101 protein-coding genes, 1 tRNA gene, 6 pseudogenes and 1 riboswitch (2 of these 109 only partly in view) are annotated in these 115,343 nt (G+C 65.1%); of the genes and pseudogenes, 54 read left to right on the top strand and 54 right to left on the bottom strand.

The features are described 5' to 3' along the window. The 4 genes from mobF to AB0L63_RS19230 form a co-directional block, all read right to left on the bottom strand. Positions 1–3,737 carry the 5' portion of a MobF family relaxase gene (mobF, locus tag AB0L63_RS19245; protein WP_364502333.1) on the bottom strand. It extends 2,284 nt beyond the left edge of the window, so only the first 3,737 of its 6,021 coding nucleotides appear in the window; it begins with the start codon at positions 3,735–3,737; the stop codon falls past the left edge of the window. Positions 3,738–4,235: 498 nt separating this feature from the next. Next, on the bottom strand, positions 4,236–5,858 hold the full coding sequence (locus AB0L63_RS19240; RefSeq protein ID WP_364502330.1) for a hypothetical protein: 1,623 nt from the start codon (positions 5,856–5,858) through the stop codon (positions 4,236–4,238). A 363-nt stretch (positions 5,859–6,221) separates the two neighbouring features. Then, positions 6,222–6,803, bottom strand: coding sequence for a hypothetical protein (locus AB0L63_RS19235; RefSeq protein ID WP_364502327.1), 582 nt, complete (start codon positions 6,801–6,803; stop codon positions 6,222–6,224). 113 nt (positions 6,804–6,916) lie between these two features. Further along, positions 6,917–7,435 carry a single-stranded DNA-binding protein gene (locus AB0L63_RS19230; RefSeq protein WP_364502325.1) on the bottom strand — a complete coding sequence of 173 codons (519 nt, stop codon included), beginning with the start codon at positions 7,433–7,435 and terminating at the stop codon, positions 6,917–6,919. A gap of 38 nt (positions 7,436–7,473) precedes the next feature. Between AB0L63_RS19230 and AB0L63_RS19225 the strand changes: the two genes are divergently transcribed. After that, positions 7,474–8,085, top strand: a complete 612-nt coding sequence (locus tag AB0L63_RS19225) for a hypothetical protein (RefSeq protein WP_364502322.1) — start codon at positions 7,474–7,476, stop codon at positions 8,083–8,085. Positions 8,086–8,217: 132 nt separating this feature from the next. Here the strand turns inward: AB0L63_RS19225 and AB0L63_RS19220 are convergent, their stop codons facing one another. Beyond that, positions 8,218–8,709, bottom strand: coding sequence for a single-stranded DNA-binding protein (locus AB0L63_RS19220; RefSeq protein ID WP_364502319.1), 492 nt, complete (start codon positions 8,707–8,709; stop codon positions 8,218–8,220). A 281-nt stretch (positions 8,710–8,990) separates the two neighbouring features. Between AB0L63_RS19220 and AB0L63_RS19215 the strand changes: the two genes are divergently transcribed. Further along, complete coding sequence (locus AB0L63_RS19215; protein WP_364502316.1) at positions 8,991–9,164, top strand: hypothetical protein; 174 nt, start codon at positions 8,991–8,993, stop codon at positions 9,162–9,164. Between the two features lie 209 nt (positions 9,165–9,373). Here the strand turns inward: AB0L63_RS19215 and AB0L63_RS19210 are convergent, their stop codons facing one another. The 11 genes from AB0L63_RS19210 to AB0L63_RS19160 form a co-directional block, all read right to left on the bottom strand. Continuing rightward, positions 9,374–10,603, bottom strand: a complete 1,230-nt coding sequence (locus AB0L63_RS19210; RefSeq protein ID WP_364502314.1) for a DUF4192 domain-containing protein — start codon at positions 10,601–10,603, stop codon at positions 9,374–9,376. 434 nt (positions 10,604–11,037) lie between these two features. After that, positions 11,038–11,343 (bottom strand): hypothetical protein, encoded by a 306-nt coding sequence (locus AB0L63_RS19205; protein WP_364502311.1) that lies wholly within the window; start codon positions 11,341–11,343, stop codon positions 11,038–11,040. A 29-nt stretch (positions 11,344–11,372) separates the two neighbouring features. Beyond that, positions 11,373–12,233: a bifunctional DNA primase/polymerase gene (locus AB0L63_RS19200; RefSeq protein WP_364502308.1), complete on the bottom strand. Its 861-nt coding sequence runs from the start codon at positions 12,231–12,233 to the stop codon at positions 11,373–11,375. A gap of 110 nt (positions 12,234–12,343) precedes the next feature. Beyond that, on the bottom strand, positions 12,344–14,137 hold the full coding sequence (locus AB0L63_RS19195) for a ParB N-terminal domain-containing protein (RefSeq protein WP_364502305.1): 1,794 nt from the start codon (positions 14,135–14,137) through the stop codon (positions 12,344–12,346). 142 nt (positions 14,138–14,279) lie between these two features. Continuing rightward, positions 14,280–14,495 carry a hypothetical protein gene (locus AB0L63_RS19190; protein WP_364502302.1) on the bottom strand — a complete coding sequence of 72 codons (216 nt, stop codon included), beginning with the start codon at positions 14,493–14,495 and terminating at the stop codon, positions 14,280–14,282. Positions 14,496–14,607: 112 nt separating this feature from the next. Then, positions 14,608–15,846 (bottom strand): hypothetical protein, encoded by a 1,239-nt coding sequence (locus AB0L63_RS19185; RefSeq protein WP_364502300.1) that lies wholly within the window; start codon positions 15,844–15,846, stop codon positions 14,608–14,610. A 76-nt stretch (positions 15,847–15,922) separates the two neighbouring features. Beyond that, positions 15,923–16,141, bottom strand: coding sequence for a hypothetical protein (locus AB0L63_RS19180; protein WP_364502297.1), 219 nt, complete (start codon positions 16,139–16,141; stop codon positions 15,923–15,925). A gap of 19 nt (positions 16,142–16,160) precedes the next feature. Further along, entirely contained in the window at positions 16,161–16,493 is a 333-nt protein-coding gene (locus AB0L63_RS19175; protein ID WP_364502294.1) for a hypothetical protein, read from the bottom strand. A gap of 165 nt (positions 16,494–16,658) precedes the next feature. Next, entirely contained in the window at positions 16,659–16,940 is a 282-nt protein-coding gene (locus AB0L63_RS19170) for a hypothetical protein (RefSeq protein WP_364502291.1), read from the bottom strand. Then, complete coding sequence (locus AB0L63_RS19165) at positions 16,937–17,077, bottom strand: hypothetical protein (protein ID WP_364502288.1); 141 nt, start codon at positions 17,075–17,077, stop codon at positions 16,937–16,939. The genes AB0L63_RS19170 and AB0L63_RS19165 overlap by 4 nt, the downstream gene beginning before the upstream one ends. Positions 17,078–17,124: 47 nt before the next feature. Beyond that, entirely contained in the window at positions 17,125–18,549 is a 1,425-nt protein-coding gene (locus tag AB0L63_RS19160; protein WP_364502285.1) for a DUF3560 domain-containing protein, read from the bottom strand. Positions 18,550–19,586: 1,037 nt separating this feature from the next. Here AB0L63_RS19160 and AB0L63_RS19155 point away from each other — a divergent pair. Next, positions 19,587–19,994: a hypothetical protein gene (locus AB0L63_RS19155; RefSeq protein ID WP_364502282.1), complete on the top strand. Its 408-nt coding sequence runs from the start codon at positions 19,587–19,589 to the stop codon at positions 19,992–19,994. Between the two features lie 1,991 nt (positions 19,995–21,985). On the opposite strand, the gene AB0L63_RS19150 is transcribed toward AB0L63_RS19155, so the two are convergent. Both AB0L63_RS19150 and AB0L63_RS19145 read right to left on the bottom strand, forming a co-directional pair. Then, positions 21,986–22,132, bottom strand: coding sequence for a hypothetical protein (locus tag AB0L63_RS19150; protein WP_364502280.1), 147 nt, complete (start codon positions 22,130–22,132; stop codon positions 21,986–21,988). A 277-nt stretch (positions 22,133–22,409) separates the two neighbouring features. Then, positions 22,410–23,237 (bottom strand): TIGR02391 family protein, encoded by an 828-nt coding sequence (locus AB0L63_RS19145; protein WP_364502277.1) that lies wholly within the window; start codon positions 23,235–23,237, stop codon positions 22,410–22,412. 320 nt (positions 23,238–23,557) lie between these two features. Here AB0L63_RS19145 and AB0L63_RS19140 point away from each other — a divergent pair, with 320 nt between their 5' ends. Together AB0L63_RS19140 and AB0L63_RS19135 are read left to right on the top strand one after the other, a co-directional pair. Continuing rightward, a complete protein-coding gene (locus AB0L63_RS19140) occupies positions 23,558–23,713 on the top strand; it encodes a hypothetical protein (RefSeq protein ID WP_364502274.1) in 156 nt (51 codons plus the stop codon). A gap of 883 nt (positions 23,714–24,596) precedes the next feature. Continuing rightward, positions 24,597–24,691: transfer RNA gene (locus AB0L63_RS19135), tRNA-OTHER, on the top strand. Between the two features lie 42 nt (positions 24,692–24,733). Here AB0L63_RS19135 and AB0L63_RS19130 read toward each other — a convergent pair. Next, positions 24,734–24,910, bottom strand: coding sequence for a hypothetical protein (locus tag AB0L63_RS19130; RefSeq protein ID WP_364502271.1), 177 nt, complete (start codon positions 24,908–24,910; stop codon positions 24,734–24,736). A gap of 262 nt (positions 24,911–25,172) precedes the next feature. Continuing rightward, positions 25,173–26,000 carry a replication initiator gene (locus tag AB0L63_RS19125; protein ID WP_364502269.1) on the bottom strand — a complete coding sequence of 276 codons (828 nt, stop codon included), beginning with the start codon at positions 25,998–26,000 and terminating at the stop codon, positions 25,173–25,175. A gap of 390 nt (positions 26,001–26,390) precedes the next feature. Between AB0L63_RS19125 and AB0L63_RS19120 the strand changes: the two genes are divergently transcribed. The 4 genes from AB0L63_RS19120 (at position 26,391) to AB0L63_RS19105 (ending at position 29,579) form a co-directional block, all read left to right on the top strand. Beyond that, positions 26,391–26,810 (top strand): DUF5994 family protein, encoded by a 420-nt coding sequence (locus AB0L63_RS19120; RefSeq protein WP_364502266.1) that lies wholly within the window; start codon positions 26,391–26,393, stop codon positions 26,808–26,810. Further along, entirely contained in the window at positions 26,810–27,259 is a 450-nt protein-coding gene (locus tag AB0L63_RS19115; RefSeq protein ID WP_364502263.1) for a DUF5994 family protein, read from the top strand. The genes AB0L63_RS19120 and AB0L63_RS19115 overlap by 1 nt, the downstream gene beginning before the upstream one ends. A gap of 336 nt (positions 27,260–27,595) precedes the next feature. Then, positions 27,596–28,297, top strand: a complete 702-nt coding sequence (locus AB0L63_RS19110; RefSeq protein ID WP_364502260.1) for an MspA family porin — start codon at positions 27,596–27,598, stop codon at positions 28,295–28,297. Positions 28,298–28,448: 151 nt separating this feature from the next. Next, complete coding sequence (locus AB0L63_RS19105) at positions 28,449–29,579, top strand: DUF4158 domain-containing protein (protein ID WP_364502257.1); 1,131 nt, start codon at positions 28,449–28,451, stop codon at positions 29,577–29,579. 1,067 nt (positions 29,580–30,646) lie between these two features. On the opposite strand, the gene AB0L63_RS19100 is transcribed toward AB0L63_RS19105, so the two are convergent. Continuing rightward, positions 30,647–31,522 carry a hypothetical protein gene (locus AB0L63_RS19100; protein WP_364502255.1) on the bottom strand — a complete coding sequence of 292 codons (876 nt, stop codon included), beginning with the start codon at positions 31,520–31,522 and terminating at the stop codon, positions 30,647–30,649. A 190-nt stretch (positions 31,523–31,712) separates the two neighbouring features. Between AB0L63_RS19100 and AB0L63_RS19095 the strand changes: the two genes are divergently transcribed. The 5 genes from AB0L63_RS19095 to AB0L63_RS19075 all read left to right on the top strand — a co-directional run bounded on the left by AB0L63_RS19095 (position 31,713) and on the right by AB0L63_RS19075 (position 40,147). Continuing rightward, a complete protein-coding gene (locus tag AB0L63_RS19095; protein ID WP_364502252.1) occupies positions 31,713–33,353 on the top strand; it encodes a GMC family oxidoreductase in 1,641 nt (546 codons plus the stop codon). Positions 33,354–33,363: 10 nt separating this feature from the next. Then, on the top strand, positions 33,364–33,756 hold the full coding sequence (locus AB0L63_RS19090; protein ID WP_364502249.1) for a hypothetical protein: 393 nt from the start codon (positions 33,364–33,366) through the stop codon (positions 33,754–33,756). A 65-nt stretch (positions 33,757–33,821) separates the two neighbouring features. After that, entirely contained in the window at positions 33,822–35,246 is a 1,425-nt protein-coding gene (locus AB0L63_RS19085) for a cytosine permease (RefSeq protein WP_364502246.1), read from the top strand. Positions 35,247–35,326: 80 nt separating this feature from the next. Beyond that, positions 35,327–36,829: an aldehyde dehydrogenase family protein gene (locus AB0L63_RS19080; RefSeq protein ID WP_364502243.1), complete on the top strand. Its 1,503-nt coding sequence runs from the start codon at positions 35,327–35,329 to the stop codon at positions 36,827–36,829. A gap of 252 nt (positions 36,830–37,081) precedes the next feature. Further along, positions 37,082–40,147: a protein kinase gene (locus tag AB0L63_RS19075; RefSeq protein ID WP_364502240.1), complete on the top strand. Its 3,066-nt coding sequence runs from the start codon at positions 37,082–37,084 to the stop codon at positions 40,145–40,147. Positions 40,148–40,501: 354 nt separating this feature from the next. On the opposite strand, the gene speB is transcribed toward AB0L63_RS19075, so the two are convergent. Continuing rightward, positions 40,502–41,515, bottom strand: a complete 1,014-nt coding sequence (gene speB, locus AB0L63_RS19070; RefSeq protein WP_364502237.1) for an agmatinase — start codon at positions 41,513–41,515, stop codon at positions 40,502–40,504. Between the two features lie 356 nt (positions 41,516–41,871). Next, a riboswitch (glycine riboswitch) is annotated at positions 41,872–41,979 on the top strand. A 124-nt stretch (positions 41,980–42,103) separates the two neighbouring features. Between speB and gcvP the strand changes: the two genes are divergently transcribed. The 9 genes and pseudogenes from gcvP to AB0L63_RS19025 all read left to right on the top strand — a co-directional run bounded on the left by gcvP (position 42,104) and on the right by AB0L63_RS19025 (position 53,773). Beyond that, positions 42,104–45,073, top strand: a complete 2,970-nt coding sequence (gcvP, locus tag AB0L63_RS19065; protein WP_364502234.1) for an aminomethyl-transferring glycine dehydrogenase — start codon at positions 42,104–42,106, stop codon at positions 45,071–45,073. Continuing rightward, on the top strand, positions 45,070–46,197 hold the full coding sequence (gene gcvT / locus AB0L63_RS19060) for a glycine cleavage system aminomethyltransferase GcvT (RefSeq protein WP_364502232.1): 1,128 nt from the start codon (positions 45,070–45,072) through the stop codon (positions 46,195–46,197). The genes gcvP and gcvT overlap by 4 nt, the downstream gene beginning before the upstream one ends. Before the next feature lie 148 nt (positions 46,198–46,345). Beyond that, positions 46,346–46,750, top strand: a complete 405-nt coding sequence (gene gcvH / locus AB0L63_RS19055) for a glycine cleavage system protein GcvH (RefSeq protein WP_364502229.1) — start codon at positions 46,346–46,348, stop codon at positions 46,748–46,750. Positions 46,751–46,956: 206 nt separating this feature from the next. Further along, positions 46,957–48,225 (top strand): serine hydroxymethyltransferase, encoded by a 1,269-nt coding sequence (gene glyA / locus AB0L63_RS19050; protein WP_364502226.1) that lies wholly within the window; start codon positions 46,957–46,959, stop codon positions 48,223–48,225. 79 nt (positions 48,226–48,304) lie between these two features. Beyond that, a complete protein-coding gene (locus tag AB0L63_RS19045) occupies positions 48,305–49,690 on the top strand; it encodes an L-serine ammonia-lyase (protein WP_364502224.1) in 1,386 nt (461 codons plus the stop codon). Between the two features lie 180 nt (positions 49,691–49,870). Next, a complete protein-coding gene (locus AB0L63_RS19040) occupies positions 49,871–50,368 on the top strand; it encodes a MarR family transcriptional regulator (protein ID WP_364502222.1) in 498 nt (165 codons plus the stop codon). Between the two features lie 37 nt (positions 50,369–50,405). Then, a pseudogene (locus AB0L63_RS19035) lies at positions 50,406–51,899 on the top strand (MDR family MFS transporter); the annotation flags it as partial. A gap of 186 nt (positions 51,900–52,085) precedes the next feature. After that, positions 52,086–52,952 carry a carboxypeptidase-like regulatory domain-containing protein gene (locus AB0L63_RS19030; protein ID WP_364502478.1) on the top strand — a complete coding sequence of 289 codons (867 nt, stop codon included), beginning with the start codon at positions 52,086–52,088 and terminating at the stop codon, positions 52,950–52,952. Next, positions 52,952–53,773 carry a YceI family protein gene (locus AB0L63_RS19025; protein ID WP_364502219.1) on the top strand — a complete coding sequence of 274 codons (822 nt, stop codon included), beginning with the start codon at positions 52,952–52,954 and terminating at the stop codon, positions 53,771–53,773. The genes AB0L63_RS19030 and AB0L63_RS19025 overlap by 1 nt, the downstream gene beginning before the upstream one ends. A gap of 119 nt (positions 53,774–53,892) precedes the next feature. Here the strand turns inward: AB0L63_RS19025 and AB0L63_RS19020 are convergent, their stop codons facing one another. Beyond that, a complete protein-coding gene (locus tag AB0L63_RS19020; protein ID WP_364502216.1) occupies positions 53,893–54,699 on the bottom strand; it encodes a hypothetical protein in 807 nt (268 codons plus the stop codon). Positions 54,700–54,779: 80 nt separating this feature from the next. Here AB0L63_RS19020 and AB0L63_RS19015 point away from each other — a divergent pair, with 80 nt between their 5' ends. Both AB0L63_RS19015 and AB0L63_RS19010 read left to right on the top strand, forming a co-directional pair. Next, complete coding sequence (locus AB0L63_RS19015; RefSeq protein ID WP_364502213.1) at positions 54,780–55,607, top strand: crotonase/enoyl-CoA hydratase family protein; 828 nt, start codon at positions 54,780–54,782, stop codon at positions 55,605–55,607. Between the two features lie 40 nt (positions 55,608–55,647). Beyond that, the gene (locus tag AB0L63_RS19010) at positions 55,648–57,198 is read left to right on the top strand and encodes an AMP-binding protein (protein WP_364502211.1); all 1,551 of its coding nucleotides are present in this window, start codon (positions 55,648–55,650) and stop codon (positions 57,196–57,198) included. On the opposite strand, the pseudogene AB0L63_RS19005 reads toward AB0L63_RS19010, so the two are convergent. The 5 genes and pseudogenes from AB0L63_RS19005 to AB0L63_RS18985 form a co-directional block, all read right to left on the bottom strand. Further along, positions 57,081–57,353 (bottom strand): annotated as a pseudogene (locus tag AB0L63_RS19005) (hypothetical protein); the annotation flags it as partial. The gene AB0L63_RS19010 and the pseudogene AB0L63_RS19005 sit on opposite strands and share 118 nt — an antisense overlap. A gap of 63 nt (positions 57,354–57,416) precedes the next feature. Beyond that, entirely contained in the window at positions 57,417–58,460 is a 1,044-nt protein-coding gene (locus tag AB0L63_RS19000; protein WP_364502208.1) for a radical SAM protein, read from the bottom strand. A 149-nt stretch (positions 58,461–58,609) separates the two neighbouring features. After that, positions 58,610–58,795: a 50S ribosomal protein L32 gene (gene rpmF / locus AB0L63_RS18995; protein WP_364502206.1), complete on the bottom strand. Its 186-nt coding sequence runs from the start codon at positions 58,793–58,795 to the stop codon at positions 58,610–58,612. A gap of 569 nt (positions 58,796–59,364) precedes the next feature. Next, positions 59,365–60,189 (bottom strand): class I SAM-dependent methyltransferase, encoded by an 825-nt coding sequence (locus tag AB0L63_RS18990; RefSeq protein WP_364502203.1) that lies wholly within the window; start codon positions 60,187–60,189, stop codon positions 59,365–59,367. Positions 60,190–60,506: 317 nt separating this feature from the next. Next, a pseudogene (locus AB0L63_RS18985) lies at positions 60,507–60,643 on the bottom strand (transposase); the annotation flags it as partial. Between the two features lie 307 nt (positions 60,644–60,950). On the opposite strand from AB0L63_RS18985, the gene AB0L63_RS18980 reads away from it, so the two are divergent. The 4 genes from AB0L63_RS18980 (at position 60,951) to AB0L63_RS18965 (ending at position 65,287) form a co-directional block, all read left to right on the top strand. After that, a complete protein-coding gene (locus AB0L63_RS18980; protein ID WP_364502200.1) occupies positions 60,951–61,235 on the top strand; it encodes a DUF4342 domain-containing protein in 285 nt (94 codons plus the stop codon). 46 nt (positions 61,236–61,281) lie between these two features. After that, positions 61,282–61,743, top strand: coding sequence for a CoA-binding protein (locus AB0L63_RS18975; RefSeq protein ID WP_364502197.1), 462 nt, complete (start codon positions 61,282–61,284; stop codon positions 61,741–61,743). Between the two features lie 219 nt (positions 61,744–61,962). After that, complete coding sequence (locus AB0L63_RS18970) at positions 61,963–63,423, top strand: wax ester/triacylglycerol synthase family O-acyltransferase (protein WP_364502195.1); 1,461 nt, start codon at positions 61,963–61,965, stop codon at positions 63,421–63,423. Positions 63,424–63,658: 235 nt separating this feature from the next. Further along, positions 63,659–65,287 carry an FAD-dependent oxidoreductase gene (locus AB0L63_RS18965; RefSeq protein ID WP_364502192.1) on the top strand — a complete coding sequence of 543 codons (1,629 nt, stop codon included), beginning with the start codon at positions 63,659–63,661 and terminating at the stop codon, positions 65,285–65,287. Between the two features lie 277 nt (positions 65,288–65,564). On the opposite strand, the gene AB0L63_RS18960 is transcribed toward AB0L63_RS18965, so the two are convergent. Next, positions 65,565–67,205: a GMC oxidoreductase gene (locus AB0L63_RS18960; RefSeq protein ID WP_364502189.1), complete on the bottom strand. Its 1,641-nt coding sequence runs from the start codon at positions 67,203–67,205 to the stop codon at positions 65,565–65,567. Between the two features lie 753 nt (positions 67,206–67,958). Between AB0L63_RS18960 and AB0L63_RS18955 the strand changes: the two genes are divergently transcribed. Both AB0L63_RS18955 and AB0L63_RS18950 read left to right on the top strand, forming a co-directional pair. Then, a complete protein-coding gene (locus tag AB0L63_RS18955; protein WP_364502187.1) occupies positions 67,959–69,344 on the top strand; it encodes a lipase family protein in 1,386 nt (461 codons plus the stop codon). 87 nt (positions 69,345–69,431) lie between these two features. Next, a complete protein-coding gene (locus AB0L63_RS18950) occupies positions 69,432–69,884 on the top strand; it encodes a VOC family protein (RefSeq protein WP_364502184.1) in 453 nt (150 codons plus the stop codon). 23 nt (positions 69,885–69,907) lie between these two features. Here the strand turns inward: AB0L63_RS18950 and AB0L63_RS18945 are convergent. From AB0L63_RS18945 to AB0L63_RS18920, 6 genes and pseudogenes are all read right to left on the bottom strand, one after another. Further along, positions 69,908–70,123: pseudogene (locus AB0L63_RS18945) on the bottom strand (transposase); the annotation flags it as partial. A 194-nt stretch (positions 70,124–70,317) separates the two neighbouring features. After that, entirely contained in the window at positions 70,318–71,124 is an 807-nt protein-coding gene (locus AB0L63_RS18940) for an MspA family porin (RefSeq protein WP_364502181.1), read from the bottom strand. Between the two features lie 376 nt (positions 71,125–71,500). Then, positions 71,501–71,824, bottom strand: a pseudogene (locus AB0L63_RS18935) (PTS sugar transporter); the annotation flags it as partial. A gap of 338 nt (positions 71,825–72,162) precedes the next feature. Further along, the gene (locus AB0L63_RS18930; RefSeq protein WP_364502178.1) at positions 72,163–72,702 is read right to left on the bottom strand and encodes a DUF779 domain-containing protein; all 540 of its coding nucleotides are present in this window, start codon (positions 72,700–72,702) and stop codon (positions 72,163–72,165) included. Further along, entirely contained in the window at positions 72,702–74,225 is a 1,524-nt protein-coding gene (gene adh, locus AB0L63_RS18925) for an aldehyde dehydrogenase (protein WP_364502175.1), read from the bottom strand. Before adh ends, AB0L63_RS18930 begins: the two co-directional genes overlap by 1 nt. A gap of 91 nt (positions 74,226–74,316) precedes the next feature. Further along, the gene (locus AB0L63_RS18920; protein WP_364502173.1) at positions 74,317–75,609 is read right to left on the bottom strand and encodes a transcriptional regulator; all 1,293 of its coding nucleotides are present in this window, start codon (positions 75,607–75,609) and stop codon (positions 74,317–74,319) included. Positions 75,610–75,775: 166 nt separating this feature from the next. Here AB0L63_RS18920 and AB0L63_RS18915 point away from each other — a divergent pair, with 166 nt between their 5' ends. Then, the gene (locus tag AB0L63_RS18915) at positions 75,776–77,029 is read left to right on the top strand and encodes a cytochrome P450 (protein WP_364502475.1); all 1,254 of its coding nucleotides are present in this window, start codon (positions 75,776–75,778) and stop codon (positions 77,027–77,029) included. Positions 77,030–77,442: 413 nt separating this feature from the next. Here AB0L63_RS18915 and AB0L63_RS18910 read toward each other — a convergent pair whose 3' ends face one another. Further along, positions 77,443–77,574 (bottom strand): hypothetical protein, encoded by a 132-nt coding sequence (locus tag AB0L63_RS18910; RefSeq protein WP_364502170.1) that lies wholly within the window; start codon positions 77,572–77,574, stop codon positions 77,443–77,445. A gap of 330 nt (positions 77,575–77,904) precedes the next feature. Here AB0L63_RS18910 and AB0L63_RS18905 point away from each other — a divergent pair, with 330 nt between their 5' ends. Continuing rightward, the gene (locus AB0L63_RS18905; RefSeq protein ID WP_364502167.1) at positions 77,905–79,164 is read left to right on the top strand and encodes a cytochrome P450; all 1,260 of its coding nucleotides are present in this window, start codon (positions 77,905–77,907) and stop codon (positions 79,162–79,164) included. A gap of 9 nt (positions 79,165–79,173) precedes the next feature. Continuing rightward, complete coding sequence (locus tag AB0L63_RS18900) at positions 79,174–79,386, top strand: hypothetical protein (RefSeq protein ID WP_364502164.1); 213 nt, start codon at positions 79,174–79,176, stop codon at positions 79,384–79,386. Between the two features lie 283 nt (positions 79,387–79,669). On the opposite strand, the gene AB0L63_RS18895 is transcribed toward AB0L63_RS18900, so the two are convergent. Continuing rightward, positions 79,670–80,449 carry an alpha/beta hydrolase gene (locus tag AB0L63_RS18895; protein WP_364502161.1) on the bottom strand — a complete coding sequence of 260 codons (780 nt, stop codon included), beginning with the start codon at positions 80,447–80,449 and terminating at the stop codon, positions 79,670–79,672. A gap of 10 nt (positions 80,450–80,459) precedes the next feature. Continuing rightward, positions 80,460–80,741 (bottom strand): YggT family protein, encoded by a 282-nt coding sequence (locus AB0L63_RS18890; RefSeq protein ID WP_364502158.1) that lies wholly within the window; start codon positions 80,739–80,741, stop codon positions 80,460–80,462. Positions 80,742–80,843: 102 nt separating this feature from the next. On the opposite strand from AB0L63_RS18890, the gene AB0L63_RS18885 reads away from it, so the two are divergent. Further along, on the top strand, positions 80,844–81,635 hold the full coding sequence (locus tag AB0L63_RS18885) for a transporter substrate-binding domain-containing protein (protein WP_364502155.1): 792 nt from the start codon (positions 80,844–80,846) through the stop codon (positions 81,633–81,635). A 305-nt stretch (positions 81,636–81,940) separates the two neighbouring features. Here the strand turns inward: AB0L63_RS18885 and AB0L63_RS18880 are convergent, their stop codons facing one another. Continuing rightward, complete coding sequence (locus tag AB0L63_RS18880; RefSeq protein WP_364502152.1) at positions 81,941–82,189, bottom strand: hypothetical protein; 249 nt, start codon at positions 82,187–82,189, stop codon at positions 81,941–81,943. Next, entirely contained in the window at positions 82,182–82,589 is a 408-nt protein-coding gene (locus tag AB0L63_RS18875) for a DNA-directed RNA polymerase subunit beta (protein ID WP_364502149.1), read from the bottom strand. Before AB0L63_RS18875 ends, AB0L63_RS18880 begins: the two co-directional genes overlap by 8 nt. A 495-nt stretch (positions 82,590–83,084) precedes the next feature. Between AB0L63_RS18875 and AB0L63_RS18870 the strand changes: the two genes are divergently transcribed. Both AB0L63_RS18870 and AB0L63_RS18865 read left to right on the top strand, forming a co-directional pair. Next, positions 83,085–83,963: a helix-turn-helix transcriptional regulator gene (locus AB0L63_RS18870; RefSeq protein ID WP_364502146.1), complete on the top strand. Its 879-nt coding sequence runs from the start codon at positions 83,085–83,087 to the stop codon at positions 83,961–83,963. After that, positions 83,960–84,166, top strand: coding sequence for a DUF397 domain-containing protein (locus tag AB0L63_RS18865; protein WP_364502143.1), 207 nt, complete (start codon positions 83,960–83,962; stop codon positions 84,164–84,166). The genes AB0L63_RS18870 and AB0L63_RS18865 overlap by 4 nt, the downstream gene beginning before the upstream one ends. Before the next feature lie 92 nt (positions 84,167–84,258). Here AB0L63_RS18865 and AB0L63_RS18860 read toward each other — a convergent pair whose 3' ends face one another. After that, complete coding sequence (locus AB0L63_RS18860) at positions 84,259–85,986, bottom strand: DUF3556 domain-containing protein (protein ID WP_364502140.1); 1,728 nt, start codon at positions 85,984–85,986, stop codon at positions 84,259–84,261. Between the two features lie 280 nt (positions 85,987–86,266). Between AB0L63_RS18860 and AB0L63_RS18855 the strand changes: the two genes are divergently transcribed. Beyond that, a complete protein-coding gene (locus AB0L63_RS18855) occupies positions 86,267–86,824 on the top strand; it encodes a hypothetical protein (protein ID WP_364502138.1) in 558 nt (185 codons plus the stop codon). 126 nt (positions 86,825–86,950) lie between these two features. Here AB0L63_RS18855 and msrA read toward each other — a convergent pair whose 3' ends face one another. The 4 genes from msrA to AB0L63_RS18835 all read right to left on the bottom strand — a co-directional run bounded on the left by msrA (position 86,951) and on the right by AB0L63_RS18835 (position 90,465). Beyond that, positions 86,951–87,466: a peptide-methionine (S)-S-oxide reductase MsrA gene (gene msrA, locus AB0L63_RS18850; protein WP_364502135.1), complete on the bottom strand. Its 516-nt coding sequence runs from the start codon at positions 87,464–87,466 to the stop codon at positions 86,951–86,953. Next, positions 87,463–87,918, bottom strand: coding sequence for a peptide-methionine (R)-S-oxide reductase MsrB (msrB, locus tag AB0L63_RS18845; protein WP_364502133.1), 456 nt, complete (start codon positions 87,916–87,918; stop codon positions 87,463–87,465). Before msrB ends, msrA begins: the two co-directional genes overlap by 4 nt. A gap of 81 nt (positions 87,919–87,999) precedes the next feature. Next, positions 88,000–88,869 carry an alpha/beta hydrolase gene (locus tag AB0L63_RS18840; protein ID WP_364502472.1) on the bottom strand — a complete coding sequence of 290 codons (870 nt, stop codon included), beginning with the start codon at positions 88,867–88,869 and terminating at the stop codon, positions 88,000–88,002. Between the two features lie 30 nt (positions 88,870–88,899). Continuing rightward, positions 88,900–90,465: a phosphatase PAP2 family protein gene (locus tag AB0L63_RS18835; protein ID WP_364502130.1), complete on the bottom strand. Its 1,566-nt coding sequence runs from the start codon at positions 90,463–90,465 to the stop codon at positions 88,900–88,902. 88 nt (positions 90,466–90,553) lie between these two features. On the opposite strand from AB0L63_RS18835, the gene AB0L63_RS18830 reads away from it, so the two are divergent. After that, positions 90,554–92,578 carry a M3 family metallopeptidase gene (locus AB0L63_RS18830; protein ID WP_364502127.1) on the top strand — a complete coding sequence of 675 codons (2,025 nt, stop codon included), beginning with the start codon at positions 90,554–90,556 and terminating at the stop codon, positions 92,576–92,578. Positions 92,579–92,628: 50 nt separating this feature from the next. On the opposite strand, the gene AB0L63_RS18825 is transcribed toward AB0L63_RS18830, so the two are convergent. Then, positions 92,629–94,002 carry an AIM24 family protein gene (locus tag AB0L63_RS18825; RefSeq protein WP_364502123.1) on the bottom strand — a complete coding sequence of 458 codons (1,374 nt, stop codon included), beginning with the start codon at positions 94,000–94,002 and terminating at the stop codon, positions 92,629–92,631. A gap of 48 nt (positions 94,003–94,050) precedes the next feature. Continuing rightward, on the bottom strand, positions 94,051–94,341 hold the full coding sequence (locus tag AB0L63_RS18820) for a hypothetical protein (protein WP_364502121.1): 291 nt from the start codon (positions 94,339–94,341) through the stop codon (positions 94,051–94,053). Positions 94,342–94,510: 169 nt separating this feature from the next. Between AB0L63_RS18820 and AB0L63_RS18815 the strand changes: the two genes are divergently transcribed. Beyond that, a complete protein-coding gene (locus AB0L63_RS18815) occupies positions 94,511–95,995 on the top strand; it encodes an alpha/beta fold hydrolase (protein ID WP_364502118.1) in 1,485 nt (494 codons plus the stop codon). Between the two features lie 326 nt (positions 95,996–96,321). Next, positions 96,322–98,874, top strand: coding sequence for an MFS transporter (locus tag AB0L63_RS18810; protein WP_364502115.1), 2,553 nt, complete (start codon positions 96,322–96,324; stop codon positions 98,872–98,874). 77 nt (positions 98,875–98,951) lie between these two features. Here the strand turns inward: AB0L63_RS18810 and AB0L63_RS18805 are convergent, their stop codons facing one another. Further along, the gene (locus tag AB0L63_RS18805; RefSeq protein ID WP_364502112.1) at positions 98,952–99,872 is read right to left on the bottom strand and encodes an LLM class flavin-dependent oxidoreductase; all 921 of its coding nucleotides are present in this window, start codon (positions 99,870–99,872) and stop codon (positions 98,952–98,954) included. A 156-nt stretch (positions 99,873–100,028) separates the two neighbouring features. Here AB0L63_RS18805 and AB0L63_RS18800 point away from each other — a divergent pair, with 156 nt between their 5' ends. Next, a complete protein-coding gene (locus AB0L63_RS18800; protein WP_364502109.1) occupies positions 100,029–100,499 on the top strand; it encodes a hypothetical protein in 471 nt (156 codons plus the stop codon). A gap of 699 nt (positions 100,500–101,198) precedes the next feature. Here the strand turns inward: AB0L63_RS18800 and AB0L63_RS18795 are convergent. After that, entirely contained in the window at positions 101,199–102,425 is a 1,227-nt protein-coding gene (locus AB0L63_RS18795) for a cytochrome P450 (protein ID WP_364502106.1), read from the bottom strand. Positions 102,426–102,870: 445 nt separating this feature from the next. Next, entirely contained in the window at positions 102,871–103,824 is a 954-nt protein-coding gene (locus AB0L63_RS18790) for an alpha/beta hydrolase (RefSeq protein ID WP_364502469.1), read from the bottom strand. Positions 103,825–104,027: 203 nt separating this feature from the next. Here AB0L63_RS18790 and AB0L63_RS18785 point away from each other — a divergent pair, with 203 nt between their 5' ends. Together AB0L63_RS18785 and AB0L63_RS18780 are read left to right on the top strand one after the other, a co-directional pair. Continuing rightward, positions 104,028–104,318 (top strand): hypothetical protein, encoded by a 291-nt coding sequence (locus AB0L63_RS18785; protein WP_364502103.1) that lies wholly within the window; start codon positions 104,028–104,030, stop codon positions 104,316–104,318. A 210-nt stretch (positions 104,319–104,528) separates the two neighbouring features. Beyond that, a complete protein-coding gene (locus tag AB0L63_RS18780; RefSeq protein WP_364502466.1) occupies positions 104,529–105,428 on the top strand; it encodes an alpha/beta hydrolase family protein in 900 nt (299 codons plus the stop codon). Positions 105,429–105,431: 3 nt separating this feature from the next. Here AB0L63_RS18780 and AB0L63_RS18775 read toward each other — a convergent pair whose 3' ends face one another. Continuing rightward, on the bottom strand, positions 105,432–105,893 hold the full coding sequence (locus tag AB0L63_RS18775; protein WP_364502100.1) for a hypothetical protein: 462 nt from the start codon (positions 105,891–105,893) through the stop codon (positions 105,432–105,434). Between the two features lie 140 nt (positions 105,894–106,033). After that, positions 106,034–106,699: a hypothetical protein gene (locus AB0L63_RS18770; RefSeq protein ID WP_364502097.1), complete on the bottom strand. Its 666-nt coding sequence runs from the start codon at positions 106,697–106,699 to the stop codon at positions 106,034–106,036. Between the two features lie 439 nt (positions 106,700–107,138). On the opposite strand from AB0L63_RS18770, the gene AB0L63_RS18765 reads away from it, so the two are divergent. The 8 genes and pseudogenes from AB0L63_RS18765 to AB0L63_RS18730 all read left to right on the top strand — a co-directional run bounded on the left by AB0L63_RS18765 (position 107,139) and on the right by AB0L63_RS18730 (position 113,522). After that, positions 107,139–108,212, top strand: coding sequence for a M4 family metallopeptidase (locus AB0L63_RS18765; RefSeq protein WP_364502095.1), 1,074 nt, complete (start codon positions 107,139–107,141; stop codon positions 108,210–108,212). Positions 108,213–108,233: 21 nt separating this feature from the next. Then, positions 108,234–108,500, top strand: coding sequence for a protealysin inhibitor emfourin (locus AB0L63_RS18760; protein ID WP_364502093.1), 267 nt, complete (start codon positions 108,234–108,236; stop codon positions 108,498–108,500). A 64-nt stretch (positions 108,501–108,564) separates the two neighbouring features. Then, positions 108,565–109,089 carry a GNAT family N-acetyltransferase gene (locus AB0L63_RS18755; protein WP_364502090.1) on the top strand — a complete coding sequence of 175 codons (525 nt, stop codon included), beginning with the start codon at positions 108,565–108,567 and terminating at the stop codon, positions 109,087–109,089. Between the two features lie 193 nt (positions 109,090–109,282). Continuing rightward, entirely contained in the window at positions 109,283–109,783 is a 501-nt protein-coding gene (locus AB0L63_RS18750; protein ID WP_364502087.1) for a hypothetical protein, read from the top strand. Between the two features lie 129 nt (positions 109,784–109,912). Further along, the gene (locus tag AB0L63_RS18745) at positions 109,913–110,344 is read left to right on the top strand and encodes a transposase (protein ID WP_364502084.1); all 432 of its coding nucleotides are present in this window, start codon (positions 109,913–109,915) and stop codon (positions 110,342–110,344) included. Between the two features lie 339 nt (positions 110,345–110,683). After that, positions 110,684–110,866: pseudogene (locus tag AB0L63_RS18740) on the top strand (glycosyltransferase); the annotation flags it as partial. Positions 110,867–110,906: 40 nt separating this feature from the next. Beyond that, positions 110,907–113,117: an RNA polymerase recycling motor ATPase HelR gene (gene helR, locus AB0L63_RS18735; RefSeq protein ID WP_364502082.1), complete on the top strand. Its 2,211-nt coding sequence runs from the start codon at positions 110,907–110,909 to the stop codon at positions 113,115–113,117. A 222-nt stretch (positions 113,118–113,339) separates the two neighbouring features. Then, positions 113,340–113,522 (top strand): hypothetical protein, encoded by a 183-nt coding sequence (locus AB0L63_RS18730; protein ID WP_364502079.1) that lies wholly within the window; start codon positions 113,340–113,342, stop codon positions 113,520–113,522. 81 nt (positions 113,523–113,603) lie between these two features. Here AB0L63_RS18730 and AB0L63_RS18725 read toward each other — a convergent pair whose 3' ends face one another. Both AB0L63_RS18725 and AB0L63_RS18720 read right to left on the bottom strand, forming a co-directional pair. Continuing rightward, a complete protein-coding gene (locus AB0L63_RS18725) occupies positions 113,604–114,077 on the bottom strand; it encodes a nuclear transport factor 2 family protein (protein ID WP_364502077.1) in 474 nt (157 codons plus the stop codon). Positions 114,078–114,132: 55 nt separating this feature from the next. Then, positions 114,133–114,699, bottom strand: coding sequence for a DUF1772 domain-containing protein (locus AB0L63_RS18720; protein ID WP_364502074.1), 567 nt, complete (start codon positions 114,697–114,699; stop codon positions 114,133–114,135). On the opposite strand from AB0L63_RS18720, the gene AB0L63_RS18715 reads away from it, so the two are divergent. Continuing rightward, positions 114,681–115,043, top strand: a complete 363-nt coding sequence (locus tag AB0L63_RS18715) for a TetR-like C-terminal domain-containing protein (protein WP_364502464.1) — start codon at positions 114,681–114,683, stop codon at positions 115,041–115,043. The two genes, AB0L63_RS18720 and AB0L63_RS18715, sit on opposite strands and share 19 nt — an antisense overlap. Before the next feature lie 55 nt (positions 115,044–115,098). Continuing rightward, positions 115,099–115,343 carry the 5' portion of a DinB family protein gene (locus AB0L63_RS18710; protein WP_364502071.1) on the top strand. 277 nt of this gene lie beyond the right edge of the window, so 245 of the gene's 522 nt are visible here — the first part of the coding sequence; the start codon lies at positions 115,099–115,101; the stop codon falls past the right edge of the window.

Below are 115,343 nucleotides of genomic sequence, written 5' to 3'. Positions count from 1 at the left end.
GTGGCCCATTTGTTGACCGGCAGACCGATGTCGCCGAGCGCGTTGGTGACCCGCTCGTTGAGGAGCTGTTGGTGCTCACGTTCGAGCGCGCCGTAGCGGGGTCCTCCGGTGGGGCGCATGTCGCGGTCGTTGACATGCAGGCTGGCGCGCCAGACCGCGAGCTCGCCGAGCAGCCCTGGATCGGTGCCGATGAGAGGTCGAGCCCAGTGCGGCGCTGTTACCGGAGTCCACCACTGGATGTCGCGTCGGATCTGGGCCGCGAGGTCGCCGACGATGCGGGCGCGCGGGGTGAGTTGAGTGGAGTCGAGGTCTTTGCGTAGACCGCGCGGGATTCCTTGTACCCACGGCAGCGGTCCGATACCGGTGGAGTGCGCGCCGGAGGGGTCCAGACGCCAGCCCAACACCGCGGCAACATCATCGGCGGTGTCGAGTTCCCGCACGCCCGCCGCATTGTGCAGGGCAGCGATCGGGTCGCGCCCGGACAGCGCGATCGTCGCCAGATGCTGACGCAACACGGGGTAGGCGGGGCTGTCGGTGAGGTTGGGGCGCAATGCTTCCGCCGCGGCGTCGAGACGATCCAGGCCATCAGCGCCGAGGGCATGTTCGGCGGCGACACCGAGGGCGTCGAGGTAGATATCGAGTGCGCGGCCGATCCGATTGCGCGGGTCGAGCGCGTCGCGCAGTTGCGTGTGTGCCGAGGCTTGAGCGCCGTCGCGGCCCAGGATACGCAGCAAAACCTCGACCGCGGTGCGCGGAAACACCGCCGGCTCACTCCAAAACGAGCCCTCACTGCCGTCCAACGCGGTCGGAACGTAGGCGTGGTTGGCGTGCACACCGCGGGTCATCGCGACGTAGAGCTGCTGGCGGGACTCACCTCCGGTGAGCGCGACATGGCAGATATCGGCGGTGATTCCTTGCGCGGAATCGATCGTTCTCGCGTACCCGAGACGCACGAACTCGGACACATATCGCGGCGGAAGTGTCACCGTCTGACCGCGTTGACGACCCGAACGCAGGTGCGTCACGGTCAAAGCTCCATCGTCGTGGACACCGGCAACGATCCACCGATACCCGTTGCGAACCCAATCTCGATCGCCCACACGCAGGCGTCGATCGTTGCGCCGGGTGACGATCGTATCCCCGATCGACGCGCGAAGCCCGTCCGCGAGCACACGTTCGGGCCCGACGAGGACGCCGGAACGAGCGATCCGATCCGCGCGGGCGCGTTGGTTGAGCTCGCCCACGATGTCGTGCGTAGCGGCGAGCATGACGCTGTCGTGACCGTTGAGATGGTCGGCGATCCAGCCGGTGTAGGCGTCGTCGTGGGTGGTGGCGGGGGCGCCGGAGTGGATGAGTCGGTGATCGAGGTAGAACCCGAGCGCGGCCGGATCGCCTTCGCGCAGCTGCAAACTGGCCGTCGCTTCGGCCGTCGAGGCAAAACGGACGACGTGGGTCAGCGTCAGGGTCTGCTCGGGAGCTGCGGCGTTCATGTCCGCGTCCGCGCCGCCGGCCTCGATCGCGGGCAGCTGCTGATCGTCACCGATGCAGCGGATCGTCGCCCCGCGCCCGGCCAGAAACCGCAGCAGCCGTAGGCGTTTGAGGTTGCCGAGCTTGACGTGCTCATCGACGATCACCAACGTGTCGGAGTTGATCTGCAGCACCCACTCCGGCAGCGGCGGCGGGTGCTCGCGATCCAGCGCCGGGTTGTCCGGTCGCGGTAGGTGACCGATGAGGACGTCGAGAACTTTGTCGACGGTCTCGACCCGCGCGCCGATCGACTCCCCGAGCACCGACGCGGCTGACGCGGTGGGTGCCAGGCCGAGGACTTGTCCGCCGCTGGTGTGCCAGGCGTCGGTGAGTACGGCCATCGCGGTCGTCTTCCCGGACCCTGCAGGGGCGTTGGCGGTGTGTATCCGCAAACCCGAGGTGGCGAAGCCTTCTATGACACTTTCCTGTCCGGCATTCAGCGGCCGATCCGGGTTGAGCGTGTTGTAGTTGCGCGCCGCCGCGGTCACCGTGTCGGGGGAGAGTTGGCGGGCGCCGGACTGCACCGACAACTCGATCAAGGCCTGTTCCACCGACAACACGTGCGTCGAGGTATACAGCTGCGAGCCCGCAGCCGTGTAGACGCTGGAGCCGTCGCGACGACGCAACAGGTCGGGCACCATACGCAATTCGGGCGCATCCGCGATATCGGGATCGCCGCGTTCGATCGACCGGGTCGGCGAGAGCGCTTCTGTCAGAATGGCTTCGGCGGCTGGTTCCCAATCCTGGCCTCGGATGCGGCCGCGGACCTGCCGCTCGACTTCGGCGCGCACATTGTTGGGCCGCCAGGTCGCTCGGTGCTCCGCCACCACCCCCAGCACACGCTCGGCCATGTGCGCGATCCACTCAGCCGACACCGCGACCCGGGGTATCCGCACCGGATTCAAGACTGCAACGAACATCTGCGACAGCGCTTCTCGGCCGCCGAGCAGCGCGACGGCTTCCGCCCGCCAGCTGGCGCGTTGTTCGGCTAGCGACCGCAGTTGATGTTTGGCGTGGCGGGTTTCCAGAGTGGCGCGCTGAGCGAGGTCATACATTTCCCCAGGGATCGGTTCACGCCCGAACCGGTGTTGGAACTCGGTCGCGAGCTCGCCGAGGCGCACCTTGATCGCGGCTTCGCGCCGCGACCACGCCTCGATCAACGTGGCTGGGATGCCGACGATTTCGCGGATCGGTCGCTTGGCAGGGTCTGTACCAGCCCGTTCGGCGAACTCCACGCCGACGAGATCTTCGAGGTGGTGTTCCAAGCGGGTGTTGTAGATCTCGGACACCGTGACGACAGCGCGGTATATCGCTGCACCGTCGAGGGTGCGCCACCGCCCATCCAGGGTGCGAACCCGGTTGGCGATCAGCACGTGCGTGTGCAGGTCCGGGTCTCCGGCGCGGCTGTCGCGGTGGGTGAACTGTGCGGCCACGATGCCCTCGACATCGACCTGCCGGATCCCGTTGCGCCCCAACCGGGTGAAGATCGCGCGCTGTTCCAGCCAGGTGAGTGCGTCGCCTATCGCGGCCTGGTGTGCGGCCTCGATCTTCTCCGCGACCGGGCGGGGCGCCAGAGCCCACAGCACCGACACCGACTTCACCGGCGAGAAAGTGATGTCGAAACCGGCGACCGCGGTCGTGTTCGGGCGAGAGTTCTGTGCCACCCACCCCGATAATTCACGCTCATTCAAGGGCGCGCGATTGTAGGTTTCGGTGAACATTTGTGTCGCGACAGTGGTGCGAATCCGCGCTCGTTCGGTATCGGGAATGGCGTCGTGCGGGTCTGATCCGTGCGCAATATTGTGTTGCTCGAATGCCTGCGCGCACCGTTTCCGGAACTCGGAAGCCGTCGCATAAACCCGAAATGGGTTACCCAGACGAGAGGCTTTATCGGCTGTGCGTGCGGCGTCCTTGTGCTTCGTGCCGAGGCGTATCTGCTCGTCATAGACCGCGGTTTCGATCACGTCGGCGTTGGGATGACGCCCCAATCCGAACAGCGATTCCATCTGCTCTTCGGTGACTTCATCACCCGCGGTGATGCCCAGAGAACCCAGGCCGGTGCCGTGCCAGCGCCCCGGTGCTTCGCCTTGGGCCGAGTAGTAGTCGGCCAGGCTGGACCGGCCGCGAGCGGAATTGTCGTTCGCGGCGACATTACGCAGGTAATACTGATAGCCATTGCCTGCCACGACTTTATGAATTGTCGCGGTCATACATCCATCAGGCACGCATCAGGCAATTACCGCTAGGGGTTTGATTTGACTATTTTTCGTCAAATCAAACAAATCCCCACGTTGTTACCGAATTGTTATCTCCTGGATGCAAGAGGTGTGCTTGTGAGAAAGAGGTAAAGAGAGAGGGGTAGGCAAGTTGAGTAGTAGAAGAAGTGTAAGTGGTGAGGAGTGTGGATGGGTGTGATGTGTGGAGAGGCGGTGGGGGTTGAACAGTGTGGGAGACATGGTGGTCGGGAGGGTGCTGGTGAGTGGGGCCGGGACCGTGTGCGCGGCCCCGGCCCTGGCCGCCGACGTGCGTGCGTTCAGTCGCGCGGCGCGGTGTGAACGCGCGGCGCAACGTTCGGGTGAGGCGGCGTAGGCCGGTCGGGGGTCGGCGCATCACGTGGACTCCTGACAGTTTGGATGGTGGACCGGTCCGCCGTGGGCGCGAGGCAGCCACGGCGGACCGGCGATCAAAGGGAGACAGCGGATGTCGGGTCAAGCCGCCTGCGACTGACGCGGGCGGGCGGGGACGAGGCCGAGATCGATCCGGCAGGTGAGGCAGTAGTTGTCGGCGTGGATGACGCTGTAGCGGGTGCAGCCGTCGCAGCGGCCGTGACGCTGATCGGCACCCAACCTCGCCCGCCCCTTGCGCACGGCAGTGCGGGGACGCGGTGCTACATCGGTGGCGGCAACCTCGGCGGCACGTTGGAGCGGCTTGGCCGGGTTCGGGGTCAGCTCGGGATGGGTGGCGAGGAAGCGGGTGAGGTGGCGGCAGATCGGGTGCGGTGCGGCCCGGTGCCAGACTTCGACGATCAGGGCGTGCGCGGCGGCGGGGTAGGTGGCGGCGAGGAATTCACATCGAGAGACCACGAAGTCCGCAGTGGTGAAGGTCTCGGGCAGCGCCGCGATCCCGGGACGGGAGTCGGCGCGGCAGTGATCGCAGAGCCCGTCATCGGAGACCAGCTGTCCGTCACGGGTGTGGATGGGTCGCTGGTCGGTCATGGGGCGTTCGATGAAGCACGACACGCACCGCCAGCCCATGACCGGGACCATCGCGGCGTCGTCGTAGTCCAGGCCGTTGCCCTGGTTCGGGATCTGCGGTCGTGCGTCGTCACGCACCCGCAACCCGGTGCGGGCATCGGCGAACGCCTTCGCCTCGTCCTCGGTGATCCGGCCGCTGCGCCGCGGCGCACCGCCCTGGCCGCGTCGGCGCGAGCGCTGATCCCGCGGCGCACCGCCCTGGCCGCGTCGGCGCGAGCGCCGATCCCGCGGCGCGGTGTCGTCGTGGCCCTCGAAGTAGTCGTTGGCGCGTTGCTCCAACGTCTGGTCGGTCTGCTCGCCGTCGCGGTCGCGGCGGGCAGTCCACGCGGCGCGGTGCTCGGTGTCGTACTGGCCCGCAACATAGTTGACGTAGACGCGGTCCCACAGCGCGGTGGCGTCGGCGTGGTCGCGGGCATAGCGACGGCGCTGGCGCTTGGCGCGTTCCGCCTGGGAGTCGGGATCGGGCACCGCAACCTCGATCGGGCGCTGCGCTGGTTCGGGCGCGGCGTTGGGGTCGGCGATGGTGGTGCCGTCGGTGAACATGCTGCCGGTCACGTACCCGGTGATGATCGCCTCGGTCGCGATCGCATACGGCAGCAGGTGGGCACAGTGATCCCCAGGAATACTCGGCGTCGGAACCGGTCGGGCCTGCGTGCGCGCGGCGACCTTGTCGGGGGCATTGCGGGCGGCGTCGGTGGCTCGCGCCGGGACGCGGTAGGTGATGAGCGGGCGGTACCGGTCACGCACCGGCATCGGCGGGAGTTCGGCGGCGGTGTAGGAGATTTCGAAGATCTCCGGCAGGCCCCGGGTGTGCAGGCCGGGGTCGGTGTCGGGGGCGCACAGCTTGATCAGCTCCCGCCGCTCGGCGTCGGCGGCCTTCCACATCGCGTCGAGCCGTTTGTGCGCGGTCTCGAACGGGTAGCGGGTGAAGGTGTCGGTGAGCTCGTCGAGGAACGCACGCTCGGCCGGTGTGGCGAGAGCGAGCACGTCGGGGAACATCTCGCGCGCGAGGCGCGGGCTGTCGACGTGGAAGAGGCAGTCCAGGTGGAACAGAGCATCGAGGAAAGCACTGGGCATGACGAATGTCCTGTCTCGCGAGGAAAAAGGAAACCCACCCCGGCAATCGCGTGCGCTTTCCGCAACACGAGGGGTGGGCGGCTGGTCGGGTGACCCGCCTGAAGGGCGATCAACCAGGGTGGTGAACGACGCGGCGGAGGGAACGCGCCGAAACGGGTGGGCGCGAATTTCCCGCGCACACAACCCAACCCGCCCCCAGACCGGCGGGCGTCGCGCCGGAGGGAAATTCGTGCGCGCACGGGCGCGGGCCCGCAGGCGCGGCGCGCGCCACCCTGGTAGCCCTTCAGTCAGGCGGGGCGCTCGACCAGACGAACACCCCGGACACACTTGGCCCTCTTGTGTTCTTCCTTCGCGAGATGCAGGTCAGGCCACCAACAGCGGACGGTCCGCGAAGTAGGCATCGGCGTCGGCTTCGCCGCGTCGGCGGCGTGCGGCGCTGCGTTCGTCGCGGGCACGGTGGCGCAGCGTCACGGCCCCGATAGGCAGGGGCGTGTGACGGGCAGGGCGGCGCGCGATCGCCTCGGGCGTGGTCCGTGCCGCCTCGGTCGCCGCGGTCGGGATCGCGTGCAGGCGAACGTCATCGGCGAGATCACGGACCGGGGTCCGCGCCCACCGACCGAGTTCGACTTCCACCGGTACCTCGACGGCGTCAGCGGCCTCGTACAGGCCGGTATCGCCGTCGGTGATCTCACCGGGTTCGACCTCGGGTGCTCCGATGCGGGCGCGTGCGATCGAGACCACCCGTGCCAGTGCCGTTTTCGGGCTGTGGGCGAAGGCCCGGTGGATCAGTCCCAGACACGCCCAGTCTTCGGCGGTGACGTCCATGAGCGCTTGCCGGAACTCCAGGCGCGCCCGATACGGCTCAGCGTCGATCAGCTCGGCGAGGGCGGCGATATCGGTCAACAACGGGGTCACCGCGATCGCGGTGCGGGAAGGAGAGGTCATAGTCACATCGGCTCCTGATCACGAAAGTGGAATGGATAGAGCGGGATTCGCTTCGGTGGACGACAGGTGCCCGGCGGCGTCAACCGCCGGGCACCGTGTGTTGAGCAGGTAGTTCAGAACCCGGGGTCGTCGCTGCCGGTGCCGCCGCCGAACGAGCCCGCGCCGTTGACCGCCCACGGGTCGTCGGTCTTGCTGGTGCCCGCTGCCGCGCCGACCAGCTCTGCGGACCGGTCATCGGAGTTCGGGCCAGCGGCCGAGCGCCCGAAACCGTTGTCGCCGTTGGTGCCCCGCCTGACGCGGTTGGGCTTGGCGGTGGCGTAGCGCAACGAAGGGCCGAGTTCGTCGACTTCGAGCTCGACGACGGTGCGGTTCTGACCGTCGGGGGTCTGCCAGCGGCGCTGCTTCAGTCGGCCAGTCACAATCACGCGCGAGCCCCTGGTCAAGCTCTCCGCGGCGTTCTCCACGGCCTCGCGCCAGAGGTCGCAGCGCAGGAACAACGCTTCGCCGTCTTTCCACTCACCGGTGTTACGGTCGGGGTAGCAGGGTGTGGAGGCGACGATGAAATCGGCGACCGCCACACCATTGGGGGTGAAACGAAGTTCCGGGGCGGCGGTCAAGTTGCTTATCTGCACTACTTGACCTGTCGGTGTGCCGGAGCATGATGGTGGGCGTGACTAACTTCGAGGAGTTGCCCGAGCTGACGGCCGAGCAACTGGCCGCCATGTCCGAATCAGAGCGGGTCGCTTATGAAGAACTCAGGCAGATGGGTCCTGCTGAGCGGGTGCGGTTTCTCGGACAGGTGAAAGTTGTTGCCGCAGCGGAGAAGTTCCTTGCTTCCGTGTGCGATCGCCAAGACCTGAGGACCGTCTGGCCGCGGGTTGATCCGGTTCTGCGGTTGTGCTCGGCGCAGCAGTGGATTGTCGATAACGCTCGTTCATTCAACGCGGAGGGCTACGACCGCGACGACGTCGCCGCTGCTCTCGCGAACGAGCAACCTGACCACCCTCTATGGCAGCACTTTGAACGTGTTCACGTGCGCAGTATTTCGGGGATCGTCCCCGCGTCGGCTGTTCGTGGTATCGGCACGCATACCCGAATGATCGCTCCGGATGTGGAGATGCTGTATGTGCATGACCAGACTGGTCGGGAAGGCAGTGCGTGGCAGCCCGGTGAGGAACGATTCGTGTTTCCCATTGCGATGCGATGGGACGGGGAAGACTGGCTGGTGGCGTCTCTCGGGTCGGAGAGTCTACCGGTTCCAGGCTGGCCGCCAACCTTCTGAGGCGACTTCACGCCGCCGGATTCGCTCTGGCCGGTGAGAACCGGCCAGAGCGAGATGGCAGACCATCCGCGAAGACGGAATCCTCGATGAGGCGACCCTCATCGGTAGTGATTGTGTTGGGCCTAATTCTGCTCAGAATTCAGGCTCGCTGGTGCCGCCGAATCCGGACGTGGTGAACACAGGCTCGCCAGATGACGTTGCGCTCCAGGGGTCATCGCTAGCGGCGGTGACGGTTGAGCCCCTGCCGCTTGTGTTGCAGCGGTTGACTCTTGACACTTTGGCGGTGGCGAACATCAGCGACGGGCCGACGTTGTCGACTTCGAGCTCAACGACTGTGCGCTTTTCGCCCTCGCGGGTTTCATAGTTGCGCTGCTTGAGTCGTCCGGTGACGATTACGTTGGAGCCGCGGTCCAGACTCTCGGCGACGTTCTCGGCGAGGTTGCGCCAGGCGTTGCAGCGCATGAACATTGCGTCGCCGTCTTTGAACTCGTTGTTTTTGCGATCGAAGATGCGTGGTGTCGAGGCGACGGTGAAGTTCGTGACGGCGATGCCTGCTGGGGTGAACCGGAGTTCCGGGGATGCCGTGAGGTTGCCTGTGATGGTGATGATCGGGTCTGTTGCCATGGTGATCTCCTAACGGGATGGGTGGATGTGCGTGGATCGGCAATGGCATGTGGCCGGACCCGTCCTGGGACCGGGTTGGTTCGAAGTTGCGGCTTGGATGGGTGGTTGTTCGATCTGTGGCGGGCCCAGCGGGCCGTGGCGCGGGTCATCCCGGCCGATCCGGAGTTGGTGCCGCGGTCGGGAGGGCTCGTACTGATCGCTCTGGCGACAGCGTGGTTCCCGGGCAATGGATGTCAGAGTTCGGTTTCGACACCGGCGGGGGTGATAAATGCTGAGTGGGGATGGGCGAGGAGTTCGAGCAGGTTGTCTCGTTTGGCCTCGATGTGGTTGAGGGTGGTTTGGAGTTGGTCGATGTCGCCGAGCCATTGTTGGGTTCGGGCGGTGTCGATGCGTTTGGTGATGTCGGCTTGGCCTCGAATCTGGATCAGCGGGGACGGTGTTGGGTGGGGCGGTGATCAGGAGGGAAGGACGCCGACGGGTGCGGCGGTGAGGGCGATGCTGGTGATGCGGTCACGGGCTCCGGGTGTGTGAATGCGCACCTCGATACGCGCTGTGAGCGCGCCGGGTGCCGGGGATCCGGTGTGCCAGGGTTCGAACCGGTCCTCATCAAGCGCGGGCAGGTTCGCTCGGATCCATGCCACGAGGTCGGCGGCGCTACCGATCACTACAGTGCGGTGTGGTCTGGAGCCGCACAGCTCATCGGATCGGTGCCGAGGTCGATGCCGAGGTCGGCGGCGATTCCCAGGCCGCTATAGGCCAATCGGCGCAGGGTGTCGGGGCGCATTCCAGTGTGTAGCGCTGTCGCCAGCAGGATCGCCATGGAGTGCGCGGGATCTGCGTCGAGGGCAGTCTGGAGGGCGATGCCCGCGAGGGGGCCGTCGCCGCGGAGGTAGGCGCTGTAGGCGAGAAGTGTTGCGGCATCGGCACGGTCACTGCCCGGCAATGCTCGCGTCAGTGCGGCCCACAGGTTTTCCGCGGCGGCGGCGGCGTGCTCACCGACGGCTAGGGCGAACAGCGAGTCGCGCACCGTCCGATCACGCAGCGCCGCAGCCAGTTCCGCGCATGCCGAGGCGGTGAGCGCCTCACCGGAGTCGGTGTCGGCGATTTGCCACAACACGAGTTCGAGTGCGCGCCGGTGATATCCGTCAGGATCACCACGCCGGACAGCGGTCTCGTAGCGTTCAAGCGCGCGAGCGTCGGCGCTGTCGAGTAGGGCGATCACCTGCGCGACTAGGTCGTCGTCGGGGGCGACCAGATCGGTCAGCTCCGAACGGTCGCTGCGGATCGGGCGCCCATTGAGCACATGCGCCACCGTCACCAACGATGCCGCCGGATCCGGCAGCACCCCATGACGATTCGTCTCGAGCAGGCTCCACCACTGCTGGTCTTTCTCGATCGCGCGCACGGCCCACGCGCCCTCGAGGAACACCTCCTGCTGTGCGAGCCGCCGTGCGAACGCGGCGACGAGCGCGGCCCACGGCCCAGTAACCGTCGCGCCGTGTCTGGGGTTTCGATGTGGTTCGCGCACCCGATCGTCGACGATCACCGCGAGTACCTTCGTTGATCCCTGTGTGGATGTGGCACAGATCTGTGCTACAGCTTGTGCGTACGCGGCGGCCAGACGACGCTGACTCCTGCCGCAGGGTTTCAGATCGAAGCGCAGGACCGCGTCGATGATCGGACTGCTGCCCGGATTCGGTGCATCCTTCAGCACAGCGACTACCAGGGACCGCCGGGGTGTGAACCCGACCATGGCGGGCACCGCGGCAATCAATTCCCCGGGATCATCGACATGCAATCGATCCGCGGCCGTATGGTCGTTGTAGGTGCTGCCGGGGGTTGAGGGTGTTTCGGTGCTGGCTGGCCACTCGGCGTCGTCGGTGTTGTCGGGCATCGGTTTTCGTCTCCTTTGGAATGTCGGTGGTAGGTGCGGTTCGCCAGGGGGTTGGCCGTGCCGGGCCCGCCCCTCGGCTCGAGGAATGCGATCGGTTGCGTCGACGCCGCGGCAGGAGGCGCACTGGCCTCCCGGCGGGGCCGGATCAGAGGTGCACGCGCCCGGTGGGGTGTGGCTCGACCGGTGGTGAGGATCAGCGCGGCCACACCTATCCAGGCGGAATGGACGTTGCTGGGGCGTGAAAGTCGGCCCCTACCAGGCGATGTCCGGTGGAGGCGGGAAGCCCAGTCATGGCGGAGGAGGGTGTCGAACCATGCCGCGCCGACGATGGGGCGATCATGATCGACGACGACCGCAGAGAAGTCGGCGTGCAGGCTTGCCGCCCCTGCCTATCTGGACGCGGACGAGTTCGAGGTGTGGCGGGATTCGGGTGATCAGCCGTGCTGCTGCAAGACGGTGAACACCGCTGTGCACCAGGCGGCAGCCCAACGGCGCGCCCGCGCGGGCAGTATCCGGGCCAGCCGCCGCGCCAGCGGTCGTCGGCGCGCGCGTTTCCTGATCAGGTGTGCTGTGATCGGGTCATCGCCGAAATCGACGCGGTAGGTGTCGCCGTCGGGTTCGATGACGTCGAAAACAGTGGTTGTCGAGTCGGGCGCACGATAGATGTCGAACGCCGCGAACGCGGCCGAGACCTGATCATCAGTGCTGACGTCGATCTCCCCGCGCACGTACTCGGGCACGATGGGCTCCTGATCCGATGGCAGCGGATTTAAGGGCGCAGCCGTCGGGGGCGTGCGCGGCTGTAGCGGAATCCGTTGCTGACGGTGCGGTGCGCTTCGGCGGCGGTGAATCCCTCGACACCGATGTGGGCCGCGGCGGCGTCGGTGAGGACGGTGCGGGCGTCGTGTTCGCTGACTTCGTCGGCGGCCACGAGCCGCCCGAGCACCAGCGCGGAGCGGAACAGGGTGTGGTTGCGCAGGTGCACGCGCGCACGGGCGACCTGCTCGGCTTCGGCGGCCAGGATCGCCGCCAGATACGAACCGGGATGCACTGCAACCGATCTGCTCGGGCCACCGGCCGGTGCCGGAGCCGGTGGAGGCGGAATGATCTGTTGGATCAGCATGTCGGGAAGATCGGCTACTGGCCGGTTCACTGCCACGGTGTAATCACCGTGGGGAGTACGGGATCCGGGGGCGACGACGTAGCCACCGTGTCCGCGGGAATCGATGCCCTCGCCGATGCGTGCGACCGTGCACCGCAGCAGCGGCTCGTTGGGGGCACGGTAGTACAGGTGCCAGCCTGCAGGGGTGGCGATGGTCAGTGTCGGTGGCGCGGGCTGGGTCAGATGGGCGGCGAGCCGGGCCAGGGCCTCGGTGAGGTCGGGTGTGGGTGGGCTCATATGACGCGCGTCGAGATCGATCACATGCAATCCGGCGGGGCCGGTCGCGATCGCGACGTTGTAGCGCGGGTTGTAACCCCACCAGCGGTGGATGCGATCTTCGTCGGTGCTGGCCAACTCGGGCCAGCGTTTGATCGCCGGTTTCTTTCCACCCGAGCGCAGCGGGAACACCGGCCAGCCGCGGGCGGCGGCAGCAAACGCCACCGCCCGCAGATCCAGGACAGCGGTCACGGGATGGACACCTCCTACATGTTCGAAGGAAGGACAACCCGGGGATGCCGGTACGCGCGCGGTAATGAACCAGGCGCGCACCGGCATGCCGGGGTGGTCGAACAGGTTGGTCAGGCGGCTTCGGCCTGCTCCTGTTCGCCGGGTTCGGTTGCGGTGGTGGGGGTGTCGATGTCGATGTCGTCGGAGTTGACCTCGCCGAGGGCGGCGAGTTCGACGGGCACGAGCGGGTGGCCGAGCTGGCCGAGGAATTTCAGGTAGCGGCGCACGCCGCGGTCGGCGTAGCGCCACAGCGTCTTCTCGCAGCGGCTTTCGTAGGCACCGAGGACGAGCGCGAGCACGATCACCTGGGCGCGGGCCGGTTTCGCTGTGTCGAGGTCGGCGAGCACCTCGTCACGACCGCGGAAACCCTTGATGCCCAACAGTTCCAGGGCCGTGCTGAAGGCGTGGTATTCGGTGAGCAGCCCGCTGTCGGAGACCAACGCCTGGGCCAGGAACACCGGAGCCTGTCCCGGTGGGGTCTTGCGTGTCAACAGTTTCGTCACGAACTCGGTGCGGGTGGTCTTGGCCGCCACCCCCTGCTTGTTGAGCTCGCGGACCCGCCGCCGCGCTAACCGCTCCTGCTCCCGCGCCTCTGCCTGGGCCTGCGCGGCAGCCTCGGCGGCGGCGCGACGCGCGGCAGCGAGCTCGTCGCCCCCGCCGTGGCAGTCTTGTTCGTCGAAGGTGTCGGTGCCGTTGTCACCGGTATCGGTGTCTTGCTCGCGCTCACGCAGTCCGGCTGCCTCCAGCCGGTCCCGGGGCAGGAAGTATTCGGCGAGGATCTTTTCGCGCTGTTCGACCTCGCGGGCGTGGCGCAGCCCCTCGGCGGGTTCGGTTTCGGGGTGGTCGCGGGTGTCCCAGTCCACGGTGTCGGGGTCGATGAGAGCGCCGGTGTCGACCTCGACCCACACCATGTCCTCGCCGAGTTCCAACCACACCAGCCAGAAACCGGGGTTGGCGTTGATGTGGCGGATATCGACGGCCGCGCCGTCGGTGTCGGCCAGATCGGCCGCCAATACCAGTGGTCCGTCGTCGGTGAATTGCGCGTCGTCGGGGTATCTGGTGAGGATCCCGACCCCAGTCTCGGCGTAGGGCAGTGCCGCGGCCAGGTAGTTGCGCTGTTCGGTGCGGTCGGCGGCGATCCGGTTGGCTTCGTAGGAGAACCAGTTGCGGTTGGCGCGTAGGAGTCGTTGCACGGCGTCGGTGTCGCCGAGGTTGTCGTATTCGGCGATGAGAGCGGCTTGTTCGAGGTCGTATTGGCCCTCGTTGACCAATCCGCGTGCGGTGGCCGAGGTTCCGATCTTGCCCGCGCGTTTGACGTCGTCGCGTTTGGTTTGCAACGCCTTCGCGACCCGGGTGACCGAGGCTCCGAGATCGAGCATCTGCGCGATGCCCGCGGCACGGTCGCCATCGGTGAGCGGGATCCGGCGGTCGTTGACCGTGATCTGCTCGGTGATGCGGTCGATCTCGGCTTCAGCGGCATCCACCGATGGGTCGAAGTCGCAGACCCAGACCGGCACCTCGGACTGTTCGAACGCCAGCGCGGTCAGGGTGCGGACCTGCCCATCGCGCACGACGTGGCGTCCGTCGGGCATCCGGATCACCTTGATCGGGTTCTTCACACCGTGCTCACGGATGGACTCGGTGACATCGGGGTGGAATTCGAGCCGGAAGGTCTTACGCACGTTCTCGTCGATATCGAGCTCGGCGGGATCCATCGTCGGCCCGCGACCCGCCATCAGCTTGGCGGACACCGCGCTGTCGGACTCGGCGTCGACGTCACTGGCGTCGGGTGCCGCGTCGTCGATGGTGATTTCTGTGTCGGTATCGATGGTGTCGGGGGTGGGTGTGTCGGTGGCGTGCGACATCAGAGGGTGCTCCTATGGTGAAGCAGGTAGGCACCGGCCAGCTTTGGACTGGCCGGTGCCTACCTGAGAGCGGATATGACAGGTGAGAACCGGTGGCGGGCCTCCCCAGGGCCGGTCGGTGCGGTGGATTCGGTTGCGAGGGTTAGTTCTTGGTGCGGGGGCCGACGTTGACCGGGTGCAGGAACCGCGCCCCGTGGTCGTCGGGGTCGCTGTAGCGCCAGTGCTTGGCTTTCCAGTCCGGGTGCTGCTCGCGCCAGCGGGTGACGGTGGTCTCGCCGAGCGCGGTGACGGTCCCGGCGAGGCCGAAATGTTCGGCGCTGTCGAACTCCGCCCGGGTCAGGGTCAAGGTTTCGGGCATGCTGAAACAACCTCCTCGAGAGTCTGGGCTGGGGAGGGCCCACAGGAATGGATGAGGAAGAACAACGACTACAACCGTCGACGGACGATGCTGTGGCTGTCGCGACGGTGATTCACACCAGTGACATCGCTTGCAGCGCAAGGTCATCGAGAGCGTCAGCACGGTCGGCGTCGGGCACGGTTTGGCTATAGCTGGTGACGGCATTGGCGATGCCAGCGGCGGTGAGCTGACCACCGGCGATGAAATGGCTGAGGATCCCGCTGCGTTCGTCCTCGGTAAACCCCAACCTCTTGGACACGACCTCGATGGTGCGTTCCGGGTGCGCGACCGCAGTAGCGGCATGCCGCTCCAACTCGGTGACACGGGCGGCCAAGAACTCCGGGGACAGCCACTCGGCGACCTTGTCGCGGGTTTCAGCGGTGATCACCGCCAGGCGCTTGCGGTAGGTGTCTTGGGACCAGCCGCCGACACCGCCGACCTCGAGACGATCCCCGATATGGCGTTTGGTGTAGGCGAACATCGGCAAAGTGAGCCCGTTGCCGCAAATCTCGACCATCAGCTCCGGTTTCAATGTGACCGCATGGTGGCCGATCTCGGAATTGGAGAACCGGAACCCGGCGAACACGATCGGCTCGCTGCCAGGGCGATAGCCGTGGCCTTCGCGGGCCGCGACGGGGCGCCATCGATCCAGTTCCCCTGTGGCGCGGCGGCGTTCGGCTTCGAGTTCGGGATTGGCGAACGGGGTCCGATAGTTCGCGAGGAAACCCGGTGCCAGCGCGGACACCTTCGGCGAGTACACCTTGCAGTGCATGGAGGACTCGGTCAGATCACACGAGCGCACCGACACATCGGCATCCGCGGACCGGATACCTTCCAACACGGCGGTGAGGACGTCGAGGTTGTCGATGATGCCGTAGCGATCCGACAACACTGCCCGCAGAATCCCGGGCTCGTCGGGGGCACCGGAGGTGAACAGCCGCAGCAGGAACGACCGGTCATCACCGGTGCTGGGTAGGCGCGGGTCGTCGCAGCCGTGGAGTAGGCCGTTGATGTTGGCGTCGTAGAGATCAGTGCGGGACTCCTCGCGCAGCCACTTCAGATATCCGACGGGGATCTTCAGCTTCGACCCGAGGTGGGAGTCGGCGGCGGCGGTAGGCCGATACAAACCGTCGACGAGGGTGAAACCCCGCTCATCCAGGACCGGTTCGACCCCGGATAACTGCAGCAGACCATCACTGGCTCGCAACGCCGATGCCGGGGCGACGACATCGAGTTTCGCGGCCTGCTGAGCATTCAGCAACCCGACGAGGTCGCCCAGTTCGGCGTGACGCACACAGGTAGCGATCGACATGAGTCAAAACTCCTCTCGCACAGACAGATACGGATTCCAGAGCAGGCAGCAGTGCACGCGTGTGCGGCCGTGCGGGTTACTGCTGTTGGCGCAGTGCGGCCACCAGCGCCCACGACGCATCGACCTCGACGCGGGCCACGGCGTGGCGATGAAAGGCGAGTTGCTCAAGGCTTTGGATGGCCTCGAGGGCGCGGGCAGCGTTCTGGCGGCGCTGCTCAGCCGCCCAGCGCCGATGGCGGGCGGCGCGGTCATCGGTGAGGAATTCACCAGTGATCTCGGTGACGGTGTCGGACACCAACTCTCGGGTATCCGCCTCAGCCGCCAGCGGATACCCCAGATGCACCCTCAGATAAGCCGGGTTCGCCCAGACACAGCAGCGCGGTAGCGCCGCGCCCGGTCGTGCCCGGTTCGAACCAGGCGGTGACACGGGGATTGCCGAGGCGCTCATCCTCGACGACGAGACCGAAGAACCGCAGCACCACCATCGGGCGGGTCTCGGCGACCTGGTCGATGATCGGGTGATGCTCGGCCATGTCGGCGAACACCTGCCCACGGATCGGGGCGTCGTCGGAGGCGAACAAGGTGTAGGCGGATCCGAAGTCGGTGGAATTGGTGTAGGCGCTGACGGCGAATGCTGGAGCGGGCATGGTGAATCCGTGTGTCCTCTCAATAACGGGTGTGTGGTCAGCTGGCTGCCCGGACGATGCTGGACAACCGCTGCTCGATCTGGGTGACCGCTGCCCTCGACCGGCGGCGCCGCGTGGTCGCGGTGTCGGCGAAGTCGGTGGTGACGATCGGTAGCGAGGCCAAGCTCAGGGGCGCAGGGCTGCGGGCCCGGTGCACTCGAACTCGGGGCCGGCACTGATGTCGCGGTCGTGGCACCAGTTGGTCCAGGCGTCGGCGATATTCGGGCGCGAACCGCCCGCGGCGACGAGTACGGCGAAGGCATGCCCGAAATCGATCGCCTCCCCAGCACCGACCCCACGCGCGTCGCACCAGCCACGCACATAGCCGATGGCCTCAAAGCACAACAACTCCGCGCTCCGGTTCCGCATCGCGGCGGTGTACTGCTCGAACTCCGGTACCCGGCTCATCGGTCTGCTCCGGGTTCGTCGGCGACCTCGCCACAGCTCAGCCACGCCCGCCAGGAATCCGGGTTCGGGGACAGGGTGGTGCGCCGCTGGGCGAGGAACTCCGGCGGCACTGGTCGTGGCGTCTGGTGTGCGGACATCGCGAACAACTCCTTCGTGGGATCGACGGGCGGCGGTGACAGGTTTTTCAGGCTGCGGCGGCGGGCAGATAGGTACGGGCCTCGACGATGACGCGGACCTGGTTGTGGACCTCTTCGGGCCAGCACACCGGCCCCGACAGCGCGAACTCGGTGACCGGCAACTCGACCGGTTCACCCCGTAACCGGCCCGGCTCGCGGCGCTGCGCGCTCACCCGCACGATCGCCGGGGCGGTGACCGGCTCCGGTGGGGTGGCGTACCAGCGGTCGGGGTGCGCCCACACCGCGACGTATTCGAGGCCGCCGATTTCCCAGTACCAGCGATCGGCCTGCGGGCCGCGGTGGTGGTCGAGTTTGGTCTTACCGCCACGACGTTTCGGACGCGGCGGCAACGGGCTGGCGTCGAGGTCAACGAAGATATCCGGGAACCGGTCGCGGGTTTCTGCTTCGGTCATCACCGCGGTGATCTCGTGGTAGCGCACGGTGTAGTCGGTGGTGACCTCACGGTGGCAGGTCTGCTTGCCGACGATGGTGTGCAGCGGCGTGTGTGGCTGCGGAATGCTTACCATCGACACCGATTTCGTGTTCACGCGAGTGACCTGCCGCCACACGCGGCCACCGACGCGGACGAAGTCACCGACGCTGAAGTCCGCGGGTCCCCAGCCCGGCGTCAGGCCATCGGCGATCTGTTGATCGCGGACCCGGTGCCAGTAGGTGATCTCATCGCCGCGTTGGGTCATCCGGTCGATGACGCGCTGCCGGTACTCACCCGTTGCGGGAGCGTGGGTTTCGGCGTACTGGACCTCACCATCAGCGCTTCGGGAGATCACGCGGGTGTGACCGTCGAGGGTGCGTTGATCGCCGCGCTGCTCGGCCTCGAGCGCCTCGATACGGTTGGCCACGGTGCGCGGGGCGTAGCGGTGATCGGTGGTTCGCGCCGCCGTGTCCGCGCGATCATGCGCGTGATCGGCGTCCCGGCCCGCCTGCACCGACCGGCCCAGCGCATCCCACGACTTCTCGATCGCGCGACGGTGACGGCGTTCGGAGTGATGGCCGATCTTGACCGGCTCACCACCCGGCGGCAACGCCTGACAAGCACGCTCGTGCGCGGCCTCGGCAGCGACCACTTTCGCGTCCTTGCGGGACGCCTTGTCCTGCAACGCCTGCACCCGGTCGGCCTGGCGTGCGACGCGGTCGCCTTCAGCAAGCAGGGGCGGGCGCGCGGTGCGATCGATACGGACCTCGACGTCGAACCCGGCCTCCCGCAACGCCTTCGCGGCAGCGTCGATGGCGAACTGCTTAGGCTGGCGATCCCGGGAGGACACCACGATCCACATGCCCAGGCTGCGAGCCCACCGCCAATGCCCGACAGCCCTTTTCACCCCCACCATCACTTCATAGGTGCCGTCGCCACGGACCGCGCCATCCAACACGGTGCCTTCCTCAGCGGTATGGGAAATCGTCACCACCGTCACCACCACCTCCCTTTAAGTTTTGACATGCGCATTAATGCATGTAATTTCTGTGTTTCGGCCTGCCAGCTGCCGTGCGCAGTGGATCAGGTCAGCGAGCCCCCCGAGATCTCGGGCAGGACGTAGTCGTGTGGCCCGGTCTGGATCAGTTCGTCACGGGTGAGACTGTCGATCGCGACTGACGTAGCCAGTCGAATCGAGAGCGGATTGCCAGCTCATCAGCTCAGAAACCCCTGATCATGAATCACCTCTTCTGTTGCGTGAGTTGGTATTTCGACGTGGTTGTGGCACGCGGGCCTTCGCTGCGGCGGTGCGTGGACTTCGACGGTGTCGTCGAGTCAGTACAAGTCGATGACCAGTCGGCCGGTTCAGGTCGCGCGGATGCTGATCAGCCCGCCACCGGAGGCGTGACTGATCTTGACGATCCGCTCATCGGGGCCTTGGTAGCGGCTGGCGATGCAGTCGAGGATCACTTTCGGTCGAGCCATGATCGGGAAACCTCCTGTCCGGGAATGGGTGCGGGGGCGTTTTGTCGGCTGCCGGACACGCCACCGCAGGGTCAGGACCCACCATGGCCCGACGAGCCGGTCGTGTGACCACCACCGACCTACTGCCCGGCAAGACGAACAGGTCTCCGACGCTTGGCAACTGCTACTCCCGTACGGCAGGGGGTCGATTTCGCGCTGTCGTCCTGCTCGGACCTGCTCAGCTACGACCACTAAGGCGCGTAGAAAGTTCGAGATCCGATGGGCGTGGTCATGCCGATTCCACGCTGCTGGCCCTCAAGGACACCGCCGCGGCATTCATCCCCTAAACATCTCTGCGCGACGCCTTCGCGTCTCCGGACATATCGGGCAGGCGGCGCACGGAACAACTTCTTTGTAGCAATCGGATTGATAGCCGGCTTCCGGTGGGAGTGTGCGGCTGATGGGTGTGGGAAGCCACCGGGACAGATTCGACCTGGTCGTGCCGCGAGTACGACGCGAGTAGGATCAAGAGCGGGAGAATCTGCAGGCGGGCCTGAAATTCAGGAGGCCGCGATGTCCTCGCATCGCCCGCCGCAGTCCCTGCGGACAGTTCGATCCCCGGAAGTTGTTGAACGACTGGAACGCTCGCGCGACCGCATCCGGGAACGTCGAGCGCTGGCACGTCAACGAGAGCGCACGATCACCGAGGCGGTGAAGCGGTATCTCACCGCCTGGCAGGCGATCACCGCGTGTGAAACCAAGCGCGACAACCAGATCAAGGCACTACGTGAGCAGATCACTGAAGTCGAATCACGCGCCGCGCAGGAAATCGCCGGTTACCGCGGCGACCAAGCCGAGGCTGCCGCGGTGATCCGTGACCACGGTCAAACCGATGACGACGTCGCTGAACTGCTCGAGATCGGCACCAAACAAGCCCGCCAGCTCATCGCCACCGCACGCGCACACCGCGCAACAACATAGCCGGGCGTATCACCGCCGTCCACCTCTCACCGATCGAGCAACACGAGCATGCTCACCATGCCTCTGCTGATCCGAACCGGCGGCGGTGGACAGACCAGGTCACTGATCCAGTCGGTATCGTTGAGGCCCGCGTGTCAGCGCGTCCGGCGCAGGCGGGCGACCACGAAACCTGATGGTGTGGTTCGCCAAGGCGAGATCGCTAAGGTTGTTCGGCGGGAACGGCATACGTCTGATCGGTACCCCACACGTTTGGTCGAGTATCGAGAATCCGCCGATGCATTACGACATTGTCAACGGCATGTCAGTATTGCCGTGCCGTCGACAGACATCCGAGCTGACGGGTCCGTATGTGGCGATCGACGCTCTCGACGTACGGCTGTCGACCCAGCGCCGCAAGCTAGTCAGATACGGCAGTGTCGCTCGCGTCCACTGCGGTTCCGGATTTCTGCCAGCTTCCCGATACCGGATTTCAGGTGTTGGCGTAGCCACCGGCGTTCCATACGAACCAACGGAAGTGCTGCGGCGCGAGAGCCTGCCGGGATGGAATACCCGGTGCTGGAGGGTAGGGCCAGAACGCAAAGCCGCACCGATGGCAATAGAAACCCGCCTGCCACACTGCATGCGCCTTCCGGCGGCCCCGTACGACTCGGCCGTTGCGACGGATACGGCACACAGCAATGGTGAGCGGGACAGCCCCGGGCGCCGCCAACATCGCGAAGAATACGACCATCGATAGCGCGGCGACCCAACGCGACTCCCCAGGAGCCGGATCGGCGATCGAGACAATTGCCGCCCCTAGCCAGCACATTGCTGGCAAGAGCAACACCAGCGCGATGAAGGTCAGGCGCCCTGCCGGGGTACGGGCTGGCTCTCGTGACAGACTCGCCGCGAGTGCCGTTGTGTGCGTGCGCTCTACGGTGGCAATGCCGAACACCGGAACCCGGCCCGTCGAAGTCACCCCGACTCCGGAATAGATGTTCGTCCCGGAACTGGTCGAAACACCGTCGGCATGCAGGGCCGGCACACTCTGCACCAAATCGAGCTGGTTGCAGTGCGGACATGTCAGATCGATGTCCATGCAGTCACCCCCTCCGAAGCTGTTGCGCGTAGCGGCGCGTCTGTGGTGCTTGCACCTGCAACGAAAGCTCCGGTAGGTATCCAACACCCTGCGTGACCTGCTGTCGAGAGCTATTCGTGAGCTTCTGCATTGATGATCCCTTCCTGTAGCTAGTTGATGAGTCGGATTCCGGTGATGCAGGTCGAGGCCAAGGGCATGCGGTCGACGAAGGCGTCGCGCACCTCCGCGACTAGAACGGGTTGATAGCCTGGCCGAGCGAGTGCGAAAGGCCCGCAGCCAGATTGCGACGAGGCGCAACTGATCAGCGACCCGATTCCCGAACTGATCCACTGTGACGAGCTCGGCTGTCGGTTCGAAACTTCCACTTCCACAGGTATGCACTCAGCCTTGGCTGGGTGGCTGTCCTGGTGGGCAGCCGGGTTTCGACACCCCAAAGGGTATTGCGATCCCCGTAATTCAAGTTGCTGGAAATGGATCTGGCTGTCACAGACCGATGTTCGTTGAGCTGGCGCTGGTAGTCGGCGAGCTGGTCTCGCCGGTCGGCGGCGAAGTCGTTGGCCCGTGTGGGTTGGTGGTCGGTTCATTCTGGAGGTGGAGTGGCCAGGACTCGGGCTCACTGATCGGTAGGGCCGGCATGGAGGGCTGTGCGCCGGTGGTGGCCACTGGCTTCATATCACGGCCGGGCAGGACACCGTGCAATCGCATCGAACGAACTCCTGCGGCTGCTGTCGGAGGGGTGTTTCGAGCATCGCGAGGGAAACCTGGATCTGGAATCTGGGACCGGTCAGGTTCGTACGAACCCGGTGGCCGCGCCGATGTTGGCTTCCACACAGGGCGTCTGCTATGCCGGCAGCGAGGCACGGCCCGGACTGGCGGGTCGGTGAGTACGTCCGCCCGGTCCTGCCGTAGCGCGTCACCGCTGCCGTCCGCGGTATTCGGCGGCGGCAACGACACCGTCCCTTCCGACGAAGCTGATCAACATGACCATGTAACACAGCAACCCCCGCAACCCGATAGCCCCGAGTTCTCGGACGGCGCCGACCGCCGGTACGACAGTCACGCCGCCCACTGTCAGTGCTACGGGAGAACGTCGGCTGGCGAATCAAGTTGGCGGAAAATGACATTCAGCGAGGAAAGATTGCTGACGGATGCCAGGGGCTGATCAACGATTTTGAACAGATTAGCATCCTGGCGTCGACGCTGCTTCGGTCCATCCTCGACGGCGTTGTAGGGGACGGTTACCCGCATGCTGCGGTGCCCGAAGTTCGGGAGTTTTTGGAGATGCGGGCGGAGTACGCCTCATAGAGGCAGCCAGAAACTATCGGCTGCCAGGATTTTCAGAGCTTGGCCCGATCAAGTGCTCGATGCATGACACTTGCGACGTGGAGCCATTCCACGATCTCGTCCTGGTCGAACTCGGGATCGGCTGGTCTGTGGGCACGAGGGTTCCGCCCAGCGCGAAACAGCGCCATGCCGAGAAACATGTACCCCTCTTGTTCGCTGATCTCCGTCTGTGTGATGCCGTCGTTCAGGGCAATTAGCCTCTTGCGCCCCAACGTCTCTCCAACAAGGACGGCACCGTCTTGGTCGACGAGACCGCTCAGTTCGCGAAGTCGAGCTCCAACGCTCTTGCACGCTTCCTCAAGCGCGTCATCACCGTGCCCGTTACGTAGTCGGGAAATGGCACCAGCTTTGATGGCTGGATGGAGATGCTGAAGCCTGTTCTCTATGGTGCTTGGCCCGGACGCGGCTCCACTGGCGGGGTAGTTGATGAGCTTGAGGACAAAATCTTGCATGCGCCGAGCGAGTGAATCGCAGGTAGCCTGAATGGGACCTGATGTGTAAATCCACGACGTTTCGCTGCGATGTTTACACAGAGTGATTGAAAGGTACCATTCGCACCCGTCATCATAATTCTTCGAGAACCGAGTCAGTGCTACTTTCGTTAAATCGCGCACATCGTCGGCGAGGGCGATTCGGGCATCTAGTAATGAACTGTACCGGCCATCAAGTTGGTTGATGCCTTCGACCTGGACTTCTGGCTCGACATTGGGCCATTGAGCAGTAATACGATCCATCTCCCGCTCAAGCTCCTCCAACAGTGGCCAGTTCTGATGGTGGTTATGCGGAAGTCGTGCGGTGGAATCGTATTCACGTACAGCCATGGAAGCTCCCCACGTCACCAGCACGCCTGTCTACGTGCGCATCTCAACCTCTCCAGCAAAGCAGACTGATCCTACGCCGCGATGGTGGTCGGGAGGGCGTCCTTATGGTTGTCGTCTCCCCATCGCCTTGCCGATCAACGCACGCGCTGCTTCTCCCACCACGGCCTGCTTGATGAGCGTCTGGAACACCTCCTCGTGCAGCACCAGTTCCCGCGGTTGCGTTGATAGTCAGTTCAGCCGAGATGGTTTCGACGTGGGCGACCCTGCGGTCGACGATGACGAAGTTCGTCGTCTGCACCTGGTAGTCAAACATGGACGGGATGACGCTTACCACCATTCGGCAGGCGCACAACGCTCAGCATGTGATCGAGCTGGCCGACCATGATGTCGCCAGATCCGACCGTGGTGTACAAAACCTATTCGGCCAGAACAAGATTGAAGATGACACGGCGATGACGCCACGTCCAGAAACATAGCGGGAGCTCGAACGATAGTCACTGCGGTTTTGAACAGCTCCGTACGCATCGGTAGAAGGGGAGCGGCTCGATGGCTGGCGGCTGGAGTTGACCGCCGCGGCGTTGGAGGTGCACCTGAATTCAGGTGCCGGTGGGGAGGTTGTTTCCGAAGAGAGCGTCGTCGCGCGCCCAGATCACATCAGTGAGATGCGCTGCCGAACCATCTCGACGGGAGATGGCTCATACCTTCCCGCGCCCACCCAGGGTCTTCCACTGCTCTGACAAGCTCTTCCGGTGTCACGCTGGTATACAGGCTGGCCGCCGCCAAGATCAGCCGCACCGCCGCGGCTCACCACCAAGCGTGGCGGTCGAGGGCTGCGCGCACCTCGGCCAGCGGTGACCAACTTGAACCGGCGCCGGGCACTCGAACGAGCGCACCGGGTAGCCTGGCTCAACACCGCGCCAGGGGATTGACCACAATGCACTGTAATGCGGCTGCGCACACGGTTTGTGGAGGCCTGCTGCGGCTCGGAAAGTCCCGTGCCGAGTTTGCGCCGACGTACAGCGCTGCCGTATTGAGCGAGGATGGCGTGCTGTCTTTGCCGGAAGGACCTGCCGGAGCGGCGACTGCTGCAGAGTTGCTGATGGCGAAAAGGGGGCTGGTGTGTCGTGCTTTGACACGCCAGCGACGCAGTAGCCGTCAGACACCGCCCGTCACGGGTGCTCGGGAACGTGGACCTCCGGTACGGCGACTGCGAAGCAGGATCGGAATGTCTCACACCGGCGAGCCGGGCCGGGAGGGGTGTGGATGTGTCATTCGATCCGTCCCACCAAAATCTCACACTTTTGATGGGATTCGACGGGATCTGATGGGACACGACGGGCGGGTGCTGACCTGTAGATATGGGCTGTGACCAGGTGTGATGAGGTCTGTTGGGGTGCCTTGATGAGATTGGAACCTGTGCCAGGTGGTCGCAGGTTCAAATCCTGTCATCCCGACAACAAGAAAATCCCCTCCGACCTGGATCGGAGGGGATTTTCTCATTCGCCAACAACGCGGAGCGCGGGACCAGAACGGGACCGAATGAGCCCGGACAGCTTGTCACCAGCTCCGGTGACCTCGCTGTGGTCGGGGTGGAGGTAGCGCTCAGTTGTCCGGCTGTCGGCATGGCCCGCGACCTTCTGGAGGACATGCAAGCTCACCCCCGCGTCAGCCATCCACGTCAACCCCAGGGATATTCACGGCCTTTGACATCAGGCCGCCTTTGCGGGATCGGTTCGAAGCTCTTGGAGCCAGGTTTCGACATCAGTCGCACTGTATTTCACAACCCGTGGTGAGACGCGAATGTACGCGGGTCCACACGGTGGATTCGCAGTGCGCCACCGTCGCAAGCTGGATGCGTCAATGCCGAGGATCGAAGCCAGTTGCGCTGTGGTGTGCCACTGGCCGTCGACCAGTCGCGGTTTCATTTTTCCCTCCCTAAGCTGCGGATTGCTGAACGGTCGAAAGGTCTTGCGGTGCACTGGTTCCCTGGTTTTCGCCTGGGGGTCCTTCGCTCACGGCGAGGCGGGCGTTGGTGTATTGGGCGCGTTGGTTGATCCGGGCAGCGACCAGTGCCATGACCAGATGCGAACGTGGTGGCGCGTCCTTGTCGCCAGGCCCGACCGGGGTGATCCGCAGGTGCGAGGTGTCGGGGGTGAGGATGCCGACGCGGGCGAGCTCGGCGCGGACGAAGTCGAGGCGATCGGCTTTGTGATCGGGGATCGTTTTGCCCGACCATTTGCCTGAGTTCAGGCAGCGTCGACCGGGCAGGCCGAGGGTGTCACGGCGGTGGGCGTTGCCCTTGCACTTGCCGGGCTGGGTCTTCTCGCTGGCGCCCTTGGGGACGATGCCGTAGCGCAGCCACACCGCGCATTTCTCCGAGCACGGAGTCTGTTGCAACTCCGCGTGCAACCGGTCGTAGTGCACCGCGACGCGGGTCGAGTCGGTCTCGAGGACTTCCCCGATCGACTTGGTCAGGTACTTGGTGAGGTAGCGGACGTTGGTGTGCATTTCCTCACTGCCGCCGAGGATCTGCACCGCCTTGGACTGGCCACCGAACTTCAGCGTGTGCGCCGGTTCGAGATCGTCCATGGTGTCCATCACCGCCAACGCGTGCGTGGTTTCTCGTCCAACGCGGGCAGGCGGCCCCGCACAGCAACTGGTCACGACTCCGGTGTCCCCGCGCACGCGGGGATGATCCCGCCGGGGAACGATCAGCGACGGTGCTGATGCACCCGAAGGCGATCTCGCACCCCGCCAAGTCATGAATTGCCGGTGGGATAAATAAAGTCCTCACTCGCGGAAAATCGGGTGCAGCACACGACTCACGCGCGGGCCGACCGGTTCGCCGCCGCGCACCCGGCCAACTGGCGCGTGCTGCAACCGGTGTGGACCGCCGACCAGCTTGCCCATGGGCATGCTCGCAGCAACCCGTCACACCCGTCCCGGCGGCCGAACCCCGCCCGTCATCGCGCTTGCTGCGGGACGGGCCCCGCCGGGCGGGCTGCTCCGCCGCAGGCGTTGCCGCGCCGCGCGGCCATACTTGCGTGTAGGCTCAGCAGTATTCGGTGGCATCACGCGCGCTGACCAGGAGAGGTTGCGCCGTCCCCGAATTCACGCAATCCGGCCTTTCTCAGGCCACGTCAGGAGCGTCCGATGACGCCACCATCGACGACCGTGTCTTCGGCACCGCTTCGTCGCACCACCATAGACACCCCACAATTACGTTTGCGTCCGGACTCCGAGACCAGCGGCTATATCGATGCGGTCTGGTGGCCACGATCGAGCAACCTCGCTACCGAACTGCTCGATCTGATCCCCGCACTCGAGCCGCGAGCAGGGCCGATATGCCGCATCGTCTACGACCCACGTGCGTGGTCACCCACTGACCGGCGGCTCATCATCGACAAGCGCACCATACGACTGGACCCGTATCCGTTCGAATTGTTCGGCACCATGTACATGTGCGGGACCGATGGCACCGTGATCGTGCTGCAAGCCATCCCCGCCGGTGCCGACGAGGCCTTCGCACGGGCCGTGCTCGCAGCGTCCGACCTGGCGCCGGGGCGATGGTGATGAACCACGAACCCCGATCACGTCCCATCATCGACCACGCCGCGATGGGCGTCGCGACACTGGCTACTCGCACCAGGCAGCCCTTTCCCATCCCGACCCGCACCCCGCGTCTGCTGCTGCGCGGCCGCGACGCCGGACCGGCACCGGTCGACGGCGTCTGGTGGCCGTGGACACCGAACCTCGCCACCGAACTGCACGACCTGATCAGCGCGCTCACACCACGGCTGGGCACCCTCGCCCGGATCGGATTCGCCTGGAACGCGATCAGCCTCGCGCAACGCCGTATCGATCGCGACGACGGTGTGCACACCCACGGCCCCGGCCCCGATCAGCCACCCGATGTCATGCAGCTGTTCGGAACCAACGGGACCAGCCTGACCCTGTTGATCGTCGCCTCCGACACCGACCTGCGCCTCGCTGGCGAGCGAATGCGGCAAACAGTGGCATGACCCTCCGCCGCGACCGCCGATAGCCTCCCACCGTTGGCGAGTAGGCAACCGATCCCTGACACCTGCAGGGGTGCCGCATAGTGGCTGACCCCGCGGATGGTGTCGGAGTATTCGATGGCGTGGCCGTTGTGCAAGACCTACCTATGCCTGGGCATCGACCTGTCGCAGAGCGATTCCACCCGGCCGCTTCAGGACCGGTTTCGCCCCGGTCGACACGCGTGCTGCGGCGGCGCTTGCTCGCACGATACGCCAGCTACGCTGCCAGTCGACAGCGATCTGCTTCCGCGATATCGAGCGAGTACACGTCTGCTTCGAGAATGAGAACAGGATCCAGCTATGCGAGGTCCGCTCATCGCCGCCACCGCGGCCGCGTTTGGTGTAGTTGTGCTGGGCCTGTGGGCCTGGAGTGCCGAACCGGGCAGGGCCCAGCCGCCCGGCGCGGAGGTGTCCGGTTCGGGAGTTCATCTGAGCGCATCGGTCGACCACGTAGGGGTGAATCCGTCCGGTGACCAGACTCCGAACTTCCTCATGACATTTTCGCGTGCCGCGCAGATGTCGGGCAGTTACTCGATCAATGTGGAGGGTGACCCGATCACCTCCGGTCAGGCCGTCGCAGGGTTCATCCTCGGCTGCGGGATAAGTGTGGCTGGCGGCGTCACCGTCGGAATCCAGCCCAATCAAGGCTTGGTCGCCAGCATTTCCCCGAAACTCAGCCCTCCGAGCGTCTCCGTCAGCCCGCCCAGTGCCTCTGTCAGCCCACCCGATATCAGCCTCGCCCCCAGCGTCGGCGGGACGCTGGGGGCGACAGAAGTCGTGGTGCCCACGTTGGGGCCTGGCCAGGTCACCACCGCGACAACGCCCACAGTGGCCCTGGACGGCAACACCGTGTTCCCGTATCACATCACGTTCAACAACGCCGCGTTGAACGTCGCCCAATGCGCGTCGCCGGTGTCGGCCGTTCCCTTCGCCACCTCCACGGTGAGCACCGCCCACACGGTAGTGCAGACCACCGCCTACGGCGACCAGTTCACCTTCTGACCGGGAGCCCGGACCAATACAAGGGGTGCTGGTAAGAATCGTGTCACCAGCCGCAAAGCCGGGCTACCGCCGGAGGTTCGCGGGGTAAGGATCGTGTTGCCTGCCGCAAACCGCCTGTGGCGGTAGTGGTCTCGGTGTAGCTTGCGCGTCTGTGGCGCGTGAGCTGGACCAGGACGAGCTGATCGACCATTGGACGCTTGTCGGGGATGAGCCCGAACTGATCGTCGGCAAGCGCGGCGCGACTCGGCTGGGGTTCGCGATTCTGCTGCGGTTCTATACCGAGCACGGGCGGTTCCCTCGTGGGCGTGCCGAGATCCCGGACGAGGCAATCGAATACGTGGCCCGTCAGGTGGATGTGGAGCGGACCGAGATCGCTTTCTACGACTGGTCGGGCCGCACGATCGAGTACCACCGTGCGCAGATCCGCAAGGCCCTCGGGTTCCGGGAGTGCACCGTCGCCGACGCCGACGAGCTCACCTGGTGGCTGGTCGATCACGTGACCCAGCTCGAGCGCAGCGGCGAACGGGTCCGCGAGCATCTGCTGTCCGAGTGCCGCCGCCGGAAGTTTGAGCCGCCTACTGCCGGCCGGATCGATCGCATCGTCCGTTCGGCATTGAGCCGGGGCGAGGATGTCTTGTTCGACAGGGTGCTGTCGCGGTTGCCGACCGCGGTTGTGGCAAAGTTGGTGGCGCTGGTCGCTCCGGCCGGTGAGGAGGCCGGGGAGCTGGAAGACGGCAGCGCGGTGCTGGCGTCGATCCGGTCGGATCCGGGCAATGTCAGCCTGAACACGATGCTCACCGAGATCGCCAAACTGGAAGCGGTCCGGGGCATCGGGGTACCGGGTGAGGTGTTCGCCGACATCGCGCCGAAGATCGTGATCGGTTGGCGCAGGCGTGCGGCGGTGGAATCGCCCTCGCATCTGCGGGATCATCCGCTGCGCGTGCAGCTGACGCTACTGGCGGCCTTGTTGCACTGCCGGTGCCGGGAGATCACCGACACCCTGGTGGAGCTGTTGAACTCGACGGTGCACCGGATCAACGCCCGGGCGGAGGTGCGGGTCACCAACGAGCTGATCAAGGAGTTCAAGCGGGTCACCGGCAAGGAGAACCTGCTGTTCCGCGTGGCGGAGGCGACCGTCGATGCCGGGGATCAACTGGTCCGTGACACCGTGTACCCGGTGGCGTCGCAGGCGACGTTGCTATTTTCATACGAATACAACCGAAATCGATCGAACGTCAAGACATCTCGGGCCCTGGCCCTCTTGAAATATTCGTGCAGATAAACCAGTGAAATCGAACGTAGCCGAATCCGGTCGAATCGACTGGTCAGCCATAGACTGCGAATCCATTGGTCGCGGGTTCGCGATCGACACTGTGTCGCAAGCGAAGCGGAACATCGAGCCAGTTCGCCGTAGCCTGCGCCAGGGCGGCCGCACAGAGAGAACCGTACGGAAGTGGGTTCGGCAGGCAGGTCGGCGAGGCACCTGCACTGCGGATGCGGGCTGTAGGCCTTTGGTTCTGTTGCTCGATTCTGTCAATGACCCCGTTGATGACTCGTAAGGCGTTGGGGGATTGATGAGTTCGCGTTCGGTTGCAGCGTGCGGCGCCGCGGTGATCGTGGTGGCGAGTACCGCGACTTTGGTGGTCAAGGACCGGCTCAATGGTGGCTGGGGATGGTGGGCTGGCGATCGCAATGCTGGTGTTGGTCTCGGCGGCGGTGACCGGATGGCTGGCATGGTGGACAGATTCTGCGTCGACCAAGCAGACAGCTTCGCCCACGCTCGGGGCTGGTGCCGTTCGGTCTGGCCGCAACATCCGAAATCGGGTGGAGACAACCGTCATTGATGCTCCAACCGACTCCGGCGGCGCAACAAGACCGTGAGCGGTCCAAGATCAGAACACCGGCAACACGATCGTTTTCTGAGCCAGGTCGATCACGCGAACCGTGCCAGATCCATGTACCGGCCGGAGTCGACACGCCATCCTGCCACCACTGGACAATCACAGAAACTCCACACTTTGGATCAAATTCGTCCATGTTCACCCAGATTCGGCGGCATGTCTCCGTAAGGAAGAATTGGCATTGACCAGGTAATACGAGTTTGATTGATCGAGGTTGGCGGAATTTGAATGTGGGTCAGCGCGCCGGGACTTCGGCAAGTTTTCTTCGGTCTCCTTACCGACGGCGACACGGCCCCGGCGCACCCGTAGCGCCGACTCGTCGAAGCGTCCATCGCCTCACGTCGTTTTTGACATGTCGTAACTGGTTGCGCGCCATGTTGTTCGGATATGACCGATGTCGGACTCTCCGAGGTGGTAGTGCAGCATCGGCGACGATCCCGCCCGGCATTCAGCGGCACAAGGAGTCGATGAACGCCGAGAAGCCGGGGAATTCGTCGCGGGCATCCGCCACGATCTGTGCTGTCGGGCGGCTCTTGCCCGGTGCATGGCGCTCGGCGATGGCGCGGAATTCGTCGTTCGGTACGGTGTCGATAGTCGGGTTTTCGAAGGCTTCCGCCGGGCCTGAGCCGTTGGCGAAGATCCAGAGCAGGTCGCCGAGATTGCTTGCGATCACACCGGTATCGCCCTCGGAGCCGACGTAGATGATGGGCTGGGCGGTGAGCGGCGCATCCGGGCGGATCAGCCAGCAGCCTGCGTAGTCACCCGCGCCGGTGGAGCCGAAGAAGCGGAATTCACCACCGTCGACCTCGTCGTTGCCTGTCCAGAGGCGGAACCACCAGGCCGTGCGGTCGGGCGCTTCGAATTGCTCGTACGGTTCGAAGTCGCAACCGGTGGATTCGTCGGTGTCCTCGTCCCAGTTCCATTCGAAACCGATGGCGAAGGCTTCCGCGAGCGCGGCAGGGAAGGTCAGGTTTGTGGTGTCGGGCACGCGGACAACTTTCGGGTCGGCGAGGCGGACCGAGTCCTCGGTGGAGGGAATCGACTGGTGCGCAGCATTATTTCCGACCGTGATCGACGAGTTGTCGCGCCGGCTGGTGCCGGATGAGTTGTGGGAGCTGCTTGTGTCGAGGTCGGCGCGGGCATCCTGGAAGCGTTGGTGGCTTGCGCTTCGGTCATCGCGGCGGTGATCTCGTGGTAGCGCACGGTGTAGTCGGTGGTGACTTCGCGGTAGCTGCTTGTCGATGATGGTGTGCAGCCGTCCGTGCAACTGCGGGATTTTCACCACCGACACCGATTTGTATTCACCCTGGTGATCTGCCGCCATGACGTTGCGTTACGTGTGCATTTCATCTCATTGTGCGTATGCACAAGACAGGTTCGCCGGTTTGTTGCGGATTGATGCTAGCGGGCGAGATGTGACCGACGCATCATTGCTCGTGACACCCCCGATCAGGGGAAGGACTCATGGGCACGACCGGCTTCGGCTGGGTATGAGCTGACCAGGAGCACAGCCGATGAACACACAACACATCGACTACGACACCGCCGAAGGAGTCGACGTCCTCATCGTGGGCGCCGGCGCATCTGGCGGGGTGGCAGCACTCGAGTTGGCCAGCAGAGGCCTCGAGGTCGTGTGTCTCGAGCAGGGCGACTGGCACCGGCCCGACGACTTCACCGGTGACAAACCGTCGTGGGAGCTCACCCGTCTGAAGCAATGGAACTCCAGCCCGAATGTGCGCCGGAACCCGGCCGACTATCCGGTCGACGCCACCGAGAGCCCGGTCGAACCGCTGATGTTCAACGGAGTCGGCGGCAGCACGATCATGTTCTCGGGGCACTGGGTTCGCGCGATGCCGTCGGACTTCCGGGTCAAGACACTCGACGGCGTGGCCGAGGACTGGCCGTTCACCTATGAGGATCTGCGACCGTTCTACGACGAGGTCACCCACCATATCGGCGCGTCTGGGCTGGAAGGTGACCCCGCCTATCCGGATCCGCACACCTTTCCGCTGCCACCGCTGCCGATCGGTAAGTACGGTGTAGTCGCGGCCAAAGGGATGGACAAGCTGGGCTGGCACTGGTGGCCGGCACCGAATGCCATCGCGTCGCGCAACTTCAAGAACCGCCCGGCCTGCCTGCGCTACGGCGCGTGTGAATCCGGATGCCCGACCGGAGCCAAGGCCAGCACCGACCTCACGCACTGGCGTGACGCGATCGCGCTGGGTGCGGTGCTGATCACCGGTGCCCGGGTCAGCCAGCTCACCGTGAACGACCGCGGCCTTGTCACCGGCGCCGAGTACATCGACCGCGAAGGGAACCTGCAACACCAGGCGGCCCGGGTGACCGTGATGGCCGCGAACGGTGTCGGCACACCGCGTCTGCTGCTGAACTCGACCTCGTCGCTTTACCCCAACGGCCTCGCCAACTCCTCAGGGCTGGTGGGCAAGCGTCTGATGACGCACCCGTACGCCTCGGTATTCGGCGCCTACGACGAAGAGCTCGAAACCTGGCTCGGCCCGGCAGGACAGGCACTGCAGTCGATGCAGTTCTACGAGACCGACACCGCCCGCGGTTTCGTACGGGGAGCGAAGTGGAACCTGATGCCGACCGGTGGCCCGCTCGCCCGCACCCTGTGGGAGCGGGGCCAGGACTGGCGTGGGGGGTTCGGACCCGCCTTCCACAGCCGCCTCGAGCGCACGTTCGGGCGCTACACCGAATGGGGGATCACCACCGAAGACCTGCCCGACGAGCACAACGTGGTCGTGCTCGACCCAGACCGCACAGACTCCGACGGGATCCCGGCCGCGAAAATCCGCTACACCATCGGTGCGAACTGTGCGCGAATGCTCGAGTTCAACGTGGCGCGGGCGATCGAGGCGCATCAGGCCGCTGGGGCGGTCGAAGTCCACCCGATCCCAGTGGTACGCCACAGCGCCTGGCATCTGCTCGGCACGGCCACCATGGGCACCGACCCCGCCACCTCCGTCGTCGATCAGTGGGGTCGGGCGCACGACGTACCCAATTTGTTCATCATCGACGGCAGCGTCTTCGTCACCTCCACCGGCGTGAACCCGACCGCGACCATCATGGCGATTGCCCTGCGCTCGATGCGGCACCTCGCCGACACCCGCCATAGCATCCAGACCGTGTTCTAAGGACAGCACGATGCTCGATTCCGACCAACGCCGCACCTTCGCGCTTCTCGCCGACACACTGATTCCCGCGTCCGGCTCCATGCCCTCGGCTAGGGCCGCCGGAGTACCCGACGTGTTGCTCGACCAGGTTCTCGGCTACCGGCCTGATATCGCAACGGCATTCGCGGCCGCCGTTGCCTCATGCGCCGGCAAGGATCCCGAAGCCGCTCTCGATGAGCTCGCCGCGCACAGGCCCGACCAGTTCGAGGCGCTGACAGTGCTGACGGCGGGCGCGTACTTCCTCAGTCCCGCTGTGAAGGCCGCCATGCCCTATGCCGCGGCACCGCGTCCGGTCCGCGACGACATGGATTCCTACCTCGATCTTCTCGCCGGCGTTGTCGAGCGCGGCTTCGTCATCCGCTGATCAAGCTCGTCGAGGCCGAAACCACAACCTCCAAACCTGCCCCGGGTCCAGCGAAGGGAACAGCAGTGAGTGAAAACCACAGCGGGCGCGAAGAATCTGTCTCCACCATCGAATCGGCCACCATCCAACCGATCCCGGCCGACCGGCGCCACGGGCGCAACCGGGACATGTTCACGATCTGGTTCGGAACCAACATCATGATCCTGGCTGTCGTCACCGGGGCATTATCGACGACCCTCTTCGGGCAGCCCGCCTGGTCGGCCGCGCTGGCGATCATCGCAGGGAACCTCTTCGGTGCGATCTTCATGGCGCTGCACTCTGCTCAGGGGCCGCGGCTGGGTGTTCCACAGATGGTGCAGACCAAGGGCCAATTCGGTTCGCTGGGATCGATTCTCATCGTCGGAGTCGTCGTCTGCATGTACCTCGGGTTCTTCATCTCGATTCTTGTCTTCGGCGGGCAGTCGCTCGGGTCAGCCATACCCTTCCTGAGCGGTAGGGCCGGCATCGTGGTGCTCGCGGCGATCAGCCTCTGCGCCGTCATCTGGGGTTACACCCTGATCCATGTCTACGCGCGCATCATGACATTGGCGTCGGGGCTGGTTCTGCTGATGGCGTTCGTCTGGGCGTTCATTGTCCACCCGGTGCCCACTCACTTCTTCAGCACGGGCACCGCGACGCTGGCCGGCTTCCTGAGCACCTTCGGGGCGTGTGCGGTGTGGCAGATCGCCTATGCCCCATACGTTTCCGACTATTCGCGCTACCTGCCGGCAAAGACGGGCTCGAGGCCGGCATTCTGGATGAGCTACTGGGGCACCAGCATCGGCTCGATCCTGTCGATGTTCCTCGGGGCAGGCGTCGGATTGCTGCTCCCCCACACCGACCCGGTTATCGCCCTGACCCAGGCCACCGCCGGGATCAGCGTCGTGGTGGTTGTGGTCTTCAGCATCGGAGTCGCCGCTACGAACGCGATGAACCTGTACTGCGGCACGCTGTGCACGATCACGATTGCGCAGACGATCGTGCCGCGCTTCAATCCACGCGGCCGCGAACGTGCTGTGATCGCCACCGGACTATGCGCGCTGGCCTCGAGTGTCGCGCTCACCGCGGGCCGCGACTTCGTCACCACGTACAACAACTTCCTGGTTCTGCTGCTGGGTTCACTGGTTCCGTGGACCGCCGTGAATCTGGTGGACTACTACCTGGTCCGGCATGGGGACTACGTCGTCGAGGACTTTTACAAGCGCGACGGCGGTCGCTACGGCCGGGTCAACTGGCCTGCGGTCAGCTGCTACCTCATCGGTGTCGCTGTACAGCTCCCGTTCATGATCATCGGAACCGCCTTCATCGGACCGATCGCCGCAATGCTCGGCAACACAGATATCTCGTTCATAGTCGGATTGGCTGTCGTTTCACCGCTCTACTACTTCACAGCCACGGCTTTTACCCGCCGCAACAATCGTTCGATGGAACCAATCACGCAACCGGCTTGAACCACCCACCGCTGCGGGACCGAAACGAAGAACCTATCTACAGGCGCCGGACCGGGCGCAGAAAGTGCAGGCGAATGATCATGGCATCAACTGAAATTGGGCGATTCACCGTTCGGCGTCCCGCTCCGGATCAGATCCCGGTCGCTGACGTGCCGCCCGCGGGCCACTTCATCGGCGGATCGTTTGTCCAGAGCTCGTCCACCGAGGTCATCGACGTCCTTGATCCGACCACGGAAAAAGTCCTCGGATCCATCCCGGCAGGAACCGTCCAGGATGTCGATTCGGCCGTGGAGGTGGCCGTCGAGTCGCAGAGATCGTGGGGTTGCACCACACCGAAGGAACGATCCGAGGTGCTCTCTCGGATCGCGGACATCGTAGAAGCCAACCGCGAAGTACTCACGGTGCTCGAGTCCGCGAATACCGGCAAGCCCCGTAGCGTCGCCGAGGACGATATCTCCAACACCATCGACACGTTCCGGTTCATGGCGGGGGCGGGGCGGACGATGACTTCCCTGGCCGGTGGAGACTACGCACGGGAACACTCCTCTGTCATTCTCCACGAACCGGTTGGAGTGGTCGGGGTGATCACGCCCTGGAACTATCCGCTGCTGATGGCCGCCTGGAAGATCGCCCCCATTCTTGCTGCCGGAAACAGTGTCGTGCTCAAGCCCTCTGAGCAGACGCCGCTGTCGATACTGAAGCTGGCCGAGCTCGTCGCCGGACACATCCCCGACGGGATCGTCAATATTGTGACCGGCCGAGGCCAGACAGTGGGACAGCGCCTGGCCGAACATCCCGACATCGCACTCGTCGCGGTGACGGGAAGTGTTCGCACTGGCCAGGCAGTCGCAGAAGCCGCCTCACGTTCGGTCAAACGCGTCCACCTCGAACTCGGTGGCAAAGCACCCGTTGTCGTCTTCGCCGACGCCGACCTCGGTGCGGCCGCGGCTGGAGTGCGTAACGCCGGATTCTGGAATGCGGGCCAGGACTGCGGCGCAGCCTGCCGGGTGCTGGTGCACGAATCGGTGGCGGAAAAGTTCACCGAACTCCTGGTGCGGGAAGTCGGCAATCTGATAGTCGGCGCGCCGGCCGCCGGGGACGACGTCGAAATCGGTCCTATGGTTTCCCGCCCGCACTTCGAGCGTGTACGGGACTCGCTGGCCGAGGCGACGGCGGCCGGCCTGCACGCGGCCATCGGCGGCGCGGTCCTTGACGGCCCCGGCTACTTCATCGAACCGACCGTGTTCAGCGGGGTGCCGGCCGGGGCGCCGATCACCCACCAGGAAATCTTCGGCCCAGTCGTCACGGTCGAATCGTTCAGCACCACCGACGAGGCGGTTGCCAGGGCCAACGAGACACCGTACGGACTGGCGGCGTCGGTATGGACCCGGGACGCGGGCCTCTCCCTGGGCGTGCCCAAGCGGCTTGACTTCGGCACCGTCTGGGTCAACTCGCACCTCGTGTTCGCATGTGAGGCGCCGTGGGGTGGGTTCAAGGGATCGGGCTACGGGCGCGACCTCTCGCTCTACGCGCTCGACGACTTCTCCCGGACCAAACACGTCATGATCAACCACGGCGCATGAGCCCTGAATACGAGCGTCGAAGCCTGAAGTGACACTGACGAGCCTCCCCTGCACCGGGCCGTCCCGACCGGCGATTGGTGCGTTGGCCCCGCCCCTCCCGTTCGGCACCGCGGTGCCGTGGACAACTGCGGCCACAATCGATAAAAACAGGATTGATGCCGACGTGCGGAGCGCCTGTCCGGGACGCAGCCCGCGGGTAGTCTGGAGAACACTCAGCAGGCAGTGGCACAGGTGTTCGAGGAGAGAGCTGCCGTGGCCGATGCGGACCCACTGGCAACCCAGGCTGACCTCGGCGGATTTGATCCGCTCGAGGCAGTTGCCGCTGAACTGAGCGCGGCCGGATTCGAGGATTCGCATGAGGTCGGCCGCGGCGGCTTCGGCGTCGTGCTGCGGTGCCGGCAGGGTGCCCTCGGCCGAACGGTCGCGGTCAAGGTGCTCTCGGCGTCCCTCGACCGCGAGAATCGAGAACGCTTCCTGCGCGAGGAATACGCGATGGGCACGCTCTCAGGGCACCCGAACATCGTCGCGGTCTACGAAGCGGGGGTCACCGCCGGCGGCCGGCCCTTCATCGTGATGCCGTTCTGCAGCGCAGGTTCACTGGAGGCGAGAATCCAGCGACAGGGTCCGTTGACCTGGTCGGAGACCCTGCATGTCGGTGTGAAGCTGGCCGGCGCCCTCGAGACGGCCCATGGTGCCGGGATTCTGCACCGAGACGTGAAGCCGGCGAACGTCCTGCTGACCGACTACGGCGAGCCGCAGCTCACCGACTTCGGCATAGCCCGCACCACCGGCGGGTTCGAGACCACCGCCCGTACCGTGACCGGCACTCTGGCGTTCACCGCCCCCGAGGTGCTCGAGGGCGAGCCGCCGAGCGTCGCATCCGACGTCTACGCGCTCGGTGCCACACTGTTCTGCCTCGTCTCCGGTCATGCCGCCTTCGAACGACGCAAGGGGGAGGAGGCTGTCGCGCAGTTCCTGCGGATCGCCGCGAATCACATCCCCGACCTGCGTCAGCATGGAGTGCCCGGGATCGCGTGCGAGCTGATCGAAACCGCGATGGCGCGCGACCCGGTCGAACGCCCGCACACCGCGGCGGAGTTCGGAAACCTGGTGCGCGAGGTCGAGCTGCGCAGCGGCCTGCCGATCGACGAGATGGCCTTGCCCGGCGCGACGGGATCGCGGGACACGTCCGCGCCGAGACCGGCGCGGGAGCGCTCCCCGTCCGGCTGGACCGCGCGACCTCCGCGCTTGCCGCTGCAGTTGACCAGCTTTGTCGGACGTCGGGCCGCGCTTGCCGATGTCGGCGGACTGTTGACGACGGCGCGTCTGGTCACGCTCACCGGCCCGGGCGGGGTGGGGAAGACTCGGCTCGCGCTGGAGGCGGCGGCGGCGTCACCGTTGCGCGCGAACACCTGGCTCGTCGAGTTGGGAACCGTGCTCGAACCGGAACTGCTGATCGACAAGATCGCCGACGACCTGCGACTCGGCGACGAACCGACCGGCGCGCGCAACCCGATCCGGGCCCTGGTCGACCGACTCTCGGACGCGTGGGGCGATCGCGACGCCCTGATCGTGCTGGACAGCTGCGAGCACCTGGTCGAGTCGTGCGGCCCGCTGGTCGAGGAGCTGCTGCAGTCGATCGGCGGATTGCGCGTGTTGGTGACCAGTCAACGGGTTCTGGGCGTCAGCGGTGAAAATGTCTATCCGGTCATGCCGCTCTCGCTGCCCGATCCGGCCGCCGACGAAGAGGAGGAGGGGGCCGAATCCGAGGCGATCGCTCTGTTCGTCGAGCGCGCGCGGGCGGCCGAACCGAATTTCGCGCTGACCGACGACAACCGGGTCGCGGTGGCCAAGTTGTGCGAGCAGCTCGACGGAATGCCGCTGGCCATCGAGTTGGCGGCCGCCCGGCTGCGGGCGTACGGGCTCGACGAGATGCTGGCGATGCTCGCCGACCGGTTCCGGATGTTCGCCACCGCCGGCCGGCCTGTGGATCCGCGGCACGGCTCGCTGCAGGCGCTGGTGGAATGGAGCTACGACCTGCTCACCGCCCAGGAACGCGACGTGTGGGCCATGCTGTCGGTGTTCACCGGGCGTTTCACCACTGCGGCTGCGGCGGAGGTCTGCGCGGGTCCCGGATATCAGGAACGGGATGTCCGGTTGATTCTGGCGTCGCTGGTGGACAAGTCGATGTTGTTGTCCGGCACCGTCAATGGTGTCCGTCGCTACTGGCTGCTGGTGACGCTGCGTGACTTCGGGCGCGAGCGCCTGGCCGAGACCGATCTGCGGCAGGCGTGCCTGCAACGATTCGTCGCCCGGTACCGGCGCCTGGCCACGGAGTTCCGGCGGGGGTGGTTCGGCCCCGGTCAGCAGGCGGTGTACGACGCGGTCCACGACGAGTGGGAGAACTTCCGCGGGGCCCTGTCGTACAGCCGCAGCGACGGGCAGCTGTCTCTGGCCGGTATCGAGATCGTGACGTCGCTGCACTTCTATTGGCTGGCCAGCTGCAGCCTGTCGGAGGCGCGGCGCTGGTTGTCGGCGGCGCTCGAGTCCACCTCGATGGACGAGGCGCATCGATCACGGGCACAGTGGAGTTCATCGGTCGTGGTGATGCTGCAGGGTGACCGGACGACGGCGCTCGATTGGGCCACTCGGGCACGTGAGCTCGCGATCGCACGCGGCGATCACGGCGACCAGGGGTACGCCGCAGCCGCGCTCGGATTCGCCGCGATCTGTGGCGGCGAACTCGAGCTCGGTCGGGTGTACTACGAGGAGGCGATTCAGTGCCAACGCGACGCCGGCGACGCCGAGGGCCTCGCGGTCGCCATCGCCGGGCTGCTCACCAGTCTGCCGCCGGGCGGCGACCCCCAGGTTGCCCAGCTCTGGCGTGAGGCGGAGGCGTTGTGCACGGCGGCCGGCGACAAGTGGACCCTCGCGTACCTCACCTTTGCGCGTGGATACGATGCCTTCCTGGCGGGGGACCTCTCGGGTGCCCTTGACTATCAACGCGAGTGTCTGCGGCTCGCAAGGAGATTCGGCGATCGGATCCTGTGCGCCTGGGTGTTCGAGGTGACGTCGTGGATTGCGGTCCAGCGCGGCGACGCCGAACTGGCCGCGCGGATGCAGGGTGCCGCGGCCGCCAGTTGGGCGTCGGGGGAGACGTCGATGCTCGGCTACGGCGGTATGCGCGAAGGGCACGACGAGACCAGCGCTCGCATCCGCGCCGAACTGGGGGAGTCGTCGTCCGATCGGCTGGTGCGTTGGGGGAGTCAGACGTCGCTGCGGAAGAGCATTTCCGTTGTACTCGGGGAGCGGGACTGAGGTTCCGCCCGCCCCGATCAGCGGAGGACAACGGTGCGGCGTCCATGTGTGGTGACCTGGCCTTCGCATCGATCACCTTCTGCGCGATGATCCGTCCCTTGTCCAGGTCCGCGGTCACGTAGTGGGCGCTGGCTTCAGCACGTCAGGTGGACCCGCGTGAAGAAGTGGCCGGCCGCCCGATCGTCGAACAGCCTGTTGTCGATGATGTCGCAGCCGTGCTCGACCAGGAATCCCGAGACGGCGAAGACGATGCCGGTGACCTAGCGCAGGGGCGACCGGTCGGATCATCCCGACCGTGCGCCGCGAGAGTCTCTGGCACAGGGACGGATCATGACGTCCCCGGGTGGACTTCAGTTATCTCGAGAGCGCGGTGTCCTCGAGTGACTCGGCTGCGGAGACGGCCTTCGCCGCCGAACTGGACACCATCAGCGAGACCAGGTCGAACACCAGCGTGGCGGCCGCAATGCAGGTGATCTCGGCGTGGTCGTAGGCGGGGGCGACCTCGACGATATCGGCGCCGACGATGTTCAGACCCGTCAGCTGGCGCAGCATCCGCAGCAGCTCCCGCGAGGTGAGCCCGCCGGCCTCGGGCGTGCCGGTGCCCGGTGCGAACGCCGGGTCGAGCACGTCGATGTCGACGGAGACGTATACGGGGATGTCACCGATGCGCCGGCGCACGACGTCGACGGCCGCCTCGATGCCCATGACGTCGAGGTCGCCGGCGCGGATGGTCCGGAATCCCATGCGCGCGTCGTCGTTGAGGTCCATCTTGTCGTAGATCGGCCCGCGGATGCCCACATGGATCGAGTGGTCTTCGACGAGCAGGCCTTCCTCGAAGGCGCGGCGGAAGATCGTCCCGTGGTTTACCGGCTGATTGAAGTAGGTGTCCCACGTGTCGAGGTGTGCGTCGAAGTGCAGCAGGGCGACCGGGCCGTGCTTTGCGTGCAGCGCACGAAGATTCGGCAGGGCGATGGTGTGATCGCCACCGATCGAGACGATCCTGCGGTCCCCGCCACGGAGGATCTCGCTGGCATGGTTCTCGATCTGCTTGCAGGCCTCGGCGATGTCGTACGGGGTGACCGTGATGTCGCCGGCGTCGACGACTTGGACCTCTTCAAGCGGCGCGAGACCGAATTCGACGTGGTAACCGGGGCGCAGTGCCCGGGCGGCCTGACGCACGGCGAGCGGGCCGAACCGGGCGCCGGGCCGGTACGAGGTGCCCCCGTCGAACGGAACTCCGAGGATGGCGACGTCGTAGTCGTCCACCTCGTGGATATCGGCAATGCGGGCGAAGGTGCCCTTGCCAGCGAAGCGGGGAACCTCGGTGGCGGGAAGTGCACCGATGAGGGTGTCTTTGGGCTGGGGCATGTCGGTTGTCTCCTGTGTTCGGTGTGGTGGATCAAATGCGGCGACGGCCTGGGGTTTTCGGTGCGAGGAAGGTCCGATGCGGACATCAGCGCGGTCATGGGGAGGGGGCGATAACGGCCCCTGGCGGTCTGCCTCGATCGACTGGCCATTTGTGCTCCTGGGCTGCGTTGATACATGGCGCGCAGAGTGCTGACATCCATCAGACTGCCTCGGACCCGTGCCTGTGCGCGAGTAGCAAAGACGCAAAACTCAGCGATCCGTTCTGTTCGATCGCACAATCTGCTTGTCGAGAAGTTGGTGGCGACAAACCTCGGGGGAGTGTGTACCGTTGTGCGAATCACAACTGAAGACGCCGATGACGCGCAGCGGGAGAACCTCCGAGTTTCAGACTCCTGAACTCCGAGGCGCCGTAGGAGCAACTTCCTCCCCGGGAATCTCTCAGGCCCCAGCACCGCAGCGCCGAGGCAACTCTGGAGAACAGGAACGGCCGCAGGCCGGTACTTACCGAAGGTGAAGAGCAACGCCGTAGTCGCGGCAACGCCCAAACTCTCAGGTTTCAGGACAGAGCGGGGAGGTGTCCCTCAGTCGATGTCCGGTGCGGTCCGGACAGAGCGAACCCGGAGTCACCTCTTGTCAGTCGAAACCCGCATTGCCCCCGGTGAGGGGCTCTCTACCAGCGGCTTTCCCTCGCGCCATATCGGTTCCGACGTATCCGCAGCACAGCACATGCTCGAGACACTCGGCTACGAGACGCTCGATGAGCTCATCGACGCCGCAGTGCCGGACCAGATCCGCAGCGAGAAGGCCATGGATCTGCCGGCGGCCCGGAGCGAGCCGCAGGTCCTTGCCGATCTGCGCGCCCTCGCCGACCGGAATCAGACCCGTGTCCAGATGATCGGTCTCGGCTACCACGACACCGTCACACCTGCGGTTTTGCGGCGAAACCTGCTCGAATCGCCGGCCTGGTACACCGCCTACACGCCCTATCAGCCGGAGATCTCCCAGGGCCGGCTCGAAGCGTTGCTGACCTTCCAGACGTTGATCGAGGATCTCACCGCGCTCCCGCTGGCCGGGGCCTCCCTGCTGGACGAGGCCACCGCCGTGATGGAGGCCGTGCTGCTCATGCGGCGGGCGAACAAGTCCAAGTCCGCCACGAATCGGGTGATCGTCGACGCGGACTGCCTGCCGCAGACCCTCGCGGTCGTCCAGGGGCGTGCCAAGTCGGTCGGCATCGAGGTGTTGGTCGCGGATCTCTCCAGGGAATTGCCCGACGGCGACGCATTCGGTGTGGTGTTCCAGGCGCCGGGCGCGAGCGGCGCCGTGCGCGACCTGTCGCCGCTGATCGCGGCCGCCGGCGAGCGCGGCGCGCTGACCACGGTGGCCGCTGACCTGCTCTCCTTGACGATCTTGACGCCGCCAGGAGAACAGGGCGCCGACATCGCGGTCGGATCCGCGCAGCGCTTCGGCGTGCCGCTGTTCTTCGGCGGCCCGCACGCCGGCTACATGGCCGTGCGGACCGGGCTCGAGCGCATGCTCCCGGGCCGCCTGGTCGGGGTCTCCGTCGACGTCGACGGCGCCCCCGCCTACCGGCTCGCGCTGCAGACCCGCGAACAGCACATCCGCCGCGACAAGGCGACCAGCAACATCTGCACCGCGCAGGCACTGCTCGCCAACGTGGCCGCGATGTACGCGGCCTACCACGGGCCTGAGGGTCTGCGCGCCATCGCAACCCGCGTCCACCGCCATGCCGTGACGATTGCCGAGAGCCTGCGGGCGGCCGGCCACCAGATCGTGCACGACCGCTTCTTCGACACCGTGCAGGTCCGGGTGCCGGGTCGGGCAAGGGAGTTCGTCGCCAACGCCGATCGCTTCGGCATCAACGTGCGTCTGGTGGACGACCACCACGTCGGCATCTCCTGCGACGAGTGCACCACCGACGACGTAGTGGGTCGGGTCGTGGCCGCCTTCGGCGCGATGGTGACGGCAGCGCCGACCGCGGTATCCGGGCTGCCGACCGAGCTCTACCGCACCTCGAAGTTCTTGCAGCACCCGGTGTTCCACGAGCACCGTTCGGAAACCGCGATGCTGCGGTTCCTTCGGAAGCTCTCGGACAAGGATCTCGCCCTGGACCGCACCATGATCCCGCTGGGGTCGTGCACCATGAAGCTGAACTCCGCGGTGGAGATGGAGCCCATCAGCTGGCCCGGATTCGCCGGCATCCACCCCTACGCGCCCTCCGAGCAGACCGGCGGGTACCTGGAGCTGATCGGCGACCTCGAGCGATGGCTCGGGGAGATCACCGGATACGATCGAGTCTCGTTGCAGCCCAACGCCGGATCTCAGGGCGAGCTGGCCGGACTGTTGGCGATCCACGGATATCACGAGTCCCGCGGCGAGAACGGCCGCAACATCTGTCTCATCCCGCAGTCCGCACACGGAACGAACGCCGCCTCGGCGGTCCTGGCCGGGATGCAGGTGGTCGTGGTGGCCACCGCGGCCAACGGCAATATCGACATCGACGATCTGCGCGCCAAGATTGCAGTCCACGAGGGCAAGGTCGCCGCGATCATGCTCACCTACCCCTCTACGCACGGCGTATACGAGAACGACGTGCGCACGGTCTGCGACTTGGCGCACCAGGCCGGCGGTCAGGTGTACATCGACGGCGCGAACCTCAACGCGTTGGTCGGCCTGGCCCAGCCGGGCAAGTTCGGTGGCGACGTCTCACACCTGAACCTGCACAAGACCTTCTGCATCCCGCACGGCGGCGGCGGACCCGGCGTCGGACCGGTCGCGGTGCGCGAGCATCTCGCCCCGTTCCTGCCTGGGGACCCACTCGGTGGCGGCGACGGGGGAGCCCCGGTCTCGGCCGCGAACTACGGTTCGGCCGGCATCCTGCCGATCACCTGGGCGTACCTCGCGCTGATGGGCCCGGACGGCCTGACCAGCGCCACCGAGGCCGCGGTGCTGGCGGCGAACTACGTCGCGAAGTCGCTCGACGCGCACTTCCCGGTGCTCTACCGCGGACCGTCGGGTCTGGTGGCGCACGAGTGCATCCTCGACCTGCGCGCCATCACCAAGGAGACGGGTGTGACCGCCGAGGACGTGGCAAAGCGACTGATCGACTACGGATTCCACGCGCCGACCCTGTCCTTCCCGGTGACCGGCACCCTGATGGTCGAACCGACGGAGTCGGAGGACCTGGCCGAGCTGGACCGGTTCATCCAGGCGATGGTCGCGATCCGGCAGGAGATCGACCTGGTCGGCGACGGGGTGTGGCCGCTCGAGCGCAGCCCGCTGCGTCAGGCGCCGCACACCGCGGAACAGGTCACTGCCGACGAGTGGACGCTGCCCTACCCCCGCCACCTGGCCGCCTTCCCCGTCGCCTCCTTGCGCGCCGCGAAGTACTGGCCACCGGTACGTCGGATCGACGGGGTACACGGGGACCGCAACCTCGTCTGCTCCTGCCCGATGCCCGAGGCATTCGAAACCCCGACCAGCCACAACGACACCGACACCTCGGCGAACGCCGACACCCGCGAGGAGGCTTTCGCATGAGCAGCGTTTCGTCCGTCTCGACATCCCCCGCGTCTCCGCTGCTCGAAGAGCACGCCAACCTCAGGGCCAGCTTCACCGACTTCGCCGGCTGGCAAATGCCACTCAAGTTCGACAGCGAGCTCATCGAGCACCGGGCCGTGCGCAGCACTGCCGGGCTCTTCGACCTCTCGCACATGGGTGAGATTGCGATCACCGGCCCCGCCGCCGGTGCGCTGCTCGACTACGCGCTTGTCGGCGAACTCTCCAAGATCGGCATCGGGCGGGCCAAGTACTCGCTGCTGTGCGACGCCGACGGCGGAGTGATCGACGACCTGGTCGTCTATCGGCTCGCCGACGAGCACTTCCTGGTCGTGGCCAACGCGTCCAACGCGCCGACCGTCGCACGTGAATTCGTCTCGCGCGCCGAGGGATTCGATGCCAAGGTCGACGACCAGTCGGCGCAGACCGCGCTGATCGCCGTGCAGGGGCCGGCTGCCGAGGACATCGTGCAGGCACTGGTGCCGGACGAGCAGGTCGCAGTCGTGACGGAGCTCCGGTACTACGCGGTCACCCCCGCGTCGGTCGCCGGCATCGACGTGCTGCTCGCCCGCACCGGGTACACCGGCGAGGACGGCTTCGAGCTGTACGTGGCCAACGAACAGGCGGTGCGCCTGTGGCGGGCACTGCTCGACGCGACCACGGACCGTGGCGGTGTGCCGGCCGGTCTCGCCTGCCGCGACACCCTGCGGCTCGAGGCGGGCATGGCGCTCTACGGTCACGAGCTGACCCTGGACACCAACCCTTACGCGGCCGGACTCGGCAAGGTGGTCCGGTTGGGCAAGGAGTTCGTGGGACGCAATGCGCTGCAGGAACTCTCGGCGCGGCCCATCGAGCGGGTGCTGGTGGGACTGAAGGGCACCGGCCGGCGAGCGGCCCGCACCGACTACACCGTGTACGACGCGGCGGGCGAGACGGCAGTCGGTGTCGTCACCTCCGGTGCGCTCTCGCCAACGCTCGGCTACCCGGTCGCGCTCGCCTTCGTGGACGCGGCTCTGCAGGAGTTCGGGACGGAGCTGACCGTCGACATCCGCGGCAAGAAGGAACCCTTCGTGGTCACTCCCTCGCCCTTCTATCGCCGCTCCTGAAGCCGGAGCACGCAGCGCTCCAACACGCAGCGCTCCAACACGCAGCGCTCCAACACGCAGCGCTACAACACTTCGCGCTCGAACACGCAGCGCGCGAACACTATTGACCTACCCAGTCACCAACGAGAGCCCTCGAGAAGGTACCAGCATGTCCTCATCCAATCTGCCCGACGACCGCAGCTACACCGCTGACCATGAGTGGGTGGCCATCGAACCGGGAGCCGAGCTCCCCGACCACCCCGTCCGAGTCGGCATCACCTCGATCGCCGTCGACTCGCTCGGCGAGCTGGTCTTCGTGGACCTGCCCGAGGTCGGCGCCACCATAGTCGCCGGCGAGAGCTGCGGTGAGGTCGAGTCCACCAAGACCGTCTCCGAGCTGTACCCGCCGGTCAGCGGCCGTGTGACCCTGGTCAACAGCGCTGTTGTCGACGACCCGAGTCTGGTCACCTCCGACCCCTACGGGGAGGGCTGGTTGTTCGCCGTGCAGCCCGCCGCCGCCGGTGACCTGTTGACCGCCGCCCAGTACGCAGAGCAGAACGGAGTCGTGGCATGAGCGGTCAGGCGCGGAGGCGGCACACGCAGCGCCCCGCTCATGCCAGAAAGGACACAGCATGAGCGGTCAGGCGCGGAGGCGGCAGCGGAGTGTAACCACGCAGCGCCCCGCTCATGCCAGAAAGGACACAGCATGAGCGGTCAGGCGCGGAGGCGGCAGCGGAGCGTAACCACGCAGCGCCCCGCTCATGCCAGAAAGGACACAGCATGAGCATCCTGGACCGGACCCTCGCGGATTTCGATCCCGAGGTCGCCGCCCTCATCGGTAAGGAACTCGAGCGTCAGCGCACAGGGCTCGAGATGATCGCTTCCGAGAACCACGCTCCGATCGCCGTCATGCAGGCGCAGGGTTCGGTGCTGACCAACAAGTACGCCGAGGGCTACCCCGGGCGCCGGTACTACGGCGGGTGCGAGCACGTCGACGGGATCGAGCAACTCGCCATCGATCGAATCAAGGCACTCTTCGACGCGAAGTTCGCTAATGTGCAGCCACACTCCGGAGCCACGGCGAACGCGTCGGTGATGCACGCGCTGATCAAGCCGGGCGACACCATCCTCGGCCTGTCCCTCGCCGCCGGTGGACACCTCACGCACGGCATGCGGCTGAATTTCTCCGGGAAGCTGTACAACGTCGCGGCGTACGGGGTCTCGGAGAGCGACTACCTCATCGATATGGACGAGGTGGCCAGGGCGGCACGCGAGCACAAGCCGCAGCTGATCATCGCCGGCTGGTCGGCCTACCCTCGGCATCTGGACTTCGCCCGCTTCCGCGAGATCGCGGATGAGGTCGGCGCCTACCTGATGGTGGACATGGCCCACTTCGCCGGGCTCGTCGCGGCAGGGCTGCACCCGTCACCGGTCCCGTACGCGCACGTGGTCACCTCGACGACCCACAAGACGCTCGGCGGACCGCGCGGCGGCATCATCCTCACCAACGAGGCCGACATTGCGAAGAAGATCAACTCGGCGGTGTTCCCCGGCCAGCAGGGTGGGCCGCTCGAGCACGTCATCGCAGGCAAGGCGACCGCATTCAAGATGGCCGCCCAGCCCGAGTTCGCCGAGCGGCAGCAGCGCTGCCTCGATGGCGCCAAAATCCTAGCGGAGCGGTTGAATCAACGGGACGTGCGGGACGCCGGCATCTCCGTGCTGACCGGCGGGACCGACGTGCACCTGGTCCTGGTCGACCTGCGGGACGCGGAGATCGACGGCCAGCAGGCGGAGGATCGCCTCGACGCGATCGGAATCACCGTCAATCGCAACGCGGTGCCGTTCGATCCGCGTCCGCCGATGGTGACCTCGGGCCTGCGAATCGGCACCCCGGCCCTGGCTGCCAGGGGTTTCGACGCCGGGGACTTCGAGAAGGTCGCCGACCTCATCGCCAGGGCGTTGATCGCCGCGCCGGAGGCGAACGTGTCGGCGCTGGCGACCGACGTGCGCACACTCGCCGACAAGTATCCCCTCTACCCGGAGCTGTAGAACATGGCCGCGCGGCCCTTACGTCCGCTGCTCGCTGCGCTGCGGCACTCGCTGCGATGATCCGGAAGGACCTCGACTCATGACTGTCAGCGTATTCGACCTCTTCACGGTCGGCATCGGTCCGTCCAGTTCACACACCGTCGGCCCGATGCGGGCGGGCGGGAGGTTCGCCGCGGCCCTCGCTTCCCGCGGTGTGCTCGATGCCGTCGCCGGTGTCCGCGTCGACCTCTACGGATCGCTCGCGGCCACCGGCGCCGGCCACGGCACCTTCTCCGCGATCCTGCTCGGGCTGGAGGGGTATCGGCCGGAGACTATCGAGACGCAGGAGAAGGACCGTCGCCTCGCGACGTTGCGGCAGACCCGTCGGATCATGCTGGGCGGCGTCCGGGAGATCGATCTCGCCGAAGACGAGATCGTGCTGCATCCGTTGACCGTTCGGGACTTTCATCCGAACGCGATGACCGTCGCCGCGACCGACGACGGCGGGCAGGAACTGCTGCGGGAGACCTACTACTCCATCGGCGGTGGCTTCGTGGTCACTGAGTTCGAAACGGACGCGCCGGCGCAGCAGACGGACCCGCCGGCGCTCTCGTTCGGTTCCGCGAAGGAGTTGCTGGAGATCACCGAGCACCATGGGATCTCGATCGGCGACGTGATGCTCGAGCACGAACGTGCGGCCAGGCCCGAGTGCGAGGTGCGCAGCCAGTTGCTGCACATCAGGGACGTGCTGGTGGAGTGCTTCGAGCTGGGTATTTCGCGGGTGGGTTACCTGCCGGGTGGACTGCGCGTCCGGCGTCGGGCCCACGACTGGTACGAACGTCTACGTCGCGAGGATCCCAACCGGGACCCTGCCTTTGCCGAGGACTGGGTCAATCTGGTGGCCCTGGCGGTCAACGAGGAGAACGCCTCCGGGGGACGGATCGTCACCGCTCCCACGAACGGGGCGGCCGGGATCATTCCCGCGGTGCTGCACTACGCCACCCACTACACGCCCATGGGCAAGTCCGATCCGGACGGCACGGCTATTCGTTTCCTGCTGGCGGCGGGGGCGGTCGGGTCCCTTTACAAGGAGCGCGCCTCGATTTCGGGCGCCGAGGTCGGGTGCCAGGGTGAGGTTGGGTCCGCCGCCTCGATGGCGGCGGCGGGGCTCGCGGAGATCCTCGGCGGCACGCCGGCGCAGGTGGAGAATGCCGCGGAGATCGCCATGGAGCACAGCCTGGGCCTGACCTGCGACCCCATCGGCGGGCTCGTCCAGATTCCGTGCATCGAACGGAACGCGATCTCGGCGGGCAAGGCCATCAATGCGGCCCGAATGGCGTTGCGCGGGGACGGAACTCATCGTGTCAGCCTCGACCAGGTGATCGAGACGATGCGTGCGACCGGGCTTGACATGAGCTCGAAGTACAAGGAGACGTCCATGGGCGGGCTCGCCGTCAATGTCTCGGTCAACGTCGTCGAATGCTGATCGAGGGCAAGCGGCGAGAAAAGGAACAGTCGGATCGCTGATTGTCGCCGTTGGAACCTCACCGGCAGAGTCCACGCCAACCCGCCGACGCCAATACCCCACCGCTAGATAGTTGCTTAGCACAAGCAAACTATCTATAGTTGCGTAGCACAAGCAACTAATCTCGTGCTGGGAGTGGGTATGGCAGTGTCACCCGATACGGCTCAGAGCCTGATAAAGGAGCTCTATTTCGTGGGCCGGGCGATCCGCGTTGCCCTCTCGCACCCGGAAGAAGGGCACCTGCTTCCGGGGGGTGTCGGCGTGCTGGGCTCCCTCGAGGCCAGGGGGCCGTGCCGGCAGGTGGATCTGGCCGTGGACTTGTGCATCAGCGCATCGACGTTGAGCAGGCATGTCGCCGAGCTGGTGAGCTCCGGCGATATTGCCCGTCATGCCGATCCCAGCGACGGCCGAGCCACCCTCATCCAAATCACTGACCAAGGACGCGATCTGCTGCGGCGCATCCGGGTGTCGCGGGCACGGGGACTGCAGGCTGCTCTCGCCGATTGGAGCGAGGACGAAGCCGAGCAGGCCGTCGTGGTTGTTCAGAAGCTCAGGAATTCATTGACCGCAGTTGCGCACCACACCGCGGTGGGCGAGCGCGAGCCGGTTTCGACAGAGAGTCAGGAAGTCGATGTCTAATTCAGTCGATGCGGGGACGCGGCGCGATCCGGACGCGATGACCCACCGTCAAGTCCTGGAAGCCATGACCGGGCTGCTGGCAGCGCTGTTCACGGCGCTGCTCAGCACCACGATTGTGTCGACCGCGCTACCCACGATCATCGGCGACCTGGAGGGGTCGCAGACCGCATACGCCTGGGTTATCACCACGGCACTGCTGGCCAATGCCGCGTCCACCCCGATCTGGGGCAAGTTCGCCGATCTGTTCAACAAGAAGCTGTTGGTCCAGTCGGCCATCGTCATCTTCGTCGTCGGTTCGGTGATCGCCGGCGTCGCGGGCAACGTGCCCATGCTGTTGGCGGCACGTGTCATCCAGGGTGTCGGCATGGGCGGGTTGACCGCGCTCGTCGTCGCGATCATCGGCTCCATCGTCGCGCCGCGCGAACGCGGACGGTATTCCGGCTACATGGGTGCCGTGATGGCGGTTTCGATGTCGGGTGGACCCATCCTCGGCGGCGTCATCGTCGACAGTCCGCTCGGCTGGCGCTGGTGCTTCTTCGTGTGTGTGCCCCTGGCCGTGATCGCACTGGTGCTGTTGCAGCGGACCTTGCGGCTGCCCACCGAGCGTAAGGACGGAGTGTCGATCGACTGGCTCGGCGCCACACTGCTCACCGGTGGTGTGTCGATCCTGCTCGTTTGGGTGTCGTTCGTCGGGAAGGCCGGCTACTACGCCTGGCTCTCCAGAGAATCGGCGCTCTACGTCGGCATCGGCGTGCTGCTGCTGATCGCGACCGTGTGGGTCGAGTCCCGCGCCGAGTCGCCGATCATCCCACTGGCGATCGTCACCGAACGCACCACCGGTCTGGCGATCATCGCCTCGATCGCGGTCGGAGTTGGCATGTTCGGTGCGACGACTTTCCTGGGCCAGTACTTCCAGACTGCACGCGGATACTCACCGACTGTGGCCGGTGTGCTGACCATCCCGATGGTCGCGGGCATGCTCGTCGCCTCGGTCGGCTCCGGGCAGCTGATCACCCGGTTCGGCAAGTGGAAGCCTTTCGTCGTCGCAGGCGGCGCGCTGCTGGTGGTCGGATTCACACTGCTCTCGACAATCGACCACGCGACGAACCTGTGGCTGGTCGGTATGTACATCGCCATTGTCGGGCTCGGCGTCGGCATGATGATGCAGAACCTGGTGCTGGCCGTGCAGAACACCGTGAGTGTGCACAACATCGGCGCGGCGTCCAGCAGTGTCGCCTTCTTCCGCACGTTTGGCGGCGCGATCGGTGTCTCGGTGCTCGGTTCGGTGCTGGCTACCCGCGTGAGCGAGCTGTCGGCAGAGGGTTTCGCGAGGCTCGGTGTGACCGCTGGGTCCTCCGGCGGCAGCAACCTGAAGATCGATGCCTTGCCGACACCGATAGCCACGATCGTGCGCGCCTCCTACGGTGATGCGACCGGCCGGATCTTCCTCATCGCCGCGGGTTCGACGGTCGTCGCCCTCATTGCGACCATACTGCTTCCGAACCGGCCGCTGCGCCGTACGATCGACATCGATCCGGCCCTCGACCCGACCACGAAAGAGTCTGCGTTGCAGGACAATCCGACCGCCGCGGACGGCTTGGCCGCACTGGATGCCGAACTGGCTGTACTCGCGGAGTCGAGCTGGGACGAAACCCAACTCTGGGAAGGCGCCGAGCGGGAGTTGTCCGAGCCTGAACCGGTGCCGGCCGCGTCGGTCATGGGGCATGCGGCAGTAGAACAGAACGGTCGTGTGTACCGGGTCGATGCGTCGGCACAGACCGGTGTGTCGGCTGGCGGCTTGTCCGCGTCGGACTTCGACGGTGGGGCGTTGGGCGGTCGTGTCCAGCGTGAGGACGGTCGTCCGGTGCCGGGTGCGGTGTTGACGTTGATTGATCAGGCGGGCCGCCAGGTCGCGCGGGCGAGCAGTGCTGCCGATGGTGGCTATGCGATCACGGTGCGGGAGAGGGGTGGCTATGTGTTGATCGTGTCGGCGATCGGGCACCAGCCGGCGGCGGTCAATGTGTCGGTCGGTCCGCGGCCCCAGCACCTGGATCTGACCTTGGTGGGTTCCGGCGAACTATCGGGTGTGGTCCGGACCGCCGGCCATGGTGTGCCACTGTCGGGTGCGACCGTCACGCTGACCGATTTGCGTGGTGAGGTGGTCGGGGCGGCTGTCACGGGCGGCGACGGCACCTACGTGTGCCACGGTGTGGTGTCGGGTGTCTATACCTTGGTCGCGGTCGCTGAGCATATGCGTCCCAGTGCCACCACATTGACGGTGCCGGACAGTGGTGTGTTGCGTCATGACATCGAGTTGGCCGCGATGGCGGTGCTTGCCGGGACCGCGTGGGCCGACGGCGGCCGGGCGGCGCCGGATGTGCTGGTCAGTCTGCTCGACGCGGCGGGTGAGGTGACCGCGACGGCACGTACCGACGAGAACGGCTGTTATGTCGTGACCGATCTGCCCGAAGGGCAGTACACCGTGGTTGCTCGTGGCTATCCGCCGGTGACCGGGCAGGTCACGGTATCCGGTGGCGAGGTTGCCTACGATGTGCGGCTCGGTTACGAGCCCGGGGATCGTTGATGAGTGGGTTGACCGGTCGTGTTTGCACCGCACAGGGGTGGCCGGTGCCGGATGCGGTGTTGACGGTGACGGATATGAGGGGGCACCAGATCGCCCGCGCGGTCGTCGACGAGACCGGGGCGGTGGGCACCGAGCTGTTGCCTGCGGGTGTTCATATCGCGGTGCTCACCGCCGTCGGGTTCGAGCCGGTGGCGCGGACCGTGCAGATCTCTGCGGCTGGGACGGGTGTGCTCGGTGAGGTGGTGTTGGTGCCGGTCGTGGGGGCGGTGGCATCGCCGCCGCCGGGGCCGTGGACGATCGATCCGGTGCATTCGACGGTGATCGCCACCGTGCGTCATCTGGGTATTGCCAGCATCAAGGCCCGATTCGCGGAGGTGAGTGGGCGGCTCGATATTGCTGAGCCGTTCGAGCGGTCCACGGGGCACGCTGAGATCAAGGCGGCGAGTATCGATACCGGTATCTCGATGCGTGACGATCACCTGCGTTCGCCGGAGTTCTTGGACGTCGACAGTTATCCGCTGATCAGTTTCGTCGGCAGCGGGTTGCGTCGCACCGGTGGTGACACCTGGGTGATGTCGGGTGAGCTGACCCTGCACGGGCAGTGTCGCCCGGTCGATCTCGAGTTGACCTATGGTGGGTTCGGAGCGGATTCGTGGGGTGGTGTGCGTGCTGCGTTCCACGCCGAAACACTATTGCACCGCAACGATTTCGCGATCGATTACAACGCGGTCGTGCGCGCGGGAGTGGCCGCCATCGGCACCACCGTCAAACTCGACCTCGACATCGAAGTCGTACAAGGCGAGCAGCTACCCGCAATCTAGGTAACTGCGGCCGAAATATCTTGTACTGGCGCAAGCATGCAGGCCATGGGAGCCGTGCACAGCGCCGCCGCCTGCGCGCTGATCACAGCGGCGACACCTGAGACGGTAGTGACGATAGGTCAGGTTCTCTGTCCATCTTCGAGTAGCTCGAGCCACAACGTCAGTGCGTGATCCTGAAACTCTTTCATCTGCTCGATCAGTTCGACGAGCGGCGTCAGGGGCGCGAGTTCCTGGGGGAGCAGCGGATCGCGCACGATGGTGCTGATTACTGCGCTGCCGACCAGCAGCGATGTGCGGGCGTTCTCTGCGACTGTCCGGTCATCGCTGGCACGGGCCGCGTCCGCGAGTGCTCGAGATGCTTCCTGCAGGTGTCGTGTCCGCGATATGGTGTCCCACAGGCGACGAATGGCGTCAACGTCTTCGGTGCTCAGCTCGTCGATTCGGTACACGTGGCATTCGGGTGCGGCGCCGAGTCTGGACAAGGTGGTACGGAGCCCGTTGGTGCCGTGATCGAGATTGTTCGGTCGTAGTGCTACCGCAGGAGTCCAGTCGGCCATACCAGCCAGCGACAGTGCGTTGTTGTGTGCGCGCAGTGCCGCACGGTCGCTGCGTTTGACGCGGGAGTGTTCGACCGCGGTCCACGTGCCGTCCCATGGCACCATGCGCTCGATGCGGGTTCGCCAGCTGCTGACCTCGGTATAGGCGGGTAGCGCTTCGGCAAGAAGCGTGTATGTGCCGCGGGTGGTGCGGGTGATTCTTCCTTCCGTACACATCCTGGCGGCAGACACTCTCATGTTCGCCGCGGTCAGTCCCATGATCTCGCCGGCGAGGGTGAGCATGTCGACTCCGAACTCGACCTTTGGACTTGCCGTCAAGAGGTCGAGGATGACCCGGGTGGCGGTGGGCCGCCTGTCGACTTGAAACACAATTTGATCCTACTCTGTTCAATCTTGTTACAAACGGATACGCTCGGCGCAACCGCCAACCGACCGCGAGGAGGCCGGCCGTGTCATCCGACCCTTCCCCCCTTTCCCCTGCACAGACTGCGACAGATGTCCTCGTCGAACGCGACGGTGGTGTCACCACTATCGTGCTCGATCGCCCCGATCGGCGTAATGCCGTCGACGGGCCGATGGCTGCGCAGCTACGTACGGCGTTCGAGCAGTTCGAAGCCGACGACACCCAGCGCGTGGCCATCCTGTGGGGGGCCGGCGGAACATTTTGCGCCGGTGCAGACCTCACCGCAGTGGGAGACCCCGCGCGTCGCCACGAACTCGATCCCCACGGCGGCGGCACCGGGCCGATGGGGCCGAGTCGCATGGCACTCAGCAAGCCGCTGATCGCCGCGGTGAGCGGGTATGCCGTAGCAGGCGGACTCGAACTTGCTCTTCTCGCGGACCTGCGAGTCTGTGAGCAGGATGCAACATTCGGAGTGTTCTGCCGTCGATGGGGGGTACCCCTCATCGACGGCGGGACCGTGCGACTTCCACGCATCATCGGTCAGGGGCGCGCGCTGGACATGATCCTCACCGGCCGCCCCGTGGGGGCCGACGAGGCGCTTTCCTTCGGGCTGGTCAATCGGGTGGTCGAGAACGGCAGCTCACTGGAAGCGGCACGGGAGATCGCGAACCAGTTGTTGCAGTTCCCGCAGGAATGCCTGTTGGTCGACCGGATGTCCACATACCGGTCTTTCGATATGACGCTCGATGCCGCGCTCAGGGCCGAAGGAACCGATGGCGCACCGATCGTCGACCGCGAGGGCGTCGCTGGTGCTGCGCGATTCGCATCCGGGGCCGGGCGTCACGGCAGCTTCACGCACATCCGAACCATGTGAGACACACGAGATTCCGAGACACACAGAAGGATCTTTCACCATGAGCCCATTGACCCGAGACCTGATCGTGCGGGGCGCCCGCCAGCACAGCCAGCGGACAGCAGTGATCTGCGGAGACCGCCGGATGACGTTCCGCGAGGTCGACGAACTCAGCAGTCAGCTGGCACATGCCATGCTTGCGCAAGGATGCGACTACCGTTCACGCGTCGCATTGCTTGTCAACAACAGCATCTACACCGTCCCGACTGACTTCGCATGCGTCAAGGCGGGCATCAACCGCGTCCCGCTCAATTCCCGGCTCTCCATCGAAGAGCACAGCCGGATGATCGCCGAGACCGGCTGTACCGCCCTGTTCTACGGCCCGGACCTGGCCGATCGTGCGCAGCAATTGGCACAGCGATTCCCGCAGCTGCGATGTGTGGGCCTCGAGTCGTCGTTCGACGACGCCCGCACGCTCTTCGAGGTCGCGGCCACCATGCCCAACACTCTCCCCGACATCGCCGTCGAGCCGGACGACGTGATCTTGACCCTATTCACCTCCGGCACCACGGGAGTCCTCAAGGCAGCGCAGCACACCCAGCGCACGTATGCGGGTATCGCACGCAACGTGCTCCTGAACCTCCTGCCGGTTGCGCCCGACGACGTGATGGCGCATTCGGCGTCGCTGATCCACGCCAGCGGGGTGTTCGTCCTCCCGTTCTGGTTGCGCGGTGCCACCACCTTGGTTCTTCCCGGATTCGATCCCGACACCTTCGTCGAGCAGATCGCCACCCACCGGGTCACCTCGACCATCCTGGTACCGACGATGGTCCAGATGCTGTTGCAGCGCACCAGCTTCGACCCCGAGCTCGTCTCGTCGCTGCGATACCTGATCTATGGTGCCTCGCCCATGCCGCTCGTCACGATCAAGGAAGCGATGGCAGCTCTGCCCCACGTGCAGTTCCTGCAGTACTACGGGCAGACCGAGGCTCCGCTGTGTCTGACGGTCCTACGTCACGAGGATCACCATGGCGAACGCCTGCACTCGTGCGGGCAGCCGGCCCTGGATGTCGAGATCAGGCTTGTCGACGAACACGGAAACGACGTCGAGACAGGAACACCCGGCGAAATCGTGGTGCGCGCACCGTCCGCCGTTGCCGGCTACTTCAACGCGCCCGAACTCAACGCGGCCACCTTCACCGAAGGCGGTTGGGTACACACCCGCGACGTCGGCGTCTTCGACGAGCACGGCTTCCTCTACCTCAAAGACCGGCTCTCCGACATGATCGTCTCCGGTGGATACAACGTCTATCCGCGGGAGGTCGAGGAACAACTGCTCGCGCACCCGGCTGTCGCCGAAACGATCGTCGTCGGAGCGCCCGACCCGGTCTGGGTCGAGGCCGTGACCGCCGTTGTCGTCCTCGCTCCCGGCCACGACGAATCCGAACAGCTCCGCAGCGAACTGATCGCCTTCGTCGCCGAAGGCCTTGCCTCCTATAAGAAACCCCGCAACCTCGTGTTCCGCTCATCCGTTCCCAAGACGGCAGTCGGCAAGCTCGACAGGAAGTCCCTGCGCCAGGAGCTTCGCGACCAGAGCGAAACGACCGCCTGACCGAACCATCGATGCCGACGGGTTCGGCGACTGTCGAGTCCTTCCCGAGAGTGCGAGCTCGAGGAAGTATCCGACATCGCCGACCGTGTCGATCTGCCCCGATGTGGGAGGCCGGCGATCAGTCGCAGCAGGGTGGACTTGCCGGCGCCATTGCAGCCGACGAGTCAGGTTCGGCCCGCCGTGCAGGTGCCCCCGAGCGGTCGAGCGCAACAGTACCGTCAGGTCATTCGACTGTGCGGTCTCTGAGGGTGACGACGAAGGTCGTGGACATCGGTGGGTTCTCCTTCAACCACTCGTGGCGAACGGTCAATGTAGTGCGATGGTTTCGGTGTTGTCGGCGCCGGACCGTCGGCGCCTGGTTCGAGGTAGCGGGCGTGCAGTTGTCCGCACGCCGCATCGATGGCGGTGCCGAGTTGGCGGCGCCTGGTTGCTTGGATTCCTTTGGCGTGCAGTCCCTGTACGAATTCGTCGACCCGTCTGCTGCGGGGCGCTCGGTAGGTCGGGTCTGCTCCGGTTGCGTCGTTGTAGCGGATAACGCTGACGTGGAACAACTCCGGTCGGGACCGCTCCCGCACCAGCATGGCGAGAGCGTCGAGGTGTTCGTCGCTGTCATTGACGCCAGCTATGAGCAGGTAAGCGAGATAGATCTTCCTGCGGCTGGCGACCGCATGCCGGTCGAGGATGCTCAGGTTCTCCGCGAGTGGGTATCGGTCCTCGAGGGGAATGATCCGGGCACGTTGATCGGGGAACGGTGAGTGCACCGACAACGTGATCGTCACCTGTGGGTGCTCGTCGACCAATCGGGCGAGGTTCGGTGCGAATCCCACCGTGGACACCGTGAGTCGCCGCGCAGACAGACCTGCGTAGTCGGCGTCGGTGAGAAAGGCAATCGATTCGAACAGGGCGGGGTTCGCAAGTGCCTCACCCATGCCCATGAATGCGACGCTCGCTGGTCGCGAGAGGCCGGCGCGGGTCCAGTGCGGATGCATCACCTGGGCGGCAATCTCGTCGACGGTGAGGTTGCGAACAAGACCCGCCGCTCCGCTCGCGCAGAATGTGCAACCCAGACCGCATCCGGCCTGCGACGAAATGCACATCGAATCCCACCCTTGGCGGTAGTGCGACACGACAGTCTCTATGCGAGAACCGGATTCGGAGGAAAAGAGCACCTTCTCGACGTAGTCGTCGTGCCGTACGGCGACCACGGTAAGGGGGTGCAAGTGCGCGCCGAACCGCTCGGACAATTCACTCCGAAGCCCCACCGGAAGCGTGTGCACGTCAGCGAACGTCTCCGCGGTCGATCCCCGCCAAGCTGAGATCAACTGTTGGAAACGGAACTCCGGCTCTCCGATCTCAGCGAGGTGGTCACGAATCCGACTCCACCGACTACGCGATGTCAGTATGGCGGGACTCACGTGTCACCGTTGCGCACAGGCAGGATCTGGCGACCCTGGTAGAAGCCGCAGTACGCGCACACCCGATGCGGCAGAGTGGCCTTAGCGCACGCTGGATTGGTGCAGGTCGTGAGCGTGGGAACAGGCGCCTTCCACTGCGCGCGACGGTGACGGGAACGTGAGCGAGAGGTGCGATGCTGCATGTGACGGCCTTTCGAGAGAGGTTGCTGGTCAGCAGTGCTGAAAGAAGCGACCGATCACGGGCAGTCGTGGGGCAGCGCAGGTGGATGCTCGATTCCCAAGTGCCGAAAGGTATCCCGGACAGGTCAGCCTGGGCTGAAACGGCCGGATGGGACGGGGAGCTGGCATCGCTCTGTGCGCGGAACATGACCGGTGATCGGTGCAGCGCGAACGTGCCGGGGTGGGATCAGTCAGAAGGCACAGCGAGATGGCGCAGATGTGCGCCAGGCCATAACCTTTGACGAAACGGGTGAGGTCATTCACCGGGGCGCAAATCCGCGCCCTACTCGGTAAAGGCCACCGGCAGTTCGGTGGCTAGATTCTGTCGACCTCGATGATCATGGAACCAGCCTATCAGCAGGTTTCGAGCGGGGCCCGACAGGGGTTCGAGCCGATGCGGTCGAGCGAATCGCGGCCGCGCGGGCCTCGGTGTCGCAGTAAAGTTTCCGCGTTCGCGCGTCGAGATGCGGCGATTTCCGGCAGTTCCGACGAGTGGAACAACGCTCGGGCCGTAATGGATTGTGTCGCATGCTCAGAACCGGCAGCGCAGGGTCGCCGCGGAGTAGCGATAGGCCGGGATGGCGTAGACGAGCACGCACAGGAGTTTGTTCCACAGCGGCGTGGCGCGTTGTAGCCGTGGATCGGCTTGGCTGCGACGGTCCAGGCACTGCAGGCGGGTATCAATCCGTGCCAACTCGCTGAGATCATCGAGCGTCCAGTCCAGCTGGATGCCGTACTTGCGGAAGAAGGGGCGGTAGTCGGTCTTGCGTTTGTTCTTCTTCGTCTTCGAGGAATAGGCCGTGAAGACGAATTCGCCGCGTGGGAAGTGATCGATGACCTGACGAAACGTGGTGCGCACCTGATCGGGCGTCAGGAACATCAGTAGGCTGTCGGCCACGGCGATCACCGGTCGGTCACCGGGGATCTGTTCCAGCCAATCCGGATCGGTGACCGACGCGCCCACAGCGAAGTAGCCAGGACGTTCAGGGTAGAGACGGTTGCGTGCCTCGATGAGCGTCGGGAAATCCACGTCGTACCAGAGATGTCCGAAGCCGGGATCGATTCGGAAGACGCGGCTGTCGAATCCGGAGCCGAGGTCGAGCACGATCGCGTCGGGGTTGTCGGCCAGGAAACGCCGGACCCACTCATCCAGCAGCCTGGACCGGGCGGCAACGAAGAACCGGGCGTAGGCATCGTTGCGGAACTGAGTGAAATCGAAGTCCAGATTCCCCATGACAGTAGCTGCCCAGGTGTCCTTCAGCAGCGAGTGGCGATCCTCGGCGTCGCGCCAGCGCAAGTACAGCGTCAGAAAGGCGGTCGCCTGCGAGCCCATGACATCGACGGTGATCGGTTGCATTGCACCTGCCTCCTCGATGGTGTAACAGCGTGAGGAATGTGCTCTCCGTGAGAATCACTCTACTGAGGCGGAAGGCCGACGGGCGCGATTACCCTTACATCGATCGCTGCGCGATCGACCATGCCTCATGTCGTTGTTTCGCCGCCTCTGCGGCGAGTCGAAAATCCTTGTGTTGCTTGATGTTCCGCTTGTGATCGACGCACAATCACGGCGTTTCGCCGAGTGTCGGGATCCGGCGTGCCTGCCGACGGCTGGACCCGGTTGATCGAGGTCGGCGGAACTTGATCTTGTGTCAGGTTTGTGCGTCGGGCTGACAGGATCAGGGCGTGCCCGTGCCGGGATGCATACGCCAGGAACACTCCGATCTGGCAATTCTCCGTACGCCCGGTGTGCCGGAGTACTGCCGTTGCACGCCAGCGGATTTGGTGCCCTTCTTCGAGAATTCGGTCTCGTCACCCGTTTGAGTCGTGGTTGGTGACGCGGGTGATGGCCCACCACTGTTGGTTCGTCTGGGCATCCGGGTCACTCGGCTCGTGTTGGTACCAGAGGTCGATGCTCGGCGAGGCACCGATCAACCGGTCGCGAATCGGACCCCGGCAGTCAGGCCGGTCGGCCCGGTGAGGGGTGGACCTTCGGCCCTGCCGCGACGCGGTCCCGAAGACGACGATGTGAAGAAAACGGGGGTCCGGCCATGAGCCGGACATCGAGGCTGAGCCGCAGGAACGAGAGGACGCGGTCTGCTCGACAGCACAGCGGAGACGGTGAACGGAACGACGCAGCAAGCGACGACATCGACAGAGAAGATCGACGTGAAGGGTGCCCACCTTGTGGAGCGGGTCAAGGAACTGGTCCACGAAGGCAACGTTCGTCGGATCGTCCTCGAGGACTCCGACGGCAAGACCGTGATGGAGGTCCCCGTGACGGTCGGTGTGGTCGGCTTCCTCCTCGCGCCCACCGTTGCCGCGATCGGAGCGCTCGCCGCGCTCGCCGCGGACTACTCGATCGAAGTCGAACGAGAGACGCCAACTCGACAGACGCCGGCGTAGGTAATGCGGGCGTGCGACGCGTAACTGGAGGTGGACGATGCCGACAATGAAGGAAGCGGCTTCCGCGTTCCTTGCGAACAAGCGGATCGCGGTGACGGGTGTATCGCGGAAACCCAAGGAGCACGGATCCAACATTGTGTACAAGCGTCTGCGCGACCGCGGGTATGAGGCGTTCGCGGTCAACCCCAATGCCGACAAGGTTGAGGGTGCGCGCAGCTATCACGACCTGAAGAGCATCCCCGGAGGGGTCGACGCCGTCGTCATCGCCACCGCGCCCGACAAGGCCGAGAGCACGATGCGCGAGTGCGCCGAGCTGGGGATCAAACACGTATGGATGCACCGGTCCTACGGTGCGGGCAGCGTCAGCGACACAGCCACGGCCTACGGGCGTGAGCACGGCATCACCGTGATCGATGGTGGATGCCCGCTGATGTTCGAACCGACCGCCGACCTCGGCCACAAGGTCATGCGCGTGATCTACAGGACTCACGTCCCGAAGACCGTGTGACCACTGTCGCGAGTCGTGTCGGCGCCGGTCCACCCGACGTAGGAGGGTGTCATCGCCTTCTTGGAAGACATCGCTTCAGTTGCGCCGAGGTGCGTCCGGGCCGACCAGAGGGGTTCGCGGCCGAAACGACCGAGATCGTGCGGGTGACCCGAGAGAAGGACACGCCAAGGCCTCGGAACCGCGGCGGCTGTCTATGCCATAAGGAAGGGACGTGAGGTCATGGCCGAGACGCGTCTCCTGGAACGGGTGACCGCTTCGGACCTGTTCCTGCTGCTCTGGGACGACTACGGCTGGTCCACCGACATCGGCGGGCTCGCCATCCTCGACGGCACAAGCCTGCTCGACGAGGACGGCGGCGTCCGACTCGACGCGGTCCGGCGACACCTCGAGCCGAGAATGCACTTGGTGCCTCGCTTCAGGCAGCTGCTGTACCGGCCTCGCCTCGGGCTGGGCTGGCCGCTGTGGATCGACGCCTCCTCCTTCGACCTCGCTGAGCACATCCACGTCCATGCGCTTGCGCCCGGCGACCCGGACCAGCTGCTGCAGGCATGCCAGCAGTTGGCCCGGCGACCGTTCGATCCCGCCCGGCCGCTGTGGGAGCTGTGGCTGCTGCCCGGCGTGCCGGACCAACGGGTCGGCGCCTTCTTGAAGCTGCATCACGTCCTCGCCGACGGCCCCGCCGCGATGGCCGCCTTCGGGGCGCTGCTCGACCGAACCGCCGACGCGCCTGTCGAGGGTGCACCGCCGTGGTCGCCGACACCCACCCCGTCCACCGGTGAGCTGCTCCGCGATAACCTGCGACGCCGCCGACAGGAACTAGGGCTCGGGTGGTCGGGCCTTGTCCATCCGAGCAGAACACTGCGCCGGGCGCGCCGCGCGTTGCCGGCCTGGCGGGAGGTACTCACCGAAAAGCCTGCCCCACGAACCAGCCTCAACCACCCCGTAAGCTCCGAGCGCCGACTGGCCATCGTCCGCGGCCGCCTCGACCCCATCAAACACGTCGCCCATGTCCATCACGCCACGGTCAACGACGTGGTGCTGACCGCGGTTGCCGGCGGCCTGCGCCAGCTGCTGGCAAGCCGCGGCGAGGATGTTCAAGGGCTCGTCCAGCGCGCGATGGTGACCATCTCCCACCACGAAGCACGGCCCGGGGAAGCGCAAGGCAACACGCCCGGATGGATGATGGTGCCGCTGCCGGTCGGTGAGCCGGACCCGGTGTGCCGGCTCACGTTGATCGCCGCAGAGACAGCCGCACGGAAGGATAAAGCTCGCCCCGAAGCGGGCAGTGGGATCTTCAGATTCGTCGCCGGCCAGCGCATCTGGTACCGGCTGTTTCCGCGGCAGCGGTCAGTGAACCTGGTCGTGAGCAACGTCCCGGGTCCGCCGATGCGGCTGTATCTCGCCGGCGCGCCACTGCTGGAGGTGTTCCCCCTACTGCCGCCCATGGGCAACCTGACACTCGTCGTCGCCGCCCTGTCGTACGCCGGCCAGCTCAACCTCACTGTCGCCGCTGACCAGGACAGCTGCCCGGACGTGGAGGTGTTCGCCCACGGGGTGCGCAATGCCCTCGACGACTTCGCGCAACCGGTCCTGAGGTCTGAGACAGGCGGTCGGGCCGGCGCCGCGGAGTCGATATCGACGCCCGACGCGGCGGCTACGCCGCATCGGTCACCGCGGTGATCGATCCAGCGCCTCTCCGGGTGTGCCCGGCGACCAGGGCTCCCAGCCGACCCAGCATGCCGCTGGACCCGCCAGGCGGCGAGGTGTCGTGACGCGGGGAAATCGTCAAAGAGGCGGTCATCACAATTCTCCTTCATACCCCACGGGGTATATTGCTACTTAAGGAAGATACCCCTAGGGGTATATTGAGTACAGAACGGACATAGCGCTGCTGTGGCCTGTTGAGAGGTGGGAGATGAAGGTTGTGATCGTCGGTGGAGTCGCGGGCGGAATGTCTGCCGCGACTCGCCTGCGCAGGCTGATGGAATCGGCGGATATCGTCGTACTCGAACGGGGCGATCATGTGTCGTTCGCGAATTGCGGTCTGCCCTACTACGTCGGCGGGGTGATTCCGAAGCGGGAATCACTTTTGCTGCAGACTCCGGCGTCGCTGGCGGCGCGGTTCCGGCTGGATGTGCGGGTGCGACACGAAGTGGTGGCGCTGGACCCGACGAGCCGGACCCTCACCGTGCGCGAACTGGACTCGGGCCGTGAGTATGCCGAGTCCTTCGACGACCTGGTGCTCAGTACGGGCGCTGCCGCGATTGTGCCGCCGTTGCCGGGTGCCGAACGCGCCCTGGTGCTGCGTGATGTCGCTGATGTCGATCGGCTGGCCGAGGCTGCCGGCGATGCGCGGTCCGCGGTAGTGGTCGGGGCCGGTTTCATCGGTGTGGAGATGGCCGAGAACCTGGTGCGACGGGGTGTTTCGACGACCGTGGTCGAACGTGGCTTGCAGGTTCTGGCACCGCTGGATGTCGAGATGGCCGCGCCGGTCGCGGCCGAGATGCGCGAGCACGGGGTCCGGCTGGAGTTGGGCGCCGAGCTGGCGCGCATCGACGTCGATACCGTGACACTGTCCGATCAGCGGGTGGTTCCGGCCGATCTGGTGGTCATGGCGATCGGGGTGCGCCCGGAAAGCGCACTCGCGCGGGAGGCCGGTATCGAAATCGGTTCCGGCGGTGGCATCATCGTCGATGATCGGCTGCGCACCTCGATGTCGCATATCTACGCTGTCGGCGATGTGGTGGCGAAGAAGGACGCTGTCACCGGAGAGTCGACATTGGTCCCATTGGCCAATGCGGCGAATCGGCAGGGGCGATTGGTCGCGGACGTGGTCGCCGGGCTACCGGCCATCGACCCGCCCGCGCAGGGCACCGCGATCCTCGGGGTCTTCGACCTCACCGCGGCCATGACCGGATGGAGCGAGAAGCGACTGCGCGCTGCGGGCCGTCCATTCCGTGTTTTGCACTCGCATCCACTCGCCCACGCCGGTTACTACCCCGATGCGCGCGCGATGTCGGTGAAATTGCTCGTCGATCCGGACACCGACCGGATCCTGGGTGCGCAGGCCGTCGGCGGTGCGGGCGTCGACAAGCGGATCGACGTACTGACCACCGCGATGGCGGGTGGTATCCCGGCCTCCCGGCTGATGGATCTGGAACTCGCATACGCACCGCAATTCGGTTCGGCCAAGGATCCGGTGAACATGCTCGGCTATATGGCCGATAATCTGCGCACCGGAGCGATCCGTACGGTGCAGTGGCACGAAATCGACGATGCGATCGCGCTGGGATGGCAGACGGTCGACGTGCGATCACGGGAGGAGTACGCCGCCGGCTCGATTCCCGGCGCACGCAACATCCCGCTGGACGAACTCCGCGATCGAGCGGCCGAGATCCCCGCCGGTCCGGTCCTGGTCTTCTGCCAGGTGGGTCAGCGCGGTAACAGCGCCACCCGGTTGCTGACCCAGCTCGGTCGGGACGCGGTCAATCTTGATGGCGGCTACCGAACCTGGCGCGACGCCACCGCCGACCGGACCCGCTAGCCCTGTCGAAGAAAGGAAACAGCAGAATGTGCCAACGAATCGTCTGCCGCAGCTGCGGCAAGCCCGGCTATTCCGGGTGTGGCAATCATGTCGAACAGGTGCTCGGTAATGTGCCGAAGGCGCAGCGGTGTTCCTGTTCCGACCAGCCGCGCCGCCGCCGCTAGGCGCAAGGTCGGAGTCAGCCGGAGCCCTCGCGCAGGATGTGCAGACCTGGACACAGGTGCTGCAGCCATGAGCCGACCACGAGCTGTTCGGCGCGTGGTCGGCGGGCCGAGTGTTATGCCAGGTCGGTGGCGATGATCTTTTCGATATTGCGTTCCGCGAGGCCGCTGATCGTCAGGAAGGGATTGACGCCGGTGCTGCCCGGAATCAGCGATCCATCGATGACGTACAGCCCGGAGTACCCGTTGAGGCGGCCGTAGTTATCGGTGGCCTGTCCGAGTAGACAGCCGCCGAGGGGGTGGTAGACGAAGTCGTCGCCCCAGACCTTGTAGAGGCCGAACAGATCGGACCGATAAATCGTGCCCGCCTTGGAATTGATGGCATCGAATACGCGTTTCGCCGCATCGATCGACGGCTGGGTGTAGGACGCCTGCCAGGACAGATCTACGCCGCCGGTGGACGAGTTGTAGGTGAACTCGGCGCGGTTGGGGTTCTTGGTGATCGCCAGGTAGAGATTCACACCGTTCTCGGTACTTGTTGGGAACGGGGCGATTTCGGCGAATACCGGACCATTGGGATCGGCCCAGTTGTCGATGCCCATGCAGGGAATCGCGGATTGCAGCGCACCGGTCAAATCCAGTCCGGCCCGACCGACCATCACATTGCCGTTATTGCCCCAACCCGTGCCGACCGAATCGGCCAGATTGGGCAGCTTCCCCAATGCCTTCATGGTCACGAGCAACTTGCTGGTGCCGACGCTGCCCGCTGCGAAGAAGACCTTGTCCGCGGTGACGGTCTTGGTCGCCACGGTATTGCCGAGCACGTCGATCTGCGTGATGACCACCGTGTAGCCGCTCGCGGCCGGTGCCACGCTGGTGACCTTGTGCAGCGGGGAGATGCTCAGCTTGCCGGTCGCGGCGGCCACCGCCAGATAGGTCTTGTCGAGCGAACGCTTTCCGTGGTTGTTGCCATAGATCACCTCACCGGCCAGCGCCGAGCGCGTGACGGTATTCGCCTGCTCCTGCTGCATATAGCTGAAGTCGTAGACATTGGGCACGAATGTCGTTGTGTAGCCGGCGTTATTGGCGGTTGCGCGACTGGCCCGCGCGTATTTGTAGCATTCGGCGGATTCGAACCAGGCCGAGTCGATATTATTGACGCCGAGCGCGGCCTGCGCCCGGGGAAAGTAGGTGGAGTACATTGTCGTCGCGTCGACCGACGGCAGGATCTGTTGGAAGTAGCTCTGTTTCGGCAGTGGCGCCATACCGCCGTTGACCAGCGAGCCGCCGCCCACCCCACGGCCCTGATACACCCGGGTTGCCGCGAAATTCTCCGAATCGAGCACGCCCGCGTCACTGGGGCTGATATCCCGGTTGATATCCACCCCGACGAAATAGCCGATCGGCTGATCGGTCCTGGCCCGGAACCAATACGAGCGCTCGTCCGGATTGATCATGGTGCAGAAGACTTTTCCGTCCGAGCCGGGCGTGGTCCAGTTCTGTCCCATCTCGATCATCGCCACCTGCTTACCTGCCTGGCACAGGCGCAGCGCGGCGACCGCGCCGCCGTAGCCGCTGCCGATGATCAGATTCGGCACGTGATCCCCGTTGCCGATGGGTGCCGCTGATGCCTTGGCGGTCCACGCGGCCGGGCTCAGCGCCATCGCTCCGGCCGCAATCGCAGTGCCCGCCAAGAATTTCCGGCGATTAATTCCTTGGCGAATGCCGGTGTTGGCCGAGGGGCGTCGGTCGTACATGAGCGAAACCTTCCGATGTGAGGCGTAGAAGAGTGCCTCGAGTCGGCAGACTGTAACAGGTTCTATTTGGCCATTCGGGCGAATTCTGATGTTGATGTGTCATAATGTGCGCGAGGCCGTGGACCGCCCAATTGTGTTGGCCCACAAGGCACTTCGATCGCCGCATTGATGCCTGTCGAGATATCGGAAGCGCCGCGGTCGAATATGCAGCGGCGAACTTGTCAGAACGTGTTGCTGAAACCGGCCCCGGACCGGTCCGCGGCGACTCGGCGGGCACGTGTTCAGTTCAAGCACCGGGCGGTGCTACTCGGCACCGATCGCAACGAGTTGGAGCGTCGAGCATGATCAGCGGACCAGTATCGGCGAGCGGATCACGAGTCCAGATGTCGGCTGCGTAGCCGGTACGCCTCGATGGCCGCGATATCTTCGATGTCGGCAAGGCGTGCCTGGCGGTATTCCGGCTGCGGCGCTCTTACGATGTCCATGAGTTTTCCTGGTGCCGGGGCATAGGCGGTCGCGGACCACTGCACCGAGAACGATACGCGGCTGACCCACGCCCGGAGAATGTCAGTGGATCGGGTGCGGCGGCACGTTCGGCGGTCCGTGTAGATTGCTTGCGCGCCACTGTTTTTCAGAAGTTGTGGTCGGCCAGCATGTCGCGTGGGCTTCGTCGTGAGAAGTCCACACAGCTCTGAACTGAGATTCCGCTGCGACATGGTCTGGCTCGTCGGTGTTGAGTGTAGAAGGGGTCAGATGTCGAGTCTTCGAGCTGTTGTCGTTGCGAGCGTGCTGGGTTGCGCGCTGCTGGTGGGGTCGGTGCCCGCATCCGCCGACCCGACCGACGACCCGGCGGCACCGGTGTCGCCGGGCCCGTCCGACCTGCAGCGATGGATCAATACCGATATCCCCGCGCCCGCGCTCCCACCCGTGGTGTCCCCGTCGTCCGGTGAGGTGCCCCCGGACTTGGCGGCGTTGTGGCAAGCGGTGCGGCCTGCGCCGTCGGGGGATCGGATGTTCGACGAATGGCCAGATGGGCTCGGTGGTCTCGCTCCCGGCGATATCGTCGAGTGGCGTGATGTGACAGCGACTTCCGCACTGCTGGCGATGGTACCGATTCAGCGGGCGATCCTGCTGAAGTTCCGGACAACGGACGCCTCGGGCAAGCCATCCTTCGGCACCGCGACAGTGGTGATTCCCGCCGCCGCCTGGACCGGTCCGGGGGATCGGCCGGTCTTGGTGAATGCCCTACCGATCAATTCGCTCGGTCTCAGCTGCACGCCGAGCTACGCGATGGCGCACGGGTTTCATTCCAATTTCAATTCGGGTGATCTGATACCGCCGAATACCGCCTGGGCGCTCAGTCGCGGCTATGCGGTGCTGATTCCCGATCACGAGGGTCCGTTGATGGCCTACGCCGAACCGATGGTCGCCGGGCATGTGCTGCTGGATTCGATTCGCGCGGTGCGTGGTGCGCTGCCGACCGAATTCACGGGCAGCCGTTTCGCGATAACCGGGTATTCCGGTGGCGCGATCGCATCGTATGCGGCCGCGATGCTGCTCGACGAGTACGCGCCGGAACTATCCGGTGTGGTGGTCGGGGCGGCCGTGGGCGGACTGGTGACCGACTATCGAATGGTCGCCGAGCACTTCAACGGAAACATGGCCTCCGGCATTCTGCTGGTAGTCGCGCTGGCGATGAGCCGGGAGCATCCGGAGATTCTCGGCTACATGAATCATCTGGCGCAGTGGGCGGCGACCTCGCCGATCAAGGACACCTGCGGCGCCACCAACGGCCCGCTCGGTGTGGTCGGCATCCCGATCGATGTCGCCGCCAATATCAGCGACCCGCTGCGAAGCGATATTGCCGACCGGATCTTCGCGCGCCTCAACCTGACCGACCGTAAATCGGGCGCGCCGCTCTATATCTATCACGCCGCCAACGACATCTGGATCCCGCGTGAGAACGGCGACGATCTTTATCGGGACCAATGCGCGCGCGGCGTCCCGGCGGTGCACCGCACCGAACCCGGCGAGCACGTCATTGCCCTGTTCACTGGTTTTCCTGGCGAGACCGACTGGATCGACGGACGTTTGCGCGGCGAGCCCGCCCCCAGCGAATGCCCAGCGCCACCTCGGTGAGTGCGGATCGGCGGTCATAGTGGTGAGATGCCGCTACGGAGATGGCGGCTCGCACAGTGCGTCACCGGGGTGCGGTAGGTTCCGGCCATGGCTCTGAACTGGAAACTGGTCATCGACACCAGAAACGCCCCCGCCCTCGCCGACTTCTGGGCCGCGGCCCTGGAGTACGAGGTAGAGGACCCAAGCGCCCTCATCGAGCAACTACTGGCCGCCGGCCACCTCACCGCGGAGGCGGTCGTCGAACACCACGGCCGCAAAACCTTCCGCGGCTACGCCGCCGTCCGCCACCCCGACGACCCATTCGACCCGACCAGCGGCGTCGGCCACGGTCGCCGCCTGCTCTTCCAAGACGTCCCCGAAGCCAAATCCGGCAAGAACCGCCTACACATCGACATCCACAGCACCCCCGGCCCCCTCGACGCCCTCGTCACACGCTTGGAAGCACTGGGGGCCACCCGCGTCCGCGAGGTCGATAAGGGACCCGCAGGTCATTGGTGGGTCATGCGCGACCCCGAAGGCAATGAATTCTGCGCCGCATAGCGTCCCGCCGAGTGCTGATTCAATAGTCGCAGCAGAAGCCATTTGGGTTTCCAGCGGCGTGCGGCGTGGTCATGCAGGGCGAGCATCTGCATCCATGCGGTGAGTTCTGTTGCCGGACAGACGATCTCGATCCAGATCCGGTTCTGGTCGAATCCCTGCAATGGGAGGTTGGTCAGGCCGGTGTTCTCAGCGTCGCGGATGCGGTATTCGCGGTGGGCGCGGTGGCGGTGCCGCAGTTCCGGTACCACTCCGGTGAGCGTTTCGCTCACACCACCCTCGGACGCTGGAACGCGCGAGCGAGCTATTGCGATCACCCCAGCGAGACCGATCGCCGCGGACAAGACCCAGACCGCAACGCCTCGCTGACGGCGGCCGATGCCGGCGCCCTGGATGACCACGACCAGCGACATCGGCCACCGCCAGCGACATCGGTTCAGAAGGTGAACTGGCTGCCGTAGGCGGTGGTCTGCACAGTCCCTGCTGGGGTACTCACTGTGGCGGTGACGAACGGGACGGCCGATGCCGGTGAGGCACACTGGGCGACGTTCAACGCGGCGTTGTTGAAAATGAAGTGGTATGGGAACACGGTCTTTTCGTCCAGGTCTGCCGTCACTGTCGTGACGGTGGTGATCTGGCCCGGTGCCAAGGTGGCCTCCACGACCTCTGTCACGCCCAGAGTTCCGCCGACGGTTGGTGCGAGGCCCACGGTGGGCGCGTTGACCGGAATACTCGTCGGGATGGTGGTGGGAACCGTAGGGGTGATGGTGGGAATCGTAGGGGTGACGGTGGGAATCGTAGGGGTGACGGTGGGAACTGTAGGAGTGATGGTGGGAATCGTAGGGGTGACGGCGGGAACCGTAGGGGTGACGGCGGGAATCGTAGGGATGGTGGTGCTGGGAATCGTGGGGATGGTGCTGGGAATCGTAGGAGTGGTGCTGGGAATCGTAGGGATGGTGCTGGCAATCGGCGTTGTGGGCCGCGGTGTCAGCGGCGCACTAGGCGCGCTACCAGTGCTCGGCAGGCTGACGGGGGCTGAAACGTTCGACGGGGTGAAGGAGAGAGAGGGGGAGATACTGGCCAACAGCCCTTGATTGGGTTCGATTCCGACGGTGACGCCGCCGGCCACACTGATCCCGCAGCCGAGGAGGAAGCCTGCGACGGCCTGGCCGCCTGTTACCCCATCGCCCTCCACGTTCAGCGCGAAGTCGCCGGACAACTGCGCGGCACGCGCGAACGTCATGAGGAAGTTCGGAGTTCGGTCGCCGGCTGGGTCCACTCGGACGTTGTCTACCGATGCCGTCAGATGAATCCCTGCACCGGAAATGTCCGCACCGGGCGGTTGGGCTCGGCTCGGCTCGACGCCACCAGGCCATGGAGCCACGACAGCCAGAATGGCCGCGACCACGCCGGTCGCGATAACGACGAATGGAGGTCGCATACCTGATCCCTATTTCGAATCGGATGTACATCAACGGCGGCGAAATCGCATTAACGGACCTGCATGGCTAACAACTGGCAAGCATAGCGGGATATCGGTCCGGCGCATCGAGGCCGCAGGGCGTGTCGCGCGCCGACTGGGCATAGCCGCAGATTTGCCAGGACACGCGGGATTTGGCAAGGCCGAGAATGGCGCCGAACGTGAGGGCAAAGGTGCCGGTCAAGCTGTTCAGCCAGTTGGTGAGTCCAGCTGGTGATCGCGGCGAGCGGCTTGCCGAGCACCTTGATTATCAACGCGCCGACTATCAGTGACGCGAACAGCGGGACGACAACAACCGGCATGAGTCCGCGCGCCCATTGTGGGGCAGGCGGTTTCGTGACCCACAGCGCGGCGAATCCGGCGATCAGACCACCGGCGAGTCCGCCGAGGAATCCGGCACGACGAATACGGCGACCACATCGGCGGTGAATCCCGACGCGAGACCTGGTCGAGCCGCGGTTGCGTCACGATTGCTGGTTTGCCGCTTCATGATCCAGCAAACTCGAGCGAAACGGTTGGGGTGTTGGCGCGATCTGGTGAATATGGCCACCGACACCATGAATCTCGCCGAGAGACGTCAAGCGATCCGTCGATTCGTTGCCGTCTGCCACGTAGTCAATCGGCTGGTAGAGCTAGCCGAGAGGGAATCGTCCGAACCGTTGATCGGGCAGGCTCACACCACATGCCGGGTGCTCCAGGATCTGGTGCTCGACATGGTGGCGGTCGGGTCGCGCGGTCGCGCCTGAGCCGGAAATGGCAGGGACGCAATAAAAGTTAGCTCGTCGATACGCATGGGACGCGTCAAGCAAACGACCCGCCGCGACCAGGGATCGGGCAGGCATCGGCCGCCTCGGCGACGACCTGCGGTTCGGTTGCTGCCGCAAGGCGTTCCCCACGCTCCCAGCCGGCGCCCGTCACGGGTTCGGTCGCGGCCAGCGCGACGAGCTCATTGTCATCGAAAACCCTTCCGCGACTGAGGAATCGAAATCCTTCCGGCGATTCCAGGCTGAAGCCCGAACCGCGGCCCGGCACGACATCGAGCACGAGCTGGGTGTGCTGCCAGGCGGCGAACTGCGGTCCCGAGATCCACACCGGCGCAATATCGTCCGGCTCCGGCGCGGTAGTCGGCAACTCATCGACCAGCAACCGCAGATCCAGCAATCCGAGCAGCACGTCGTGATCGCCGATGATGAATTCGCCTGCGGGATAACACATCGGGGCCGATCCGTCGCAGCAACCACCGGACTGGTGCAGCATGAGCGGCCCGTGTAGCACGCGGAGGCGACGGAGCAGGTCCATCGCCGCCGCGGTGGCGCGCACGCGCCGGGGGACTGCGGTCATCAGAAGAAGCCTTGCGCCTTCGACGCGTAGCCGACGAGCAGGTTCTTCGTCTGCTGATAGTGGTCGAGCATCATACGGTGGTTCTCGCGGCCGATACCGGACTGCTTGTAGCCGCCGAATGCGGCATGCGCCGGGTACTGGTGGTAGGTGTTGGTCCACACCCGTCCGGCCTGGATATCACGTCCGGCCCGGTAGGCCACCGAACCGTCGCGCGACCACACGCCCGCGCCGAGTCCGTAGAGAGTGTCATTGGCGATCGTGATGGCTTCGTCGTAATCCGCGAACGAGGTCACCGAGACGACCGGTCCGAAGATCTCCTCCTGGAAGATCCGCATCGAATTGCTGCCCGCGAAAACCGTTGGCTGCACATAGTATCCGCCGGAAAGATCGCCGCCGAGGTCGGCGCGCTCGCCGCCGGTGAGCAGCGTCGCGCCCTCACCCTTGCCGATTTCGAGGTAGGACAGGATCTTTTCGAGCTGATCATTGCTGGCCTGCGCGCCGATCATGGTTTCGGTATCGAGCGGATCGCCCTGCCGCACCGCCTTGGTGCGCACCACGGCCGCGGCCAGGAATTCGTCGTAGATATCGGCCTGGATCAGCGCGCGTGACGGGCAGGTGCAGACCTCACCCTGGTTCAGGGCGAACATGGTGAAGCCCTCGAGCGCCTTGTCCTGGAAGTCGTCATTGGCGGCGAGGACATCGCTGAAGAAGATGTTCGGGCTCTTGCCGCCGAGTTCCAGCGTGACCGGAATCAGATTCTGCGACGCGTACTGCATGATCAGGCGACCGGTGGTGGTCTCGCCGGTGAAGGCGATCTTCTTGATTCGCGGGCTGGAGGCCAGCGGCTTACCCGCCTCGACACCGAAACCGTTGACGATATTGACCACACCGGGTGGCAGCAGATCGCCGATGAGACCGATCAGGAACATGATCGACGCGGGGGTCTGCTCGGCGGGCTTGAGTACGACCGCATTACCGGCGGCGAGTGCGGGCGCGAGCTTCCAGGTGGCCATCAAAATCGGGAAGTTCCACGGAATGATCTGGCCGACCACACCGAGCGGCTCGTGGAAGTGGTAGGCGACGGTATCGGCGTCGATCTGCGACAGCGAACCCTCTTGTGCCCGAATGGCGCCGGCGAAGTATCGGAAATGGTCGATGGCCAGCGGGATATCGGCGGCCAGGGTTTCCCGGATCGGCTTGCCGTTGTCCCAGGCCTCCGCGAGAGCGATCGCGTCCAGATTCTCCTCGATGCGATCGGCGATCTTGTTGAGGATGACGGCGCGTTCAGCGGCCGAGGTCTTGCCCCAGGCGGGTGCGGCGGCATGCGCGGCATCGAGGGCGAGTTCGATGTCCTCCGCGGTGCCGCGCGCAACCTCACAGAACGGCTGACCCGTTACGGGAGTGGGATTTTCGAAGTACTGCCCCTTGACGGGCGCGACCCATTCGCCGCCGATCCAGTTGTCGTATCGGGTCTGGAACGACATGGCGGCGCCGGGTGTGCCTGGACGGGCGAAGACGGTCATCGAATGCTCCTCGATCTGCTGACGTTCCTGTTTCAGGTGTGATCCGGAACGCTAGTAGGGTCCATGTTGCACGACAGTTGCAAGAAACTGGTCAGATGCTCAATTTGCGATCGAGTAGTTGTAATTGCGTCTTCACCTGGGCATACAGCGAGGACTGCCGGTCCAGGGAGTAGAGGTAGGCGGTCCACGCCGCAATGTCCTCGCGGCCGTCGACCGAAGCGGTCCAGCGGGCGAGCAGGCGGCGATCGCCGGCTGCCAACAGGGCCGCTCGCAGACGTCCGCGCAACTCGACGCGCAAATCATCGATGCCCGGAGCGAGCGAGCGGGGCAGGATCGGGCCGGGGTAGGCGCGCAATGCCGCTGACGTATCGCCGCGGGCGAGTGCGCGTCGAACCTCGTCGACATCGGTATCGAGATCCATCAGCAGCCGGTAGGGACGAGAGCCGAGACCATTGGCGCCCAACATCTTTCGCACCCGCGACATTTCCGCGCGCACCGTCACCGGATCGAGTTCGGATTCGTCGAGCAGCATGGCGAGATGGTCGGCGCTCAGTCCCTCCGGGTAATCGGCTAGCAGCAAAAGGATTTCGGCATGGCGCTGCGATAGGCGAATGCGCTCACCATCACGGATCAGAGTCGGCTGGGCCGGACCGAGCGTCTCGAGGCGTGCCGTCGTCGACGCGAACGGTTTCGGTGCGTCGAGCATGAGCAGTCGCAGTTCTGATTCCACGGCCAACACCGTCGCTCGGATCAGTGACAAGACTTCGGGTGCCGCGACGCGGGGTCCGCCGGTGATGTCGATAGCGCCGATGATCCGGTCAGTGCGCGGATCATGAACGGGCGCAGCGGAACAACTCCATTCGTGCACCACGCGACTGAAGTGTTCTGCCCCGAAGATCTGCACATGATGATCGAGGGCGAGTGCGGTGCCGGGGGCATTGGTGCCGACCCGGTCCTCACTCCAGTCCGCGCCCTCGACGAAGTTCATGGCCAGCGCCCGGTCCTTGACCTTGGAATCGCCCTCGACCCACAGCAATCGGCCCTCGGCATCGCTGATCGCGACAAGCAGTCCGGCCTCGGCGGCATCCTCGACGAGCAGTTTGCGCACCACCGGTCGGATCGGCGCGGTCGGATGTGCGGCCCGATATCGTTGCAGCTCGAGGCCGTCGAGGTCGACACCGGCGCCGAAGCGGTCCGGGTCGACGCCATTGCTGCGGCTGCGCCGCCAGGAATCCAGCACCACCGGGCGCACCGGATCGACCGGCAGCCGGTCGTCGCCTTCGATGAAACAGCGATGCGCGCAGGACACCTGTCGCGCCAATCGCGCGAGGTCGTCGTCCGGTCGAACGGCCACCCAGGGGTTGCCGTGCGCTGCTGTGCTCAATCGGTGTCCTTTGCGTTGACCCCTATCCACTGTAACGCCGGTCACAGGTCAGATGAGTGCGGGTCCACTAGGCTGATTCTGTTCTGCGCAGGCGGCACGGGTGACCCTGCGGTCGCGCACCATGCTCATCGCTTCTGCACTACGACTGGAGTCACGTCTCTTGACCATGCCAGAGTCGGCAACCGCCCCCCGCTCCTTCTTGGTCGCGCACGGATCGCCGACCGATACCGACGGTCCCCGAATCTCGCTGTACTCAACGGAATTCGCGGAGAACCCGCACCATGCGTATCGTGAGATGCGCAAGAGGTACGGCTCGCTGGTGCCGGTGGAGTTGGCTCCCGGAGTACCCGCGACCCTGGTGATCGGCTACTACACCGCGCTGGGGATACTCAATGATCCCGACCATTTTCCGGCCGATTCCCGAATCTGGCAAAAGGACATTCCCAGGGACTGCCCGGTGCGGCCGTTGCTCGAATGGCGTCCGGCGGCGATTCGGTGCGACGGCCCCGAACACACCCGCTACCGGGAGGCGACCGTCGCGGGCCTCGGTGTAATCGACTTGTTCGCTTTGCATTCCACCGTGGAACAGATCGCCGTTCCGTTGATCAACACCTTCTGTCAGGACGGAACCGCGGATCTGGTCGCGCAGTACGCATTGCCGCTGGCCTTTGCGGTGATCAACGCGATGCTCGGTTGCCCGCCGGAGATCAGCCGGCGTGCCGCGACCGGCGTGGCCGCCCTCACGGAGGGCGGGGATGCCGCCGTCAAGGGCAACAAGATGGTCGCCGATGCCATGTTCGAACTGATCTGTCTCAAGCGTGACAAGCCGGGTGACGATATCGTCTCCGGGCTGCTCGCCCATCCGACGAAGCTCGACGATGCGGAGATGATCCACCAGGTCCTCTGCCTGTACGGCGCGGGTTTCGGTCCGACGCAGAATCTGATCGTCAATACGCTGCGACTGATGTTGACCGACACCAGGTTCGGTGGCGGCATTCTCGGCGGCACCATGTCCACGCGCGACGCGTTGGACGAGGTGCTGTTCACCGACCCACCGCTATCGAACTACTGTGTCACTTTCCCGAAGCAGCCGGTGCTGATCGAGGGCTCGTGGTTGCCCGCGCACCAGCCGGTGGTCATCAGCATGACCGGCTGCAATAACGATCCGGCGATCACCACCGGCGAGTACACCGACAACAGCTCGCACCTGGCGTGGAGCGTTGGCCCGCACGCCTGCCCCGCACGCTCGATCGCGACCCTCGTCGCACAGGACGCGATCGATCAATTGCTGGACGCCTTGCCGGAAATGCAGTTGGCCGTCCCCGTCGGCGATCTGGAATGGCGGCCGGGCCCGTTCCAACGCGCCCTGGCCTCCCTACCGGTCGCCTTCCCCAAATCCCCTCCGCTGCAAGTCTTCTGAGGAACCCTCGGGGCGACTCTGGTGGCCTGGCTGCTGGTCGTTATGCCTGCCCGGTTCGCGGTCACGGATGGTGGGAGGTTTCGGTTGCCGAGTATCGGCGATGTCTTCTGGGCGCGGCGCGCACTGCACGAGGCGGTGGTGCACGGCTGGGATGCCGCCGCGGATCTGCGGTGAACTCGCCGCGGCACTCACCGACGTACCGGATGGGCAGGCGATGCTGGAGCAGATCGACTCCAGGATCTGTTCCTGCGCAAGCTCGATGACGGCAATTGGTTCCGCTATCACCACCTATTCCAGAATTTCCTGCACCAGCGGCTGGAACGCGATCGGCCCGAACGGATCACCGAATTGCACCGGGTGGCCCGCGGTGGCTGGCCGAACATCGAGATGTCAGCGAGGCGGTCGATCATGCCCTACTGGCCGGGGATGAGCAGCGGGCCATCGAGATCGTCGAGCAGGACGAAATGTCGTTGCTCGAATACGGGCAGTTCGCCAGTGTCATCGGTCTGGTCCACAAGCTGCCCGCCACCATCATCGAAACCCATCCGCGGCTGCAACTGGATCTGGCCTGGGCGAATATTCTGCTGCACCGGGCCGGACCGGCCGAACGCGCACTGCGCCTTGCGGAATCGACGTCCGGTCGTACGGCCACCCAGGGGTTGCCGTGCGCTGCTGTGCTCAATCGGTGTCCTTTTGTTTCGGCCTCTATCCGCTGTAACGCCGGTCACATATCGGATGGGTGTGGGTGCCCGCTCGGTACGCGGGTCGAGCAGTCGACGTAGGCTGGCTCTGTTCTGCGCAGGCGGCACGGACGCGCCTGCGGTCGCGCACCATGCTCATCGCTTCTGCACAACGAACGACTGGAGTCACGTCTCTTGACCACGCCAGAGTCGGCAACCACCTTCCGCTCCTTTCCGGTCGCGCACGGATCGCCGATCGATATCGATGGTCCCCGAATCTCGCTCTACTCAACGGAATTCGCTGCGAACCCGCATCATGCGTATCGTGAGATGCGCAAGAGATACGGTTCATTGGTGCCGGTGGAGTTGGCTCCCGGAGTACCCGCGACCCTGGTGATCGGCTACTACACCGCGCTGGGGATACTCAATGATCCCGACCATTTTCCGGCCGATTCGCGAAATTGGCAGCAGAGCGTTCCCAAGGACTGCCCGGTGCGGCCGATGCTCGAATGGCGTCCGGCCGCAATTCGTTCCAGCGGCCGCGAGCACGCCCGCTACCGGGAGGCGACCGTCGCGGGCCTCGGTGTCGTCGATTTGTTCGCTTTGCATTCCACCGTGGAGGGGATCGCCATTCCGCTGATCAACACCTTCTGCGGGAACGGCACGGCGGATCTGGTCGGGCAGTACGCATTGCCGCTGTCCTTCGCGGTGATCAACGCAATACTGGGTTGCCCGCAGGAGATCGGCCGGCGTGCCGCGGCCGGTATGGCCGCGCTCATGGAGGGTGCGGACGCGGCGGTCGAGGGCAACAAGATGGTCGCCGATGCCATGTTCGAACTGGTCTGCCTCAAGCGCGACAGGCCGGGCGACGATATCGTCTCCGGGCTGCTCGCCCATCCGGCGAAACTCGATGACGCCGAAATGATCCACCAGGTTCTCAGCTTGTACGCCGCCGGTATGGAACCGACCCAGAATCTGATCGTCAATACGCTGCGACTGATGTTGACCGACACCAGGTTCGGTGGCGGCATTCTCGGCGGCACCATGTCCACGCGCGACGCGTTGGACGAGGTGCTGTTCACCGATCCGCCCCTATCGAACTACTGCATCACCTTCCCGAAGCAGCCGGTTCTGATCGAGGGTGTGTGGTTGCCCGCGCATCAGCCGGTGGTCATCAGCATGACCGGCTGCAATAACGATCCGGCGATCACCACCGGCGAGTACACCGACAACAGCTCGCATCTGGCGTGGAGCGTTGGCCCGCATGCCTGCCCCGCCCGCTCGATCGCGACCCTCGTCGTGCAGGACGCGATCGATCAATTGCTGGACGCCTTGCCGGAAATGCGGCTGGCCGTCCCCGTCGAGGAATTGGAATGGCGGCAGGGCGCGTTCCATCGCGCCCTGGTGTCCCTTCCGGTCGTCTTCCCCAAATCCCCTCCGCTGCAAGTCTTCTGAGGCGCCCTCGTGGCGACTCTGGTGGCCTGGCTGCTGGTCGTTATGCCTGCCCGGTTCGCGGTCACGGATGGTGGGAGGTTTCGGTTGCCGAGTATCGGCGATGTCTTCTGGGCGCGGCGGGCACTGCACGAGGCGGTGGTGCACGGCTGGGATGCCGCCGCGGCGGCGCAGGCCGAACTCGACGTGCCCGACGATGTCGTGGCAGACGGTTCGAACTCCTGAGTCAGCCTGCGTCAGCAGCATGCGTGCCTTGCCCACACTCATCGGAACCATATGATCTCCACCCCACCTGTCAGCGCGGCAGTCCAGCGTCCGGTCAGGTCGCCGCGCGATCTTACAGCGCGTCTGTCACCCGATGGTGTCGAGAGACACCGCCCTTCCCCTGCCTTCGCGACTCACACTCCCGCGGTGTTATCGATGGTTTCGGTGCGATTCAGTTCGCGCGATGGAGCAAGTTGGCGGCGACCGCAAGGTCTTTCAGTATTTCGGCGGGTGACCGATCAGCTCACCGATGCTGTTGGTCCACCGACTTGGTCAGTCGACGCAGCGCCTGGACGACGAAAGGCCATGCGGTGGAATCGGGATCGATGAGTTCGAAATGTCCGATTCCAGGTAATTCGACGAGTTCGGCGCCGGATTTCGCGCTGTACTCGCGCGCCATTTCGATCGGTAGGCGTTGGTCCCGATCACCGTGCACGACAACGATGGGGATGTCGGTGGTATCGAGCGCCGAGGGGTCGGTGGCGGCGTAGCGCTCGGGAAATTCCCGCGGCCCGCCGCCGAGCAATTCGGCGACCGCGCCATTACCATTGCCGCGCTGGTAGGCGTCGACCAGATTCGCCGCCGGTGCCAGGGCCACGACACCGGCGACTTGCGGCGCCGTCTCGGTGCGCCAGGCGCTTTCGCTCGGCAGCCGATGCCGCGCTGCCGCCCACAGCGCCAGATGTCCGCCTGCGGAATGTCCGATGTAGACGATGCGGTTCCGATCGACACGGCCCGGCCGGGCGTCCTCGATCAATTCGGGCAGCAGATCGAGTGCCCGCGCGACATCGTCGAAGGTAGTTGGCCACCCGCCGCCAGCACCGACCCGGCGATACTCGAGGTTCGCGACCGCATAGCCCAGTGCGGCCAGTGCCCGCGCCTCCGGCTGGGCAGGCTCTCGGTCGAACTGCGCGCGCCAGAATCCGCCGTGCAGCACCACGACGAGCGGTGCCCGGCCGTCCGCAGCGGGCAGGTATAGATCTGCCACCTGGTCGCGGTGCGGGCCGTAGGCGATGGGATCCATCGAACCCCGCTTACAGACTGAAGAAGAACTGCCGCAGGATCAGCGCGACGATGAACACCACCGTGAACGCCAGATCGATGGATAGCCCGCCCAGCCGGACCGGGTGCAGGTACCTGCGCACCGGGGCGAGTACCGGTTCGGTGGCGGTGTGGCTCAGGTCCCGGGCGCGATTCACCCACTGTGGGTGGCGGCCATCGGCGAGTACCCCTACCCAATCGAATACCAGCCTGGCCAGCAGCAGGAGGATGAATACCGTCAGGGCGAACCCGAGCAAGGTGCCGATAAGACTCATGTCGAACTCCTTCCAACTACCAGTATCAACGGTCGAAACCGGCTGGGAAGTGTCCCATTCGTCGGGTTCTCAGCCGAATATCAGGTCGGTTAGTCTGTTTCGATGCGCCGCCCCCTCCGGTACCTGCCGATAGCCGTCCTGTCGACCCTGAGCTGGCTGATCGCCACCGGACCCGTCGCGACCGCACAGGATGCGTCCCACCTGATCACTGTGCAGCAGTCGGGGGTGCTGCGGGTGTGCACCCCCGGCGACTACCCGCCCTACACCCTGCGCGAAGACGACGGCACCTACCGTGGTGTCGACATCACCCTCGCCACCGACCTCGCCGCGACATTGCATGTTGTCCCGCAATGGGTTCCGACTACCTGGTCTACCCTTACCGACGACTTCCTCGCACGCTGCGATATCGCCGTCGGCGGCATCTCCGACACCCCGGCCCGCCGCGTCGTCGCCGATTTCTCCATCCCCACCTCCATCGACGGCAAAACCCCTGTCGTTCGCCGCGCCGACGCCGCCGACTACGCCACCGTCGACCAGATCAACCGCCCCGAGGTCCGCGTCATCGTCAATCGCGGCGGCACCAACGAGGCCTTCGCCCGCGCCAACTTCCCCGCGGCCCAACTCACCATCTGGTCCGATAACCTCACCATCTACGACCAGCTCGAACAGCACAACGCCGACGTCTTCGTCACCGACTCGGTCGAAGGCCGCTACCGCCAACGCACCCATCCCACCCTCCAGGTCCTGCACCCCGACACCCCCTTCGACTCCGCCCCCAAGGCATACCTTCTGCCCAAGGGCGACACCGTCTTCAACACCGTCGTCAACACCTGGCTCGAATCCGAAATCCGCACCGGCAGAAGCAATCAGCTGTTGACCGACTGGATCGGCTGATCGTTCCGCGTGCCTGCGTTCGGCCGGGCGCACTGAGACCTCAGGCGCCGGCCGCGATTCCGGCTCGGTCCTGGCCCTCAGTGTCTCACCCAGAGGTTCGAGATAGAGCCTCTCGCATGGGAGCCGCGGATAGCCGCTGGCATCGCCGAGATCCATGGTCACCGCATCGGCGTAGTGGCGTGCCTGGTGTTCACGCATGAAAACCAGTGCGGCGGTGCGGCAGGCGGCGAAGTCGAATCGTGCTCCGTGCAGAAATACGCTGAGGTGCACATCGGGCTCGCTGGGGTTCGGGGAGGTGTTCGCGCTCATGGCATTTCGCGATCTTCAACCCGAGGCGGCAGGACCTCGATGCCATCCTGTTCATCCATGTCGTCGTAGTCGGTGCACCAACCGTCCTCATCCACCTCGACTATTCCAGTGGCGCAATGACACAGCGTGACACCGTCGACCGCAGCTATCGTCAGTTTCTCGAGTGTGTCCTCGTGAAAGACTTCGAGTAGCGCCGCTACAGATGGCGCTATCTCTGTGTTTCGTTGTCGCTCAATATCATTCATCGAATATCACTCCGATGGCGTTGAGTGTGTGGCCGGCCTGCCGCTGTGCGGGCCGGTATGGTCTCGAGCACGCGCGGATCGCATCGACCACCACGAGCCCGGATGGCCGGAATGCACATCGGGGTGGTTCGATCCAGCGCCGGAACTGCGCGCCTTTGTCGATGGGTGACGGCAACGCGATGGTGCCACCGGTCCGCACCACCGACACGTTCAGGCGGAACAACTCCGCGAACAGGCGTACGTCGTCGGGGATGTCCGGACGCACAAGCAGCGTCCATCGATTCGAACGTGGATGCGACAGAATCGGCCCGACATCCGAACCATGTTGTCGCATATAGGTTTTCACGGCTTGGCCGAGATGGGCGGGAAGGATGAGTGCCCATACGTGCTCGGCCTTCATGATGATCCGACCGAGGTGTGGTGGGTCGATGGTGGCGGGGAGATCGCAGACCCGCCTGTAGAAGTGACAACGAGACAACGGGGTATCGCCAAAAGCTATGTGGTCCATCGATTTCAGACCCCTTGATCAGGTTGTGCAGTGCGGGTTTGGTCGGTCTGCCACTCGTGTAGGGCGTTTAGGTACCGCTCGACAACATCGACAGGGAGCTCGATTGCGAGCGGTGCGGGCAGGCGACCGAGCGGCGTCCGGTGCGGCAGTTCTGGTTTCGACATCGTGACCCCCTTGGTGCGGCGGATAAGGTGCGCCCGGCCCCTGACAACTCCTAGAGAAGGAAGAGCTATCGCTCCAGGCGCACATCCAGTGCAGCACCGCTACCGCAGGATTGGAACGTTCCTGGCCGAATTTTCGCCAATGAATGTCCGAGATTCCGACGCGTCGTTCAGACTGGTTCCTAGACGAACGAGAGTTGTTAGCAACCCCGTTGGAGCCGACACTATGACCACTGGTTCGACCCTTCCGCGTCGGATACTTGCCCGTCTGCTGAAGGACAAGCGAGAAGCGGCGGGGATCGGTGCCGACGCTGCTCGCCGCGCGATCGGGGTATCAAAACAGACATTCTGGAGGATGGAGACCGGGCAACCGACTCGGATCAATCCGTTGTTCATTACGCATCTTGCCCAGATGTATGGCGTTGATAACAGGACGACCGATATGCTCCTGGGGCTGACCGAGGAATCGCAGGGCAAGGGATGGTGGCACGCTTACGGTGACACGATCCCGAAACACTTCGATCTCTATGTCGGCCTTGAAGATGCCGCCAAGCGATTCAGCGCCTACCAGGCGACGCTTCTTCCAGGACTGCTGCAAACTGCCGAATACCGCCGAGCGGTGATCTGGACCGAGTATCCAGCGATGCCCACCAGTGAGGTCGAGCGCCGCATCGAGATCCATACTCGCAGGCTCGAGCGTTTGGAGAGTCGAACCAACCCGCTCGAGGTGAACGTCTTGCTGGATGAGTCGGTATTGCGTCGAGTTGCAGGCTCACCGGAAATCATGGCCGCTCAGCTGACACACCTGGTGGAGATTGGCCGATTGCCGAACATCTCGGTCCGAGTCGTGCCGCTGGCGGCCGGATTACACAAAGGAACCAGTTCAGGATCTTTCATCCTTCTCGAGTTCCCACGTCACCCAACCGCGCAGCTCACAGAGCCGCCCGTGGTCTACATCCAGGGAATCACAGGCTGTCTGTACCTTGAGAAAGCAGACGAGGTCGACCAGTACCGAGACGCCTATGCTGGGATTCAGGGCGTAGCCCTGGATGAGGCCGAGAGCCGCAGACTCATCCTTGAGATTGCAGAGGAGTTGACTCGGTGAGTGTCGATCTGTCGGGGGCGCGATGGTTCAAGAGCAGCAGGAGTTCAGCTAACCAAGAGTGCGTAGAAGTTGCGTTCCTCGATGGTCGCTTGGTCGGTGTCCGTGACTCGAAGAATCCGGCCGGAGCGGCGCTCGTTTTCACGCCCGCTGAGTGGGACGCGTTCACCGCTGGCGTGAACGTTGGCGTGTTCGATCGCCCGTAGCACCGTAGACTGCTCTACGGGGCGCGCTAGAGCCGCTGCGCCCCAAGCAATAGGGAGCCCCTCAGTACCGCGAAGCTGAGGGGCTTCTTTGATCAGTGGTGGTCGGTGTGGGTGACGTGTACGGGGACGTCGTCGGCCCAGGGTTGGCGGGTGACCATGTCGGCGACATTGACCGTGCCGCGTTCGAATTCGCCGGTGGCGGCGTCGACGAGGCGATACGACTGGGTTTGTTTGTGGATGGGTTGGGCATCCAGGAGAACCACGCGGACTTCGCCAGGTTCGAAGTGGCAGCGCTCCTGCATGGCGGTGATGAGTTGTTCGTTGTGCATGTGGCCGTCGCCGAAATTCCAGCCGACAGCGGTGCTGCAGATGCGTTCGCCATCGGTGACGGTGTATTCGTCCTCGTGGCCGGTTGGCATGGCTCGGTGGACGAGGGTGAACAGGGCGCGGCCGTGGGTGTTCATGGCGCGGAAGGCATATCCCATGAACATCGGGATCTGGGCCCGGTCTTTGCCGTAGAACCGTTCCAATTGGGCCTGCGGCATGCTGGCGATCGCGACGATGCCGCGGCCGATCTTTTCCGCGGCGGAGGGTTTGATGCACCACATCGTGGTGTCCCAGTTACCCGCGTAGTAGCGCATGCCCGGTAGGAACGAAATCCGGTGCGGGAAAAGATTTCCGGCGATTACTATGCCCGCGATGACGAGGATCAGCAGCGCTACCGGCACCGGGTGCTGTAGATCGCCGAGGCCGAGATCGGCGTGCGCGACGAATAGGGCGAGTACACCGAAGATCATGAAGACGTTCCACTCCAGTGGAACACCCATCGGAATGGCGGTCAGGATCGTCAGATGGAAACACACCAGCACGAAGGCGGCGGCGGCCGTCAGCCAGCCGCCGTGCGAAAAGAACAGCACCAGCGGAATACACATCTCGACGGCGGTGCCGCCATGAGCGAAGAGGCGGGACAGGCGGCCTGGCCGCAGGTCATCGGGAAAGTTCTCGAAGAACTTGCGCTTGAGCGACTTGCGCCGGAACACCGGGCTATTGGACATCATGGTGGAAACCACGAACGGAAAGTGCTTGTTCAGCTTCGATATCGCCGCACCCATCCAGATCACCACGAAGACCAGCTTCGCGGCGACGACCATATCGGCGGCGAAGAGGAAGGTGACGGCGAGCGTGGCATAGACCTCGCCGCGCGCCGCCAGGAATATCACCTTGTCGCGCAACCCGATCAGCGCCAACAGACCGAGGATCACCGCGATCTGCCACACCGGAAGCAGCCCGACCGTCGTATCCAACTCCGGCACTGCACCGGTTCCGTCGGATAGCACCGCGATCGCGGTCATCACCAATAACGCCGCGTACAGCACGACATCCACCGGCGTACGGCCGGTCCCCTTGGTCAGCGGAACGATGGCGGGCCATGGCGGTAGCCGAATGGTCTTGGGCCGCAACCAATACAGAATCGACCCCATCGGCGGAAAGAATCTGTTGTTCAAGGGGCCGAACCCGCACCCGAGTCCGACCACCTCGAACAACAACGTGTACAGCACAACCTTTTCGAAAACGATCGGTTCGGACCACCACGCATCGATGTTCGCGAACCCATCGATTCCCTTGGTGGACAATGCGATCAGCCAGCCGCCGAGGATATACAGGCATACCTTGCCGGCATAGAACAAATGCAGCGCGACTGGCGTCCCGAATCCGACCTCGGCCCAATGCCGAGCCATCGGCCGGATTCGCTCACTGCGAGTGCCCTTGCTCCACTCCGCCATATCGACCACGGGCAGGTCGGGTTCGAGAAACCCCATGAAGACTCTCCGATTCGCCGACACCGGAGCACCCAGCCGAATCACGGACCCCGATGTGCTCCGATACGTTGACAGCTCGACCGATTGCTGTCAATCACCGGTCCCGATGAAGGAGCGAGTTGTTCTCGCCGATCGACGGGCGAACTGTCCCCCGGATCAGACGGTCAGAGGTCGCTCGACACCGACTGCTGCCGATCGCCATGACCCTCTGCGGTCAGTCGTTCCGATCCGGCGATCTGCGAGAGTCGGACTGCGTCACAACGGACGAGACGGAGGCGCCATGCACTGGGACCAGATGACCGCAACGCCCGACGATCTCCGTGAGCGGGTGACGCGAGGGCGTCGAAGTGCCGGACAACTCGGGGTGCTCGGGGCGCTCATCGATGCGGCGGAAGGTCCGTGGCTCGGCGCGATGGATACCGATGGCCGAGGTGCGGCCGAGTTGCGGATGCACCTCGCCGGGCGTTTCCGCCTCACCGCGGTGGTGACGAGTGCCGGAAAGTTAGATCTCGCGCAGCTGACCGGACCGAGCGGCGATCGGGTGCTAACGGCGAAGCCGTCGGTGCGGCGCGGGTGGGATGCGGACCGGCGCATGCCCAAACAGCCGGACTGGCTGGATTACGTTGTGGGCTGGGTGATGTACGCCAGCGCGGAAGTCGACCGTCGCGCGATCGTCGAGTGGCGGCTCTCCGGTGCCGACCGGAAGCTGGCGGCAATGAACGATACAGTCAACAACCTCCGTACCGGCCTCCTGGAACGCGAACAGCTCCGGGACGAGCTGGCCGCCGAGGTCGCGGAATTGCGCGGTGAACTCGAATCCCTCAGCGGGAGTTCATGATCGTTCCGGTGGCGGATGACCGCCCGCCCCTCGACGATCGTCCGCCGGGCACCCACTGGTGTCCAGGGGGTGCTCGGCGCGTCGAATACCTTGTGCCGCAAGCAATTGCGGCACAAGGTCAACGGGTTACTGCGCGGTCGTCTGCCGCTTCGGCAGCTTCCAGCCCGGTCGCGGGAAGTGGCAGGTGTAGCCGTCCGGGTAGCGCAGCAGATAGTCCTGGTGCTCGGGTTCGGCCTCCCAGAACTCGCTCGCCGGGGTCACCTCGGTGACGACCTTGCCCGGCCACAGGCCCGAGTCCTCGACATCGACGATGGTCTCCAGCGCGACGTGCTTCTGCTCGTCGTCGAGATAGAAGATCGCCGAACGGTAGCTGGTACCGATGTCGTTGCCCTGGCGGTCCTTGGTCGTCGGATCGTGGATCTGGAAGAAGAACTCCAGCAGCGCACGGTAGTCGGTCTGCTTCGGGTCGTAGATGATCTCGACGGCCTCGGCATGGCCCGGGTGGTTGCGATAGGTGGGGCGATCGTTGCGTCCGCCGGTGTAGCCGACCCGCGTGGAAATGACCCCCGGCTGCCTACGGATCAAATCCTCCATGCCCCAGAAGCATCCGCCGGCCAGAATCGCCTTTCGCGTGTCACTCACGCGTCCTCCTCCGTGAACAGGGTCGTGTACCGACCGTAACCTTCCGCCTCGAGGTCATCGAGATGGATGAACCGCAGCGCCGCCGAGTTGATGCAGTACCGCAAGCCGCCCGCCACGCGCGGGCCATCGGTGAACACATGTCCGAGATGGCTGTCACCGTGCGCCGAGCGCACTTCTGTGCGGAGCATCAGATGGCTGAAATCCCGCTTTTCGACGACATTCTCGCCATCGATCGGCTTGGTGAAACTCGGCCATCCCGAACCGCTGTCGAACTTGTCGACCGAGGCGAACAACGGTTCACCGGACACCACATCCACGTAGATACCCGGCTCGTGATTGTCCCAGTATTCGCCCGTGAATGCCCGCTCGGTCCCGTTCTCCTGGGTGACGTGGTACTGCTCGGATGACAGCGCGTCCACCGCGGCGGGGTCCCGGTTGTATTCCTGTGTCACCTGACCTCCTCATATCGGCTCCACGTACAACCCGCGGTCCGATCCGGAAAGTCCCCGCCGAGCAGCGCGTCACACTTGGCGTCATTTTTGCCCGGCCAGGACCTCACGCAGGGTGTGTGCGAAGGCTTCGGGCTGGCCCGGGTACCCGTGTTCGCCGCCGAGGAAGCCGCCGTGATGGCTCGGGAATACGGTTGCCTGCTGGCCGAGCAGTTCGGCGGCGGCCACCGACGTGCGTGCGGTGAAGGTATTCGCGGACTCCTCGCCGACGGCGATCACGACCCGGGTCGGTGCGGCGGCCAGCGCGGCGACGTCCGGTTGATAGCTGCTGACCGCCCAGGACCGGTCGGACAGCAGCGGGTCGTCGCGGGAACCGTCGTCCTCACTCGGCATGCCGAACATGGCGGGATCGGCCGCGGGCTGGGCGAAGTAGTCGTCGGTGAACTCGCCCTGCCATGAGGTCATCGCGATGAAGGTCGCCATGCCCGCGCCGAAGCCCTTGGCCTGGTACGCGTCGCGAACCCCCGCACGGGCGCGCTCGGCGGCGGCCGCATCGGGCAGCACCGGAATGAGCGGCGGCTCATGGGCCACCACCGTGACGACATCGTTCGGATGGGCCGCCACCAGCGCGAGCGCGGTGACCGCGCCGCCGCTGCTCCCGAACAACTCGACCGGCCCGGCACCGAGCGCCTGGATCACGGCGTGCACGTCCTCGGCTTGGGTTGTCGGCGCATTGTCGGTTCGGCCGTCCTTACGGGTGCTGCGACCGAGCCCGCGCGGATCGTAGGTGACCACCGTTCGATCCGGAAAGTACGAGGCCAGTGTGGCGAACCCAGTGGCATCCATGGGTTGTCCGATCATGACCAGCGGTGGGCGTCCCCCATCGGTGGGCAGCGGCCCGTGCACGTCGTACACGATGTCGGCCTCAGCGGTTGTCAGCGTATGTGTCGTCATATCGATAAGGACGTCGCCCACATCGAAAATTCATCGCAATGCGCGGAAGGCGTCGCGCAGCCACGGCGAGCGGCGGTGGTGCGGGCGGTCCCGGTCGGCCCACCGCGAGTTCGATTCGTCGCGGCGGTAGGCGGCGAGCTGGCCTGCCATCGCGAAGCGCAGGTGGGTGGCCTTGCCGATCACCTCACCATCGGTTGCCAGCGCCTCCGGCCTTGGCAAGTGCACCGACAGTTCGGGCAAGCGGCGCTCGCCGTAGACCTTGCTGTGGCCGATCGCGGCCAGTAGCAGTGCCACCAACGCACGGGTGCGCGACCAGCGCAGATCGGCCCGCAGCCAGCGGACATCCAGCAATCCGGCGTCGAGCCGGTCGCGGAAGGCGGGTACGGCGCCATGCGGATGGTAGGGGCCGTTGCCGACGAACAGGAACCACACCCGCTGCCAGCGATCGTCGAGCTGGATCTCGATCGGTTCGGCCCGGCGCAGCGTGATCACGAGCGCGGCCGCGAATGCGGGCCATTTGCCCCAGCGTGCCTGCCACTTCTCGCGTAGCCGCACCAGGTCCGGATAGGCGCCGACGCTGGCCGTATTGAGCAAATGCCTGGTGTGCGAACCGGTTTCGTCTCCGTACTCGACGCTGGCGATATCGACAGCGACCGCCTCACCCGCGCCGGTGGCATCGATTACCTCGCGCAGGTCGTAGACGCCGAGATCGCGGGCGAAATGGTTGAGGGTGCCGGTGGGGATGACGGCCAGCGGCAACGTGTGCCGCAGCGCCACTCCGGCCGCGGCGGCCACGGTGCCGTCGCCACCGGCGACGCCGATCGCCAGTACCGGCCCGGTGTGTTCGGCGAGCGCCTGCTCGAGTTGTTCGACGGCATCCAGGTCGGGTTCGGTGCGCAGCACGGTGGCGGCGGGCAGGGCCGCGATGATATCGGTGGTGGGATCGTAGTTCGGATCCCCGGAAACCGGATTCACCACCACCACAAGCCCTTTGCCCGCCACCAGCGCGGGCGCAAGGCGGACCGGCCTGGCTTGTGCCTCGTCCGATTCACGCACCGGCCACCAACGCCGGGTGGCCAGTGCGATACCGGAACCTACTGCGGCCCCGACGAGCACATCGGAGCTCCAGTGCACGCCGGTGTGTACCCGCGAGTAGGCGACGCCGGCGGCCAGCGGAGCAACAACCAGTGCGGTGCGCGGACTTTCGAGTGCGACCGCCGTGGCGAATGCCGCTGCGCAGGCGGCGTGCCCGGAGGGGAAGGAGGAGGATGTCGGGGCCGGTGTCAGCCGCCGGTAGGCAGGCAATAGTTCGGCAGCCGGTCGGCGCCGCGCAACGAGCGTCTTGAGTCCGAGATTGACAGCCAGGCTCGCGGCCCCGACCGAGACGACGCCGCGCATTGCGGCCCGTCGCGGTGTTCCCGTGCGGGTGGCCAGCAACGCCGCCGAGACCAGCCACAGCGCGCTGAAATCGGCGCTCTTGGTGAGCCGAAGCATGCCGCTGTCGACCATCGAGGCCGGCAACTCGGCCACCGCGCTGCCGACCGCCCGATCGAATCGTCCGACTCTGTGGAACTTTCGCCGCACCCAGCTACTCACCCGCTCGACACTACCGATCGCGGCGCACAGCCGGGTACCGCTGGAGCATTCAGCGCCATGGGAGGGCGATCGGGCATAGGGTTCACCTATGACGAGCAACCCGTTCTTCGAGTCCAGTGTGCTGCCGTATGAGCTTCCGCCGTTCGCCGAGATCGGTACGGAGCACTATGTGCCCGCGTTCGAGCGGGGGATGGCGGAGCAACTGGCCGAAGTTGCCGCCATCACCTCGGGCGATCAGGAGCCGAGTTTCGCGAATACCATTGCGGCGTTAGAGCGTTCGGGTGCGGTGCTGACTCGGGTCGCGAATGTGTTCTTCAATATCACGAGCTCCGATTCCAACGAGACCACCGACGCGATCGAGGCCGAGGTGTCACCGAAGTTGGCGGCACATCGGGACGCGATTTATTTGGATCCCGAACTGTTCGCGCGGGTCGAGGCGCTCTATGAGCGCCGGGAGGAATGGGGACTGGATCCCGAGGAAGCGCGGCTGCTGGAGCAATATCATATTCGGTTCGTACGGGCGGGGGCTCGGCTGGACGCGGCGGGGCAGGCGCGGTTGCGTGAGTTGAATGCGGAACTCGCCTCTGCGGCAACGGAATTCGGTCAGAATATTCTGGCGGCGACCAATGCTGCGACGGTCGTCGTCGAGTCGGCGGACGAATTGGCGGGACTGGGGCCGGCGGCCGTGGCTGCCGCCGCGGCGAACGCTCGGGAGTTGGGGCGCGAGGGCGCGTGGGCGCTTCGGCTGCAGAACGTTTCGAATCAGCCCGTGCTGGCGGAACTGGCCGATCGGGACGTGCGGCAGCGCGTGATGGCGGCGTCGCTGGGACGCGGGTTGGGTGACAACGGCGCGCTCGCCGTGCGGATCGCCGCGTTGCGTGCGGAACGGGCCGCGCTGCTCGGCTATTCGGATCATGCCGCGTATGCGGTCGAGGATCAGACCGCGAAAACCGCTGCGGCGGTCGAGGAAATGCTCGGGCGATTGGTCGCGCCCGCGGTGGCCAATGCGGAGGGTGAGGCGGCCGAGTTGGCACAAGCGATGGGTGGGCCGGAGCTGCGCTCGTGGGATTGGCAGTTCTGGTCGGAAAAGGTTCGGGCCGAGCGATTTTCGGTGGACGCGGAGGCATTGCGTCCGTATTTCGAGCTGGAGCGGGTGCTGCGCGACGGGGTGTTCTTTGCCGCCGAGCAGGTGTACGGGATCACCTTCCAAGAGCGCGCGGATCTGGTCGGGTATCACCCGGAAGTGCGGATTTTCGAGGTATTCGACGCGGACGGCAGTGCGCTCGGACTGTTCCTCGGTGACTTCTTCGCGCGGCCGTCGAAGCGTGGCGGGGCGTGGATGAACGAATTGGTCAGCCAGTCACGACTCCTGGGGAAGCGGCCCGTGGTGGTCAACAACCTCAATATCGTCAAGCCGCCCGTGGGCGAACCCGCACTGCTCACCTGGGACAATGTCCGCACACTTTTCCACGAGTTCGGGCACGCACTGCACGGACTGTTCTCGGATGTGACGTACCCGTTCTTCTCCGGCACCGAAGTACCACGGGATTTCGTCGAATTCCCGTCCCAGGTGAACGAGATGTGGATGTCGCGACCGGAGGTACTCGCCAACTACGCCAGGCATAACGAGACCGGCGAGCCGATGCCCACCGAACTGGTCGAGCGGATGGTGGCGGCCGAACGGTTCGGCACCGGCTTCAAGACCGTCGAATACCTCGGCGCGACACTGCTGGACTGGGCCTGGCATCGGGTGCCCACACCCGAGGCGCTCGCCGACACCGATGCCGAGGCCTTCGAGGCGGAGGCGCTGCGCAAGGCCGGTCTGGCTATCGACGCGATTCCGCCGCGCTACCGGACCGGCTATTTCGCCCACATCTTCGCCGGTGGCTACGCGGCGGGCTACTACGCCTACATCTGGAGCGAGGTGCTGGACGCGGATACCGTCGAGTGGTTCAACGAGGGCCACGCATCGATCCGGGAGAAGGGCGAGACATTTCGCCGTGAACTGCTCTCGCGCGGCGGTTCGGTCGACCCGCTCGCGGCCTTCGAATCCTTCCGCGGCCGTGCACCCGAAATCGAACCGCTCCTGGTTCGGCGAGGTCTGCTGAACTGATCCGAGGCGCTGGAACCGGCTGTGGCCCAGCCGGTTCCAGCACAGGATGGTTATCCGAACAAGCCGCCGAGCACGCCGCCGCTTTGTCCGGCCTCCTGACCGCCGCCGGTACCGCCGATGAAACCGCCCGGCGGCAGTTCCGACGGCTGCACGATGACGAAGCCGCGTCCGGAGAACGACAGCGTCAGCCCCTCACCGGTGCTGCGGCCGATGAGGCGGCCTAGACCGAAGGAGTCGTTGCGTTTGATGCTGGTGGACAGACTCGACGACCAGGCCACCGCGGCCTGCGGATCGGCATAGGTGGGCTGGTCGACATTGAGGACGACGGGGTGGCCATCGGTGGTGATCGCGATACGGCCGCGGCCGGTGAACACGCAGTTGAAGAAGCCGGCGTTACTGGCGAAACCGGCCGCGCCGTGGACTCTTTGGATGTTGTAGGACAGGGACGGATCGAAGGCAAGCACATTCGCGCCGTTGATAGTGAGTCCGTCGGTGCCGTCGAGATCGACGATGTGCACGTCAGCGGCAGCATTGGCGAGGAACAGGTCACCGCGGCCGGACACTTGCATCAGCGGCACACCCTCGCCAGTGAGCCGATGCTGGATCGCACGGCCGATACCGCCCGAACCGAGTGCCTTGAAGTGCAGGTCACCCTGGTAGGCGACCATCGAGCCGGCCCGCGCCATGGTCTCGCCATTGACGGCGACCTTGATCATCTTGCCGCCCTGCTTCTGGATGCCGATGCCGTTGACCTCGGCGTGGCTCGGATTGAACAGTTCGCTCTGCATCGGCAGCGCTCCTTGCTGGGATGACATCGGTGGCGGCGGCGGTACGGCGCTGGACGGGGGATAGGCAGGCGGAACCGGCGCCTGCGGCTGGGCTGGATATTGCGGCGGGGCCGAAGCGGGCGGCGGCGGCGCCTCGGGTTCGTCGTCGATATTCACCCCGAATGCCGTTGCGATTCCGGCCAACCCGTTGTCATAGCCCTGCCCGACCGCGCGCACCTTCCACGCACCGCCGCGCCGGTAGATCTCCACGCACACCACGGCCGTCTCGGTACTGAGCCCGGTCATCGGGAAGGTCAGCGTTCCGGTATCGGATCCGATCGTCGCGGTCAGCGAACTCGCGCCCGCGAAGGTAGGCGGGCCGCTGCCGTCGAGGCTGGCGGTGACCACGACCTTGTCCACCTCGGCGGGCAGCGCCGAGGTGTGTACGTCCACCATGTCGCCCGTGCCGCGGCCGTGCCGATAGGTGACACCGGGGCCGACCGGCTGATTGAAGAAGACGAAGTCGGCATCGGACCGAACCCGCCCGTCGGCCCCGAGCAACAGCGCCGACACATCGACCGACGCCGCGCACGTGACGGTCACGGTCATCCGGTCGCCGGGGGCGGGGCGGTTTTCCCCGCGTGCGAGTGCGGTCACGGCCGACCGCCCCGGTCGATACGTCCGAGTGGCATGTGATTCACGGCATCAAGTGTGTCGCGTCCGGCCCGAAGCCACTACCCGCGAAAGATCCGGCCACGGTGGCCTGCGCAGTATCGCGAGCGTGGCGATGACCGAGGTCACCAGACCGATCAATTCACCCATCAGCGCGATCCGGGTCGCATCGACCGCGGGCGTCCAACTGACCTGGCCGTCGTGGACCACGAACGCACCCACCGGACGAGCGCTGTTCAGCAGGCCGCCTGTCTTGGTGACGGTGATGACCGTGGTGCCATCGGAAGTTTCGTACGGTTGCCCGTAGGCGAGCGAATCATCCACTGTTCGTAATGGATTCAATGGGTTACAAAGCACGCATTCCTCCCCTCGTCGCGGGACCGGCGGCAGCGCGGCCCCCTTGGAGTATCGGCGGCACCACCAAATGTGGCAAGGGTTCCTGCCGTGGTGTGTGGTACCAAGTTGCGGGATTTGCTGGTGAGAGGGGAGTGGGTTGTCGGCGAGGCTTTTGCGGTGGTTGGTACCGGTAGCGGTCGCGGCGGCGCTGATCACCGTGCCCGGGGCGCAGGTCGATCCGGCGTTTCGGTTCTATCACCAGCGACTGCACTGGCACGCTTGCGGTATCGAGGATTTGGACAAGGCCGAGGCCGAATGTGCGGAGGTGCTGGTGCCGCTGGATTATCTGCGGCCCTACGATCGCACGCTGAAGATCGCGATATCCCGAGTCCGGGCCACCGATCCGGATCAGCGCCATGGTGTGCTGCTGGCCAATCCGGGCGGCCCCGGCGCATCGGGTTTGGACACCGTGGATCTGCTCGGTGACGTGCTCACCCCGCAGGTGCGGGCTCGTTTCGACTTGATCGGCATGGATCCGCGCGGTGTCGGCGATTCCGGGCGGACGCCTCGCTGTGGCTGGCCGGTCGGCGAAATGATCCATTCGGCAGGGCTGGATTCGCCGGGCTTCGCGCGGGAAACCGCACTGGCGACGGATATGGCCGCCGGCTGCCTGGCCGATGATCCGGTGAAGGTGCGTCAGCTCACCACCCGCAATACCGCGCGCGATATGGATGTCATCCGAGTGGCCTTGGGTGAGCCGAAGCTGAGCTACTACGGCGTCTCCTACGGCACGTACCTCGGTGCGGTATTCGCCCAGATGTTTCCCGAACGCAGCGACCGGATGGTGTTCGACAGCGCGATCGATCCGGACCGGTATTGGACCGGCCTCGTACAGGATTGGGGTCCCGCCGACGAGCGAGCGATCGACGAATGGTCGAATTGGGCTGCGGGACAGGATGATACATATCACTTCGGGGCAAGTCCGGGCGATGTGCGCACAACGTTGACGGAGCTGATGGCCGCAGCGGCACGCCAACCGATCGTGATCGACGACTTCCCGATCGACGATCACTGGCTCCCATTCCTCTTGCACAACATGGTGACCGATTTCCGACGCAACCAAGCGCTTGCCGAAATGCTCCGCGAGATTGCCGATGCGGCGGGCGGCCCACCCGTGGCGGCGCGGGCGCCACGGCTGAAGATCGTTGTGCAGTCCTTGCGATCCGAAGAGAACTCCACTCTGGCCCAAATCGCCTGCGGCGATGTCGCGGCACCGACGGATCCGGCGTGGTACGCCAGCAATATCGAAGCCAGCCGCGCCACGCAGCCGATATTCGGCTCGTTGGCCAACAATATCCAGCCCTGCGCATTCTGGCCCAGACCCATCGAATCCGCGACCACCGTGCGGAATTCGGTTCCCGCGCTCATTCTGCAGGCGACCGGCGATGCCCGAACGCCGTACACCCACGGTGCCCGGCTACATCAGCACCTATCCGCATCCCGCATGGTCACATTGCAGGACATCCGCATCCATATGACCTTCCGGCCCGACCTGAGCGCATGTGTCAACAATGCGATCAATACCTATTACGCCGACGGCACCCTGCCTGCCGCCGACGTCACCTGCCTTGCGGACCAGTAGGAATCAACCGGGCACGACCGCCAACGAGTGATACTGCGAGGCCGCATTCCGGATGAGAAGCTGTTCGTTCCCGTCGGGCAGTATGATCGACCCACGGCCACTGATTGTCGGCGATCCGCTCGGCCGCTGAGGCATTGGATATCGGATGATCCGACCAGGCCGTTTCGCCCTGGGCGGCCGTATGTATATTAGCGAGCGCAACTAGTTACAGGGGATCGGCGTGGGGGCAGATCGCTTGTGGCGCAGTGTGTCAATTGCTCGACCGGCTCGACTCAGGTTTCGCGAGCACTTCCACCACGGATAGCCGATCAGAACTAGGGCTCATCATGACGAATTCGACCACCCAGGCCCCGGCAACGCCGCCGGACCTGAATGCCGGTGAGGGTACGTCACTGTCGCACCGGCAGATCCTCACCATCTTGTCCGGATTGCTGCTCGGCATGTTCCTCGCCGCGCTGGATCAGAACATCGTGAGCGTCGCGATTGTGCGGATCGCCAACAGCCTGGATGGATTCGACGAACAGGCCTGGGCGACCACGGCATATCTGATCACCGCCACGATCACCACGCCGCTGTACGGCAAGCTGGCCGACATTTATGGTCGAAAGCCGTTCTACCTCACCGCGATCGGGCTGTTCGTCATCGGTTCGGTCGCCTGCACCTTCGCCACCTCGATGTATGAACTCGCCGGATTCCGCGCTTTCCAGGGCCTGGGTGCGGGCGGGTTGATGTCGTTGGCGTTCACCATCATCGGCGATATCGTGCCGGCCCGGGAGCGGGTGCGCTACCAGGGCTATTTCATGATGGTCTTCGGTTCGGCGACCGTGCTCGGTCCGGTGCTCGGCGGATTCTTCTCGAACTACGACCAGCTATGGGGTCTCGAGGGTTGGCGCTGGGTGTTCCTGGTCAATGTGCCGATCGGTGTGCTCGCGCTCGGTGTGGTCGCCAAGGTGCTCAATGTGCCGCATCAGCGCCAGGATCACCGCATCGACTGGTTCGGCGCGGTGGCATTGACCACCTGCGTGGTGCCGCTGTTGATCGTCGCCGAACAGGGCCGGGATTGGGGCTGGACTTCGCAGCACGCGCTCATCTGCTACGGGATCGGCGCGGGCGGGCTGCTGCTGTTCGTGCTCGTCGAATTCCTGATGAAGGACGCGGCGCTGATTCCGATGCGGCTGTTCAAGAATTCGACCTTCAGCGTGACCATTGCGGGTGGGTTCATCGTCGGTATCGCGATGTTCGGTGCGATTGTCATGGTGCCGCAGTACTTCCAAGTGGTGCGCGGATATTCGCCGACCAAATCGGGTCTGCTGATGCTGCCGCTGGTGTTGGGGATGATGTTCGGTTCGCAGCTGGCCGGTGTGACCACTAAATTGACCGGGCGCTACAAGATTCTGCCGGTGATCGGGACATTCATCATTGCGGTCGGCGCGGCGCTCTACGGGCAGGTGCATTACGACAGCCCGCTGTGGCAGCCGCTGGTCTACGGCGGTGTCACCGGCTTCGGGCTCGGTTGCTGCATGCAGACCCTGATCATTGCGGCGCAGAATGCCGGTCCGCGTTCGGATATGGGTGTTTCGACCGCATCGGCGACCTTCTTCCGGCAGATGGGCGGCACCCTCGGTGTCGCGATATTCCTGACGATTCTGTTCAATCTCTTGCCGCACCGGATCATCGACGCATTCGGTGGTGCGCTGCCCGCCGGCTTCGACGCCGCGCAGTTGAGCACGATGCAGAGCAACACCAGTGGGATCGCGGCGCTGCCGGACGAGCTGAAGGTGCCCATTCTGATCGGGTTCACCGATTCGATGCACGGCGTCTTCTATGTTGCCGCGGGGGTTGCGCTGCTGGCCTGCCTGGTGCTGATGTTCATGAAAGAGATTCCGCTGCAGGACGATCCGGTTCCCGCGCCGGAGCCGGTAATTTCGGAGGTCGAATCCAGCTGGGCCGAGGCACCGCTCGGCGAGGGTGCCGCCGAGGTGCTCTCCGAACCCGAACCGGTGCTGGCGGGTGCCGTCGGCCGAGTCTCGGTGGAACACGACGGCAATGGCGTATATGTGGCGGCCGTTGTGCCGCAGTCGCATTCGGGTCTCGACTACGAAGGCGGATCGATCGGCGGGCGCATCGGCCGTGAGGACGGCCGACCGGTGCCCGGCGCGGTGCTGACCTTGATCGACCATCGGGGGCACCAGGTTTCGCGCGCGACTGGGGGGACCGGCGGCGGCTACCGCATCGAGGCGCCCGCCGCGGGCAATTATGTCTTGATCGCGTCGGCGACCGGACATCGACCGGAGGCCGTCAGCGTGGCCATCGGACAGCGGCCACAGTCGCTGGACCTGACCCTCACCGGGTCCGGCGAGTTGTCCGGTGTGGTCCGCTCGGCCGGGCGCGGCACCCCGCTGGCGGGTGCCACCGTCACACTGACCGATATTCACGGTGAGGTCGTCGGCGCCGCGATTACCGCAGGCGATGGCGCGTACGTCTGCCACGGCGTCGTCTCGGGTACCTACACCCTGGTGGCCGTCGCCGAACATATGCGTCCCAGTGCGACCACGCTCACCATCTCCGACAGCGGTCTGCTGCGGCACGACATCGAGATGGCATCCATGGCCGTACTGGTCGGATCCGCCTGGGCCGACGGTGATCGAGTCGTCCCGGATATCCAGATCACCGTTCTGGACGCGTCCGGCGACCTCACCGCCACCACCCACACCGACGCCGACGGCCGCTACCTGGTAACCGACCTCCCCGAAGGCCACTACACCGTCATAGCCCGCGGTTACCCACCGGTCACCACTCGAGTCACGGTCTCCGGCGGCGAGGTCACCCACGACGTCCGCCTCGGCTACGAACCCGCCGAAGCCCCCGAACCGCGCTGACCGCGGCTGGAGGATTTCGCCGCCAGCTAGCCCTTGTGCTGTCATTGCCGAGCGGTGCGCCGCGTTACCGCACCCGATCAGTCGACGTACGGCAGCACTTCCACGGCAGTGCGTTCCATTTGGGCGGCAACATCGAACAGCGGGTTGATCAGGATCATTTCCGCCCCGGCGGCGGCCACTTCGCGTAAGCCCTCGATGCATTCTTTCGGTGTGCCGTGCACGGCGACGGGCAGCAGGGTTCTGCCGAATTCGCCGTAGAAGTCGATCAGGGCGGCGGCCATGTGCTCTTCGGCCCGCGCCGGATCGTCGTCGACCGCGATGTAGACGCGCTTGGCAATGCGGAAATCCGATGGGGCACCGGAGTTTTCGGCCAAAGTCTCGCGCACGAACCGGACCTGCTCGGCGAATGCGGCCGTCGTAGTCGAACCGGCGCCGAAGAATCCGTTGCCGTGCCGGACCGCCCGCCGCAATGCCGCGGGTGTGCCGCCGCCGAACCACAGTGGCGGATAAGGCTTCTGGAATGGCTTCGGCTCCATGGTGGCGCCGGTCAGCTGCCAGAACTCGCCCTCGATATCGATCCGCGGCTGGGTCCACAGAGCCTTCATGACGCGCAGGCCCTCATTGAAGCGGGTCACCAGATTGTCGGCGGGATCGACATCGAAGGCCGAGAACATCCGGTTGCGGCCACCGATCCCGACGCCGATCTCGACCCGGCCGCGGCTGAGCTGATCCAGCGTGCTGATGCGCTTGGCGAGATGCACAGGATTGTGCAGTGGCGTCACGAACACCGCGCATCCGAAGCGCAGCCGCTCATTGCATGCGGCCGCGAAGGTCAACAACTCGATCGGACTCAGATTGGGCGCGGATCCGAGCAACTGCTCGGTTGTCCAAGCGCTCTCGAAGCCGAGCGCCTCGGCTCTATCCAGGTAGGCCCGCAGATCTTCCGGTTGAAACGATCCGTCGGGCATGAGCTGCGGAACCGAAATGGCGTATCGCATCATCCGAGCCTAGCTCGCGTCGACTCGATGTTCGGGCCGATCTCGAGCCGGACCTCGACACGCCGGCAACTCGACTGTAACCGCCCGCCGAGCCGATCCGATGTCCGCAGGGATAGATTATCCGAAAGCCGTTATCCCAGAGAGGAAATCACCCACGTGGGGCCGTTCTGCAGAGCCGTTTTCCTGGACGCCGACCACAAGCTGATCGGGTATCTGGAACCCAAGGTCCGATTCCTGAGACGCGCCTGGATCGGCGACGACTTCGTCCAGGGGGTGGAACGCCTCCTGACTGTGCCGACCCGTGTGGTGTGGGCCGGACCGCGGGTCGGGGAGCAGACCAGCCTCTACGACAAGGCCGCCTCCGTCGCCCCGCTGGTCGCGCCCCAGCACGGCTTCATCGGCCGCTACATCCTCAATCACGACAAACGCACATATGTGGACAAGGCGACGGTCCGCCACGGCGACCATCGGCAGCGCGTCCATCCGCTGCCGATGCTCACCGCGGAACCGGATTGCGCCGACGGCGATTTCACGCTGGTCGGCACTTGGGCCGGGGATCGCATCTCGATGAGCGCCACCGTGCCCACCGGCTTCGAGCCACTGAAGTACGACATCGTGCCGAACTAGCCTCGCTACCAACGCAAGTCACCCTGCGCTGAGGTGCGCGTAGACTCGCGCTGGAACTCTCGGCGTTCGAATGGCCTCGCCGTCTGGTGGGGCCAACCCACTGCGGGGAAACCGTGGTCGCGACAGCCAGATTCGGTGCCATCTCGCTGGACAGCAAGAACCCGCGCGAACTCGGGCAGTTCTATCGGCAACTGCTCGAGTTCGAGATCAAATACCCGCTTGGGCCGGAAGATCGCTTCGGGGCCGTCATGGAAACACCGCCTCTTTCGCCGAAGTTATTGAGTTTTGGATTACCCGCGGACGCATATTTCCGATCGTGTCGTATTTGTCCGGTTCATGTGAAAAATATCGAATGTCCTCGAATCCGGTGTGACTTCGCCAATGCCTTGTGCGCGCTATTGCGGAGTAGGACCATCTGAAGAAGAGCCTGTACTGGCTCGAGTTTCAACAGCCGCTCAACGAAGGGACATCAGCAATGTATGCAAAATTTGCTGCGGCTTTCGCTGCGATTGCCATCGCTCTGTCCGTCGTTACTCTCGCGCCGACGGCGTCGGCCGCCCCGGAAACGCCCGCCCAGCCTGCTGTCGGTTCGGTGGCACTGTGCTTGACTATTCCGTTGGGCCTGGTTGCTTTCAGCATCTGTATCTGAGGCTGTCGAATTCGGAGAGGAAAGCCGACGCATCGCCGATTCCGGTCATATCAATCGAAACGTACTTCCCAGCGCTTGATTCCGTTGAGCCATCCGGAGCGCAGGAACTCGGGCTCGGTGACCTGGCTGAGCTCGGGCATGGTATCGGCGATCGCGTTGAACATCAGGTCGATCTCGAGGCGGGCCAAGTTCGCGCCGAGACAGTAGTGCGTGCCCGCACCGCCGAATCCGACGTGCGGATTGGGGTCGCGCAGGATATCGAAGTCGAAGGGATTCGCGAAGGCGTCCTCGTCGAAGTTGGCCGAGCTGTAGAACAGCCCGACGCGCTGCCCCTTGCGGATCAACTGCCCGCCGAGTTCGACATCACGGGTCGCGGTCCGCTGGAATGCCGAGACGGGTGTCGCCCAGCGGACGATCTCGTCGGGTGCCGTGCGCGGGCGTAGCTGCTTGTAGAGCTCCCATTGGTCCGGATGGTCGACGAACGCCTTCATGCCGTGCGTGATCGAGTTGCGAGTGGTTTCGTTTCCCGCCACCGACAGCAGAATCACGAAGAAGGCGAACTCGTCCGACCCCAGGTGTTCGCCATCGACATCGGCGTTCACCAACTGCGTCACGATATCGTCGGCCGGGCAGACCCGCCGCTGCTCGGCCATGGCCCATGCGTATCCGCTCATTTCGAGCTGGGCGGTCGGCGCATCGGTGGCGTACTCCGGGTCATCGGCGCCGATCATCTCATTGGACCAGGCGAACAGCTTCTTGCGGTCCTGCTGCGGCACCCCGAGCAGTTCGGCGATGGCCTGCAACGGCAGTTCGCAGGCGACCTGCTCCACGAAATCACCGCTGCCGGACTTCTTGGCCTCGTGCACGATCAGGGCCGCGCGCTCGGCGAGCGCGGCCCGCAGACCCTCCACCGCGCGTGGTGTGAAGCCCTTCGACACGATGCGTCGATTTTGGGTGTGAGTCGGCGGATCCATATTGAGCAGAATCAGCCGCTGCATATCGATCTGTTCGCGGGTGATGGTGGACTGGTAGCGGATGATCGCGCCGTTCTCGGTCGAGGAGAAGATCTCCGGATGTTTCGAGATCTCCTTGATGTCTTCGAGTTTCGTGACCGCCCAGTAGCCACCGTCATCGAAGCCGCTGGACCGGTCGGGCTGGGCGCACCACCAGACCGGTGCCGTTCGGCGCAGCTCCGCGAATTCCTCGATGGGTTTGCGTTTCGCCCACAGGTCCGGATCGGTGAAATCGAATCCGGCCGGAATCGACGGCGTGGCCATGGCCACCTCCCAGAGCTAGAACGCGTTCTACAGACGATTGAAGCACAGTGTCCCGCTTCGAAATAGCGAAATTGGCGGCAGCCCAGCCGCTCACAGTGGCGATCCTGGCCGCGCTGGTTCTGCACGAGAGCCCATCGGCTTGGCAGATCGGCTGGGGTGCGATGTGGGTCATCGGCGTCGGTCTGGTGGTAATCGGGCCGAAGGTCAGGACAGCTCGTCGATCGAGCCGATCTTGACGATTCACGTTGCACTGCTTGCCAATTCGGCGTCCAGAGTGATCGGTGTGCGGTTGGGTCGATGCGACGTACCCGGCGTCGTAGGCCGAGCGGCCGTAACGGTCTAGTAGGAATCGCCTCCGTGCGCGGAGACGAGGATGTCAAGCGAAGTGCCAACGCAAGGGCCGACGAGGAATATCCGGTGGTCTCGGTGAGCCACCTCGAACGGACTATGCGACGAGGCTGAGTGCGCCTTCGATCTGGTCGACGCTGCTGGCCCGAGTCATCAGGCGAGCAATGGCGTCGGTGACCTCCATCGGCCGCTCGAGGATCACCGAGTGGCCTGCGCCGTCGACCAGGACGAAATCCGCGGACGCGACGGCGGCGGCCATCGCGATCGAACGCGACGGCGGCGTCAACAGGTCGGCGGTACCGCACAGCACCAACGTCGGGATCTTCGACAGAACCGTGAGGGCATCGGTCTGGTCGTAGTCCATAAAGGCGCTCAGGAAACCCGCCATTGTCACGATCGGCGTCTCGTTGTGCATCGCGTTGGCGAGGGCGAGCACCCGCGGGCTCACCTTGCGATCGCCGAATTCGGCGGAATGGATGATCGGGGCAAAGACCTTGCAGGCCATGAGCTTCGCATGGTGCATGATGCCGGGAGCGCGTCGAACGGCCGCCTGGAATGCGGAAACGGCCGGGCGGCGCAGCAGGCGGCCGAAGCCGCCGTCGGCGAGTCCATTCGCGGCGGTCGCGAGGAGTGCTACGCCGGCAATCCGCGTGCCGATCTCGTGCGGATTCCGGCTGAGGTAGGTCAGCACCGTCATGCCGCCCATGGAGTGGCCGACGAGGACCACCGGTCCGGTGGGGGCGACCGCGCCTAGCACGTTGCGCAGGTCGTTGCCGAGCTGCTCGAGGTTGTAGGTCCGCGGCGATGCCGTGGCGGAATCGCCGTGGCCGCGGTGGTCATAGCAGACGATCCGCGCCCCCGGGTACCGGCGCACCAGCGCGTTGCGGACGTAGGTCCACGACGCGGTGCGCAGGCAGTGTCCGTGCAGCAGGACGACGGTGAGGTCGGCATCACGCGGGCCGTATTCGCGAACCGCGAGTGCCACACCGTCCTCGGTCGAGACCGTGGCACGACGTTCCGCCGAGGTGGCGATGGTGCTGGTGGTCGACATCGATGGCTCCGGTTCGGTTACGGTGACTTGCTCGACTGTCCGCCGCATGGCCCGCCGATATCAGGTCCCCGAGTGCTGGTGTCGGGCCCCCAAGGTGGACCGGATCACCACCAAGGTGTCACCGGCCGGCGCGCCACCAGGCCGGTCGCCCGTCCGATCTCGGTGGCCTGAGGTTCGTGGTAGCGCAATTTCCTGGCGATTCGGTGCCCATTGTTGGTGGCCCCCAATCGACCAAGGAGCCGAACGAATCCAAGGCCAACGCACCGGCTCTCACGCCGAAACTCTGGTACGGCATGCCTGCCTATGCCAAGGACGGCAAGGTCGTATGCTTCTTCCGGACCGGCGAGTTATTCGAGTCGCGGCACGCGACGTTCGGCTCCAACGACATCGCGACCCCTCGACGACGGCACCATATTGCCGACCGCCTTTGCCTGAAGTTGACCGCCAACGATGAGGAACGGCTCGGCGCACTCGTGCGGATGGCGGTCGGCTGAGGCGAGAGCCATCGCCACGCAAAACTATGATGGTCTTTTCGATCCGGGCCGCACAGGGAAGCGGCTCGGCGCAAGCGACGTCCGAATTCGGGTCTCCTCGGTTACCTTCCGGGGAAGAAGGTGGAGGTGTGCGGAGTGGGTGCGACAGGACGGTTCGGAAACCAGCGGGGATGGCAGCGCAAAACCGGCGTTGTTCTGGCAACAGCTGTTCTGCTGTCGTCGATCGGTGCGGCGGTGGCCACCGCCGCACCAAAACTGCGCTCCCCCGGAGGGGGTTATCAGGAACTCTCCGTGCCGTCGAGCATGGGGCCGATCGAGGTCCAGGTGCAATGGGCGGCCCACGGCGGGAGCGCGGCCCTCTACGTGCTCGACGGTCTGCGCGCACCCACCGATCACAGTCAGTGGACGAGCGATACCGACGCGCTGCGCCAATTCGCAGGCGACAATGTCACTTTGGTATTCCCGGTCGGCGGTCGCTCCAGCTTCTACACCGACTGGTATCGACCCAGTAGTACCAATCAGCAGCCGACGACGTATAAATGGGAAACCTTCCTCACCAAGGAGTTGCCCGAATACCTGGCACGGTATGGCGTTTCGCGAACCAACGACGCGATCGTCGGTGCCTCCATGGGCGGCAACGCGGCCCTGATCCTGGCCGGCCACCATCGCGACCAGTTCAAGTTCGCGGGATCATTTTCCGGCTTCGTGCACCCGACATTTCCGCTCTGGAACGAGGCGATGCGCGCTGCCATGTGGGACGAGGGCAACTTCAATGTGGACGATATGTGGGGTCCGGTCGGCGATCCCGCCTGGAGCCGCAATGATGCCACCGAGCAGGCGGAGTTGTTGCGCGGGCTGCCGATCTACCTTTCTACTGGCAATGGCCAGCCCGGTCCGCTCGATGTGCCGTACGGAATCGGCAACACGATGAACGGGATGGCCCTCGAGGCGATGACATTGGCGTCGGCTCAGATGTTCCGTGACCGAGTCGCGGAGCTCGGCATCGACGCGCGCATCGACATCTTCGACGGAACGCACACCTGGCCCTATTGGCAACAGGCGCTCGCGGCGGCGCGTCCGATGATCCTCGATGCGCTAGGCGCGCACTGAAATTCAGGATTGGAAGATCGCCGACGTGACGGCCACATCAGCGTAGCTGAAGTACCACCCGTTCCAGGTATCGGCGACAATCACCTGGATCGCATGGCCACTTGCGGGACCGTCGGTAATCAACCACAGGCCATTGCCGTACCCGGTCGCCGCGCTGATGCTGCCATCCGACCATGCGAACTGGGCCGAACTGGGCGCACCGGGTGCGTTCCAGGGAATGGTCACCTCGAACTGTCCGGAGTCGATACCCGGCAGCAACGAGCTGACGCACTCCCGCAGTGTGGCCGCACGCCGGATGTTCAGCCCCGCGCTGCCTGTGCCGGGCACCAACCGGCCGGTCATCACACTGCCCTGCCGACATCCATCACTGCCCTCACTGGGTGGGTACGCCTGCACCTGCGGCGCGCCCAGCACCGGTAGGGCGCACAGCACCGCCGCCACCAGCACGCTTCGACGAACAGACACCGCACCACCTCCGTGCGAGAGGACAGCGATTCACCCGGTCGGTCGAGCTGGACGCCGATGAATAGGTAGCGAACCACTGCCGACCAGGTGAGCAGTCTAGCGGTCGGCAGCGCGTACTCGATCAGCTTCGAGAGCGAGAATCAGTGCACCAGGGCAGCTCGGGATTGCGCGTAGGCGATGACATCTTCCGCGTACGCCGATGCATCTCGCTCGGCGAAACACTTTCGGAGCTGGTCGAATGCGTCGTAGAGCTGTGGTCCCGGCCCCCGATCGGCGAGCAGGACGACGATCGCCTCCCAGGTACCGATGTGCGGGTCGGGGTGGGTGAGCAGCTCGTCGAGGTACCGATCCGGCTCCACCAGCCGTAATGCGCGGCGCGCGTGGACGTGTACACGTCGGGGTAGTTCGGTGCGGACGGCGTCGATATCGGTTTGCAGTAGCTGGCCGGGTTGCGCCGGGTCGAGCCGCAACGACCACAATGCGGTCATCTCGTCGGGCAGGGTGTGGGCGTTGAGCAGGTCCGGGCCGGAAGCCTCTTCGAGTGGCGTCGGCGATAGGCCCAGCTGTGTGTTGCGCCAGTTGCGGTATTCCCACCAGGCTGTTGGTGTCGCGCTCAGCTCCAGGCCGAATCCGATCACCTGCTGCCCGCTGGTCCAGGTGCGCGAGACTCGGGTGCGGCCGACGGATGCGACTCCACCCGCCTCGACCCGGATCCATCTGGGGTCGGAGCCGTGAAACCCATACGGTTGCAACAGTTTTCCTGTTTCACGCAGCAGGCGGCGCACTGCCGACTCGGGACTGACCATGCCCGCAGATTAACGACGGGTCCCGACAGATTGTCGCGAAGGGGGCACTGCGCCGCCCCTTGATGAACCGCCAAGTCCGCAACATTCGCCGATGCCGCCGCGACGATGTGGGAACCGCCCTCGGTCGAAATCCCTGACGCACGTGACGTTTTGGTCGATCTCAGCCGAACTGCGCTGCTGAACCATCGGTCAGCCGGCCCGGCGATCTGCGGCCTTCGGGGGTGCTGGATGCAACTCCGGAAATGAGTATGTGAGTGCGAGTCGCCCGGTGACCAGAGCGAAGGCACCGGGGTAGTGACCGTGACGGTTCGGCGCTGAGAAGATGCCAGTGGTCGGCGCGGTGATGACCATTGACCTGGGCAGGGTCGAGGTCGTGGCCGCCGCCCTGTATTTCACCAATCATGTTCGCGGGCAATGACATCGACATATGGTTCCGGGTATGACGAAGATCAACGGGGGCTTCGAGCCCGTCTTCTGCACCATCGTGCCTCCGCATATCCTCGACAAGTTGTCTCAGCAAGACGACCCCGCACTCGCCGCGGCGGCGCGCAAGACGCTCGAGCGCGATGCCTACGAGCGCACCCATCGCCGTCTGACCACAGTTATCGGCGCCCCATCCGGCGCCCTGCCCGCCGCAGCGGCGACCGGCCAGCCGCACCGCGCCATCTACGACGCCGGCCACCGGACGGAGCTGCCCGGCAAGCAGGTCCGTGCCGAGGGCTCGGACCCGGGCAACGACGCCACCGTGAACCGTGCCTACGCGGGCCTCGGCGCCACCTTCGAGTTCTATCTGAAGGCGTACGGGCGCTTCTCCATCGACGGCAACGGCCTGCCGCTGGACGCGACCGTTCATTACGACCGGAACTACAACAACGCCTTCTGGAACGGCGAGCAGATGGTGTTCGGTGACGGTGACGGCAAGATCTTCCTCGATTTCACTATCCCGACCGAGGTCATCGCCCACGAGCTCACCCACGGTGTCACGCAGTACACGGCCAACCTCACCTACTTCGGCCAGCCCGGCGCCCTCAACGAGTCGCTGTCCGACGTCTTCGGCTCGCTGATCAAGCAGTACACGCTCGGCCAGACCGCCGCTGAGGCCGACTGGCTGATCGGTGCGGGCCTGTTCACCTCGCGCGTTACCGGCAAGGCGCTGCGCTCCATGAAGGAGCCGGGCACGGCCTACGACGACGACATCCTCGGCAAGGACCCGCAGTCGGCGACCATGGACGACTTCGTGCAGACCGACCGCGACAACGGCGGCGTCCACATCAACTCCGGCATCCCCAACCACGCCTTCTATCTGGCCGCCACGGCCCTCGGTGGTCACGCCTGGGAGAAGGCGGGGCAGGTCTGGTATGACGTCCTGACCGGCGGCGAGCTGAAGAAGGATGCTCAGTTCGAGGACTTTGCGAAGCTCACGGTCGCGGCGGCCAAGGCTCGTTTCAACGAGGGCGAGGAGCTGAAGGCCGTGCTGAATGCGTGGGAGAAGGTCGGAGTGCAAACGTCGTAGTTCTGTACTAGACACGGACCCATGCGTATTCGAGTGAGTCGCGCGGGTGGATTCGCGGGCATCGAGCGGCACGCCGAGGTCGACACCTCCGGGCGGCCCGATGCGAGCGAGTGGCACGCCCTGGCCGAGCAGGCCGCGGCCGAGGGGCACAGCAAGCCGCCCCTCGGGGTTCCGGACGGGTTCAGCTACGAGATCACCGTGGACGACAGGACGTTCTACGCGGCGGATCCCCGGCTCACCGGGGAGCAGCGGATGCTGATCTCCAGGGTGCTCGAGGAAGGAGCCTAAGGCGGTAACAGGTCGCCCATGTCTTGGACCAGTTGCTACACAACGGAATTGGTATCTTCGGGGAATGCCCGAGCTGATCGCGCCCACCACACGCCTGCACGCCGCATGGCTCGAGGCGCGCGACGACTGGGGGCCCGGTGTCCACGAGGACGGTTTCGGACTGCGGCCATCCGACGACGTCGACTCGCCGGCCGGGTTCGCAGCCTGGGTGGCGCGGCTGGTTGAGCACTCCGATCCGACAAACGCGACTGAGACCGGCCGGATCCGCTGCACCTACCGATGGATCACCGACGCCGACCGAGTGCTCGGCGGGATCGCGCTGCGACATGAGTTCAGCGAGCTCGGCCACATCGGTTACGGCCTCCGGCCGTCCGCACGGCGACGCGGGCTTGCAACCTGGGCTCTGGGCCAGATGCTCGACGAAGCGCGAACACTTGGCCTGAAACAAGTACTGATCGTTTGCGCGAGCGACAACATCGCCTCGGCGAAAACGATCGAACGCAACGGCGGCGTTTTCGAAGACATTCGCGACACCGAACACGGCCCAGCGCAACGGTATTGGATCAACATTCCAGAGCCGAACCCGTGATATCGCGGGCATACATAACCGCACGCTGTCGAAACACCTGCAATTGGATGCATACCTGAAACAGGTTCTGCCGCACAAGATTTAGAGGTTGCGCAGATAGGGCTCGGTTCGGGAGTGGAAAGTGGTCGCGCGGTCACCGTGTGTCTCGGCTGGCGGGTAATCGGCGTGATGGGGCTTGGCATATGCTGAGCCGATGTCGGACGACGGCGAACAGCCAAGTATCTCGGGCATTGGTGTGGACCTGCCTGCAACGCTGCGTATCGCCGGGCTTGCATTGAAACGGACGGAGAGCCCTCCGTCTTTGGCCTGCTGGACCGGCTGCTTCCCGGAGCCGGCAGGCGGCAACGCGGCGGTTATCAGTCTGGTGATTGAGCCGGCCGCGCCGCCTGAAGAGGTCACCCTCCAACTCGCTCACGACGTTGTGAGCCGTTTCGACGTCTTCGTCGACCGAGCCGTGGGGTACTGCCGGACCCGGCTCCGGGAGCGGCACTTTGAACTCACATCCGAGGAACTGAGCTGGCTGGATCTTCCAGAGTTGCCGTTGGCAGTTCCCGAAGCAGTGGTGTGGGCCGACCAGACCTGGGCAATCCGGTTCACAGAGAGCAGGTTCCGGCTGGCGGACCCCTACGGAATCCTGGTGACCTTCAACGGCACGCAGCCTGTCGACGTTCAGGGCCTCGAGGACGAGCAATGAGCCCCTTGTTGTGGCATCGCGACTCTGGAGGCCGCGCAGATCGTCAGCAGGCGGGGCCAGTTGGCAGACGGCACAGGCACAGATCCGTGATCATGGAGTTGCGACGCTCGGTGATCACTGAGGACACCTGTGCCTGTACTGCCATCATGGCTGGCTGAACCGCTCTGGGACCAATTTGCCGGCCTGTTGCCGCAGCGGCCCGAGTTTGATCAGAGCCACCCGTTGGGCTGCCACCGGCGCCGGATCGGCGACCGGCTCGTCTTCGACAAGCTGCTCCAGGTCCTCCGGTTCGGCTGCTCTTACGAAGCGATCGCGGACTCCACCTGCTCGGCCACCACGATCCGCAACCGCCGCGACGAGTGGATAAACATGGGCGTGTTCACGCAGTTGAAGCAGATCGCGCTCGGTGTTTATGACCGGCTTGCGCGCTGCTACGAACGCCGGACCAGCGTCATCGAGGCGTTCTTCGATCTCGCCGACACGATCATCACCGTCCGTAGCGTGATCCGCCAAGCCTGGACCACCCATCGCTGGGCAGCCCGCCCCCAACGCCGCCCCTGACCATTCGCCTATCTGCGCGACCTCTTAGTTCAGAGAACGAGTGGGTTCGTGGGCGCACGGGGTGGCGTAGGGCGGAAGCGGTCGCTGAGTTCGGCGCGGCGCAGCAGGAAGGGCTGTTCGAACTCGGTCCATTCGCCAGGTGTGACGTCGCGGAATTATCGTCGGCGCGCGTGCGTTCGCCTAGCGCTCGAGGGGTTTGTCCGTCACTGCGGATCAGATATGGAAGGAAACTCCCTTCCATATTCAACTTATAGCGCACCCGGGGGCTTGCGGCAAGACCCCGGCCGTGCCGCAGAATCACTGGCCGAAGCCAGAACCTGCGGAAATGGGGGTTAGGAAATGCGTGTGTTGCTGTCGACGTATGGGTCGCGCGGAGATGTGGAGCCGATGATGGCGCTCGCGGTGCGGCTGCGGGAGCTCGGCGCGCAGGTACGGGTGTGTGCGCCACCGGATGAGGATTTCACGCGGCGGCTGGCCGAGGTCGGCGTGCCGATGGTGCCGGTTGGTCAGTCGGTGCGGGCGGCGGGGTGCGATGTGCTGGTTGCGACCGAGGAGGGACATTTTGACTACCCAGGGGCATGAAGACGAACTGCGGTCCGAGCGGGATTATGTGGCCGGGCTCTATGCGCGGCTCGATGCCGAACGCGCGCGAGTGCAGGGGCGGTACAGCGCGGCGTTGCGGGGAAATGGCGGGTCGCCGATGGAACGGGATGTCGAGGTGCGGGCGCTGGCAAAGGAGGCGAAGCGGCTGGACGTGGCGGACAACGGTCTGTGTTTCGGTCGGTTGGATACCGTGTCGGGCGAACATTCCTACATAGGCCGGATCGGCATTGTGGATGAGGACAACGAGTACGAACCGTTGTTGCTGGATTGGCGGGCGCCCGCCTCGCGCGCGTTCTACATCGCCACCGCCGCGACCCCGGAGAACATGCATCGGCGCCGCCAGTTCCACACTCGCGGGCGTCACATTGTCGATTTCACCGATGAGGTTCTCGGCCGCCCGAGTGCCGGTGAGCGAGGGGACGCGGCGCTGCTCGCCGCGGTGAACGCACCGCGCGGTGCCGGGATGCGCGACATCGTGGCGACGATCCAGGCCGAACAGGACCAGATCATCCGGCTCGATCATCCGGGTGTGCTGGTGATCGAGGGTGGTCCAGGCACCGGCAAGACCGTGGTGGCGTTACACCGCGTCGCGTACCTGCTCTACACCCAGCGGGAGCGGATGGAACGGCACGGGGTGCTCGTAGTCGGGCCCAATCCGGCTTTCCTCGATCACATCGACCGCGTTCTGCCATCGCTGGGCGAGACGAATGTTGTATTCATGACCACCGGCGACCTCGTGCCCGGTCTGCGTGTCACCGCCGAGGACACCCCGGAAGCCATGCGGCACAAGGGTTCGCTGCGGATCCTGGACGTGCTCGCGGCGGCGATCGCCGATCGCCAGCGGCTGCCGGAGCAGCCGGTGCGCATCGAACTGACCGATGTCACCATGCGGATAGACGCCGAGACAGCGGAGTGGGCCAGGGAAGAGGCGCGCGCGAGCGGGTTGCCGCACAACGAGGCCCGCGCGGTGTTCAGCGAGATCGTCACCTACGTGCTCACCGAACGAGCGATAGCCCGGATCGGCCGCGGCTGGCTGAACCGGAAGGATCGCGAAGCCTGGGAGAACCTGCGGACGGATCTGCTCGCCGAACTCGCCGACAACGACCAGTTCACCGCCGCGCTCGACGAACTCTGGCCGATAATGACGCCGGAAACACTACTGGCACAGCTGTATTCATCCCCGGAGCGGTTGCGTGCGGCCGGCGCCGACCAGTCGCTGTGGCGTGCCGAGGGTGCGGCGTGGACGGTGCCGGATGTGCCGCTGCTCGACGAACTGATCGACCTGCTCGGCCGCGACAAGGCAGCCGACGAGGCCGCCGCACGTGCCGCCGAGCGGGAACGCAAGGCCGAGGCCGAGTACGCCGCCGGTGTGTTCGACACCCTCATCAAGCGCGAGGACCTGAACGACGACATCGGTCTGCTCGCGCAGGACATGCTCTACGCCGAGGACCTTGCCGAGCGCTTCCTCGAACGCGACACCCGTGAACTCGTGGAACGCGCTGCCGCGGACCGTGATTGGACCTACCGGCATGTCGTGGTCGACGAGGCTCAGGAACTATCCGAAATGGACTGGCGGGTATTGATGCGGCGCTGTCCTGGCCGATCCTTCACCGTGGTCGGCGATCTCGCCCAACGCCGGTCGGTGGCCGGGGCGACATCGTGGGACGCGATCTTCGAGCCGTACGTGCCCGGACGCTGGGTCTACCGGCCGATGTCGGTGAACTACCGCACCCCAGCGGAGATCATGACCGTCGCCGCCGCGGTGCTCGCTGAGTTCGCACCGGGAGTCCAGCCACCGGAGTCGGTCCGTGCGTGCGGTGTCCAGCCGTGGTCCAGGCGGGTGACCGAGGACGAATTATCCACTGCTATAGCGGAATTCGTACGTGACGAGGCGGTTCGCGACGGCACCAGCGTCGTGATCGGGCCACCGGGTGTGTCGGGTACGGTGCCGGCAGCGGAGACGAAGGGGCTGGAATTCGACGCCGTCCTGGTCGTGGAACCGGAGTGGATCCGCGCCGACGGTCCACGCGGCGCGGCCGAACTCTACGTCGCCCTTACCCGCGCCACCCAACGCCTCGGCGTCTTGCACAAGGGCCCCTTGCCGCAGGCCCTCACCGGACTTACCGAAATCCGCCCACCCGCCGACGCCGGGAGTCAACAGTTGGCATAGCGATTCGCGTGGGCCAGTATCCGCGCAAGCTCACACTCGGTCAGGTCGAGAGTTCTGATAACGGGGCCAGTACCGCCGTGTCCATCGGTCGCCGGTGCGGTGGTGGAGACGGGATGACTCCATCGCACCACAAACGGGTCACCGACTCGTCCTCCGAAATGATGACGTACGCCGGGCCTTTCGGCCGACGAATGGCACCCGTACTGGCGGCAGGATTACAGCATGCAGATACGACTCGCGACCATCTTCGGGGTACTGCTCGTTGTCGCTGGGGCAGCATTGTGGCTTTTCGCGCGAGACACCGAATTCTTCTGGTTCCGGGGCGGGCCACTCGGGGTCGTGCTCGTAGTGGTCGGGGTGATCGACATCGTAAACGCGCGCAGGACGGACCGGCGGCGGCTTTGACGCGGATGTGCTTCTTGATCGCGGCAGTGGCAACCGGGAAGGCTCCGCACGTCGGCCCGGCGGGCAACTGCGAGATTGAAATTATGGTGCGTTCGAACCGCTTTGATCGTGCTCAGGTGCTTGTGTGTCGAATGCCTGGGCGACGGCGAGGCTGTCCTCGTAGACGTGATGACGGGTAATGAGGCCGTTTTCGATGGTGAGGTGTAGCGCGAAACGGGAACGATAGGCGCGTCCGGTGGCGCGGGCGGTCTGGCGGATTTCGCCCAGTACCACCGCATCCGGGCCGTCGACCAGGATGCGTTCGATCACGGTGCCGACGTGTTCGGGCAGGTGGTGGCGAGCGATTTCGCGGTAGTGTTCGGCCGCGTCGGCGCGCGTGGCACGGTGCCTGATCCATGGGGTGGCTTGGCGGTTGTGCTCGTTGTCCGGCCAATTCAATTTCCAGTCGCTGACCGGGGCGTAGAGCGCGGCGGTGGCGTCCGGATCGCCCGCACCGATCCGGCGCAGCAACTCCTCGACGGCGGTGCGGGTGGTTGTCGTCCCGAGATTGTTCATACCTGCCACCGTGCCAGCGCCGATGTGCCCCGTCGATTACCTCTGACGTAATATCTCAGCGACGCTTCTCGGGTGTGAGATCGCGACGATTCCTGAAAAGCGGTAGGAGGTAAGCGAATTCATCAAAACCAGTTCCGAACGAACTGGCTGCTGGCCTCGAGCCCAACAGGGCGATACCGAGGGGGACCACCTTCACCTGCCCCGTTGCAGGGATCTCGGCCGACGGGTTGTGGGTGGCAGGGCGGGCGGCCCGGGCATCATCGTGTGGCCGGGTGGATCCGATGACGACTGCGATCATCAAGATGAAGGCGAGCAGTGCGCAGCCGGTCCGGGTGAAATGGAATAGTTCCCAACGCCGCAGGATTTCGGCATAGTCGCTGGGCGGGGTGCTCACGGCCCAGCGCTTGATCTGCTGGTTGATCGGTACATTCCCGAAGCGGGTCACCAGGAACGAGAGGAATGTCAGCGCTGAGGCACTTGCCGCGATCCAGCGGGGCCAGCACTTCGACCGCGTCGCCAGGATCAGTGTGCTCAGGACGGCGAGCCCCATCAGCGCCTGCATCACCGGGCCGTTGACCCGCATCAGCGCGGTATGGAAGGTGAATCGAACATCAAGGGGCACTTTGCGAAACGCGTACAACGTGCAGTCTTGTCGCATGGATCAGCAGCCCGTCCGGCCGGGCGGTCCTCGCTGTCATGCTGGCCAATGCCATCGGACAGTCGGCGCCACCCGCCTCAACCCGCCATGCTTTCCGCGACCGCATCCGCAAGGCGCTGCCGGTCGTGCCGCGCGCGGTCGAACGCGGTGAGCTTCCTGCTGGCACAAACCCCGCCGAGCTGATCAAAACCCTTGTGGCACCGATTTATTTTCGCGCGCTGATCACCCGTGAGTCGGTGGACGACAGCACCGCCGACGCGGCCGCGGCAGTGGCGATGGCGGCGGCGCACGCCGGTGTGTTCGGCTGAGTCCGGTTGGATTAATCGGTTGTCGGAATCAGCGCGGCCGAGCAGGATGTCGCGCATGGTCGCGTCGCGTTCCGCTCTGCTGCGCTGGCAGTTCGAACTGGTCTGGTCGTTGTTCGAATTTCATCTCGAGCGACTGGAGCCGGGCGACTTCTTGTGGGAGCCAGCAGGTTCGACATGGACAGTGCGCCAGGACGAGACCGGTGTCTGGGTGCCGGACTGGGCGGACTCCGAGCCCGATCCGATCCCCGTGCCCACCATCGGTTGGATCAGCTGGCATATCGGATGGTGGTGGAGCGTCAC

The sequence above is a fragment of the Nocardia sp. NPDC051990 genome (genome assembly GCF_040680755.1).
GTDB lineage: Bacteria > Actinomycetota > Actinomycetes > Mycobacteriales > Mycobacteriaceae > Nocardia.
The sequence above is the reverse complement of the archived record's forward strand: the minus strand, read 5'-3'. Positions and strand labels throughout refer to the sequence as shown.

Excerpts from the sequence above, each read along its gene's own strand:
- AB0L63_RS19240 (WP_364502330.1), bottom strand. The coding sequence starts at position 5,858 with ATGCCCAGTGCTTTCCTCGATGCTCTGTTCCACCTGGACTGCCTCTTC.
- AB0L63_RS19235 (WP_364502327.1), bottom strand. The coding sequence starts at position 6,803 with ATGACCTCTCCTTCCCGCACCGCGATCGCGGTGACCCCGTTGTTGACC.
- AB0L63_RS19220 (WP_364502319.1), bottom strand. The coding sequence starts at position 8,709 with ATGGCAACAGACCCGATCATCACCATCACAGGCAACCTCACGGCATCC.
- AB0L63_RS19215 (WP_364502316.1), top strand. The coding sequence starts at position 8,991 with ATGGGCGAGGAGTTCGAGCAGGTTGTCTCGTTTGGCCTCGATGTGGTT.
- AB0L63_RS19210 (WP_364502314.1), bottom strand. The coding sequence starts at position 10,603 with ATGCCCGACAACACCGACGACGCCGAGTGGCCAGCCAGCACCGAAACA.
- AB0L63_RS19195 (WP_364502305.1), bottom strand. The coding sequence starts at position 14,137 with ATGTCGCACGCCACCGACACACCCACCCCCGACACCATCGATACCGAC.
- AB0L63_RS19190 (WP_364502302.1), bottom strand. The coding sequence starts at position 14,495 with ATGCCCGAAACCTTGACCCTGACCCGGGCGGAGTTCGACAGCGCCGAA.
- AB0L63_RS19185 (WP_364502300.1), bottom strand. The coding sequence starts at position 15,846 with ATGTCGATCGCTACCTGTGTGCGTCACGCCGAACTGGGCGACCTCGTC.
- AB0L63_RS19175 (WP_364502294.1), bottom strand. The coding sequence starts at position 16,493 with ATGCCCGCTCCAGCATTCGCCGTCAGCGCCTACACCAATTCCACCGAC.
- AB0L63_RS19170 (WP_364502291.1), bottom strand. The coding sequence starts at position 16,940 with ATGAGCCGGGTACCGGAGTTCGAGCAGTACACCGCCGCGATGCGGAAC.
- AB0L63_RS19165 (WP_364502288.1), bottom strand. The coding sequence starts at position 17,077 with ATGTCCGCACACCAGACGCCACGACCAGTGCCGCCGGAGTTCCTCGCC.
- AB0L63_RS19155 (WP_364502282.1), top strand. The coding sequence starts at position 19,587 with ATGTCCTCGCATCGCCCGCCGCAGTCCCTGCGGACAGTTCGATCCCCG.
- AB0L63_RS19145 (WP_364502277.1), bottom strand. The coding sequence starts at position 23,237 with ATGGCTGTACGTGAATACGATTCCACCGCACGACTTCCGCATAACCAC.
- AB0L63_RS19140 (WP_364502274.1), top strand. The coding sequence starts at position 23,558 with ATGACGCTTACCACCATTCGGCAGGCGCACAACGCTCAGCATGTGATC.
- AB0L63_RS19130 (WP_364502271.1), bottom strand. The coding sequence starts at position 24,910 with ATGGCTGACGCGGGGGTGAGCTTGCATGTCCTCCAGAAGGTCGCGGGC.
- AB0L63_RS19125 (WP_364502269.1), bottom strand. The coding sequence starts at position 26,000 with ATGACTTGGCGGGGTGCGAGATCGCCTTCGGGTGCATCAGCACCGTCG.
- AB0L63_RS19120 (WP_364502266.1), top strand. The coding sequence starts at position 26,391 with ATGACGCCACCATCGACGACCGTGTCTTCGGCACCGCTTCGTCGCACC.
- AB0L63_RS19115 (WP_364502263.1), top strand. The coding sequence starts at position 26,810 with ATGAACCACGAACCCCGATCACGTCCCATCATCGACCACGCCGCGATG.
- AB0L63_RS19110 (WP_364502260.1), top strand. The coding sequence starts at position 27,596 with ATGCGAGGTCCGCTCATCGCCGCCACCGCGGCCGCGTTTGGTGTAGTT.
- AB0L63_RS19100 (WP_364502255.1), bottom strand. The coding sequence starts at position 31,522 with ATGGCGGCAGATCACCAGGGTGAATACAAATCGGTGTCGGTGGTGAAA.
- AB0L63_RS19095 (WP_364502252.1), top strand. The coding sequence starts at position 31,713 with ATGAACACACAACACATCGACTACGACACCGCCGAAGGAGTCGACGTC.
- AB0L63_RS19090 (WP_364502249.1), top strand. The coding sequence starts at position 33,364 with ATGCTCGATTCCGACCAACGCCGCACCTTCGCGCTTCTCGCCGACACA.
- AB0L63_RS19080 (WP_364502243.1), top strand. The coding sequence starts at position 35,327 with ATGGCATCAACTGAAATTGGGCGATTCACCGTTCGGCGTCCCGCTCCG.
- speB (WP_364502237.1), bottom strand. The coding sequence starts at position 41,515 with ATGCCCCAGCCCAAAGACACCCTCATCGGTGCACTTCCCGCCACCGAG.
- gcvP (WP_364502234.1), top strand. The coding sequence starts at position 42,104 with ATGTCCGGTGCGGTCCGGACAGAGCGAACCCGGAGTCACCTCTTGTCA.
- gcvT (WP_364502232.1), top strand. The coding sequence starts at position 45,070 with ATGAGCAGCGTTTCGTCCGTCTCGACATCCCCCGCGTCTCCGCTGCTC.
- gcvH (WP_364502229.1), top strand. The coding sequence starts at position 46,346 with ATGTCCTCATCCAATCTGCCCGACGACCGCAGCTACACCGCTGACCAT.
- glyA (WP_364502226.1), top strand. The coding sequence starts at position 46,957 with ATGAGCATCCTGGACCGGACCCTCGCGGATTTCGATCCCGAGGTCGCC.
- AB0L63_RS19045 (WP_364502224.1), top strand. The coding sequence starts at position 48,305 with ATGACTGTCAGCGTATTCGACCTCTTCACGGTCGGCATCGGTCCGTCC.
- AB0L63_RS19040 (WP_364502222.1), top strand. The coding sequence starts at position 49,871 with ATGGCAGTGTCACCCGATACGGCTCAGAGCCTGATAAAGGAGCTCTAT.
- AB0L63_RS19030 (WP_364502478.1), top strand. The coding sequence starts at position 52,086 with ATGGGGCATGCGGCAGTAGAACAGAACGGTCGTGTGTACCGGGTCGAT.
- AB0L63_RS19025 (WP_364502219.1), top strand. The coding sequence starts at position 52,952 with ATGAGTGGGTTGACCGGTCGTGTTTGCACCGCACAGGGGTGGCCGGTG.
- AB0L63_RS19010 (WP_364502211.1), top strand. The coding sequence starts at position 55,648 with ATGAGCCCATTGACCCGAGACCTGATCGTGCGGGGCGCCCGCCAGCAC.
- rpmF (WP_364502206.1), bottom strand. The coding sequence starts at position 58,795 with ATGCAGCATCGCACCTCTCGCTCACGTTCCCGTCACCGTCGCGCGCAG.
- AB0L63_RS18990 (WP_364502203.1), bottom strand. The coding sequence starts at position 60,189 with ATGCAACCGATCACCGTCGATGTCATGGGCTCGCAGGCGACCGCCTTT.
- AB0L63_RS18975 (WP_364502197.1), top strand. The coding sequence starts at position 61,282 with ATGAAGGAAGCGGCTTCCGCGTTCCTTGCGAACAAGCGGATCGCGGTG.
- AB0L63_RS18970 (WP_364502195.1), top strand. The coding sequence starts at position 61,963 with ATGGCCGAGACGCGTCTCCTGGAACGGGTGACCGCTTCGGACCTGTTC.
- AB0L63_RS18965 (WP_364502192.1), top strand. The coding sequence starts at position 63,659 with ATGAAGGTTGTGATCGTCGGTGGAGTCGCGGGCGGAATGTCTGCCGCG.
- AB0L63_RS18960 (WP_364502189.1), bottom strand. The coding sequence starts at position 67,205 with ATGTACGACCGACGCCCCTCGGCCAACACCGGCATTCGCCAAGGAATT.
- AB0L63_RS18955 (WP_364502187.1), top strand. The coding sequence starts at position 67,959 with ATGTCGAGTCTTCGAGCTGTTGTCGTTGCGAGCGTGCTGGGTTGCGCG.
- AB0L63_RS18950 (WP_364502184.1), top strand. The coding sequence starts at position 69,432 with ATGGCTCTGAACTGGAAACTGGTCATCGACACCAGAAACGCCCCCGCC.
- AB0L63_RS18940 (WP_364502181.1), bottom strand. The coding sequence starts at position 71,124 with ATGACGTTCGCGCGTGCCGCGCAGTTGTCCGGCGACTTCGCGCTGAAC.
- AB0L63_RS18930 (WP_364502178.1), bottom strand. The coding sequence starts at position 72,702 with ATGACCGCAGTCCCCCGGCGCGTGCGCGCCACCGCGGCGGCGATGGAC.
- adh (WP_364502175.1), bottom strand. The coding sequence starts at position 74,225 with ATGACCGTCTTCGCCCGTCCAGGCACACCCGGCGCCGCCATGTCGTTC.
- AB0L63_RS18915 (WP_364502475.1), top strand. The coding sequence starts at position 75,776 with ATGCCAGAGTCGGCAACCGCCCCCCGCTCCTTCTTGGTCGCGCACGGA.
- AB0L63_RS18910 (WP_364502170.1), bottom strand. The coding sequence starts at position 77,574 with ATGGGTTTCGATGATGGTGGCGGGCAGCTTGTGGACCAGACCGATGAC.
- AB0L63_RS18895 (WP_364502161.1), bottom strand. The coding sequence starts at position 80,449 with ATGGATCCCATCGCCTACGGCCCGCACCGCGACCAGGTGGCAGATCTA.
- AB0L63_RS18890 (WP_364502158.1), bottom strand. The coding sequence starts at position 80,741 with ATGAGTCTTATCGGCACCTTGCTCGGGTTCGCCCTGACGGTATTCATC.
- AB0L63_RS18885 (WP_364502155.1), top strand. The coding sequence starts at position 80,844 with ATGCGCCGCCCCCTCCGGTACCTGCCGATAGCCGTCCTGTCGACCCTG.
- AB0L63_RS18880 (WP_364502152.1), bottom strand. The coding sequence starts at position 82,189 with ATGAATGATATTGAGCGACAACGAAACACAGAGATAGCGCCATCTGTA.
- AB0L63_RS18875 (WP_364502149.1), bottom strand. The coding sequence starts at position 82,589 with ATGAAGGCCGAGCACGTATGGGCACTCATCCTTCCCGCCCATCTCGGC.
- AB0L63_RS18870 (WP_364502146.1), top strand. The coding sequence starts at position 83,085 with ATGACCACTGGTTCGACCCTTCCGCGTCGGATACTTGCCCGTCTGCTG.
- AB0L63_RS18860 (WP_364502140.1), bottom strand. The coding sequence starts at position 85,986 with ATGGGGTTTCTCGAACCCGACCTGCCCGTGGTCGATATGGCGGAGTGG.
- AB0L63_RS18855 (WP_364502138.1), top strand. The coding sequence starts at position 86,267 with ATGCACTGGGACCAGATGACCGCAACGCCCGACGATCTCCGTGAGCGG.
- AB0L63_RS18840 (WP_364502472.1), bottom strand. The coding sequence starts at position 88,869 with ATGACGACACATACGCTGACAACCGCTGAGGCCGACATCGTGTACGAC.
- AB0L63_RS18830 (WP_364502127.1), top strand. The coding sequence starts at position 90,554 with ATGACGAGCAACCCGTTCTTCGAGTCCAGTGTGCTGCCGTATGAGCTT.
- AB0L63_RS18810 (WP_364502115.1), top strand. The coding sequence starts at position 96,322 with ATGACGAATTCGACCACCCAGGCCCCGGCAACGCCGCCGGACCTGAAT.
- AB0L63_RS18805 (WP_364502112.1), bottom strand. The coding sequence starts at position 99,872 with ATGCGATACGCCATTTCGGTTCCGCAGCTCATGCCCGACGGATCGTTT.
- AB0L63_RS18795 (WP_364502106.1), bottom strand. The coding sequence starts at position 102,425 with ATGGCCACGCCGTCGATTCCGGCCGGATTCGATTTCACCGATCCGGAC.
- AB0L63_RS18790 (WP_364502469.1), bottom strand. The coding sequence starts at position 103,824 with ATGTCGACCACCAGCACCATCGCCACCTCGGCGGAACGTCGTGCCACG.
- AB0L63_RS18770 (WP_364502097.1), bottom strand. The coding sequence starts at position 106,699 with ATGGTCAGTCCCGAGTCGGCAGTGCGCCGCCTGCTGCGTGAAACAGGA.
- AB0L63_RS18765 (WP_364502095.1), top strand. The coding sequence starts at position 107,139 with ATGACGAAGATCAACGGGGGCTTCGAGCCCGTCTTCTGCACCATCGTG.
- AB0L63_RS18760 (WP_364502093.1), top strand. The coding sequence starts at position 108,234 with ATGCGTATTCGAGTGAGTCGCGCGGGTGGATTCGCGGGCATCGAGCGG.
- AB0L63_RS18755 (WP_364502090.1), top strand. The coding sequence starts at position 108,565 with ATGCCCGAGCTGATCGCGCCCACCACACGCCTGCACGCCGCATGGCTC.
- AB0L63_RS18750 (WP_364502087.1), top strand. The coding sequence starts at position 109,283 with ATGTCGGACGACGGCGAACAGCCAAGTATCTCGGGCATTGGTGTGGAC.
- AB0L63_RS18730 (WP_364502079.1), top strand. The coding sequence starts at position 113,340 with ATGCAGATACGACTCGCGACCATCTTCGGGGTACTGCTCGTTGTCGCT.
- AB0L63_RS18725 (WP_364502077.1), bottom strand. The coding sequence starts at position 114,077 with ATGAACAATCTCGGGACGACAACCACCCGCACCGCCGTCGAGGAGTTG.